Below are 115,343 nucleotides of genomic sequence, written 5' to 3' on the forward strand. Positions count from 1 at the left end.
TGATCATTGCTAAATCTTGTGCAATTGCTGCCTGCGAAAAGTTTGATACACGACCAGATATAAGCGGACGACGACTGTGATAATTCACATGGTATAATGCAATCTCAGTATCATTAAACTCAGGTAAAAATATACCTAAACGTAAACCGTATTGGCCACCATCTTCAGGCTCATTTTTACCATTATCCCCTTTGCCTTTAAGCGCAACCTTAGTTGGATAAGCAAGATACATCTGGGCTAATAAAGCACTCCCTTCAGCACTTGAAGGATCAATACCTTGAGCAGCGGCTGCTAATGCAAAATCGGATGTTAGGTTATTCAAACTATCAGTTAAAAAAGCAACATCAATATCAGGATTAGACGTAAAGCCTAATTGAACATTCTGCTGATAACCATTTTCTGCTGCAAAGTCATTAGTAGAAAAGTATGTACCTGCTGCTGGTAAACGCGTTTCCTGCCATTGGTATTGGTAGAAACCTTCAAGCGTAATGTTCTCAGTAATACCAAGCGATGCCCAAAGCATACCTATTGGTATAAATGCTTCTTTTAATTCAGCGCCAGGAGCTTTTAACCTATCTATATCAACTGGGTTTACGTTAATACCATGAGATATAAGCGTACTTTCACCCCAGTTAACTACTTGCTGACCTAAACGGACAGACAAAGGGTTATTACCATCATTTAAATCAAAATCGGCCCATACAAACGCATCTAATAAACGTATGTCGGCACAGCTTTGTGCTTTAGTATCTTTATCATCACATGGATCAACACCTTGCCCTGATGTAGGATTTGAATAAGCGTGGTAGCCATCCATTAAAGCAAAGTCGTAAAAATACATGAAGCGAGTGAACAAACCGTAGTTATCTTTATTTATTGAAAGGTCGTGTGTTCCCTTCAATAGTTTTGAGAATGAGTCACCACTATCAAAATTTAAATTACCAGCATCACCGTTATTTGAATAAGACCCAGGTTGAGCCCATACATCTTGAGATGAATAGATAGTGTTACTTAGCGCAGGATTGTATCCTGTCCAATCAAATGCTGGATTATTACTTTTACCAATTAGGTTAAAGTCTCTATCCTCTACGCGAACACTTTGCCCATATGAAAAAGTTGAATCGAAGGTAATATCAAAACCTCCAGCTTCAAATGTTACAGCTTGAGTACTTGCTGCAGATAAACCTAAACTAGCGGCTGCTAAACCTATAGCGATTCTATTTTTAACAAAAAGCGATCTTCTTATCATTTTGGTTCCCCCCTGTCGCGGGTCATTTTGTGTGATCAAGTTATTGTTTTTAGTGTAATCATAACGATAGAAGCGAATCAGTGAAATTACAAATACTCGCTCAAATCAGTCATATACTTTTTATTCTGGTTAACGCTTACGTATTGGTAAGACGTCGTACCAGATAATTTATACACGTTATTTAACAATAGGACAAATTGAAATTAACAAAAATACAATATTTTTATGGTTTTATAACATAAAAACAGGGAGCTAAGCCACTTGTTCAATACGAATGAATTTATTTTCGGGGGTTAATAACATTCTAAAACGCCCTCTTATACCTAGGCTGGTAATAAAAGGTCTTAAATGATTAGCAGAAAAACGTACTGTTTTCCCGCCATCTTCTACAACTTGTAATGAGCTAAAACGGCCATGGTAGTAATCCATGCACTCGTTATAGCTCAATCTTAGGCTAAAATAATACTCAATCATTTATGCGAGCGCTTTTTCAACCTTTTCATACAAGTCAGCACTTAGGCCATCGAGGTTGGCTAAACGCTGTAATTGCAATTTCATTGCGTGTGAACGTACATCATCGTAACGCTTCCACGACATAAATGGTGTAAGCATACGAGACGCATTTTGTGGATTAATTGCATTAAGTTTTATTAATAAATCACCTAATAACGCATAGCCTTGAGCATCTGATCGATGAAATTGCGCTGTATTAAAGTGGCTAAAACTTCCTACAAGTGCACGTACACGGTTAGGATTTGAAAAGTCAAAACACGGGTGTTCATAAAGTGCTTTAATATTTTCTATCGCATTACTGCCTGATTGCATAGCTTGCAGTGCAAACCACTTATCCATGACTAAAACATCATGACGCCACTGACTATCAAAATGACTCAAAAGCGCTTGTCGAACAGGGTGTGAAGCTTTTACCACTGCGCTTAGGGCGCCAAGTACATTAGTCATATTAGTCGAACTTGCAGCCTCCTTAATAAAGGTTACAGCCTCAGGTTTTTGTGTTCTAGCAAGGTAGTGCAAGCATATTTGTTTTAAAGCACGATTCGCAACGGAGGTTGCACTTACACTGCCATCATCTTCAAGAGATTCGTAACAACTAAGTAATTCATCAGCAAGTTCATCAGCAATTTGTTGCTCAAACTTTTCTGTTATTTCGATAATCTCATCAACAGGTATTACATCAAATTCAGCAGCTAACGTGTCAAAACTTGGCAATTTAAACAGCTCTGCAATTAAAGCTAAATCGCCCTCTTTGGTGTTTATAAGCACACGTAGCGCATTTATAATTTCGCTACTTAATACGCGATTCGTTGCATCGGTGATTTGAGATTTAATCGCCTTAATGAATAGCTGCTGTTGTGCATCCCAACGTGAAAAATCACTGCGCGCAAAACGCATAATATGCAATAGTTCTGGCTCTGTTGTTTGCTGATTTAAAATACAAGGAGCAGAAAAGTCTTCGAGTAAAACCGCAACAGGCTTTTCTAAAATATTGTCAAAGCTAAATGTTTGGGTCGTATTTGTTACATCAAGTACATGATCTAGCTTTTTACCTTTATATTGCAGAGCAATACTCTGCCCATTGGCATCAAGTAGTTCAATAGCAAAAGGTATATGAAGCGGTTTATTCTCTGGCTGATTAGCCGGCGCTGTTTGCTCGATTGTCAAAGTGTATGTATTTGAGCTGCTATCAAATTTTTGAATTGCATTTAAACGCGGTGTACCTGATTGGCTGTACCATTGTTTAAATTGCTCTAAATTAACGCCTGATGCATCGCTCATCGCACTAACAAAGTCATCACATGTAACTGCTTGCCCATCGTGGCGCTCAAAGTAAAGTGTCATACCTTTTTGGAAGTTCGTTTCACCTAGCAATGTGTGCATCATACGGATAACTTCAGCACCTTTATCGTATACAGTAACTGTATAAAAGTTATTCATTTCAATAACTTTCTCTGGGCGAATTGGATGAGCCATAGGGCCTGCATCTTCACTAAACTGATGCGTACGCATTACTTTAACCGCATCAATTCGGTTAAGTGCACGAGAACCTAAATCACTGCTAAATTCTTGATCCCTAAAAACCGTTAAACCTTCTTTTAACGATAACTGAAACCAATCTCTACAAGTAACTCGGTTACCAGTCCAGTTATGAAAATACTCATGCCCTACAATAGATTCAATCGTATGGTAGTCTTTATCTGTGGCTGTTTCTTGATTAGCTAATACGCATTTACTATTGAAAACGTTCAGCCCTTTATTTTCCATCGCGCCCATGTTGAAAAAATCGACGGCTACAATCATATAAATATCAAGGTCATACTCTAAATTAAAGCGCTCTTCATCCCACTGCATTGCTTTTTTAAGTGAAGCAATAGCATGGGGTGTTTTAGATAAATTACCTTTATCAACAAACAATGCTAACTCTACATCTCTGCCGCTTTTAGTTGTGTACGTGTCTTTTAAAACATCAAAATCGCCCGCTACAAGTGCAAATAAATAGCTCGGCTTTTTAAATGGGTCTTGCCATTTCACAAAATGACGACCATCTTGTGTTTCACCACTGTCTACTTGATTACCATTAGAAAGAAGTTGCAGATATCTTTTATCGGCAATGATAGTTACATCAAACGTGGCAAGTACATCAGGGCGATCCATGTAATAGGTGATTTTTCTAAAACCCTGCGCTTCACACTGTGTACAATACGCACCGCCAGATAAATACAAACCCTCTAGAGAAGTATTTGTCTCAGGTGATATCTCGGTCACAATACTTAATTGGCAACTATCCGGTAAATTATTAATTATTAGCTGCTCACCAATAATTTCATAATCAGTTATATCGACCGTATCAATGGATAAAGACAGTAAGCGTAAATCAATACCATCAAGTACTAAAGGTGCTTTTCTATCACCAACCCGCGTTAGTGTTAGCAAAGAGCTTACTTTGGTTGATAATGGCTGTAAGTCAAAGGTTAGCTCTGTGTGGTCAATTAAAAAATCAGGAGCTTTATAGTCTTTAAGATATTGTGCTTGAGGTTTACTTGATTCAGTCATAGATACTCCAAAACAGCTCCTTTTAAGTTAAAAGGAGCTGTTTAAAATTAGGCGGATTGTTTTGGCTTAATACGTAAAATTTTAATGCCTAAGTAGGCATAAACAACCGCTAAAACAGGGTTAATTAAGTTAAAGAAAGCGTAAAGTGCATAATCAAAAGGGTTTATTAGTAAAACGCTTTGCATATATGCGCCACACGTGTTCCATGGAATTAGTGGGCTGGTAATTGTACCGCCATCTTCCAATGTACGAGATAAGTTAACAGGCTTCAAACCACGTTTTTCATATTCATCTTTAAACATACGACCAGGTACTACAATTGCAATATATTGATCGGCCGCTATCACGTTAGTACCAATACACGTTGCTATAGTTGCCGCAATTAACGATCCCGTACTTTTAGCTATTTTAAGTATGCTTTTAACAAAAATATCCAAAAGGCCTGTTTTTTCCATAATTGCACCAAACATCAGTGCAGTCATAATAAGCCATGTGGTTGTAAGCATTCCGGACATACCGCCACCACTAAGTAGAGAGTCCATTTTATCATCGCCTGTACTTATGCTAAAACCATCAAAAAACGTCGTCCAAACAAGCTTAAAGTAGCCAACTAGCTGTCCTTGAGAAACATCAATTTGGCTAGCAATTAAATCAGATTGAAACAACATCGCCCAAACAGCGCCTACAACAGCACCGATAGAGATAGCAGGAAAGGCCGGCATTTTTTTAATCGCTAAAACTAAAAGTACAATTAGCGGGATTAGCATTTCAAAACCAATATTAAAGTTTTGCTGTAAAATAGCCGTTATTTCATCAATACGCCCCGCTTCGCTTGAAGCAGTTGCGTTAAAGCCCATGAATATAAATATAATCAGTGCAATTACAAAACTAGGTACTGTCGTCCACAGCATATGTTGAATATGCTCAAACAAATCTGCGCCTACAACTGCTGGCGCTAAATTTGTTGTTTCAGACAGCGGACTTAGCTTATCACCAAAGTACGCGCCAGATATAACAGCGCCTGCTGTTACTGTTTGCTCAAGTCCAAGACCCGTTGCAACACCTAATAAAGCAACACCTATTGTAGCGGCAGTAGTCCAAGAGCTACCAATGCTCATAGCTACAATGCCACAAATTAAACAACTCGCTGCGTAAAACCAACTTGGGTTTATAACTTGCAAGCCATAATAAATTAAAGTTGGTACCGTTCCAGAAAGTAGCCAAGTGCCAATTAACGCACCTACCATAAGTAAAATTAGGATAGCTCCAAGCGAAAGCGTTATACCTTCAATCATGGCTTGTTCTAACTTTTTCCATGTATAACCGTTTTTAAGCCCAATTAAAGCCGCTGCAAAAGTAGCAAATAAAAGCGCAATTTGGTTGGGCCCTGATGAAGAGTTATCACCAAATAAGTAAACTGCAGCACCTAGTAAACAAATTAATACAGAGATAGGAATTAACGCATCAAAAAACGAGGCGGGCTTGATTGGTTTGTCATCCAATAGCTTCAAAGTAGAGACTCCTAGACACACTTACTGTGTGTTTAATTATTATTTTTAGCACGTTAAGCGCATTAACTGAGCGTCATTAATCTAGCTCAAATTTATGTAATCAAAGATTATAACAATTTAGTAAATTTTAGGTAGTAAAAAAGGCGCTAAAGCGCCTTTTTTATAGAGGTAAAACCAGTTGTTACTTCTTAGCTATACGACCATAATTAATATAGTCTTGAGTAATTAATGCAGCTTCTTCTAAAAATGGGTCAAGCTCTTCAATTACTTCTGGTAAATCGTCTAAGTTTTCTACCGGGTCTTTACCTAAACGCTTAAGACGTTCGTTAGTACGTACAAGTGCACGTGCTTCACCTTCATCTTTTTCTTTAATACGCGTAGCTTCAACTAAAGAGATAGTTTTACGGTCTTTCTCTTCGTTGTATAAGGTAATGTCATTAAATACATAACCAAATTCTGGTTCTGATTTAATTCGTACTTCGTGTTGCTTCTCAAGGTAGGTAATAATAGGTGTTAAATTACCTAACTTTTTGTATTTCGCTTTAACAATGCTATCCCAAGGAAGTGCATTATCTTGCTTACTTTCGCCCCACTCTGCAGGATCGATTGCTGATGGAAACGAAATATCAGGGATCACACCTTTATGCTGTGTACTCCCCCCGTTAATGCGATAAAACTTAGCAATAGTATACTGTACACTACCTAGCGCATTATCGTATAGGTCATAAGCGCGGCCTAAGCCTTTGTGCTGCTGTACAGTACCTTTACCAAATGTTTGCTCGCCAATAATAACCGCACGACCGTAATCTTGCATTGCTGCTGCAAATATTTCAGAAGCAGAGGCACTGTAGCGGTCAACTAAAACAGTTAAAGGGCCATCGTAATAAGTTATACCATCGCGATCTTTTTGCTCTTCTATACGGTTATTTAAGGTATGAATTTGAACAACTGGACCTTGGTCAAAAAACAAACCTGACAATTGAGTCGCTTCATATAAAGAACCACCACCATTTTGGCGTAGGTCGATAATAATGCCATCAACTTTTTCTTCTTTAAGCTTAGCCAGTTCAACTTTTACATCTTTAGAAAGATTATTGTAAAAGCCAGGAATTTCAATCACTCCAACTTTACTTGTTAAGTCAGAGTATTTGGCTTCAAATACTTCTGATTTAGCCGCTCTATCTTCAAGTCGAATTTTATCACGAGTGATTTCAACAACTTTAGGTGCACCGTGAGCGTCAACACCTTTTAAGTACTGTAGACGTACTTTAGTCCCTTTAGGGCCTTTAATTAAATCAACTACGTCATCTAAACGCCAGCCAATTACATCTACAAATTCTTCGCCATCTTGGGCAACGCCGATAATGCGATCATCAGCTTTAATTTGATCTGTTTTATCTGCAGGGCCTCCTGGCACTAAGCTGCGAATAACAGTGTAGTCTTCATCAGGGCTTAGCACGGCACCAATGCCTTCAAGCTCTAAGTCCATATCCATTTTGAATTGCTCTGCACGACGTGGCGATAAGTAAGACGTATGCGCCTCAATACTGCGTGCTAGCGAATTCATAACAATTTGAAAAGCATCTTCTGAATTAGATTGTACTAAACGTTTTTCTGCATTTTTATAACGTTTGGTCAGAACTTCTTTAATGCCTTCCCAATCTTTACCCGTCATTTTTAAACGCAGTGCATCGTACTTTACACGCTCACGCCAAATTTCATCAAGCTCAGCTTGTGACACAGGCCATGCTGAATCTTCACGGTCATAAAAGTATTCATCTTCTTTATCAAACGTCATTTCTTTTTCAAGTAAAGTAAGTGAATACTCGTAACGTTCAAAACGGCGTTTAAGACTTAAGTTAAAAATATCAAACGTAAATTCTAATTTACCGGTAGTAATCGCGTTGTCAAAGTCATCACGATATTGCTCAAAAGAGGCAATATCGCTGGCTAAGAAAACGCTTTTATTAAAATCAAGGGATTCGATATAACGATCGTACACTTTACTAGAAAGCTCATCGTTAAATCGAACCGGTGTATAGTGTGAACGAGCAAATAAGCTAGCCACTCGCTTGCTAGCAGTACCATGTTGACTCTCTTGCTTAAGCTGGGGTAAATCGTCAATTGTAACGGCTTCAACAGCAGCAAATAATGAACCTGAAAACAGGGCAGCAACTAACGGAATGAGCGTAAACTTTTTACTCATACACAACTCCTTAATTTATTTACAACTTAAACAATATATAAGCTGTCAGCTTTGGTTTTAACTTGCATGCCTGTAACTAATTCAACATGAACATCATCTTTGTTCACTTCAGTGATTACTGCGTTTACAAGTGCTTGGCCAAGTTTAACCTTAACCTTATTATTAACCTTGACCTCAGTTGCTGGTAAAGGTTCAATTTTTCCTGAACGTTTAGCCGGCGCTGCTTTAGCAGGTTTGTTAGCTGCAGGTGCGTTTTTATCGCCTGCTTTACTAGCATGAGCTGGTTTTTTCTTGAAAGATTTAGAATCAGAATCTTGGCGTGGACGCTGTTGTTTTTTGCGTTTTGCCATTTTAGCACGGCTTTCTTCCAATGCTTTTTGTGCATGGTCGATATGCTCTTGCTCAACTTTTTCACCTTGATTACCATCAAGGTCAATACGAAACTCTGACTTAGTCACAGCTTCTAAATAACGCCAATTAGACGTGTATTTTCTAAGCGCTTGACGAACTTGAGTCTTACTTACTTTTTCAGACCCTTCAATACGCTCAGCAATATCTTTAAAAATACCTACTTTAAGCGGCTTGATGCCATCTTTTTGTTTAAAACATTGTGGGAATTCTTGATATAAAAATTCCAACACTTCATTAATATCTTTTAGCTTGTTTGTGGTTTCCATTTTAGAACCTATTTTTCACATCTTTTCATCAAGGGACGAATCGACGTAGTGTGTTACCCAGTCGACCAACTCTTCGAAATCGGCTTCTATTACAGCCATATCACCCCGAAGGTGTTCCCAAATACCATTAATTGTTTCATCAATAAATTCACATTCTGAATCATCTGGAAGACGATCCCATGCAATATGAATTAAATCATTGAGCGTTTCCGCTACATGCTCTTCTTCGCCTTCCCAATCGCCAACATCTTGCACAGCAAATAGGTAGTCTTGAACATTTAGCAAATCTTTCATTACAGGCTCGCCTCTAAGCATTTCACTAATGCTTCAAGGCCAACTTTATCATCAGCATCAAATCGGCCAATACTTGGACTATCAATGTCTAGTACTGCGAATACTTTACCATGTTTCATGATAGGTACAACTACTTCAGAATTAGACGCTGCATCGCAGGCTATATGCCCGTCAAAAGCGTGAACATCTTCAATTAATTGTGTTTCTGCGGTTGCCGCAGCTGTTCCACATACCCCTTTCCCAACGGGAATACGGATGCATGCGGGGTTACCTTGAAACGGGCCAAGTACTAATTCAGTAGGAGAATCCATAAAGTAAAAGCCCGCCCAATTTACATCTTCTAAAGAGGTAAATAACAGCGCGCTTATGTTTGCCAAATTGGCAATTACATTAGATTCACCAGCTATCAGCGATTCAGTTTGCTTAACTAATGACTGGTAAAAATCGTGCTTTTGCATACCAAACTACTTCTTATTAAACATACAGTAGCTAAAGGTACTCTTTGTCGTGAAAAATTGGAACCTTTTGGAGGTAAAAAAAAGGAAATTGCACCGTTTATCAGCGTGCTTGGTTAATAATGCTGCGATTATTTTTTTACCGATTTACGAAGACCAAATAAAAACAGTCCAGCTGCAAATGCTGACATAACACTATTAATCAAAAATATCTCACCAGTTGATGCACTTAATAAGTAACTGAATATAGCGCCACCTAACAAACCAAGGGTTAATACACCTGAATAATTAACTTTAGAATACTTAAACATAAGTAAATATCCTGGCACGACAAAAGCCGCCATTGTTAAACCTACAATATGCGCATTTGAGATAGCAGTCATCAAAAGTTGAAAAAATACGGATAGGAAATCACCCTGTAGCGTTAGTGCGTAATACAATCCTAACAAGCTGCCAATAATTACCGGGGACAATAATGAAAGCGCGACGCTTTTTGCGAGTTGATGTTTCATCTAATAATCCTTAATACAGAGTATAAATTTTAATGTATTAAGCATGCACCAAGATCTAAAGCTTAGAAATAGAGACTATGGTCGTAATTTATGATGATAAATCGCGCTATTTCTACCCGTAGTTATTTATTTTACAGGCACAAAAAAGCCCACTAAATTAGCGGGCTATTTTGTTATATGGTGGAGAGATAGGGATTTGAACCCTAGATGGGCTATAAACCCATGCCGGTTTTCAAGACCGGTGCATTCGACCACTCTGCCATCTCTCCGATACTGCTAAGTTAAAAGTAAGAGTGTACTAATAACTATTTAAATGAATGATAATTTAATTACCACACACTTATTAAATAAGTGGTGGAGAGATAGGGATTTGAACCCTAGATGGGCTATAAACCCATGCCGGTTTTCAAGACCGGTGCATTCGACCACTCTGCCATCTCTCCGCACGGCCTGCATAATAGGGAAACCCATCCCTTTTGTGAAGCTTTTTTTTAAATTAATTGTTTAAGTGCTTAAAAAACAATTAATTTGTTTAAAGTTAGAACAAAGTGTTTTTAATTTAGCCGTCAATACTCTTTTATTTAAATATTTAACTCTATTGATCTACAAAGGTTTGCCCAAACATATAAGAGTTGGTAATCTAATTTTAGTTAAATTATCGAAACACACACGTTTCACTTAAAGGAGCTCTACAATGGCGTTTAATCAATCGTACAATACCGCGAAACCGGTAATGTCTACCATTGAAACAAACAAGGTACTTAAAAACACCTACTTTTTACTAGCTATGACACTTGCATTTAGTGCAGTTACAGCCGGTATTTCAATGGCACTACAATTACCTTACTTTATGGGAATTGTGTTTACACTTGTTTCGTTCGGTTTATTATTTGTTGTAAATAAAAAAGCAGATACAGCATCTGGTGTATTTTGGGTGTTTGCTTTCACAGGCTTAATGGGGGCAGGCTTAGGTCCATTGCTCAACCATTATGCTGCAATGCCTAATGGTCCAATGCTTATTATGCAGGCGTTGGGTTCTACGGCGCTTATCTTTTTTGGTTTATCTGCTTATGCACTAAACACTAAAAAAGACTTCTCATTCATGGGTGGCTTTTTAACGGTTGGCTTAATCGTTGTGATTGTAGCTAGCATTGTTAATATTTTTGTTGGCAGTTCACTTATGTTTATGGTGCTTAATGCTGCAGTTGTATTGATCATGTCTGGTTTAATTTTATTTGATACTAGTCGAATCATTAACGGCGGCGAAACTAACTACATTCGCGCAACAGTATCTTTATACCTAAGCGTATATAACTTATTTACGTCTTTACTTGCTCTACTTGGCGCAAGTGATGACTAATTAAATAGTTCTGTTAAAATAGCCCCTTAATTGGGGCTTTTTTATTGGAATTGTTTTGTCACGTTTTGTTCTTTCATTACATACACCACCATCCGATCACGATACAACGCAACGCATTGTTAAGTTTGCGAATGCATGTTTAGCTCAAGGGCACACCATTGATGCTATTTTTTTATACCAGCAAGGTATTTATCATGCATCTACCCACTTTGATTTATCCTCAGACGAACTTCAAATACCAGCACTTTGGCAGCAACTCGCCGATCAAAAACTAAATTTAATGCTGTGTGTTACCGCCGCTGAAAAACGCGGGTTAGATATTAAAAACACAGGTGTATTTGCAGTCGCAGGGTTAGCTGAATTTGCAATGCTTGCAAGCGACGCTGATAAATGGGTGCAATTTAAATGATCAACGTATTAGTAATGAGTCAGTGCAGCCCATTTGACGATTTAAATATTCGTGATGCACTTGATATGACATTGATATTTGCGGCCGTTGACCAAAATGTGAGTTGGTTGTTTAGCGGCCCCGCCGTTTTGGCTTTAAAAAAGCATCAACAACCAAACGATATTGGCTTAAAAGATTTTTTTAAAAACATTAAAACACTCGAAATCTATGATGTTGAAAACATCTACGTGTGTGAAAAGTCATTGCTTGATTATGGTTTAAATAAACATGATTTACTCATAGAGGCAAAAGCACTCAACTTTAGCCAACAACAAACATTAATTAAAGCGCAGCAACATGTGGTGAATTTATGAGTACATTACATATTTTTTCTAAGCCGCTTAACTATTATTCGGCAAATCAGCTAGAAAACTTAATTTTATCAGACGATAACGTGCTACTTGTTGGTGATGCCTGCTTTGCAAAAAAACAATTTAGGCAATTTGCAGATACACTATTAATACTTGAACAAGACGCGCAAGTACGTGCAATAAAATTAACAGATAACGATAAAGCCATTAGCTATGAAGACTTTGTAGCACTCACTTTATCAACTAATCAATCAATTACGTGGTAACTCATGCTTGAATTTAACAACCAACAGATTGAAACCGACAAACAAGGTTACTTGCTTGACCATACTTTGTGGTCAAAGGAGCTTGCACCTGTAATTGCTATCCAAGAAAACATTACCCTTAGTGTTCAACACTGGGAAGTCATTAACTTTGTTCGTGATTTTTATATTGAATATAACACCAGTCCAGCAATTCGGATGCTTGTAAAAGCAATGGCTAAAGCGCTCGGTGAAGACAAAGGTAATAGCCTTTATTTATATAAATTATTTCCTAAAGGCCCAGCCAAGCAAGCAACAAAAATTGCCGGATTACCAAAACCAGCTAGGTGCATATAATGAGATCTAAACCAGGCAATAATCAAGTAACTGAATCCAAGCCAAAAAGAAGTACAGGGCGTACTTATTCACGCAGTGCACTTAACAAAACGCCTTCAGGTAAAAGAGAGATAAAGCCACAAATAGCGTCTAAAGACAGAAAAATTGTGTTATTCAATAAACCATTTGATGTGCTATGCCAATTTACAGATGACGCAGACAGAAAAACGCTTGCTGAGTTTATCCCTATTAAAGAAGTTTACGCAGCGGGTAGATTAGATAGAGACAGTGAAGGTTTATTGCTTTTAACAAACTGTGGAAAATTGCAAAACACATTAACTGCACCTGATAAAAAAACGAATAAAACATACTGGGCACAAGTTGAAGGTGAACCAACGAGTGAATCAATTAATGATTTATGTAATGGCGTAGAACTTAAAGACGGACTTACACTCCCCGCTAACGTTAAAATAATTGATGAACCTACAATTTGGACTCGTAATCCCCCTGTACGCGAGCGAAAAGCAATCCCTACCACTTGGCTAAGTATTACAATTAATGAAGGTAAAAACAGACAAGTCCGTCGCATGACCGCGCATATTGGCCACCCTACACTTCGTCTTATTCGCTACAGTATCGGAAACTATACGTTGGATGATATTAATTGTGGTGAATACAAAGTAATTAAAGGTGCATTTGATGCATAAACCGCATGTAACCGTTGCGGCAATAGTAAAAAAGCAAAATGAGTTTTTACTTGTCAAAGAGCGCGATAAATTTACACAGCAGGTTTGTTACAATCAACCTGCTGGTCATTTAGAACAAAACGAAACTCTTGCACAAGCCGCAAGCAGAGAGCTACTTGAAGAAACAGGCTTAGCGCTTGAGCCAGTCGGCTTTTTAGGTGTGTATAATTTGCATGCCGAAAATGGAGTGCACTATTTGCGATTCTGCTTCTTATTTGAAGCGCCTGATAATATAAACGCGCCAACGCCAATAGATACCGACATTATCAGCGCTAACTGGTACACATTAGAGCAAATAAAATCACTCTCCCTTAGAAGCCCTTTAGTATTGAAGTGTATTAACGACAGCCTGAATCGACCAGTATTGAGCCTAGAAACTATTTACAATTAGCTATATTGGGGAGTAGAGTAAATAAGATAATTAACTCTATTTTATTTACTCTGAGCTTAGCGCTATACAATTACGCCCTTGTTTTTTAGCATAGTATAGGGCGTTATCAGCGGCTTTAACAAAGCTAATCTCGTCACTATTTGTATAGTCACTAATGGTATTAATACCCATACTTATAGATAAAAATCCGGTAAAGCTATCCTGGTGCGCAATAGCTAAGTTTTCTACAGCTTTTTGTATTTGCTCAGCTATAAACAACGCCCCTTGCCTATCGGTTTGAGGTAATAAAACAACAAATTCCTCCCCCCCATAGCGAGCCACAAAATCTTCTGGGCGACTAACCGTTGAAGCAATTGTTTGAGCAACATCATATAAACACGTATCGCCAGCCACATGCCCATACCGGTCATTAAATTGTTTAAAATGATCAATATCGATGATAATCATCGACAGCATGCCTTCGCATTCTTTTGCTCGTTCATACTCATGCGTTAGTTTTTCATCAAACCGGCGCCTATTTGCAATTTTGGTTAATGCATCCAAAAAGGCCATATCTCTAAGTATATCCTCCGCTTCTAAACGTTCTGTTGCATCATTAAAAACAGCCAAAAACTCTTCACCTATATCAATCCCTGATATCTCCATCATCACTTGTGTTCCATCACGACAAGACACTCGATAATTATTTGCGGGTATATCGTTATTATTATTTAGTGCCTTTTCAAGTGAGTCTTGCCACAGCTCTTTTGCAAGTGCTCTGTATTGTGGATCTGGATACGCTTTCTCCCACCACGATTTAAGATTAGGTACATCCTCTACCGTATAACCAAAAACATCTACAAAGCGTTGATTAACTTTCAAAATATCACCCGTTTTGGTACACACATTACATACCGGCATTGGCAAAACGGTAAATAACCTAGCGTAGTGACTTATCTCATGTTTGCGCATAGGGTTGAGCGTACTTTGAGGTAAGTAACTCATTGGCATATCACTTTTTTCTATACTAAGCTTTACGTCCATTTCTAAAGCAAAATACCATTCAAGCCACCAGTGCTCTACATGCTCAAGCACCTTTAGCTCAATGTTATTTTTAGCGGTTGAGCCCTTAATTAAACTAAATAACTCATGTACATGGTTTGGTTCTTGGAAAATGTGAGGGTTTTTGAGTTTTATTAACTCATAAAAAAGGTGATAGGCTGACTTTTTAAACTCTGTCGTTTTACTGGAGAGTAATTCACTATCCACAAAATCAGATTCGTTTGTATAGTGTTCAACTAAAGAGTTTATCTTGTTAATTTGATAGGCGTAATTCATATATTCATTCCATTGACTATATATTAAGCGATTTTAAGTGGTTTACATTCATATACTCACCACTATTTTTATTTTGTTAAGTGTATATTTACTCTAGTAGTTTTAAAAGAAAATACTATTAATAAAACTTAATAACTACATGAATTATTCTATAGTCTTAATTTATTAGTAAAGATCACTTTAATATTACTAAAGTTACAGCCTAATAACGCGCTTAAGTCTAGTTTGCTATTTGTTATATAAATAAAATACTGACTAATTCCCCTCTTTGCGTCCTTAGTCTCTTTAAGCACAAACAAAATACATGCTATAATCGCGGCCTTTCCAAGTTAACAGCAATCTGTATAAGCGAAATTATTCATGAGCGAAAATAGTCACATTAAAGTCATTGTTGGCATGTCCGGCGGTGTTGATTCTTCTGTATCTGCATATTTATTACAACAACAGGGCTACCAAGTAGAAGGCCTGTTTATGAAGAACTGGGAAGAAGACGACAATGATGAATACTGTGCTGCCGCTGATGATTTAAAAGATGCGCAAGCAGTGTGCGACAAATTAGGCATTGAGCTTCACACAGTTAACTTTGCAGCAGAATATTGGGACAATGTATTTGAGTACTTTTTAGCAGAGTACAAAGCAGGTCGTACACCTAACCCAGATATAATGTGTAACAAAGAAATTAAATTTAAAGCCTTTTTAGAATTTGCTGCGCAAGCACTCGGTGCTGACTTTATTGCAACGGGACACTATGTTCGCCGTGAGCTTCGCGATGACAAATACGTAATGTGTCGCGGACTTGATAACAATAAAGATCAAAGCTATTTCTTATATACTCTAAGCCATGAACATATTGGCCAAACGTTATTCCCTGTAGGCGATATCGAAAAACCAGAAGTACGCCGCATAGCAGAAGAACAAGACCTAATCACTCACGATAAAAAAGACAGCACAGGTATCTGCTTTATTGGTGAGCGTAAATTTAAAGACTTTTTACAAAAGTTCTTACCAGCACAACCTGGCGTTATCGAAGACACAGACGGTAACAACGTAGGCGAGCACGAAGGCTTAATGTACCACACACTTGGACAACGCAAAGGCTTGTTAATTGGTGGTATGAAGGAAGGTTCTGGTGAGCCTTGGTACGTAGTAGATAAAGACCTTGAGCGAAATGTACTTATTGTGGGGCAAGGTAAAGATCACCCTCGCCTATACAGCAACGGTCTTAACGCAAACCAACTTCACTGGGTAGACCGTATTGGCCCTAAAGGCACCACTCGCTGCACAGTAAAAACGCGTTACCGCCAAGAAGACTTAAGCTGCACCCTACTTGTAGGTGAAGACGGCATGGCCCGCGTATTGTTCGACGAGCCACAAAAAGCAGTTACACCTGGTCAATCTGCCGTATTTTACGCAGAAGATGTGTGTTTAGGTGGTGGTATTATTGACTCGGTGATTAAGTAATGAATGAACACCAAGTCATGGCGCTTGCCGCCATGTGCCAGGCTGCTAAACAAGTTCAAAAAATTGCCCAGTACGGCAACAATAACGAACATGATTTAGAAATCTTACTTTCAAGCATTATTCAAACATCTCCGGCATCGCCAGAAGATGTTTACCAAGGTACTGACAACTTACGTGATGGCTATAAAACATTAATGGCGCAGCTTACTGCTGGCGCTCAAAAAGATGTTGAAATAGTAAAATACGTAGGTGGTTTAATGCAGCTTGAGCGAGCACTCAGTGCTAACGAAAAAAGCTTAAACGAATTAGGTAAACGCATTGATGATATCCATCGTCGTTTAGACCACTTTGCTATTACCGATGAGAGTGTTGTTGCCGGTTTAGCAGATATTTACTCGTCGGTGCTGAGCCCCCTTGGGCACCGAATACAGGTTTATGGTAAACCCGAGTTATTAAAACAGCAGCTCACTCAAAATAAAATCCGTGCATTATTATTAGCCGGCATTAGAAGTGCAGTATTATGGCGACAAATGGGCGGTAAACGCCGTCACTTTTTCTTTGCAAAAAGAAAAATACTCGCCATTGCTAAAACAAAAATTTAACTATCGTTCAAACTAAAATTTAGGAGTTATTATGGAGCTTTCAGCGTTAACGGCTATCTCTCCAGTGGATGGTCGCTACGGCAGCAAAACCACTGAACTACGCAGTATTTTCAGCGAATTTGGCTTAATCAAATACCGCGTAATTGTTGAAGTGCGTTGGTTGCAAGCGTTAGCTGCAGCAAGCGATATTAAAGAAGTACCTGCATTTAGCGAACAGGCTAATGCACTTCTAAACGCCATTGTAGATAACTTCAGTGAAGCTGATGCACAGCGCGTTAAAGATATAGAACGCACTACAAATCACGATGTTAAAGCTGTTGAATACCTACTAAAAGAAAAAGTAGCCGATAACAGTGAGCTCCATGCAATAAACGAATTTATTCACTTTGCTTGTACTTCAGAAGATATTAATAATCTATCTCATGGTTTGATGCTAAGCGAAGCACGTAAAAATGTTTTACTTCCTTATTGCGACGAACTTTTAAGTGCAATTAAAGCTAAAGCAATTGAATACAAAACAATCCCAATGATGACTCGTACGCACGGACAACCTGCTACACCATCAACTATGGGTAAAGAGTTTGCTAACGTATACATGCGTTTAAAGCGTCAACGTGACCAAATTGCACAAGTAGAAATGCTAGGTAAAGTTAATGGTGCTGTTGGTAACTACAACGCTCACCTTAGCGCATACCCAGATTACGACTGGCACACACATGCAGATAAATTTGTATCAAGTTTAGGTTTAACACTAAACCCATTTACTACACAAATTGAACCGCATGACTATATTGCAGAGTTATTTGACGCAATTGCACGTTTCAACACTATATTATTAGATTTTGACCGTGACATGTGGGGTTACATTGCCCTTAATCACTTTAAGCAAAAAACAATTGCTGGCGAAATTGGCTCATCAACAATGCCACATAAAGTTAACCCAATTGATTTTGAAAACTCAGAAGGTAACTTAGGCTTAGCAAATGCTATTTTCTCTCATCTTGCACAAAAATTACCAGTTTCTCGCTGGCAGCGTGATCTTACTGATTCAACGGTATTACGTAACCTAGGTGTTGGTATGGGTTATGCAATTATTGCATACCAATCAACACTTAAAGGTGTAAGCAAGCTAGAAGTAAACGAGCAACGTTTAGCTGACGAGCTTGATCAAAACTGGGAATTGCTAGCTGAGCCGATTCAAACGGTTATGCGTAAGTATGGCATTGAAAAGCCATACGAAAAACTTAAAGATTTAACACGCGGTAAACGCGTAAATCAAGAAATTATGGCTGACTTCATCGATGGTTTAGACCTTCCAGAGCACGCTAAAGTAGAAATGAAAAAATTAACGCCTGCCAACTACATTGGCCGCGCTGTTGAGTTTATTGATGATTTAGTTTAAAAACTAAATTGCTCTTTTAAAAAGCGAAAGGATCATCCTTTCGCTTTTTTTGTTTTAACCTCATTGCACTAACTAGTAGGCATAATGTATGTACCAATTAAAAATAAATAATTTGTCTGAGCAAGAGTTTTTAAGCCATTTTTGGCAAAAAAAGCCGCTTTTAATCAAACAAGGTTTTGCTGATTTTCAAGACCCGCTTGATGCTAATGAACTTGCCGGCCTAGCAATGGAAGAAAGCATAGAGTCGCGTATTATCACCAATCATAAAAATGATTGGCAAACACACCAAGGTCCATTTGAAGACTTTGAGCAGTTAACTGACGATCACTCTACTTTACTCGTGCAAGCAGTTGATCACTGGCATAGCGATGCTGCACAACTGCTAGAACCTTTTAGGTTTATTCCCAACTGGCGCATAGATGATTTAATGATCAGCTATTCAACGCCTAATGGTGGTGTGGGTCCACATTTAGACCAATACGACGTATTTATTATTCAAGGTGAAGGCAAACGTCATTGGCGTGTAGGCTTACCCGATCCAGCACTTAAGCAGTTTGCTCAAAACAAAAAGCTACTTCAAGTTGAAGCATTTGAAGCCGTAATAGATTGCATTTTAGAACCTGGCGATATTTTGTATATTCCACCAGGGTGCCCTCACGAAGGTTACGCTGTAGAAAACGCACTAAATTATTCAGTTGGTTTTAGAGCCCCAAATCAACAAGATTTATTGTCGAGCTTTGCCGATCATATTATTGATACTGAAAGCGGACAAAAACGTTATACCGATCACAACATCACACTAAGAAAATCAAAAGGTGAACTTACAAACCTTGAAGTTGATAAAGTTAAAACACTGATGGCGGCACTTTTAGAAAATGACGATTTATTTAAACAATGGTTAGGCTCAACGCTTAGTCAGCCCAAACATGAAATGGATTTAGCACCAGTAGAGCCTCCATTTACATCAGAGCAAATAAGCGATGATTTAAGTGATGAAGAAACTGTGTTTGAGCGTTTAGGTGGTACGCGTGCTATTTACCAGCAGCTCGATACCGAAGTGCTATTAAGTGTTAACGGTGAAAATCACGCTATGCCATTAACTGACTTAGCGGCGGTAAAACTACTTACCGATAATACTGAGTTTGAAAGTTCAGCATTAAACTTAACAAACCCAAGTTTAGTATTTACTCAAACCTTTACTACACTTGTTAATGAGGGGATCTGGTTTAATATAGACCAAGAATAATAATACCAATTTTATTAGTAATGATGAGCATTTTGCGGCGTAAAATATTATGTATACAGGTTAGTTAAAAATTTTAATTTTACCTGATATTGGCTTAAATAATTTTGCTGCGATTGCTTACTCATTTTAATTTGGTATCAATAGGAGTTTGCAATGGGCTATCTGGTTGATAAAGTTGAATGGGATATAAAAAAAGATATGTTACAAAAAATTCGAGAGCGAGTTTTTGTTTACGAGTTACATATCCCCAAGCACATAGAATTCGATAGCCTAGATAAAATTGCATTACATGTACTTGTCACAGACGATGCAAACTGCCCTATTGCAACAGGTAGATTATGTACAGATGGCTTAATCGGCAGAATAGCTGTATTACCCGAGCATCGTAACCGCAAGGTATATAAATCACTTCTCAATTTTATTGTTGAATTAGCGTCAAACCAAGGTATAGAGGAAGTAAGCATTAATTGTATTTTAAATGAGGTAGAGCGTTTTAAGCGAAATGGCTTTATTCAACAAGGAAATGTTTTTATGGAAGCGGGAATACCTAGGCAACGCATGCAATGCCCTGTTTCAGCGTTTAAAACAACCCCCTTCACACTTGTTCATTAGATAAAGAAAAGGGCAATAAATAAACTACCGCCCTCCACATTATTATTTTAAACTAAACTTAAGTTACCTAAACTACTTTGGTTCATTAGCCCACAGTGGTTCATTATCATACATTTCGTATAAGCCATGTGCTCTATTTATAAGTAAGTTAGCAAAATCTACCTGAGTTTTATCACGCGCGCCTGTACTCATAATTTGATCCGCTTTTAATTGCCACTGCAATGAAAAATAACGCATTGCATCGCGAGCATCTGTAGCTGCACTTACCTCAGCATGATCTGTAGGTAATCGTCCTGTAACTACCCAATATGTTTTACCGTTCTGGGCTTTAAATTTCCACATTGCACAAAGTGGTGCTAAAAATCGGCTGTCTTTATCAACTACTGATTTCGGCATAATGCCTTTTTCGGCTAAATGCTTTTGCGCTGCTTGAAAACATTCCCGTTGCCACTGCATTCTTTGCTCATCAGTTATAACTTGCTCTTTTGCTGTTAACGGCTTTTTTTCTTGTTGTTCCATTTTTAATAACCTTTTACTTCTTTTTTTTACACTCTAAGGGCTTAGTAAATAAGGTGCAAGCATAAAACTCCCATTTGCACCTTAAAGCTCTCTGTTTGCTGTGTTTTTAGGCAAACTATTATTTTATATTGTGATCAAACGAACCTACATCACCCGGAAAAACTACTGGTGACTCAACACCGTCTTTACTAACAGAAGCTACACCAAAGTAATAATTATCAATTACCACATTTTCAAGCGTATATTTTGAAACATTACCCACGTATTTACTAAACTGCCATTGGGGCTCGCTCGTATAACGCCAATAAATTTTATAGCCAGCAATGTTCTCGTCATCATTTTTCGCCCATGAAAAAGAAGTGTTAGCAGTAACAGCGCCCGTTATTTTAACTTCTTTTGGCGGCGCGGGTGCCCACGCCATAGACGCCATAGTTACTGCATTAAGTGAGGTTAGCTTAGCCGTATAGTCAAAATCAACACCTTCAATGGTATCACCATACTCAACACCATCTTCAGTGCGTAAATCTTGATGCTGACGATCGTAGTGCTCATTAGTTTCCATAATACGCACTGCAGCAAAACCTGCGTCATTAAATGGACGATGATGCCCACCACGGCCAAATCTATCTAATCGATATACAAGCATTGTATCTAAATTAGGAATGTATCTGTCAGCAATAGTGTCTATGTAGCGAGCTAAATTACGACTCGCAGAATCAACTTCACCACCTGTAAAGCGACGAGTATTAGCTTGCTTTTTAGTTTCAACAACACGGGTACCTTCTGAAAATATGCGTGCAGTCGTGTTATCAGTTACGCCATTAATACCGGTAATATTGCCAATCATATCGTTGTTTAAAACGCCATGAACTTGCCAGTCATGCTTTTGTGCATAAGCCGTTAATATTTTACCGCCAAACAAACCTTGCTCTTCGCCAGAAAGCGCCGCGTAAACTACTGAACCGTTAAATTTGTATTTACTTAAAACACGAGCAGCTTCTATTACACCAGCTACACCTGATGCATTATCATTTGCGCCAGGAGAGTCGCTAGTAAAATCCATAACATCACTTACACGTGAATCTATGTCACCCGACATCATCACCATTCGATTAGGCTCGCTTGATCCGCGTTGAATAGCCACTATGTTAACCACTTCAACAGGATTAGGAATACGTTTTTCGCCCGATATAGTGTCCTTTACTTCAATAATTTCCAGGCAACCACCACACTGTGCCGATATTTTTTCAAATTCTTTTTTTATCCAGCGCCTAGCCGCACCAATACCTCGAGTATCCGATTTAGTATCTGAAAGCGTATGACGAGTACCAAAATCCACCAGCGTTTGAATATCACTACCAATACGGGTAGCCGACACTTCACTTGCTATGTCATGTAACTTTTGTTGGTCGGTATATTGTAATTGTGTTTCACCATGTGCTGATAATGCAAGTGTGCAGGCACCTGCAATTGCAGTAAATTTAAGTAACGTTGTTGTGATTTTCAAAGGTGTTTTAAGCATCTATTAGCTCCTAATTATTATAGTGTAACCATTACCTAAGTAAGATTTTATGGCAATACATTTGAGGTAGATGCAGAAAGGAGCACGCTAAAGCGCATTTACAAGAGGTTACTAGGATAGTAAAAAGCCCACTACCTTGAATGGGTACTGGCCAAAATTTATTATGCATATTTTTAATAAGTGGTTTTAATATCAAATTCTTTTAAAAAGGCCTCATGTCCCCCTAAGCTTGCTAGCACACCAGCAGAAAACATAAATATTAATACAAATGCTAAACAGATCAAAAACTCCGAACTATTTTCAGGATTAATATAGTAGTTAAGTAAAAAACCACTCAAGACACCTATAAAAGCAATTTTGCTAAATAAAAAATAACTTGGGATCTCAAATGCCCAAACAGAGGTGTTGTTTACAAACTGCCTATATCCATACGTCATAAAAGCCAACAGACCAATAATACCAATTGCAAAAGTAGTCACTGTGGTCAGTGCGCTCATGTTTTTATAAATAAGCACATACCCTAATCGTAAAGAATAGATAAATACTGCAAACCATGCCAAAACAGCAGGCCCTAAAATTAATCCCATTTTCAATCCTTGAATAACGTCTAACTAATTAATTGCTAATACAATATTATATTTAGAGGTTAAATTACAAACCTTGTTACACAATAATCTATTATAAAGTGTGTTTTTCATGGCACACTATCATTGTGTTTATATAAATAGTTTAAGTTATGCGCCAGCTAAAAGAAGATACAGTTAAAAGTAACCTTATTGAATCGCAGCAAAGTGCATACGGTCCCGTATGTGTGTACCAAAATAAAGAATATCGTTGGCTAACCCTTGCACAAAAGGCCAATGATGACATAACTATTCAAGGTGTTATGAACCTAACACACCCTGAGCAAGTAATCGTACCTGTAAACCAGTGCATGCTGCTGTTTTTACTTAAACCGGTAGATACACTAAACATATTAAATCTAGGTTTAGGCACTGCAGGGTTTGAGCGAATTATGTATCACTTGCAAAGTAGTACGCCTTACATAAAGACTATAAATACATTTAAGACGGTAGAAATAAACCCAAGCATTGCTTTAATTGCTGCTCAGCACTTTAAGTTACCAATTAAGCACAGCAGCTATTTACAATGCGCCGAGCAATATATTTCGCAATGCTCTGATCACTTTAACGTGATCACTATCGATATTTTTAGTGGTGAATATCATCAGCCTTTTTTAACCAGCGATAGCTTTTGGCAAAACATAAACCGCTGTAGTGAGCCAAGTACTCAAGTAATCATTAATTTAAACCCGCAAACTGGCAAAGAGTTGCAAATGCTTTTAGTGCTTTTAAGGCAACATTTTAAGTGCTTAGCGATAATAGAGTTTAACGAATACAAAAATATAGTAATCATACTAAGCCAGCAAACATTAATGCACATAAACGTTGATGAAATACAAAACTCACCTGTGTTTATAAATTTTGCGCCAAACCTTTATAAAAGTATTAACAGTATTTACCACATTGAATAAAATGCGTTACCGCCCAGGTTCATGTTTTTCATAGCACGGTAAGCTTGTTTCTAGCTGCTCCCAGTTAGCTTTAGACGTAACAAAATTATGCGATAATACCTGCTCAGTAATATCGCTATCGAGTATTCCTAAACGAATTCGTATTCTGCTTTTGTCATCATTGTTGCTACTGTAAACCGGCGAGCCACAACCTTTACAAAAGTAACGAGTGCGCCCTGGTTTAAAACTAAATTCACTAAGTAGTGCTTGCCCTTTGATTATTGTAAAGTCATCTATATTTACAAAGCCATTGGTTGCAAATGCAGTCCCGCTGTTTTTTCTGCACAGTGAACAATGACAATGGATTATGCTGGTTATACAACCCGACACTTCAACACTTACCTCACCGCACAAACACGAACCCGTATACATATAACATCCTAACTATTAAATTATTTTAAACTCAGCTGAAATTTGCTGAGTTGATTTAATGGATAAGTTTACTGGTTAATTTTTTGAATGGAATAATAATTTTTATATCTTCGCAGTTCCCACGCCATTACGTATTGCTTTAATGATTGACATAAAAACATTAAATTGGTTACATAACTCTCAATAAAAACTATAGCCAAAATTTAAATTGGTTAACCAAATATCAATAATATTACGAGAGCCAATTATGTCTTCCAAACACATTTTAATTCTATGTTTGTTTAGCACGCTATCAGCATGTTCAACCATTCAAAAAAGTACATCGAGCGATTGGCTGCTTATTGATAATTTTGAAAACTCTCTTAGCGACTGGCAGAGTGTCGATACGCAAAATGAAACTAAACCACAGGTTAAAAACCCACAAATAACGGTTATACAACCAGAACAAGCACCTACATCTACATCTACATCTACATCTACATCTACATCTACATCTACATCTACAAATCATTATTTACTAAAAAAGCCTGCACGCGATGGCATTGTTGGCAATCGCAAAGCGCTTTCTTATACAAAGCTTCCACAAGCGGTTGAAGTCGGACAAACCTACACATTTTATATACGTATAAACGTGGCTGCTTTTCCTAATAACCATGCTTTTGGGTTAAGCAACCTCACGCCAGAGCTAATTAATAAACATGCGTACGATGCGTTTGAGCCTACGCTTCGCGTAACCGATAAAACAGAATCAAACGGACTTGTAAACGATGGCGCATTAATGGTTAAAACCGGCAATGGGTATAGCAACATTCAAAACTACACAACCAAACAATCGGCCAAGCCACTGCTAACAAATACATGGTACGACGTGTGGTACGTTGTTAATAACGCAGCAGCCTCAAAGCAAGGTCAGCAATACGATGTTTACGTAAAAGGCGGTGAATTTAAGGAGCAAACACTGGTGTATAAAAATGCACAATTTAGAATGAAGCGCGAACAACCTCTTATATACTTTTTAGCAAATTGTAATACAGGCCCGATTAAAAAGCCTTACGGAAATGGTGGCCTCAGATATGACGATTTATACATGAGCAAAGGCACAAACCTAAATAACCCAATGCTATAAAAGTAAGTAAAGTGCTTTTTTGATGCTCTTTTTGACTTAGGTTTATATAAATAATGCTCTAGTATATTCACAATTAATACCTTACAAACCTGCATTTAAAAACACTTAAATGGTATGATACGCATCATTATTTGCCATTTAAGTTTTTAAAATGTATCGATTATTTGAAAAAATGACAAAAGCATTTCCTGAGGACCAACCCACTCAGCCGCCTTCTACTTTATTTGCTTTTTGCCGTCACTACACCAAAGGAATGGAGCTCTCGCTGCTGCTAATGTCAATCAGCGCCGCCATGCTCGCTATTTTAGAGGTTTCTTTATTTAGCTACATGGGCCAACTTGTGGATTGGTTAACCGCCTACACACCCGAAACCTTGTTTGTAGAGCAAAAGTCAGAACTTATCAAAATGGCTGTTATGCTATTAGTTGTGCTGCCCGTTGTTGTATTTTTTCATTCTGCTATTTTGCACCAAGCATTACTGGGCAATTATCCCATGTCGATTCGCTGGTTAGCGCATCGTTATTTACTGCGTCAAAGTGTTAGCTTTTATCAAAATGAATTTGCAGGAAGAATAGCCACTAAAGTATTACAAACCTCTTTAGCTGTTCGCGAAACCGTTACAAAGCTACTCGATGTATTAATGTACATAGTGGTTTACTTTGGCTCTATGGTGTTTTTAGTGGCCGAAGCTGATTGGCGGTTAATGATTCCGCTACTGGTTTGGTTAGTTTTATACATTTTCGTGCAGCTTTACTTTGTACCGCGTCTTAAAAAAATTGCCAGCTCACAAGCAGATGCTCGCTCAGAAATGACCGGTCGAATTGTTGATAGCTACACAAATATTTCTACTATTAAGCTGTTTTCGTATACCCAACGTGAAGAACAATACGCAAAACAAAGCATGGATGTTTTTTTGCAGCCGGTGTACAAACAAATGCGCTTGGTCACCAGCTTAAACTTTGTTATTCAAAGCTTAAATTACCTATTGGTATTTTCGGTGGCTGCGGTCTCGCTTTACCTATGGTCACTTAGCGCAATTAGCGCAGGTGCTATTGCAGTGGCTGTTAGTTTAGCACTTAGGTTAAACGGTATGGCGCAGTGGATCATGTGGGAAATAAGCAGCTTATTCGAAAACATTGGCACCGTAGCCGATGGTATGAAAACACTTTCTAACCCTATTGAAGTTGCCGATAAACCAAATGCCGATACACTTAACGTAAGCCAAGGTGCCATTGAGTTTAACAACGTACACTTTAACTACGGAAAAGCTGCAAACGAGACTAATCGCAGCCCAGTAATGAATGGTTTAAACTTAAATATTAAACCTGGCGAAAAAATAGGTTTAGTCGGTCGCTCTGGTGCAGGTAAGTCAACACTTGTTAACTTACTACTGCGTTTTTACGATACCGACTCTGGCACAATAAAAATTGATGGTCAAAACATCACAGATGTAAGCCAAGAAAGCCTACGCCGTTATATAGCGATGGTTACGCAAGATACGTCCCTGCTACATCGCTCAGTAAAAGACAACATTTTGTACGGTCGCCCTGATGCAACGCAGGCTGAGATGATAACCGCTACTAAACAAGCTAAAGCACTTGAGTTTATAAATGACTTAGTAGATAGCAAAGGTAACAAAGGCTTTGACGCACAAGTAGGCGAGCGCGGCGTTACTCTTTCGGGCGGACAGCGTCAGCGTATTGCTATTGCACGTGTGCTACTTAAAAATGCACCCATACTTATACTCGACGAAGCCACCAGCGCACTCGACTCAGAAGTAGAGGCAGCAATTCAGGCAAGCCTTGATGATTTAATGACAGGCAAAACAGTCATCGCGATAGCGCATAGGCTCTCAACCATTGCACAAATGGATAGATTAATTGTACTTGATGATGGCGGCGTAGTTGAGCAAGGCACTCATGAAGAACTAATCGCTAAAGGTGGAATTTACGCAGCTCTATGGACACATCAAACAGGTGGGTTTATAGGCGTCGATTAGCCATTAATATTGCCTTACTGTAGACGTGATTTATATTCTGCTGCTACCTAAACAAAAAAGCGAAGATGCCTTAAAGGCTCTTCGCTTTTTTGTTTAAAGTTATAAATAGAGTTTATAACTTTTTTAATAAATTAAGAGATTAGTCTTAACCCTATCATTATCAGCATAACCACATTAGCAAGCACCCCTATTAAAAAGAAGTAACTACGTGGGCTTGGGTTTTTCTCTGTTGCGATAGCATAGTACAGCACCATATGGATTAAGCGCGCAATTAAGTACACCCAAACACACATTGCAAAAATAGGGCTCTGTAAATTAATTACAAACGCAAATAAAACAGTACCTATAAATAACGCGCTGTTTTCAAGCGTATTATGAAACGTACGATGCGCTCTAAATATAAAACTGTCGTGCGATAAATCATCGCTAATTTTACCTGGTACAGCATTAGGCTCTTTAGCTTTGCTAAACGTAGCGACCGCCCACTGTACAAGCAACATAATTAAATAGAGGTAAAATGCCAAATAGGCCGAAAGTGCAACTTCTGTCATTATTAAGTTCCCTGTTTTGTTTTTTAACTTAGTTAGGGGAGCAATTTCAAAGCCAAAGTTAATACCTTGATATTTGAAGGATTAATTTTTTTCAGCCCAATCACATATGTAAGTAACTCACAGCGTTGTATAAAATTTACTTGTTATGATTTTAAAAACCACATCAAAACTGAGCTATATACAGTTGGGTTTACTCCGATCTAAAAAGCTTAAATTCTTCAAACGAAGCATCCCACAATACAACTTGGTTACGACCCAAAGACTTAGCTTCATAAAGAGCTAAATCGGCCTGTTCAATTAACTCAGAAGGAGTTCTGGCTTTAAATTTGATTGAAGTAACCCCAAAACTACACGTAACAGGAATCTCATCAAAGATTGCTTTTTCTACTTTAATTCGAATTGCCTCAGCAATCCGAATTGCTTGCTCTTGAGTTGTATTGGGTAAAATAATACAAAACTCTTCGCCACCAAAACGAGCAACACGATCACTTTTACGTATATTGGCTTGTAACAGCTCAGCCACGCCACAAAGTACAGTGTCGCCAATGCTATGCCCATAAGTATCATTAACACTTTTAAAATGATCGATATCGACCATTAAAATACAATATTCTTCAATCTGAGGTAAATTCAAAAAGTCACGATTCATAACCTCAAATAAAATGCGGCGGTTATAACAATTGGTCAAAGGATCTCTTGCAGCCAAATAGTCCAACTCTTCATTACGTTTTTTAGAAGCAATAAAACTTCTATAAACTAGTAAAACAATAGCTAAACAAGCAGCTAATAAAAATGCGAGCGCAATACTCGCGTATTTGTTTTTTGCAAGCTCTAGCTCTGATATAACCCTAGCTTGGTCAGATATTTCAATTTCATTGTTTTTCTTTTCAAGCTCAAGTTGATGGAGTTTTTCTTTTTCTCTCAAGGTCTCCAGCTCTGTTTCCATCTTGTGAGAATGCAAATGTGCTTTTTCAAGAGCAAGCTTATTTTCGTCTCTTTCGTTTTGAAGAATTTCGGTCAGGGCTATTTCTTCTTCCGCGTAACGAAGTGACTCGTCTATGCGCCCACGCAGCTTTTCGGCTATTCGAATTTCACGATAAGCGTATAGCATATGTAACTTATCATCTAACTGCGTTGATAAAGCGAGTGATCTTTTAAGTAAGATAATCGCCTCATTTGTATCAATTCCAATTAAAATCGCGGCTAACGCTGTTAGCGACTTTATTTCATAAAGTTTATTACCCGTTACTCTCGCTACCGATAATGACTCTTTATAATACTCAATAGCCTTATTTTTATCCCCATGAGCGCGATAAATATTAGCAATAATCCGCGACGTTATGGAAATGTAAGACTTAAGGTTTTCAGCTTTATAAGTTACGTAAGCTTTTTGTGCAAATTTCATCGCCGAATCTAAGTCGCCAGATTCATAGTTAATAACAGCCATCTCTCTCAAAGCCGTTGCCAGCGTTTTTTCCTCAACCATACCTTCTGGTAAATCAATGGTTATTTGATAAAAAAGCTCGGCCTGATCAAATTGCTTTAATCGCGTATATAGCAGTCCCATTTGGTTCGATGTTTTAGCAATCCCAAGCACGTTATTTACTTTTTTATAATATAAATATGCCTTATTTACATGCTCGAGTGATTTTTCGTAAAGGTTAATATGACGATAAATAATACCCGCACCTAATAATGCTTTAGCCAAGCCAACAGGATCGTCAATTTTTTTATGTATTTCTAATGCGCGAGTGGAGTAATCAAGGGCTAAAACTAAATTATCTAAATAACGCTGCGCTTCTGCTAGTGTATTTAATGTGCGCGCCATCAACTTTAAATCACCTAAATTGGTGTATATCCCTAAAGCTTTGGTATAAAAATAAGCCGTTTGCTCTCTATTTTTAAGCCGTTTATACGACTGAGCTAATTTTTTATATGTTTCACCTAACTTTTTTTGTACAGATTCATCCTCATCAACGAGATACTTTAAAGCAGATGAGTATTGTGCGTTTGCATCAATATATTTTTTTTGGTCATAAAACGAATCCCCTTTAGTAAGAAGTACTTGCGCTATAAAAAACTCATCGCCATATACAAGTGTTGTAGGTAACAAAGTTTCAATGCTTGAAGCAAGCTCGTCATATCGTTTTTCATCTAATAATATTTTTATATAATTAATAGAGGCTTTTATTTGGTTATTAGCATCATTTAACTTGCTGTAATAAACAGAGGATTGTGAATAGTGATGAAGCGATTCATTAATATTATTATTTTTTTTATTCGCTTTACCTAACAAGTTATGCAACTTTGCACTGAGTAATGTGTCATCGGCACTCTGCGCTTGTGACAACAATTCCTTACTAAGTTCGATACTTGTTATGACGTCAGTATCCATAAGTAATTCGGCTCTTTTTAGTAGCCCTTCGCTGGATTCGTTGATCAAACTGTATGAGGTGGTTTCTTGCGCGTAAGCGCTGCTTAAGCTAATAAACAAAGCACAAAGCAAAGCTTTTACTAAAAATTTAGAATTATAAATTCGATTTACGAATAAACAGTGTACTTGCGAAATTAAGTCCATCTTTCGCGTGTGATACGAGTGAGTGTAAAATTCCATATTTACCATTTTAGTGATTTGTTATTAATTTAATGCAAAAATTCTGGCGATAAAATATACACATAAAGACTGCAGGTCAAGTTTCGCTGCAATATGGATAATTGCTAATTTATGATTTTAGCATAATTATGCATATCGCAACTTAATTCTTTTTTTAGCTTAATCGTGCGCTGTAAGTTATTAGATGAGAAAACCTAGCTTCTCAGTTTAAGGGTAACCAATACAACACCGTGGTCGGTAGTTAAATCATCACGTTCGTACTCAGGGTTTATTAAGTGCCTATCGTAAGTGTTATAATTACTGACTTCAAAAAAGCTGTCATCGTAACTAGCGTCAAACTCACACGACAATAAAATGTAATCAAGCACAGAGCTGCTTGCGCCGTAGTAATGTGTTGGCGCCCTTAACAGTGCTGGCTTTGTTATGTTTATATTTTTTACTTGGCTTTTATCCGCTGAATCAGCAATCTCGCTGTTACTACTATCACAATCGCTTTGTACATCGTTTGTTATTGCTTCATCGCTAGAAACCTCAACAATACTTAGCTGCGACTTAACAAACAGATCCCATGAATCATTTAAACAATATTTAGCGAGGTAGGTTTTAGCGTCAAACGCAGGAGCAAAGCGTAATGTATTTGTGAGTAAATGGCTTAATACGCCATCCGCAAGTTCATTATTAAAGTCCCCCATTAATAGCATGGGTTGCTGCGTAGCTTCACGGCGAGTAATCATTTGTATCATTAGTAATGTGGCTTCACTGCCACGCTGAATAGTTGAGCCCCACCCGCCCGCTACATTCGCTTTTAAAATCTTAATTATGTTTTGCTCAGGTGCAAGCTCTTTATTGTGTTCATCAACTTCAATCATTGAGCGCTTAGATTTAAAATGCACCACATAACAATCAGTATTGCCTATGTGCGGTAAAGTAACGGTCGCTCTTAATACCTTACGACTAAAAGTAAACTCACTATTAAGGCCAAGCGTACTTGCAAGCTCACTATCGTGTTCAACCGCTGTTACTTCAACTATGGGATATTTAGAGGCAATCGCTACGACGGGGCGTCTATAAATAAAATCATCAATTACCTCTGGCGTATCAACTACTGCAAAGTAGTTATAGCCTTGATCAGCAACTAGCTCTTTTAACGAATCAATACTAAACACTTCCTGAAAACCAATTACATCAGGCGCATGCTGCGTTAAGTAATCAGTAATCCAACGCTGCTTTTTAGCCCACTGCTGCGCGGTATAAATTTTCTCAAACTCATAGTATGCATTGGGTGGCTCAAGGTAATTAAACAGGTTAAATGTGGCTATTTTTAGTTCAGTATTAGTAATAACAGATTCTTTACTGTTTAAATCAGTATCTAACTGTTTAATATATTGATTGCTGATGGGTATCGCCTAAGTAAAATTGAAAGTCTAGCTTGCTTATAAACTATCATTTTATTACATGTTTACGTAATAAATCAGCCAGCTTAATTATAATTTTATACACTTTTTTATTCTATACCAATCCGCAATAATACTTAATCATTTTGCGGGGCTAAACGTGTCGCTACCTGTGTTAAAAAATTCTCATTTACGACTGCATGGATGCAGAAGGTAGAGCAATGCAGGAGCAATTGCCGAGAACAACTAAATAGCGATTTTTTTGCCTAGCTATCAACACGTTTTTCCATCCTCAAAATAGATCACTTAATTAAGCGAATTGGTATTAGTCTTTATTATATCCCTCAATAAATAGCATTAACGTGCTTAACCAGATAAAATTCGCGGCAATTAAATATGAGCGAAGTGAAGTTGTCATGAGTAGAAAGATTGAACTATTAGCCCCAGGCGGTGATGTAAACGCGGTAAAAGCCGCCATTGTAGCCGGTGCTAATGCGGTTTATTGTGGGTTAGATACCTTTAATGCACGTAACCGAGCGTCTAATCTTTCGTTTGATGAGCTTAACGGCGCACTTCGCTTAGCCCACGAATACGGCTGTGAGATTTTTTTAACGCTTAACGTGGTAATATTAGAGCACGAAATGGGTGCGCTATTTAAGCTGTTAAATCAGCTAGTAAATACAACTCTTGATGGCATAATTGTGCAAGATTTAGGGTTGTTCAACATTGTTAAAAAACACTTTCCTACTTTGCATATTCACGCATCAACGCAGTTAACTACGCATAACGAATCGCAAGTTGAGTTTTTAGCGCGCATTGGCGCTACGCGTGTAAATTTATCGCGCGAGCTTAACTTAACTGAAATTAAAATATTGACCGACGTAGCGCACAAATGCGACGTACTAACCGAAGTGTTTGTACATGGCGCATTATGTATTGCGTTTTCAGGGCAATGTTATTCAAGCTCAGTAAGTGTAGGTAACTCGGGTAATCGTGGTCGCTGCTCGCAAGCATGTCGTGATGAATATGAGCCAACGGCAATGGGTAACAAACACCCATTAAACTTAAAAGATAACTCAGCTTATTTTGACCTACCAGAGCTGGTAGCCGCAGGCGTTGATTCGTTAAAAGTAGAAGGCCGAATTAAAGGCGCTAACTACGTACATACGGTTATTGACAGCTGGCGCAAACAAATAGATACCTTTGTACAAACCGGTAACTTAATTGAAGACGACTCAAGCTTATATAAAGTGTTTAACCGTAACTTTACTAATAAGTTTTTAACCGGTGACATGACCAAAAACATGTTTACCGACAATCCGCGAGACCATAGCTTTGATCACGCTAACGAAAAAAACAACGCGATTTCGGTAGTGCAAATTTACGATGCGCAACAAGAGCTTTCTACCCAAAAAAGTGAAATTGATTCGTTAGTTAAAAAGAAAATTGAGTTTTTAGATATTTCAAAGCGCGAGCTTTCATTAGAATTTACAGGGCAATTAAATCAGCCATTCACTGTAAACATAATTATTGAAGATAAAAACGATATTACGCTTTCAAATAAAAACGCAAAAGAGCCTCTACGCTTTGAAGTTCAATCGCAAATGCCTATGCAAATAGCCGACAAATCAGTTGTTGATATTGCTGCCATTGATAAGCGCTTTAAAACGTTTAGTAATGCCAATTTTGAAATTAAAAATATGGATTACACAAACCTCGGCGACAACTTAAGCATTCCGTTTAAAGAGCTAGCGCGTATTAAAAAGCAAGTCGCTTTTTTATTAAACGAAGGGAAAGACGTTATAGCGCCAGTTGAATTACCTAAACTAGTGAATCACGAAAAAGCCGAAAATATAATTACACTTTCTATTTTAATATCGGACATAAAAGACGCTCACTTATGTAATTTAACAGCTGGTGACGTTTACTTTAAATTACCTGAGAGCTTTAGAACCGATAACGATAAATACATAAATGTATTTTTAGAACACCCGCAGTTAATTCCGTGGTTTCCAGCTGTACTAATTGGTAAAGATTTTGAAGAAGCTGTACGTTTACTCGAGGTTGTAAAACCTAAACTTATTATTAGTAATAACACAGGCGTAGCATACAAAGCAGTGCAAATGGGTATTGACTGGATTGCAGGCCCGTTATTAAACACCACAAACTCTTATGCATTATTAACGCTACAAGAGGATTTAAATGCTAAAGGCGCGTTTATTTCAAACGAGATTAACAAACAGCAAATGCGCAGTATTAAACGCCCTAACAACTTTAAAATGATGTACAGCATTTATCATCCAATACTAATGATGACCAGCCGTCAGTGTTTTTTCCAGCAAACCGTAGGCTGTAAAAAACCACGTATTGACGCAAGCTGTATGCTGAGCTGTAAAAAAGAAACAACCGTTACCAATGTTAAAGGCATTAGCTTTGCCATTGATAAACAAAAAGGCGGTTACCCGAGCATTTATAACCATGAGCAATTTTTAAATATGGATATTGTGACCGATTATGCCGACAAGTTTGACGAGTTTATGATTGATTTAACCGACATTGGCTCAGGCGATAAAGAAAAGCTAGATAAAGCCGTGTTACTTGCCCATTTTCAAGATTTAATTAGTGGGCAAACACACGCGGCCGATCAGTTAAATCACATGGTAAAAGTAAAAACACGTCAGCAATATGTTGAAGGCTTAAATAGCTAAGGTAAGTAAACATGACATTGCCATTATTATATTCATTACAACACTGCCCATACGCAATGCGTGCACGAATGGGTATTTTAATGGCAGAGCAACACGTGCTCCTACGCGCTATAAAAACTAAAAACAAACCACCGCATCTTTTGAAAATATCACCAAAAGGCACGGTGCCTGTTTTATTACTGCCGGATAATCAAGTAATAGATGAAAGCCTAGACATTATGCTCTGGGCATTAGAGCAAAATGACCCGCATAATTTACTGCATACTCAAAACCCATTAGCACTTGAGCGCATGCTTGAATTAATTAAGTTAAACGACACACAATTTAAACCAGTGCTCGAAAAGTACAAATTTTACGCTCGCACAAAAGACATGGCACAAATTTATTACCAAAAAGCCTGCGAAGAGTTTATTAAGCAATTTGAAGCAAAACTAACCACGCATAAATACTTAATGGGCAATGAAAAAAGCCTAGCCGATTATGCCCTGCTACCATTTATTAGACAGTTTGCCCGTGTAGATAAACACTGGTACTTGCAAAGTGAATACACGCATGTGCGCGCATGGTTAAACGAATTTTTACACGCCCCCATGTTTACCAAAGTTATGACCAAATTTGATTTGTATATGGACTGTGGCGAAGAGTTTTTATACGGCGTTAAAAAGCCTTAACTTAGCCTTTGTTTTATAAGAAATTACATTGTCATAGCCAACTACAAAGCTAAGTATTGAATTATTCTCATCATCGGATTTAAGCCCTATATTTACGTTATACTGCCCTCCCCATTATTAACAAACGCTATGCATTATGAACTACTCAAACTTTGGTACTAAATTTACACAACCCAACGGCATTACTCAATTAATGGAAGACTTAGGTGGTGCTAAAAACAGCAACAATCCTAATATTGTTATGCTGGGTGGCGGTAATCCCGCACTAGTACCACAAGTAAATGAGGTTTTTTTAAGTGAATTACAAAAACTCGTTGCCAGTAACAAGGTATCGCAGGTATTTGGCCTTTACGACGGCCCAACCGGTAACGACGAGTTTAGAGCGGCATTAGCAGGCCAGCTAAGTAAAGAGTATGCATGGGATATTAGCGCCGATAACATAGCACTTGGTAATGGCAGCCAAGCTAACTTTTTTGTGCTGTTTAATATGTTGGCAGGCGAAATGCCGGATGGCAGCCATAAAAAGATTTTATTCCCCCTTGCGCCAGAGTACATAGGTTATGCCGATCAAGGTTTATCGGCTGATATGTTTGTTGCCATAAAGCCTGATATCGAAATTTTAAATACAGGTAGTGCATCAAAACAGTTTAAATACGTCATTGATTTTAAAGCAGTTGAAAAAGTACTAGCAAATGACAGCAGCATAAGCGCACTGTGCGTATCACGCCCTACCAATCCAACGGGTAATGTAATTACTGACGATGAAGTAAAACACCTTGATTTACTTGCTAAGCAATATGGCATTCCACTCATTATTGATAACGCGTACGGCGACCCGTTCCCAGGTTGTATTTACACTGACGCAAACCTAACGTGGAACTCAAATATTATATTATGTATGTCGCTTTCAAAACTGGGCCTACCGGGTTTACGAAGCGGTATTGTGGTTGCCAATAATGAGATTATTAAAGCAATTGGCCGCGTAAATGGCAGCATGGTTTTATCGCCAAACAGTATTGGCCCAAGCTTAGTGACACGCTTAATTAACGACAACGAACTACTCCCACTGTGCCGTAATGTTGTCCTGCCTTTTTATCGTAATAAGGCACACATAGCGATTGACTTGTTTGATGAAGTATTTGCCGAGCTGCCTGTTTATTTGCACAAAGTTGAAGGTGCATTTTTTATGTGGCTGTGGTTTAAAGACGCAAAAATGACAAGCGAGGTGTTATATCAAAAGCTTAAAGAGCAAGACGTGTATGTGATCCCTGGTCACAACTTTTTTATCGGCATTGACGACAGCTGGGCACACAAACACGAGTGTATTCGTATTAACTATGCTACCGATGCAAGTACACTAAAAAAAGGCTTAGAAGCAATCAAAGCACTAATAAAGTAAATGCATTGATATTGTTATTAATAGCAATATCGGCATTCGTCATTTAACTTGCGTCGCTTATACATTCTCTTGTAATTTACTGCATAAAATATTGTGCTTTTTTATGCGGTAAACATTAACTAAATTTTGAGACTTCGCGTGTAACCTCTACTCGCACCACTTATTCGTTTAAAATTTATGCAAACGCATTGTATCCCCTTTAAATTTATATATAAATTGGTATCCTACGCGACCTTTTTTAGCATATGCTGGTAAAAAAGAACCAGCCAAGAGGCGACATCGCTGCAGGGCACTTAATCTAAGTGGCAGCAATAACACAACAGGCATCGCGTATAAATATCAGTTTTAAACGTTAGATGTAACTTTAAATAGCAACATGCAATAGCACTATTAAGGTCAATTATGCGATTAGGACCAGGACTACTCGTCACCGCTGCCTTCATTGGACCAGGGACCATTACTACCGCCAGCGTGGCAGGTGCAAACTTTGGTTTTGCACTTATATGGACGTTACTGTTTTCAGTAATTGCCACTATATTATTACAATCCATGGCGGCGCGCCTTGGCGTTACTACCGGGCAAGATTTAGCACAAGCTCTTAGAGCTAATATTCAAACGCCTTTATTTAAATCCTTGGCGATATTTTTAGTTATTAGCGCCATTGGCGTAGGCAGTGCAGCTTATGAAGCGGGTAACTTAAGTGGCGCTAGCATGGGGTTAATTGAAATATTCCCTCAAATTAACTCCCAACTATGGACACCACTTATTGCTTTTTTAAGTGCTGCTTTACTGTATAGCGGCAAACATAAAGTGGTTGAAAACGCGCTAATTTTACTCGTTATTTTAATGAGTTTAGTGTTTATCTCAACACTTGTAATGGCTGCCCCTTCGCTCGCTGATGTATTTGCTGGTTTTATCCCTAGTATGCCTGAAGGTTCTATTACAACTATATTGGCATTAGTCGGTACGACCATTGTGCCGTACAACTTATTTTTACACTCCGGCGTGCTCGCTGCCAGACACGACAGTAGCAGCGATATGCAAAAAATGATTAAAGAAACAAATGTTGATACAGGCCTATCAATCACCTTAGGCGGTGTCATCACGTTAGCTATTTTATCTACTGCTTCAGTTGCATTTTATGGTACGGATGCGGGGCAAATTAGTGCGGCTAACATGGCCGTGCAACTAGAGCCATTACTTGGCGATGCCGCTCATTACTTTTTTGCTATTGGCTTGTTTGCAGCAGGTTTAACAAGCGCGATTACAGCGCCACTTGCCGGTGCTTACGCCGTATGTGGCATGTTAGGTTGGTCAAACGATATGGGTAACTTACGCTTTAAAGGCGTTGCTATTATTATTTTATTGTTTGGTGCTGCGGTGGCCTCATTAGGTTTAGACCCAGTAGCGGTGATTATATTCGCACAAGCGGCTAACGGGTTATTACTCCCTATTGTTAGCACCTACCTTGTATGGCTGGTTAATCAAAAAGGGGTTATGGGAAACTACACTAACTCTTTGGTTTTAAACCTAGTCACCCTACCCGTTTTAATCCTAATTTTTGGGCTAAGTAGCTACAAACTAATTAGTTTAATTTTTTAATTAAACTCTAAAAACCATATTTAAAGGCCGCTGTTTACAATAAACAGCGGCCTTTATTTGTTAATCATCAAATAACGTATCAACCGTACTTATATTCACACATCAACACGCTTTTTGGGTTTTAGCTGCCTTAAATAATTGCGAAAACGCAAAACCACCTACCGCGCCTGCGAGCAATTGAGCATAAAAACCCCAGCCCCTTGCGCCCGCTATAATATGAATATTCATAATTGATTCAATGGCAATTAACACAATAGAAAATGCCACAATGCCAGCAATAACAAATAGCTGAGTACTGTATTTTTGAACCTTTTTATTAAGCTTTGTTGTAGTAAAAAAAGCGATGGCAAGTGCCACAGCAATAATAGCCCCGTAGGTAGGTAATAGGCCTAGCCAATCATCAAGCGTTAAACTAGCCCGATCACTAAAGCCCACCACTACACCTACATTAACTAATTCATTGACAACGTATTGGCTATGAAACAAGCTAGCAAGTGTGAATGTAAGTAACCAAGAAACTAAAAATGAAGGCAATATACGTGTTAAAAACGACATGGTTATCTCAACTTAAAATAAAGCTTTTCTCTTATACTAGTTATGCTAGCAAAGGCTTGCTCCGTAAACAATGTATCTCTTTTTTTACTTTGCTTTCGCTTTTTTCGTTTTCTGTTAATGCACAAGCCGCATTACCAAAGGAGCAATACAGTACACAAACACTGGCTACGCAATTACAGTCTCCGTGGAGCATGATTGAACTACCAAACGGCACATGGTTAATTACAGAGCGTGATGGTCACGTAGTTATAGTTAAAAACAATGCGCAATCAAGAGTAAAATTAAACCTAACAGGTTTATACGTTGCAGGCCAAGGTGGTTTACTCGACATTGTATTATCACCAGATTATAACGACTCCAAAGAAGTTATTTTTACTTATGCCCAAGGTGATGCAAGCGCAAACAGGCTTGTTGTTGCCAAAGCCACGTTTAATGGCAATAGCTTTTCAAAGCCTGACGTTATTTATAAAGTAGCAACTGATAAAAATACACCACAACATTACGCTGGTCGCACCCTCGTATTACCCGATAGCACATTATTAATTTCAACGGGTGATGGCTTTGACTTTAGAGAGCAAGCACAGGTTATAACAAGCCAACTTGGTAAAATATTACGTATAAACCTAGATGGCACCACCCCAACAGACAACCCATTTATTAATCACGAAAACCAAAATGCACATGCTGTTTACTCACTTGGTCACCGTAACCCTCAAGGCTTAGTTTATGATTACGATACGCAGCAAATTGTTAGCAACGAACACGGCCCTGCAGGCGGTGACGAGCTAAACTACTTAACCGCTGGCACTAATTACGGATGGCCGGTAATCACCTACGGTAAAGATTACTCGCAAGCGCGTATTTCACCATTTACCGAATATAAAGGCATGCAAAAACCAAGTGTTAATTGGACGCCATCAATAGCGCCATCAGGCATGGCGTATTACGGCTCTAAACATGCAGCTTTTCCTTCATTACAACAACATGTACTAATCACAACACTCGTCGATAAAAAGCTCTACAGCGTTAATCTTGCCAGTGGTGAATTTACACAGTCTCACGTGTTTCCAGAGGCCGCAGGCAGGTTAAGAGATGTGTTTATAACTGATAAAGGTAACGTCGCGGTATTAACAGACGGTAAAGAGGCAAAGCTAATGTTGATGACAGCAAACTAATTCATAAAGGGGATAAAAGCCGCTGCGCTTTTAAAGTAAGTAGCGGCGTTAAATAAGCCACTTTGGTTAATTAAGTAATTTTATCAGTAAGATCAGGGGTTAACCCCTTTAGTTTTAAGATTAAGGTGAGCGTCTTTATTATGTTATTAATAACGTTCTTGTCTCCAATTCCCTTTGCATATACTTACTGTGCTTGTTATTTACCCGATTCTAATTGCTGTCTCAATAATTCAATAAGTTGAGTGTTAAGCCCGGTAATTTCTGCTTCTAGTAACCTCACTTTAGCCTGCGACTCTTCATCATCTTTACTGCGTAATAATGCAGTTTCCTGTAATAGTTTTTCTATCTTTTCTTGTATTTCAGCAATCTGTTCATCAATAGGATCTTCTTCTGATTGTGATGCCTGACTTGCATCTTCATTGCCTGATAATTTACGTAACGCTTCACGATTTTGATCTTCCAGACTTTTTTCTTTTCCTTCTTCAGATATATCCACTTGGTCACTTTGAACCGCTGCTTTGTGCATAGTAGCTTTTTCGGTTACTTCATCAGCTACCACCTTTAAAGTTTGTTTTTGCGGGTAAGTTTCTAAAGGTTTAGAGGTTATGTGAACTGACATTTTATCCATTTTAATATTCCTTGTTCCGTCAATTATTGGCGAGAAGTAGTTTACTATAAATATAATGCTTTACTAAAAGCCAAGTGTAATAGCCCTTGTTTGATTCTTCATTAGATTACACTTTACTCACAAACTTGCCCATTGTTGTTTTAAACCAACAAAGTGAACAATACCAAAAAATAAACAAATAATAGAACTCCAAACCCAAAACTCAGGCGAACGCCCCATAGGGTTATTTATTAAAAAAAATCCAGTAACACCTCGGGCTAAATAAATAAAAGTTATTAATACAAGAGCTAGGCGGATGAATGGAAGTTTAAAAATAACACCTGCGGCTGAAAATGCATACAATGACCAAGTTGATAGAATCAGAACAATTACACTAGTAATAAGAGTTGGTTGAATACTTCCTTGCTCAGAAAGTAATGCCATTTGCTCTCCTGCACCGAAGAACCGATACCAAGAACCTCCAAAATAGATACAACCTAAATGCAAAGTTGCTACAACAGCACTTAATGTACCTGCAATTATTAGAAAAACATTCATAGAGCGATAAAACCCCCGTGAGACATAACGAGCCTATAAATTAGCTGGTTTATTTATCTTGATAAACAAACCATAGCCGGGTTTTTATCTGGGTACAATCGATTGTTGAATGTTTACGCGTGATATCAAAGTCCGCATTGGTGAATTTATGCAGTCTCACGTATTCCCTGAGGCCGCAATGCGATTAAGAGATGTGTTTGTTACAACTGAGGAAGATGCAAAGCTTATGTTGGTGATACCGAATTAATTTGCATGAAATAACCAATAATAAAACCTAAAGGCAAAAAGAAAGACCTTACCTCTACTCTTACTACATTAGCTTCTATTTCCAAGACGGCTTAACCCGCAAGCTAAATTAATCTATAAATTTAATTTTAGACCTCTATAGCTTTTAGCTTTTTTCATCATACTTAAAGTAAGAATTAAACGTATTTACATTTTTAGAACAGCTTTAGGGTAGTAAAACTTGTTCAAATAACAACTCATCTGACCACTTTTAAAGCAAACAAACCAAATATTTAAATATTATATTGATTTACACTTAGGTGATTGTAAAATATCGTCTTTCTTAAGTTACCCACTTAAGAACAAGATAAATTTAAAAGGAAAATTTAGTGAAAAATAAGATAATATTAGCTTTTAGTTTTTTAGTTTTAGCTGGCTGTGCTTCCACTACCCCTACAAGAACAACAGAACAAGCCTACATGGTAATAGATGTTAAAGGCGATGCTACTATCAGAGATAATTTGTTAGATACTATTGTTGAAACTGCTCAAAGTAGTATGAGTAGTCTTTCAGTCAACCGAGGAATCCCACCTTCATCACTGCCAGAAACGGCTTCAAGATTTGAGCTAGTCAGCCCATTTGAAAATACACAATTAGGTGGGCTAGTAAGTGGATTCTCTGCTTTATCACAAGCCTCTGGCGGGGCAACTATGAAAATCCCACAGTGTAAAGACCCTCTACTTACAATGAAGTCAGATAAATCTGCAAGTGGTTGGAGTGAAAGAACGACATTTTTCATATGTGTTGTACAATATCAAAAAGGGTTTCAAGTTGATGTATACACGACCTTTGAACAACAAACTGGTGGCATATCTGTTAATGCACTTAGCCAAAGTTTAGTTCGCTCTATTGCAGGAGATACGAGTCAGAATATCCCTACTACGATGGTTAAAATAAAAGATTCATTAGCTAGCTTAAACGCAGAAGTAAAAGTTATTGATAGTTATATACCAAGTAAGTGGAAGGGTCTCTTCGCGGATGATACTAAGACACTCTCAGAGTAATAAATAAGTAAGTAATATTTATTATTAGTAAAATCGGGGCTTTTGTTGAGCCCCAATTTTAACTTAAAGCTTCACCTCACCCTCGACACGGAGACTTAAAGTGACATTAAAGACATTAAATTAGACAGCCACTCCAATTGTAAACTAATCTAGCGACCTAGATTCTAATTGGAAGTGCACCACCTAATTCATTGCCGCATTGCGCCTCAATTACTTTACCTGCCATATCAATTGCGACTCTGCGATTAAACATTGCGGAAGGTTGTCCATTTTTAAACACTACAAAGCGCACTTTAAATACCCAATAACTAGTATCTAACCCATCAGCGGCAACTGTAGCTAAATCAAAACTCGTAGGGTGAGCTTCTTGAGTTGGTTTAAGATTAACCTTTATCCAATCATTGAAAATAGACTGAACATTTATAAATGAAATTGGTAGCTCAGACGTACCGTCCCAATTTATCGTTGGTGCAGAATCAAATGAGAATTCACAATGTTTGCCGTTTTCGGGCCAAGATTCAAATGTATAAGTGGCTGCACAAACGATATTTGCAGCCATAATCATTGCACCCAACATAAAAAATTTCACAAAATTTCCTGTGGCTTATAACGCTTAATATAACTGGAAAATACGAGCGCTTTACAGCGAGTAGTTTCCCAGTTGATGTTTTTGTTATACGCACATATTACGCTAATGTTTGGGAACATAGGTTTTACCCCACTTATTAGCCGCTGCCAGAGCAAAACCAAAATAGACAATACTGAAAACACCATTTAAAAATTCAAAATTTACTTCGTTGTTTACAGATTCAAAAGCGGCACTAAAAAGAGATATGAAAAATCCAAGTACAGCACTAAACCAAATGAATTTAATTATCACACCATAAACTTTCTCACTCAAAATCCCACTGTGTTCCTGAAAGCTCAGGAAAAAACTGGTTATTTTATGACAAATATAAACCATCAATAACGTTAGCGGCGGTACTAAAATAGCTTCTACAACTTCATGAAATATTAGGCCAATTAACATAGCTAACGAACACCACACTAAAGGAATTTTAAAACCCAATATCTCAGTGTAATTTAAGTATTTTGGTTTAACAGCTTCGTTATTCAACTACATGTCCTTTGTGCGTATAACGAGCCTGTAGATTAACTCGTTTTTAAATTTGTTTTTATTGATAAACAAACCATAGCTGAGTTCCTATTTTGGTTCAATTGATTACTGTATTTTTACGCAGAATATTGAAGTGTTTGATATTGTTTTAATTGACGTTTTGGAAGGGATTACGGGTGTTTGGATGGATTCAAGGTTAAAAAGCAACCAACCAAGAATAGTTGGATACGTTCCTAAAAATAGTAATTCTACAGCCTCAACGCCACCTTAAGCGGCAAAAAATTGTTGGTTAAAATGTGAAGAGAAGCGGAACCTAACCAACTGTTTTTGTTCCGTTTGAAGTGTTTTTTAACTGGCTTACACATTTATTAATCTCATTACCAACCTGCACTATTTTAGGTCTTATGTCTTTTACAATGTGATTAGTGATATCAGTATTCCATTTTTGAGAATATGCATCCCCTTTACGCGTAAATCTAGTAATTACTAGATAATCATCGATATCAGCAGTATGCTTAACTTGAATTAATTGCCGGTGCTTACTTTCATTTGTATATGCAGCAATATATTTAAAACCTTCGCTTTCTATTAATTTATTTATCATTTTTGCCAACTCCGGAAAGTCACCACTTTTAGATAACTTTTCAGAGATAGTATAAAGGTAGTGATTTTTCTTATCGCCTATTAGAATTAAATTAATTAAATGAGCAAGCATTTCACAACAACAGTGTAAGCTTTGAATTATAAAATCTAAATTAATAAGACCTCTAAATCTAGCATGTGATATTTCAATATTTACATTTTCTTCCGCAACGCCGAGTACTTGATCAATTAGAACATATTCATCTAGATCCATGCTTTCGATAACACTTCTAACACTAGAATTAACTTGAGTAACTGCTATATCAATTAATTTCAGTCTTTCTGGAATTGCAAAAATGCATTGCTCAATATTAACCAGCTTTTCATCACAAGAAATTTTCGATTTACATAAACTCAATAACTCTTTATTTGACCATGATGCCATGAACACTCCTAGCTAGTTAACGCCCTAATAATGAGCAAAAAATAGTTGGCTAAAATGTTGAGGAACGAAAACAGCCAACTGTTTTTTGTCCTTACTTATTAGCTTGTTAAGTTGCATTTACACACCGTAAGCTAACATAGTAGCCATTACAAGAGGCATTAAAAGTAAAACAACAAATATTACAACCTCGAGCCACTCTTTAGCCAAAGTTATAAAATACCAAAACGGATTTAGTGAGGTACTTGAGTCGAGCTTTCCGAAGTATTGTAGAAAGCCAGCGATAAAGAATGTCTCTGCACCCAATATTGCAGTGCACATAGCTACAAAAGATAGATATGGATTTTGGCGACTCATATTGCTAAATATAAAGAAGAGAACGATAAATAAAACAGTTGAGATAATAAATGATTTTTTCAGGTGAGCATATTTCACTGCGACCTTATTAAATCCTTTTGGGGAAAATATCACCCGAACTCCTTTTGCAATTTAACGCCCTGTTAACAGGCAAAATATTGTTGGCTAAAATTGTTGAGGTACGAAACACAGCCAACTGTATTTTGTCCTTGTTTAACAGCTTGTTAGTTGCCGATTACGCCTACAACTTTGCTACGCCTTTCAATAAGAATTACGTCACGCCAAATATTATTCATTTGACCAAGATTTTCACGAATACCAAGTTGACGAAAACCATTATTTTTGTGGAGTTTTAGGCTCCCTTTATTTTCAGGGAAAATAGCAGCTTGTAACATCCAAATATTATTACTTTCAGACTCTAAAATTAGACTTGAGAGTAATTCTTGACCTACACCCTTACCTTGAGCACTAGCTGCAACATATACACTGACTTCTGCGACTCCGGAATATACTTCTCTGTTTGATATTGGCGAAAGTGCAGCCCAACCAATGATATTGTCATTTTCGACGGCGACAAGGCGGGAATGGCTATGCATTGAAGTATTCCACTCAACCCAACTTTTCGCTGTTAATTGAAACGTAGCATTCCCTGTATCGATACCTTGCTGGTATATGGTTTGCACGAAAGGATAATCAGCTTGCTCAAATGTACGGATTAACACGAAATTCTCCTAGGCAACTAACAACTTTGTATCCAACATTTGTAGCTTTATAAACCGACAAATGTCCAAATATTACAAAGATTCTAATTTAACCAGCTAATAGAGACTTGTAAACAACTAGTTAGCCGATATTTAAGTTTCCTTGATGTAGAAATCCCCCAAAATGGTAGAGATCAGTAATATCGGAAAAAAAGTAATGAGCTATAAAAATAGGTGTAAGCGATATTATTAATAAGATAACTTAAATTTGTCTCTAAGCTTTTGCCTTTAACCTAAAACAAAAAAGCCGCTGTTCATTACAAACAGCGGCTTTCGTCTTAAGATTTACAGGCTTAAAGCTTGCTTAACTTAAACTTGATTTTTATTGTTTACCAATCACTTCAAGTCCACCCATGTATGGGCGTAATACTTCAGGTACTACTACAGTACCATCGGCTTGTTGGTAGTTTTCTAGTATGGCTACTAGTGTACGGCCAACGGCTAAGCCTGAACCATTTAGTGTATGTAGTAACTCTGGCTTTTTAACACCTTCACGGCGAAAACGTGCTTGCATTCTACGCGCCTGAAAGTCAGCCATGTTTGAACATGATGAAATTTCGCGGTATGTATCCTGCGCAGGTAACCATACTTCTAAATCGTAAGTTTTAGCTGAGCCAAAACCCATGTCGCCCATACATAAAATTACTTTTCGGTATGGTAGGTCAAGTGCTTGTAGTATTTGCTCTGCGTGCCCTGTTAACTCTTCAAGCGTTGCCATTGAGTCTTCTGGTTTTACAAGTTGTACTAGTTCAACTTTATCAAACTGGTGCTGACGAATTAGGCCACGTGTATCGCGACCATAGCTGCCTGCTTCACTTCTAAAACACGGAGTGTGGGCAACTAAACGAATTGGTAAATCGCTTTCGTCGTAAATTTCGTCACGGGCGCTGTTTGTAAGCGGTACTTCAGCTGTAGGAATTAAGCTAAAGCCGGCTTGTTGTTCGCCATCGTCGTTCACAAGGCCTAATGTGTGGAATAAATCGCCCGCAAATTTAGGTAATTGGCTTGTGCCATAAAGGCTTGCGCTATTAACTAAGTACGGTACATACATTTCTGTATAGCCGTTTTTGTCTGCGTGCGTATCTAGCATAAATTGCGTTAAAGCACGGTGCATACGCGCTACTTGACCGCGCATTACTGTAAAGCGTGCGCCACTAATTTTAACGCCCATTTCAAAATCTAAGCCATTTAAGTCTTGGCCTACATCAACGTGATCTTTAACTTCAAAATCAAACTTTTTAGGTGTGCCCCACGTTAAAATTTCAACGTTGTCGTCTTCGTCTTTACCGGCAGGTACTGACTCGTCTGGCAAGTTTGGAATTGCTAAAGCAATGTCGTTAATTGCGGCTAATACTTCATCTTGCTCAGTTTTAGCGGCGTCTAGCTCACTGCCTAAGTTAGCTACTGCATCAAGTAGTGGCTGTGCGTCTTCGCCTTTTGCTTTGGCTTGACCAATTGCTTTTGCGCTTGCATTACGTTGACTTTGAAGTTCTTGCGTTTTTACTTGTAATGTTTTGCGTTTTTCTTCAAGTGCCGTTACCGTCGCTACATCGAGTTCGTAACCGCGAGCCGCTAAACGTGCTGCAGTTTGTTCGATGTCTTGACGTAAAAATTTAGAATCTAACATGTTAGTTTTTTAACCTTTTTGCATTACTAGCTGAAGGCCCAGCCAAGCCATAAAAATACACACCATCACGTTTAAGATGATATTGAGGGCCATTTTAATAAAGTGACCTTGTTGTAATAACAACAACGAGTCCATTGAGAATGTTGAAAAGGTGGTTAATGCACCTAAAAAGCCAATACCGATAAGGGTTTTGGCGGGGCTTGCGGTGATAATTTCTTTATCTATCAAACCGTACAAAATGCCCATTAACAATGAACCCAGAATATTAACCGTCAACGTGCCAAAAGGGAATCCCCTACCGAGGAGTTTTAGCATGCTTTCGCTAATAAAAAACCGTAAACACGCACCTGAGGCTCCGCCAAGGGCGATCATCATATAAAGTTTAATCATTTTCGTACCGTTTAAGTGGGCTTTGCGCATCGCGCTCTTTTAGGTAATCGAGTTTTTGTTTAATTTTTTGCTCAAGGCCGCGTTCGCTCGGTAAGTAATATTCTTTGCCGTCCATTTCTGGCGGTAAATATTTTTCACCTGCGGCAAATGCGCCTTCTTCGTTATGCGCATATCGGTACTCAGCGCCGTAGCCTAAGTCTTTCATTAAGTTGGTTGGCGCATTACGCAGGTGCTCTGGCACGGGGTAACTTGGCTCGTTTTGAGCATCTGCTTTGGCTTGATTAAACGCCATATACACCGCATTACTTTTAGGTGCGCTGGCTAAGTACAATGTAGCTTGTGCAATTGCACGTTCGCCCTCGCTTGGGCCTACTCGCTGAAATATATCCCATGCGTTTAAGGCCACTTCCATCGCACGCGGATCGGCGTTACCAATATCTTCTGTTGCAATGGCAAGTAAACGCCTTGCTACATACAAGGGGTCGCCACCACCAGCTAAAATTCGGCAATACCAATACAGCGCACCGTCAGGGGAGCTACCTCGTACTGATTTGTGAAAGGCTGATATTAAATCATAAAACTCATCGCCGCCTTTATCGTATTTGGCCAAATGAGTTGGTAATACTTGGCTAAGTACGTGCTCGTCTACGTTGTATTGCCCGTTTTGCTCGATTGTTAAATCAACCGCTTGCTCAAGTAAATTAAGTACTTTACGCGCATCGCCGCCACTTGCTTGGCATAGTGCCTTTTTAGCATTCTCGGCAATAGTGATGTGTTTTTGGCTTAATTGTTCGTCTTGTTTAAGTGCGCGCTCTATAACGCTGTATAAGTCGGTGTCGGCAAGCGATTTCAAAACATACACGCGTGCTCGCGACAATATAGCGTTGTTAAGGGCAAATGATGGGTTTTCGGTGGTTGCACCTACAAATATAAAGGTGCCGTCTTCTATGTGCGGTAAAAACGCATCTTGCTGAGATTTATTAAAGCGGTGCACCTCGTCAACAAACATAAGGGTGCGTTGGCCACGGCTTTCTAGGTTGTCCCGCGCTTGCGTTACGCTGTCGCGTATATCTTTTACGCCTGCGGTTACCGCCGACATTTGAATTAGTGAGGCATCAGCGTGGTTGGCAATTATTTGCGCAAGTGTTGTTTTACCTACACCCGGCGGGCCCCACAAAATTAAACTATGGCAGCGCCCCGCTACAATGGCTTGATGCAGTGGTTTGTCAGCACTTAATAAGTGCTGCTGACCAATGTATTCATCAAGCGTTGTAGGGCGCATACGCGCGGCAAGTGGCCGTACATCGGGCCCAAAGTTAAAACCTAAATTACTCACCGTTACTCTGATCGTCTATTTCAACACCTTCAGGAGGCGTAAATTCAAAAGTGCTTTTATCAAGCTGCGTATTAACTTGTGCATTGTTAAACGTAAATGACGATAGCTGCCCTGAGTTGTCGGTAACGACTAGTTTAGCAAGGCCTTGCTCGTTACCTGCAAACGCTATATCAAGTTGTTCTACTTGGCTTTCTACGCCTTTATTTGGCGTTACGCTAAAACCTGTATTTGTTGCAAGTACGCTGTATTTTTCCCACTGTGCTGGGTCTTTTGATGTAAGTAGCACAAATGGTGTTGAATCGATTAGGCTGCTGGTTTTCATAATCGTTACTTGCTCAGCAAAGCTGTCGAAGTAATAGGTTTTATCGCCGTTTGATACAAATAACGTATCGTCTGGATTAGTTTGCTGCCAGCGAATCATCATAGGCTGTTGAAGCGCTATTGTGCCCTCGCCTTGCATAACTGCTTGGCCTTCTTTGTCTGTTACTTGTTGTGCAAACTGCGCTTTAAAGCTTTTTAAAGTGGCAAGTCTGTCTTGTAATGCTTGGCTGTCGTCAGCAAAGCTTGGTGCGGCAAGTACGCTGCCTAACACTAATAATAAGGCGTTAACTTTTTTCATGAATTTGCTCCATTAGGTACTAATACATCGCGAGCACCGTTATGACCTGGTGAACTCACGATACCCGATGTTTCCATTTGCTCTACTAAACGTGCTGCGCGGTTATAGCCAACACGTAATTTACGTTGCACTGACGATACCGATACTTTGCCAGTTTCTATTACAAACGATACAGCTTCGTCGTATAACGGATCGTTTTCTTCGTCTGCATTTTCGCTTGCTTCGCCTGGCAATAAAATATCTTCGCTGGCATCGCCATTTAATATTTCATCAATATAATTTGGCTTAGCACGTGCTTTCCAATCGTTTACTACAGCGTGTACTTCATGGTCGTCTACAAACGCACCGTGTACACGCTCTGGTACACTAGTACCTGGCGGTAAATAAAGCATGTCGCCCATACCCAGTAGATTTTCAGCGCCTTGTTGGTCAAGTATTGTGCGCGAATCTATTTTGCTTGATACCTGAAACGCCATACGCGTTGGTATATTTGCTTTAATTAAACCTGTAATTACATCAACCGATGGGCGCTGCGTAGCAAGCACTAAGTGAATACCTGCCGCACGTGCTTTTTGGGCAATACGTGCAATTAGCTCTTCTACTTTTTTACCTACAATCATCATCATGTCGGCAAATTCGTCTATTACTACAACAATGCTTGGTAATTTGCCTAGCTCGTCTGGGCCTTCTTTCATGCCATCGGTGTCTTTGAATAATGGGTCTAGAATCGGGTAACCCGCTTCATTGGCATCAAGCACTTTTTGGTTGTAACCTTTTAAGTTACGCACACCCAAAGCTGACATTAATTTATAACGACGTTCCATTTCGCCTACACACCAACGCAGTGCGTTGGCAGCTTCTTTCATGTCAGTCACTACTTCACACAGTAAATGCGGAATGCCTTCGTATACTGAAAGCTCAAGCATTTTGGGGTCAATCATGATCATACGTACATCATCAGGACCCGATTTGTACAGCAAGCTTACTATCATGACATTAACGCCCACTGATTTACCTGAACCGGTTGTACCGGCCACCAATAAGTGTGGCATTTTACCTAAATCAGCACATACCGGCTGACCAGCAATATCTTTACCTAGCACCATGGTAAGCGGGGATGGATTTTGCTCAAATTTAGGCGCGTTTATTACTTCTGACAAACGTACTATTTCGCGGTGTTTATTAGGAAGCTCAATACCTACGTACGTTTTACCTGGTATAACTTCTACAACACGCACACTAATTGCCGAAAGCGAGCGGGCTAAATCTTTTGCTAAACCTGTAATTTTAGATACTTTTATACCTGGTGCTAAATCGAGTTCAAAACGCGTAACAACAGGGCCAGGGTACACTGCTACAACCGTTGCCTGAACGTTAAAGTCGAGTAGTTTTGTCTCTACTAAGCGCGATACTGTATCGAGCTCTTCTTGCGAAATTGGGTTTTTAGCTTTGTCTGGTCTGTCGAGTAAATCAAGCGACGGTAACGGCCCCGGAGGTGGCTCTTGTGTTAATAATTGCTCAAATTTTTCTTTAGCCGTTGGCGGCGGTTGATATGCTGGTTTTGGCTTAGGCATTGGTCTAGCTGGCGATACAACCGTAGTCACTGGTTTTTCAGGCTCTATTACGGGGCTTTGGTCCAGCGCATTTAATGCAGCTTCTGTATCCATTGGCTCGTCGTCTATGGCGCTAAAGCCAATTTCTTGATCGAGTATGTCGTCAAGTTCATCAAACGGCATAAAGTCGTCACTAATTTGTGGCTCGCTAAATGGTGTTTGTGGTTTATTAATTGCTTTTTGTTTATCTGCTTTTTTAGATGATGTAGGCAGCTCTATTTGCTCTTTTATATCGTCTTCAAAATGGGCATCTTCTTCATCGTGATTATTTACTTTGCCCGCAGCATGCTCTCGGTGCATCCAGCCTTTTGCGTACGATACAATAAAGCGGTAAAACCTAACCATTAAATCGCCAAGGTAATCTACAAAGTCAACCCACGATACACCCGTTAATAAGGTAAGCCCTGCAAAAAAGAAACACAGCAATAATATAGACGTGCCGGTAAAGTTGAATGCAGGCATCATGGCTGATGCAATAACATCGCCCACTACCCCACCAGATGAAAAATTATAAATATCGTCAAAATTGATACTACTAATAGCGGTAGCTGAGGTGATAAATAAAGCAAAACCAATAACACGTAGCGCTAAGGTAGTGTAATCAAGCTGTAAAATTCGGTGAGGTTGTTTAAATAACAAATAGCCAAATAGCTGAATGGCCGCAGGCACTAAGTAAGCCAACCAACCAAAGGTGAGTAATAAAATGTCGGCTACCCATGCACCGGCAGCTCCTGTAATGTTGCTTACTTCGCTAAAACTAGTTTGCGACCATGCAGCATCTGCTGGATCAAAGCTGATCAAGGCACATAAAATAAATATTGCCGTAAAGGTGCTGATAATCAGCCCTGTTTCTAATAGTCTTTGCACACCGTTTAGGCGCATAGTTCCCTATTCCTCTTTATTATTCTATTTTTATTCACACTTACTTAGCAGTGAAATACCTTAGCAGGAAATGCAATTTGTTGCACTTTATCTTAACCTTGATGGCCTGATTATGAACAAGTTTTTATAATTTGAGCTTATATAAGCAAATGGCACAAGCTAATATAAATAACCTTAAGTAATATAGGGCCGAATAATTACGCCTTCTTCACCTTTTACTTCTTCCATTACTACATAAGTTCGGCTTTCACTAACATTAGGCAATTTTAATAATATGTCGCCTAATACGCCACGGTATTCTGACATATCATTTACGCGCGTTTTAAGTAAAAAATCAAAATTACCCGATACCAAATGACATTCTATAATTTCTTCATGCTTTTTAACGGCCGCACTAAACTCATCAAATACGTCAGGAGAGGTTTTAGTAATTGTTACTTCTACATACACCGATAAACCTTGCCCAAGCTTAGCTGGATCGACCACTGCTTTATAGCCAAGTATGTAACCTTCTCGTTCTAGCTTTTTCACTCGCTCCAGACAGGGCGTGGCGCTTAGACCAACTCGTCTGGCCAGTTCAACATTTGACAAGCGTCCATCGTGTTGTAATTCCATTAAAATTTTACGGTCAATTCTATCTAACAATTGATGCATAGTACCAACTAGTTTTTTATACTGTTTATTTTTATTATATAGATGATAACACTAGATTTGACTTTAAAAAAGGTGAGACACACGGGCTTATGATGAATATAATAGTGGAAAATGTTAATCCGTTCTTAATAAGGCAAATGATATGATTATTGGTGTTCCTAAAGAAATTAAAAACCATGAATACCGTGTAGGTATGGTTCCTGCAAGTGTTCGTGAATTAGTAAACCACGGTCACCAAGTGATTGTAGAAACTGATGCAGGCATGGGTATTGGTTTTACTAACGAAGATTACACGCTAGCGGGTGCTGAAATTTTAGCAACTGCTGCTGACGTTTTCGCTAAAGCAGACATGATTGTAAAAGTAAAAGAGCCACAAGCTGTTGAGCGTGCAATGCTACGTGAAGACCAAATTCTTTTCACTTACTTACACCTTGCACCTGATCTTCCACAAACTGAAGACCTTGTAAAAAGTAAAGCTATTTGTATTGCATACGAAACTGTAACTGACTCTCGCGGTGGTTTACCGCTTCTAGCTCCTATGAGCGAAGTTGCTGGTCGTATGTCTATTCAAGCTGGTGCACAAGCGCTTGAAAAATCTAACCACGGTCGTGGCATGCTACTAGGTGGCGTACCAGGCGTTGAAGCTGCTAAAGTTGTTGTTATTGGCGGCGGCATGGTTGGTCGTAGCGCAGCTCAAATGGCTGTTGGCCTTGGTGCTGAAGTTGTAGTGCTTGATCGTAACATCGACGTATTACGTGCACTAGATGCGCAATTTGGTAATAAAGTAAAAGCTATTTACTCAACTGCTGATGCACTAGAAAAACACGTACTAGAAGCTGACTTAGTAATTGGTGGCGTACTAATCCCAGGTGCAGCTGCACCTAAATTAGTAACTGCTGCGCACATTAAAGCAATGAAACCTGGTTCTGCAATTGTTGACGTTGCAATCGACCAAGGTGGCTGTATTGCTACTTCTAAAGCAACGACGCATGCTGATCCTACTTTCATCGTTGATGAAGTTGTTCACTACTGTGTTGCTAACATGCCAGGTGCTGTTCCACGTACATCTACGTTTGCACTTAACAATGCAACATTGCCTTTCATCATTAACCTTGCAAACAAAGGTTATAAAAAGGCATTACTAGATGACGCTCACTTCTTAAAAGGCTTAAATGTAATTAAAGGCCAAGTAACTTACAAAGAAGTAGCTGAAGCGTTCAACATGGAATATGTTGACCCACGCACAGCGGTAGAAAACGCATAATTTAGCGTTTTGTAGTTAGGTTATTATTTAGTAATGTAGCGACCTAACTACAACCCATAAAAAAGCAGCTAATTAGCTGCTTTTTTTGTATTTAAATTTCAGATTTATATAAACTGGTTTAAATAAAATGGTTTAGATAAAACGCTTAATTATAAAATCTACTTTTACGCGCTTAGCTTGGCCAAGTAGTTTTTTAACTGGCTGCGGGTAATCATCCATCGTTTCTAAATCATCTGGGCCTGTTAAACGTCGGCAGTGTTGTAAAATTTCCTGCTTTTCGTTATCAATAGCATCCATAATTGTTTGCTCTGGATCTTCTATTAAAATACCGTTTTCGATATCAAGACCCCATGCACGCGGATTTAAGTTATGCCCGCTCAGTAAATGCTTTGTTCTATCTGAACATATACCTTTTAAATGAAACGAATTACTTCCATCTTTCCACAGATACACATTTAAATTACCGTTATCGATATGGCGCTTTTGCGTTTTTACAAACTTATGCAAAATAGTTTCGTACAAATAAGGTAATGCCCCTATTTTACTAAACGGCTCGCTTGGCGGTAAATAAAAGTCATTTGCTGTTTTATCCCCTACTACAATAGTCACTTGCTTACCTTGCTTTAATAATCGGCGCAGTGATCGCATAAGCGGTGCCGGAAAATTAAAGTATGGCGTATACAACACAAGCTCTTGTTCTGTGGTATCAAATAACGCTTTTATTAGTCTGTTCAGTTCGTTGTTACGACGCCCGAGCCCTAAAAACAAGCGAATACCTAATGCTTTGGTATTTAGCTGCTCTGCTGCGTTATAACTTGCGACTTTTAAATCACGCATTAATTGCTTTTGATCAAGCTTAAAGTCGTGCAAACGCTTAAGCGGTCGAGTGTCTATGCGCGGTACAGCATCTGAACTAAGCAGCTTAGTCTCAATAAAATCTACCACCGAGTCACACAGCTCGCTCTGCGTTATTAAAAAATAACGATCGAGTCTGTAGCGTTCGCTGTATTGCAAGTACACGTTATTTAAGCTTGCGCCGCTGTAAAGTAAGGTGTCGTCAATTACAAAACCTTTTAAATGCAATACGCCAAATAATTCTTTAGCTTTTACAGGTACGCCATAAACTTGTACGTTCGATTTAAACTTTTCTAAATCGTCACAGTATAAACTTGCGTTGCCGTCTGACTTATCAGCGCCAATTAATCCACGTTGCGCACGATGGAAATCCACCAGCACTTTTACTTCAAGTGCGGGGTTTGCCAATGACACACGATGCAGCGCTTCTAAAATTTCGCGGCCTGCTTCGTCATCTTGTAAATACAACGCCGTAATATAAATTCGTTTTTTTGCGTTAGCTATCAAACGTAGCAATTGCGTTCGGTAATCTTGCGCATTGGTTAAGACGTTAACGTCTTTTGAAGTCAACCCGAATGCGGGTTTTTCCTGCCAAAATAACATAGTTGCCTATTTGCTTAGGTCACATAATCTATCAGTGACAAATAAAATTAGGTAAAACATAACAAAAAAAATCAAAGGGGTCATGAATTAACGCTGTTTTATTGCCTGTTAGTCTATTTATTGAGCTACTTTGGCATATTAGCTGTAAAAGCATAGAGCTCTAGTACACAATACTGCACAGCTTTTCGATTTGAGAAAAAAAATAATCGCGGATTTTGTTTACATCTGCCTTGTTTTTCTTAGAATCAAGCGCATTAATGAGCATATTGAACACAGTATTAAACGTTTAGGAAAAATAATGACTGAAGCAAAACATTGTAAGCTACTAATTTTAGGCTCTGGCCCAGCTGGTTATACTGCCGCAGTATATGCAGCACGTGCAAATTTAAACCCTGTTTTAATTACAGGCATTCAACAAGGTGGCCAATTAACAACCACCACTGAAGTTGAAAACTGGCCTGGTGATGCACACGGTTTAACAGGTCCTGCGTTAATGGATCGTATGAAAGAGCACGCTGAGCGCTTTGAAACTGAAATCATATTCGATCACATCAATAAAGTAGATGTATCTAAGCGCCCTTTCACACTAACTGGTGACCAAGGTACTTACACATGTGATGCGTTAATTATTGCAACAGGTGCTTCTGCTAAATACTTAGGCCTAGAGTCTGAAACTAATTTCCAAGGCCGTGGTGTTTCGGCGTGTGCTACCTGTGACGGCTTTTTCTATAAAGGTCAAAAAGTAGCGGTTGTTGGTGGTGGTAATACAGCGGTTGAAGAAGCGCTTTACTTATCTAACATTGCTGACGAAGTACATGTTATTCATCGTCGTGACAGTTTCCGCAGTGAAAAGATACTTGCTGACCGCCTTGCTGAAAAAGCAGCAAACGGTAACGTTGTAATGCATTACAACCGCACGCTTGACGAAGTATTAGGCGATCAAATGGGCGTAACCGGTGTGCGCATTAAAGATGCACACTCTGGTGCAACTGAAGAACTTGATTTAGCCGGTGTATTTATTGCTATCGGTCACAAGCCAAATACAGATATGTTTGTTGGTCAACTAGAAATGAAAGATGGCTACTTAGTTGTAGAGTCTGGTCTTCACGGTAACGCGACTCAAACAAGCGTAGAAGGCGTTTTTGCTGCAGGTGATGTGTCAGACCACATTTACCGTCAAGCAATCACATCTGCGGGTACAGGCTGTATGGCTGCCCTTGATGCAGAGCGTTTCTTAGATAATTTATAAGCAATTAAATAAATTATTATAGGGCTGATTATTCAGCCCTTTTTTTATGTCTAAAATATAGTTACACTTTTACGATCAATTATAAAATAAGTACTGTATGAGAAATCAGCTATACCAATTAAGTGAAACCGATATAGCATTCCCCAATCCGGAATACGCATTAGAATCCCCTGATGGCTTACTGGCAATTGGCGGAGATTTGAGTTTACCTCGCCTAAGTAATGCCTACAAAAGCGGAATATTCCCTTGGTTTAGCGAAGATGAGCCTATTATGTGGTGGTCGCCTAGCGAGCGAGGCATTTTTGAGCTTAATGATTTTCATATAAGTAAGAGCCTGCGTAAGCATTTAAAAAAGCATCCTGTAAGAGTAACCATTAATAATGCCTTCGAAGAGGTGATAGAAGCCTGTCGCGATCAACGCCTTGATACCGATGGCACCTGGATCACCTCTGACATGCTCGACGCTTACGTTAATGCACACAATGCCGGCATTGCACATAGTTTAGAGGTATGGAGTAACGGGGAGCTTGCAGGTGGCTTATACGGCATTATGCAAAACGGTGTTTTTTGTGGTGAGTCAATGTTTCATCATCAAACCAATTGCTCCAAGCTTGCTATGTGGGCACTGGTAAATTGGCTTAAACGCCATAATGCGCATTTTATTGATTGCCAGTTAGAAAACCCTTATTTAATGACTCTGGGTGCACAAGTAATCCCCCGCTCCACATTTTTGACTAAACTAAAAGCTGCACATAACTATACTGTTAACCCTATTATGTGGGAGCCACAAGAACTTGACGCAATCTATGAATGAACAACTTCCTGCACGTGTTGGTTTAACCCAAGAGTTTGACTGTAGCTATTTACCCAACAGACAAGAACAACTTTTAGTTATTCTTGATCCCAGTTGCTACAGCACCGACAAATTTGAGTCTTTATTAGGTTTAGGATTTCGTCGCAGTGGTAATCAAATATACCGTCCGCACTGTCCAATATGCAGCGCATGCAGTTCTGTACGTGTATTAGCACAAGACTTTATGCCCTCAAAATCGCAAAAACGTAAACTAAACAAAGCAAAAACACAGTTTGAGGTAAAATATTCAACGCAAGAGCGACCTGAGTACTATCCGCTTTATAGCAAGTACATAACGATGCGTCATCAGGATGGAAGTATGTATCCTCCTGAAAAAGAACAGTTTCAAAGTTTTTTACTTTGCAGTTGGCTTAAGATCACATTTATTGAACTGTGGCACCAAGATACTTTAGTCGCAGTTGCTGTAACCGATTGTATGAATAGCGCTATTTCTGCAATTTATACCTTTTTTGACCCCGACTTTGAACACTATAGTTTAGGCTCTGTGATGATATTAGAGCAGCTAAAGTTTGCTAAAGAACAAAATAAACAATACGTGTACTTGGGCTATCAAATTGATGAATGCGACAAAATGAAGTACAAAACTCAGTTTTTACCTGCTCAAAAACAGCTCAATGATGAGTGGGTGGCTATTTAATTTGCAAATATAGCCCCTGCGCCTTTACTTATTGGAGTATTTTGGGCAAAATCTGCAGCGTTTAACTATTAAAGAGGTGTTACGCTAAACATGGCGAAAGAAGACGTAATCGAAATGCAAGGGACTGTCCTTGATACTTTACCAAATACAATGTTCCGAGTTGAGCTAGAAAATGGTCACGTAGTTGTGGCTCATATTTCAGGCAAAATGCGCAAAAACTATATCCGTATTTTAACCGGCGATAAAGTAACGGTAGAAATGACTCCTTACGATTTATCAAAGGGTCGTATCGTATTCCGTGCTCGCTAAGTAAGTGCGTAAACGAGATTTAGTTTTTGGCTAGTATTTAACTAGCTTTAAGCGTTTATTAAATGTAATTGATAGACATTGACTAGCAATTACATTTAATAAACAAAAAGCCCAGTTTTTACTGGGTTTTTTGTTGCCTATAAAAAGGGCAAAAAAAATGGCCCGCTATTATGTAGCGGGCCATTTTATTTAACTAAATTATTTAATTAACGTTTAAGCTGGTGTTAAATTACTCTCGTAATCAAAGCGAATCTTCTTATCTTTAACCGATACTTTAACCGTACCGCCATCAACAAGTTCACCAAATAATATTTCGTTAGCTAATTGCTTTTTAAGCTCTTCTTGAATAACACGCGCCATTGGACGTGCACCCATCGCTTTATCGTAGCCTTTATCTGCTAACCACTCACGTGCTTTGGACGTAAGCTCAAGGTTAACCGATTTTTTATCAAGCTGCGCTTGCAGTTCCACAATAAATTTATCAACCACCAGTAAAATAACTTCACGTTCAAGGTGATTAAACCAAATGATGTTATCTAAACGGTTTCTAAATTCAGGCGAGAATACTTTATTAATTTCGCCCATTGCATCATGTGTATGGTCTTGCTCTGTAAAACCAATCGACTTACGTGTAGTTTCTTGTACACCCGCATTGGTAGTCATTACAACCACTACATTTCTAAAATCAGCTTTACGACCATTGTTATCGGTTAACGTACCGTGATCCATAACCTGTAGCAAAATGTTGTAAATGTCAGGATGCGCTTTCTCAATCTCATCTAAAAGTACAACCGCATGTGGGTTTTTAATAACGGCTTCTGTTAATAAACCGCCTTGCTCAAAACCAACATACCCTGGTGGTGCACCAATTAGTCGGCTTATTGCATGGCGCTCTACATACTCCGACATATCAAAACGAATAAACTCAACACCCATGCATTTAGCCAGTTGCTTAGTTACTTCTGTTTTACCCACACCGGTAGGCCCTGCAAACAAGAACGAACCTACAGGTTTTTCTTCGCTCGATAAACCAGAGCGAGATAAACGAATCGCTGATGTAAGCGCGTCAATAGACTGATCTTGCCCAAACACGAGCATTTTAAGGTTACGGTCTAGGTTTTTAAGCGTTTCTTTATCTGTTGACGAGACGCTTTGCGCAGGAATACGTGCCATTTTAGATATAATTAGTTCTATATCTGCCACACCAATGGTTTTTTTACGTTTAGAGCTAGGTTGCAGGCGCTGACTTGCACCGGCTTCATCAATTACATCTATTGCTTTATCTGGCAAGTGACGCTCATTAATGTATTTAGCACTGAGTTCTGCAGCTGCTTTTAATGCTTTTTGAGTGTAACGAATACCATGGTGCTCTTCGTAACGCTCTTTTAAGCCGTTTAATATTTTAGTGGTATCGGCAACACTTGGCTCAAGTACATCAATTTTTTGAAAGCGACGAACTAATGCACGGTCTTTCTCAAAAATATTTTTATACTCATTGTAAGTTGTTGAACCCATACAACGTAGCTTACCACTTGAAAGGAGTGGTTTAAGCAAGTTTGATGCGTCCATAACACCACCAGACGCCGCGCCGGCACCGATTATGGTATGTATCTCATCAATAAATAAAATAGAGCCTGGCTCAGCTTGCAGCTCTTTAAGTAAGCTTTTAAAGCGCTTTTCAAAGTCGCCACGATATTTAGTACCCGCAAGCAATGCACCCATATCTAGCGAGTACACAACAGCGTCTGCAATTACTTCTGGTACTTGCTTATTAACAATACGATACGCTAAGCCTTCAGCAATTGCTGTTTTACCAACGCCCGCTTCACCAACAAGTAATGGGTTATTCTTTTTACGACGACACAATACTTGTACCGTGCGCTCTACTTCGCTGTCGCGCCCGATCAGTGGGTCAATGTTACCTTCGCTTGCTTGAACGTTTAAGTTAGTTGTAAAGCTGTCTAGCTTGCTTGCTTCTTCATTTTGAACTTCTTGCACTTCATCATGAATATCGTCGCTGTCGTTGCCTAAATCATCATCTGCTTTAGAAATTCCATGCGAAATAAAGTTAACGATATCTAAACGCGATACATCATGCTTTTTTAGTAAATATACAGCTTGGCTTTCTTGCTCAGAAAAAATAGCAACTAGCACATTAACGCCAGTAACTTCATTTTTACCTGACGATTGCACATGAAATACAGCGCGTTGTAATACACGTTGAAAGCCAAGTGTTGGCTGAGTTTCACGTTCTTCTTCTAAATCTGGAATGACGGGTGTTGTTTCGTCAATAAATTCTAATAATTCGGTTTTTAAACCAGAAATATTAACACCACACGCGTTTAGGGCTTCTCCTGCAGAAGGATTATCTAAAAGCGCAAGTAAAAGGTGCTCTACGGTCATAAACTCATGACGGCGAGTGCGCGCTTCACGAAACGCGGCATTTAATGTGAGTTCTAAGTCTTTGTTTAGCATTGGCAACCCCTTACTGAGATAATAATTTATACCACAACAATCGGATGTTTGATCACCCTAATTGGTATTTATACCAATTGTATTAAATTGGTATTATTCCTGCTCACAACTACAAAGCAGTGGATGCTCGTTATCACGCGCGTAGCGGTTAACTTGTTCAGCTTTGGTGTGGGCTACATCGGCGCTGTAAACACCGCATATACCCTTACCTTTTTCATGAACCTGAAGCATCACGTCGGTTGCTCTATCGCTATCCATATTAAAAAACGTCGTTAAAACTTCTATTACAAAGTCCATCGGCGTGTAGTCGTCGTTATTTAAAACAACTTTATATTTTCGCGGCGGCTGTAGCTTTTGCTTTTCACTGTCGCGAACTGTGTCGATAACACCTGAATCTTTCATACCACTCATAATTAAATATAGTCTTGTCTTTGTAACTCAAGCAAACTTGAATAAAAAATAAATAAAATGTTAAAAAAATAACTCAAAACACTTGACTGGTTGGCTAAATAAACTACAGTCAAACGTAGATTGATTAAACCTTAGTCAGTCTAGCAAATAATACAATTTAGAATAACTAAATTAGTCAACTTATTGAAGGATGTAGAAGTATGGCTTGCGGTAAAGTTAAATGGTTCAACAACGCTAAAGGTTTTGGTTTCATCGTGGAAGACGGCTGCGAGAATGATATTTTCGCTCATTACTCAACAATTGTAATGGACGGTTATAAAACGCTTAAAGCTGGTCAAGATGTAACATTCGAATTAGAACAAGGACCTAAAGGTCTACACGCTAAAAATATTGCCCCAGATGGTGACATTATTGAGTGACTATTGTTTTGTTCGACTAAAGCGAGTGACCTTTTAAGATCCTCGCTTAATTCCTTAAGCACACTAACTTATCTCTTCTTCTCTATTTATTGCCTCTTTTCATCCAAATTCAACCCTTTTCCTTGAATTTATTTTATATACCCCAATGTTCTAAGAGTTGATTGTTTAACTGCTTATTGGGCATGCTCAAACTCTAGCCCTTTTTATTTAAGCTTGTTACACTCTTGGTGCTAAAAATTGCGTATTAACGCAGCAACTAATCCAACTTGTCGCCTCTTTTATATGTACTAGGCTAAAGGCTGATTTATTTTTGTTAATTTTTTAGCTATAAATACAATTCCAGTTCGTCAGGTGTGACTATTCTGCTTTTATAAAAGAGCAACGCTGAGTACCAACACCTAACAAACTATTCATTACGAGCGTATGTATTCATTAACTTGTTTAATAATATGTACTCACTCATTAGTAATGATTTTCTTTGCATTGTTGAATAAGACCTTATCGGTCTACTATCTAGGAATGATGATGACATCAAAAATTATCTATACAAAAACGGACGAAGCTCCGGCACTAGCAACTTACTCGTTGCTACCGATCATCCAAGCATATACAAATGCGGCCGGTGTTGAAGTTGAAACTCGCGATATCTCATTAGCAGGTCGTGTAATTGCTAGCTTCCCTGATTATTTAACACAAGAACAACGCATTGGTGATGCACTTGCTGAACTTGGCGAGCTTGCTAAAACACCAGAAGCAAACATCATCAAATTACCAAACATCAGTGCATCTGTACCACAGCTTCGCGCTGTAATTAAAGAGCTTCAAGCAAAAGGTTACGCTCTTCCAGAGTACCCTGTTGAACCTAAAAATGATGAAGAAAAAGCAATTCAAGCTGCTTACGACAAAATCAAAGGCAGTGCAGTAAACCCTGTACTACGTGAAGGTAACTCAGATCGTCGCGCACCAGGTTCTGTAAAAGAATATGCACGTAACAACCCACATTCAATGGGTGCATGGAGCAAAGATTCAGAGTCTTATGTTGCAAGCATGAGCGAAGGCGATTTTTTCGGTTCAGAACAGTCAGTAACTGTTGATACGGCCACTGATGTACGTATTGAACATGTTGCAACTAACGGCGACGTTTCTGTACTTAAACAAAGCACGCCTCTTTTAGCTGGCGAAGTTATTGATGCATCAAGCATCAGCGCTTCTAAGCTTCAAGCTTTCTTAGCTGCTGAAATTGACGCTGCTAAAGAAAAAGGTGTTTTATTCTCGCTTCACATGAAAGCGACAATGATGAAAGTATCTGATCCAATTATCTTTGGTCACGCTGTAAAAGTATTCTACAAAGATGTATTTGCTAAACACGGTGAGCTTTTTGAAGAGCTAGGTGTTGATGTAAATAATGGTTTAGGCGATGTATATTCTAAAATTCAAACATTAGATGATGCTAAGCGCGAAGAAATTGAAGCAGACATTCAAGCTGTTTACGCTAACCGCCCTGCTATTGCTATGGTTGACTCTGATAAAGGTATTACAAACCTACACGTACCAAGTGACGTGATTATCGATGCGTCTATGCCTGCTGCAATCCGTTCAAGCGGTCAAATGTGGAATAACGATGGTAAATTACAAGACACAAGCTTTGTAATTCCAGATCGTTGTTACTCAGGTATTTACCAAGCAACTATTGATTTTTGTAAAGTAAATGGCGCGTTTGATCCAACAACTATGGGTAGCGTTCCAAACGTTGGCCTTATGGCTCAAAAAGCTGAAGAATACGGTTCACACGATAAAACGTTTGAAGCTAAAGCAGATGGTTCTATCCGTGTTGTTGATGCAAATGGCAATACATTACTTGAGCACAGTGTTGAGCAAGGCGATATTTGGCGCATGTGTCAGGTTAAAGACGCACCAATCCAAGATTGGGTTAAGCTTGCAGTAAATCGTGCACGCGCAACAGGCGTTCCTGCTATTTTCTGGTTAGATGAAAATCGTTCGCACGATGCTGAGCTAATCAAAAAAGTAAACAAATACCTACCAGATCACGATACAGCTGGCCTAGATATTCAAATTTTAGCACCGCTTGAAGCAACATTGTTCTCATTAGCGCGTATTAAAGAAGGTAAAGATACTATTTCTGTAACAGGTAACGTATTACGTGATTACCTTACAGATTTATTCCCAATTTTAGAGCTAGGTACGAGTGCTAAAATGCTTTCAATTGTTCCTCTTATGAACGGTGGCGGCTTATTTGAAACTGGCGCGGGTGGTTCTGCACCTAAGCATGTTCAACAATTCGAAAAAGAAAACCACTTACGTTGGGATTCTTTAGGTGAATTTTTAGCACTTGCTGCATCACTTGAGCACCTTAGCGTAACTACGGGTAACAACAAAGCACAAGTACTGGCTGATACTCTAGATAAAGCGACAGGCACTTTCTTAGCAGAAAACAAGTCTCCTTCACGTAAAGTAAAAGAAATTGATAACCGTGGTTCTCATTTCTTCCTATCTTTATTCTGGGCACAAGAACTTGCTAAGCAAAATGATGACAGTGAACTTAAAGCACAGTTTACTCAAATTGCTAGCGACCTTGAGTCTAATAAAGAGCAAATCGTAAGTGAACTTAACGATGCGCAAGGTCCTGCAGTTGATTTAGGCGGTTACTTCCAGCCTAACGATGATGCAGCCTTTAAAGCGATGCGTCCAAGCACTACATTTAACGATATTCTTGCTAAGTTAGTATAAATATTGGTTTAAATTTAAAAGCCGCTTACTTGTAAAAGTAAGCGGCTTTTTTGTAACCATAAAAAAAGGCTGCAGTTGCAGCCTTTTCTTTTACCTAAATAAAGATAGTAGGCAATACTATTTTGTATAGGCGCGTGGCATTTTTGAATCAGTTGTATAACGGTCACGCAGTTTATCTTGGCGAGATTGTGTAGATACCTCAACGCCATTTATAAACATTTTGCTCACGTGGCTGCTTAGTTCAAACGGGTCATTACTCCACATTACTACATCAGCGGCTTTACCTACTTCAAGACTACCGGCATTGATACCAAATACATCTGCAACGTTTGATGTAACCGCTTTTAACGCACCTTCTTGGCTCATACCATACGATACAGCATTACCAGCATCAAAACGCAGCTGATAAATATTGTGGCTTGCATCGCCACCTACCGTTAATAATACTTTAACCCCTGCTTTTTCAAGCACACCTGCATTATCTAAACTCGCATGAAGCGAATCAAAACTTGCTGGTAAGCTATCCATTGCACTAACGATCACTGGGATATTTGCTTTAGCAACTCGCTCTTTTACTACAACAGCGTCTTGTGCGCCATTAAGTACCAAGTTAATACCAAATTGCTCTTTTACTTTAATAAGCTCAATAATATCTGCCGCACGAGATACGCCAACCACTAATGGCATTTCGCCACTGAGTACTTTTGCCATTACTTTATCTTCAGTACTTGGCTTGTCGTCATCTTTTTTAGCTTTTTTACCGGCTTTAGTTTTGTGCTCATCAAGTTTATTAATAAGTGTTTGCAAAGTAAAAGCACGAGAACCTTTACTACGCTCACCTAAGTAAACAATTAAAGCTGCTTGTTTTTGCATGTCGCTATCAAAACTACCACTTAAATCAACAACACTCGCTAGGCCCGAAAAGATGCTATCACCACCATGAGGGGTAATTACATCGCGTGTTACACCGCCTTTACGAGCATAAGGAACTAAGCTTGAATGTGCGTTGTAAGCAAGGCTTACGTCAAAATCAATACCTGCTTTTTCTTCGCCTGCATCGCGAGAGCCTGCAACTGCACTTACTTCAACTAAACCAAGTTGATTAATACTTGCAATAAAGCCTGGGGTTACAATTTGGCCCTTTGCATCAATAATTTCATCTACTTTAATTTCAGTTGGGTTAATCGCTGTAATTTTGCCATCTGTCATTACAATGCTTGCCGCTTCTAATACACCTTGATCAGAAGACGTATGCAATGTTGCATTAATAATTGCTAGCGATTGTGCGCTTACAGCACCAGATGCTAATAATCCTGCAGCAACCAGAGAAAGCGAAAACGAACGTGATAAATTTTTCATTCTGGGTGCTCCTTATTGTTGACCTAACATAAAATCACTTGTTGCTTGATATGCGCTGTCGTTTCTATCGTAAACTTTTGCACCATCAACAAACACTTGTTCAGCTTTAGCATAAACACTAAATGGGCTTTGATTCCAAATAACCACATCGCCCTGCTTACCCGCTTCTAGTGAACCTGTTTTGTCATCAATACCTAACGATTTAGCAGCGTTAGCTGTGATCCATTTAATAGCGTGTTGCTCAGAAATATCAAAACCGTTTTCGTTAGCACGGTACATAACCTTGCCAGCTTCTTGGTTTAAGCGCTGAATAGTAGTATCTGAATCTGAGTGAACAACCGCACACGAGTTTTTAACCGCATCAACAATAGCTACGTTTTCTTGAACCATGTCGTAGGCTTCCATTTTAAAACCCCACCAGTCTGGCCAAAGTGCAGCACACGAACCATTTTGGGCTAGTAGGTCAGCAATTTTATATGCTTCTACACCGTGATGGAATGTGCCCGCGTCGTAATTAAATTCTTTTGACAGGTCAATCATCATTGCCATTTCTTCAGCTTTATAACAATGATTATGGATACGCACTTCGCCCTCAAGCACACCGCGAAGTGTATCGTGTTTAATGTCACGTACTGGTGCTTCTGGGTTTAAACCGGCTTCATAATCTGCATCGTATTTATCCCACGCGCGTTTGTATTCAGCGGCTTCAGCCCACGCCATACGGTAACCAGCCATATTACCCATACGGGTTGAAGGCAATACCCCTTGACGACCATAAACACGTTTAGGGTTTTCACCACACGCCATTTTTAAACCGTATGGCGCATCAGGAAACTTCATACCTTGCATAGTATGTGCAGGGACGTTTTTAAGCGTAACGCCGCGTCCACCAAATAAATTAGCTGATCCTGGTAAAATTTGCAGAGAAGTAATGCCGCCTTCACGTGCACGATTAAAGCCTGGATCTTGTGGCCAAACAGAATGCTCAACCCACACTTCTGCAGTGTTAGGGCTTGTCATTTCGTTACCATCTTGATGCGACTCAACCGATGGGCTTGGGTAAGCGCCTAAATGTGAATGTACATCGATAATACCTGGTGTTACCCATTTGCCTTGTGCATCAATTGTAAGATCAGCAGTCGCAGTTAAGTCTTTACCGACTTGTTGTACTTTGCCGCCAACAAGTAATACATCAGCATCATCTAAACGCTCACCAGTACCTGTAAGTACTGTTGCATTTGTAATAAGTGTGCTTGATGTAGAAACGGGCTGATAAGTACTTGGATAAGGATTTTTGTTGATTGTTATTTTATCGTCTTGCGGGCCATTTTCTTGGCAACCGACAAGTGCGGCAGCTAAGCCAACCGCTAATAAAGAAGGTGCAAATTTTTGCATGTTGTTTGGATCTCCTGTTTTTTTGCTACTTTAGCGAAAGCTAAGGAATAAAGCCAAAAAAACAGGTGAAAACGCAGTTAATTAAGATGAATTTCTGTAATTATTTCTTTATATAATTGTTATACAACTTTTCAAGCGCACCTTCGGTTGTAAGCGATGGATCTTTGCTAATAAAGTGCTTAACCGTACGCGTTACAAAATCAGAGTTTTGCTTATGTAGCTTAGAAAAATCTTTAATAAGTGTATTACCGTCTTTGGCTGCAGTTACTTTGTCATGTCGGTGGCGATACTGGCTCAATGCTTTATTAAAATCACCTTGGTAGTCTTCAACCAAAATTTTATAAAAGTCACTTTTTTGTACGTTTAAATCGTTAATGCAATAATTTAGCGCCTCTTTAAAGTCGGTAAATATCATGCCCTCTACATCAAACTCTTTCGTTTTTTCACGCACCGCGACTTTGGCATCTTCTGTGGCATAGCTAAAACCCGTAAACGCTAAACGCTCAGCGGCTTCTTTTCCTAATTTCATACCCGCTGCAATACTATGCGCAAACTCGTCGCTCATGTCGCCAAGTTCGTTTTCTTCCCACATGTTATAAACACGCAGTGGTTTTGCATATTTGGTGGCGAGCTTTTTTTTCATTTTAGTAAAGCGCTCATCAATCGTCATCAGCCTTTCGTTATGTAAAAGTGCATGGCACTCATAACACGCCGCAATAGATATAAAGTCAGCCTCTTCACCTAAATCAACAATGCTTTGTAGCATATGCAGCGGCGGACAATGGTCGCGCTCTGTCGCTTCACAGCCACAATAAAAACACTGGTTAAAATGCTGCTGATCGCAAGCGTATGCTTGCTGATAATAACTGGCTAACGTTTTGCTCACCGTTGCTCCTAAAAAACACGACTAAATTATGGGGGCGATAATAACAGCCTGAAAAAATATGTCAGCCGCAAAAAAGCATTTAATTTAATTATTTTACAGATATCACTTAACACAAAACAGCGCTTAAATAAGCGCTGCAATTAAACCAAACAAACCACCAAACACACCGCCCCACACTACAAGCCAGCCTAAGTGCTCGCGGATCATGGTTTGAATAATCTCTTTAACCATTTTAGGGGTAAGCTCATCTAGGCGCTCATCTACTAATTTAAGTACCGTTTTATGTAAACTCTCAGCACTATTACCTTGTGAAAGTGTTTGGGTTACTAATGCTTTAAAGTCGTCAGTTTGAGAGATTTCACCAAGCGACAATTGCATTTTTTCAATAAACTTTTCACGCATTGGCTCTATTGCCGCTGTGCCGCCAAACATACCTAACATGCTACCAAACTGAGATTCTTCAATAACGACAAGTAAATTGTCGAATGCAGGGTTTAAATCAACATTACTAATTATTGGCTCAAAATCGATATTAGGCTGCGCTTTATTGAGTAAATTATTAATTTTTTGCTCTGAAAAAAACTCCGTTAATATTAGGTTTCGTATAGCGACTTTAAAGCTTTCAAACTTAAGCGCTATAACGCCTGAGCCATATAAAAACGGGACTTTTTCGAATAACATATGAATAGCTAATAAATTAGTTACCGCGCCAGAAAGTGCAAATAAACCAACAGATAACACAATTGCTTGGTTAAACATAAAACCAACAACAACACATAAACCCGCTAGCAAATTGGTTATTAAACTTTTGTTCATTTTTACTCCATTACAGTCGTTGTAATTATTTATTTAAACCTAGCCGCCAATTTTACAACGATTAGATTGTTAAATTAATCTCTTTTTGCCATAGTTTAAGTATCTGTTTAAAAGGTGAACAATTATTATGTGGAAAACAGTAAATGAGCACATCAGCCAAGCTATTAATTTTGACTTTAAACACACCTATAAACGCCAATTACAAAGTACAAATACCGACAAACTATTTCATATTACCAATGGTACGCATAACTTCTTCGTTAAAATAGCATTAAAAAGCGAACTCGAGCGTTTAGAAAGTGAATTTATTGGCTTAAAGCTTTTGGCGCAAAATAGTAATTTTAAAGTCCCTGAATGTATTACAACCGGTGCAAATATAGAGTTTTCATTTATTGTTTTACAGTGGCTTATTTTAGATAAACAACCCCACAACACGTGGGCAACTATGGGAAGCAGCCTCGCTAAAATGCATCAAAAACACGACCAAGCCATGTTTGGCTTTGATGTAGACAATTACATAGCCACTACCATACAACCCAACCGATGGCACAAAAAATGGGATGTATTTTACGCCGAAGAACGTATAGGGTGGCAATTACAGCTACTCGCTGAAAAAGGCATTAACTTTATTGAACCCGAGCGCTTAATTAATACCGTTAAAGAACAGCTGCACAGTCATCAAGTTGAGCCTTCATTACTACATGGCGATTTTTGGCGTGGAAATATGGGCTTTTTAAAAGCAGAGCCTACGGTATTTAACCCAGCTTGTTATTATGGTGATCGGGAAGTCGATATTGCAATGAGCGAACTATTTGCGCCACTGCCAAAAGACTTTTATAGCGCCTATAACCAGCACTACCCGCTTTCTCAAAATTACGAAAAACGTAAGTTAATATACCAGCTATACCCTATTTTAAATCACGCTAACATCTTTGCCGGTCACTATCTTACTGAAGCTAAACAACATATAGAAAAGCTGGTGTTTGAAGGTATAAAATAAGTGTCATAAGCTGCATTTCAGCACTATATTTAATGAGTAAGTAGGTGTTCATCTGTAAGCGATTAAGTTGAATCTAACTTAATTATTTATAACTGGAGTGATTATGAAAGATTTTTTATCACAACGAATAACGTGCCCACACTGCGGACACCATATTCATTTAGACCTAGACGCTAGCAGTGGCGATCAAGACTATATAGAAGATTGCACTGCCTGCTGTAACCCAATTCATTTAAATATGCATATTGACCATGCTAACAATAAATTAGAGCTACACGTAGACAGTGATGACGAACAAATATTTTAACTTAAGCCTGATGGCGTAAGTAGTTTTCTACCGTATTTACAATAGTGTAAGTTTGCTGATCAACTTCAATATTAAACTTGTCACCCACTTGCGCTGCACCAATGTTTGTAATGGCGAGCGTTTCCGGAATTAGGTGTAACCAAAAACCTTGTTCATCAACTTCGCCCACGGTTAAGCTTGCGCCATTTATCGCAACAAACCCTTTATACAACACATACTTTTGCCATTCTTTTGGCAGGCTTAACTGAATTTTACAGTTATTCTCAAGCTTCACTATTTGAGAAATTTGTGACGTACAATGAATATGCCCAGACACTATATGCCCACCTAGCTCAGTACCAAACGTAACAGAGCGTTCGTAATTAACTAAACTACCTAGCTCAAGCAGCCCTAAATTAGTTAGCTTTAGAGTTTCGTCAATCACATCAAAATGAACTTGCGCCACCACATCGTGATTACTTAGCTCAACTTGCACAACTGTTAAACAACAGCCATTAATAGCAATGCTTGCGCCTAAATCTAAATGCTTAACGTACTCATCGCTTACCGATACAACTAAGCGTAAAACACCGTCTGTTTGAGTTTTTGAGACCACGGTAGCTTGCGTTTGCACTATTCCTGTAAACATAAAATCACTTTAAATTATTACAAAGTGCTAGTTTAACGTATCAACTCATAAAATCATTCACTACTGTGATTTTTATTTAAACCCCAATAGATTACAATTACGCCCTATTTTATCAACTAGCTGTTTTTATGACCTTTTGCAATTGGGAAGCCAAGCGTTTACTTTCCCTCGCTTTACCTGTTTTTTTAGCGCAAGTTACACTTATTTTAATGTCGGTCGTCGACACAATTATGGCAGGCCAAGTTAGCCCTACTGACTTAGCTGCACTTTCTATTGCAACAGGAATATGGAACCCATTATTACTTGGCCTTCAAGGTATTTTATTAGCGCTTACTGGTATTATTGCGCAGTTTTCGGGCAGTGATGACCGCAAAGGCATTAGCCACTATTTTCAACAGGCGCTTTATTTGACCGCTATTTTGAGCTTTACAGGCTTTGGAATTGCCCATTTAGCAGATGCTATTATTTTTAAGCTCGATACAACGCCTGCTATTGCAAGCCTTGCTATTGACTACATCCACTTTGTGAAATGGGGTGTATTTGGATTTTTAATTTTTACGGTATACAGAAACGTTACCGAAGGCATGGGAATGACCAAGCCCGCGTTTTACATAAGCCTATTAGGTTTAGCTGTTAATATTCCGGTAAATTATATTTTCATAAATGGCTTATTTGGTTTTCCTGCTTATGGCGGCGCGGGCTGTGGTATTGCAACAGCCATTGTTTTAACTGTTATGGCAATAGCACAAGTCACTTACTGCCAAATAAGTAAAAAAGTAGATGCTAAAGGCCTGCTTTCATCATTCGAAAAACCTAATTTCACTACCATTGGTATTATTACTAAGTTAGGTATACCAATTTCACTAGCCACCTTTTTTGAAGTCACTTTATTTGCGTGTATACCGCTATTTATAGCGCATTTAGGTGCAGTAGCTATATCTGGACATCAAATAGCAGCCAGTGTAACTACATTGCTGTTTATGATGCCGCTGAGCCTATCAATCGCTATCAGCATTCGTATAGGTAACTTATACGGCCAAAAGAACATGACTCAATTAAAAGTTGCGGTTTCTACCAGCTATATTTTAGCCATTGCTGTGGCGTTATTTTTAGCGCTTATTACGTTCACCGGTCGTGATTTAATTAGCCAACTGTATACCGACAGCCCCGCTGTTATGGCATTGGCTTCATCAATTATGATTTTAGCGTGTATTTACCAATTACCTGATGCATTGCAAGTTGCAGCAAATGGCATACTTCGTGGGTTAAAATACACCACGCCTATATCGTATATAACGTTTATATCGTATTGGTTAATCGGCTTTTGTTTAGGTTACGTATTAGCAAGAACAGATATAATAGTGCCAGCTATGGGGCCACACGGTTTCTGGGCTGGGATAATAGTGGGACTTAGTGTCGCTGCTATTTTATTAATGCTAACGGTAAAAAAACGTTTAAAATATGAATTTTTTAAAATTGATGCACTCAATCAAAACTAATAAACTCAGCCTTAAAACATTACCAGCTGCAATGTTGGTAATGTGTTTTTTAACGCTTACTGGCTGCAGCAAACCACAAAGTAGTATAAACGCTACTTATATTGAACGCTTAAGTAGCACAGTTGATACAAGCACCACAGAGCCTGCGCCACTCAAGCAACTCCCCTTACTGCAGCCTCCCCCAATAGCACAAAGCGACCTAACACTGAGTATTGTTGAGCTTGCAGGCATTAGCCAATGTAAGCTAAACGTGCTTATAAGTGAGCACAATAACCAATTAGGAAAAACCGCCAGCGCTGCTGGGCAATTAAAATATCAAATAAACTTTATTAAAAGTGCGCAGGTTTGCTTGAACAGCCTTGATAAAAATAGTCCTAGTTACACAAAAATACTCGCAGCCAAAAACTACAAACAAATACACCTAATGCACTCTTTTAACGCCATGTTATTTAAAGAGCCAGAGCTTAATAAAACATGGCTGTTAACATCAAACGAGCTAAGTAACGAACCCGCTGGCTTCAGTGATACCTTGCAGGCGCTCAAACAACTTGTACTTATTAAGCAGCAAATTAACGCTAAAGAATTTAATAAAATTAATAGCGATTCTATTTTTAGTGCACTCGAGCAGCTTAATAAATTTCAATTTAACCAAGCACTCATTCAATCAGTCCGCAAGCAGGTAGTGTTAAATAACAACGCCACACAGCTTGTAAAAACACTAAACTTTAATACGTTGTGTCCTCAAGGTAAAAATAATAAAAATGCAAAAATCATAAGCAACGTATTCCAAAAGTTTTACCTAAAACAAATTCAGCCCTATCAAGCGCAATTAACTGGTTATCTAGAGGCACTACAACCGCTTTATAATGAGCTTTGGTTTAACGAAAGTATCTCAAGTCCTCAAATTAATAACTTAGTCAAAACGGGCTCGACAAGTAACTTACTGAACTTACTAAAAAGCTCAGCTAAAAAACATGTGGTTTGGTGGCAAGGTTTTTATAAAACGTGCGAAATAAGCCCAATATGAATAAAAAAACGGCAAATAAACTCAAAAACAACAAACTTGCTTGATTCACTAACCGCCACGCTATATATTAGCCGCCGTTGTTAAGCAATTAACACCTACTTAAATAAAGTAATACGACTGTAGCTCAGTTGGTTAGAGCACTACCTTGACATGGTAGGGGTCGGTGGTTCGAATCCACTCAGTCGTACCAACATTTAAGTAAAATAAATAAAAGTACATCTGAAGGAAAAAGCACTACCTACTCTTGATCACCCGGTCCAAGGGTCAGTGGTTCGAATCCACTCAGTCGTACCAACATTTAAGAAAAAAGTATCACTGAAGGAAAAAGCACTACCTACTCTTGATCACCCGGTCCAAAGGTCAGTAGTTCGAATCCACTCAGTCGTACCAACATTTAAGAATCCTAAAAAAATTGTACGACCGTAGCTCAGCTGGTTAGAGCGCTACCTTGACATGGTAGAGGTCGGTGGTTCGAATCCACTCGGTCGTACCAATTAAACTCGATATTTCAAACAGTTAAATTACCTATTCAATTTACTCGTTTAATTTTTTGTTGAAATTTAAATTCTTGGTTTTTTTATTATTCTGTATTCAAAATTTAAAAATAACGAGAGCCAAGCCTCAAATGATCATCCTAAAAACTCCAGTTTTTATCGATTTGTGCCCAAGCGCCCAAACCACTTTTTTAGCTCTTTAATCTTCCTCAAAATTAGACCCCTACCCTTACTAATTCACAAACATCAAATCACAAATTCCAAACCAAAAATTTCAAATCAGGTGACCACTAACCTAATATTTTCAGTGTCATTTCATGAAATATTCTATGACCTCTATTCCATAAACTGCTTTTGTGACTTGTTTAGACATCTGTGCCCACACAAGGCACAAATTCACTAATTAGTTGTACGCGGCGATATAACTTCAATAATATGAGCATTATAATAAGTATAATTGCCTTGATTAGGTGCAATTAGCCTAATTCACCTTAATCTGCATTTAGTTTATATTTAATCAACTCAACAGCATCACTAAGCAAGCTAAACCGAGACAAACAATCACTCTAAAGCTTTACCAAGAGCATGGTATGGGAGCGCTGTTTTTATAAAGGTATGTTTCATTTGTGCGCCGGTTTAAAGCGCTTAAGATTGCAAACCCACGACTAAATAAAAAGTTTATTGAAGAACATTTTTAAACTAATTTTATAAGGTAGCTATGTAAAGCCGAGTAGCAGAAAATTAGCTGCTTAGCAGCCAAAGGTTAGCTATAAAGGCCAGCATTCGAATAACTTGATGATGATGCTAATACTGAACGGTATAATAACACTGCTCTATACAGACCTGTAAGTAACATCATTTTGATAATACCGATGATTAGTAAAACCAAACAACCAAGTTATTATGGTTGTATTATGATTAAAAGTCTCACAGCAAAAATAAATGCAGATGTTAGCCTAACCTCTACTTTTTGTGTAATTAAAATTGGGAAGATGATTTTCAATTATATTTTGGTACTTGGAATTAATAAAACAAACGCCAAAACTATCGCTATAGTTTTGGCGCTTATTAAAGGGGTAATATTTACCCTTTCATTTGTTCAAGCTCTTTGCCTTTGGTTTCGTGAAAAAACTTAAATACAAATATAACTGAAACAAACGCGCAAAATGCGTAAAAACCATAAGCTCCAGCTAAACCAATACCGGTGAGCATTACAGGGAATGACCAGGTAATTAAAAAGTTAGCTATCCACTGGGCAAAGCCGGTAATTGCAAGGCCTGAACCGCGAATTTGGTTAGGGAACATTTCGCCTAACATAACCCACATTACAGGGCCCCACGATAGGTTAAAAAAGAACACATACGCATTAGCGGCTATTAAAGCAACCATGCCCTGTTCTCCTAATTCTAAGTTACCTGTTGAGCCAATATCTGCGTTTAAAAAGGCATAAACAATAACCGAAAGCGTCACTGTCATACCAATTGAACCGGTTAACAAAAAAGGTTTTCTGCCAATTTTGTCTATAAAATACATGGTAATAAACACCGCTAAAATACTTACAAAACCGCTTATTATATTAATGAGTAACGCATCAGACTCAGTAAAACCAGCTGCTTGCCAAAGTACCGCGCCGTAGTAAAAAACAACGTTAATACCGACTAATTGCTGAAATGTAGCTAAGCCAATTCCTATCCAAACAATGGGGCGTAAACGTTTTTTAGGTTTATCAATAAGATCAGATAATTTAGGTTGGTGTTTATCGCCAGCAAGCGACTCTGCTATTTCATTTAATTTAAGAGCGGCAGTTTCATCGCCATATAATGACGATAAAACACGTGCAGCAGCGCCTTTTTTACCAGCCATAATTAAGTATCGAGGGCTTTCGGGGATAAAAAATAAAGCACTTAAAAACAAGCATGCAGGTAATAATTCAACCTAAAACATCCAACGCCATGTTTCAAAGTCGAGCCAAAATAACGCCGTAGAACCGCCAGCCGTATTTGCTAAAAAGTAGTTACTTACAAATGCGCTAAACAAACCAAAAATTATAGCCACTTGTTGCAGTGTAGAGAGCGTTCCTCTGTATCGTGCGGGGGCAATTTCGCTAATATAAGCTGGGGTCATAACCGATGCAGCCCCTACCGCTAAGCCGCCTAAAATTCGATAAATCACAAATTCAAACGATGTGACTGACAGACCCGAACCCCAAGCACTTATAATAAATAAGGCTGCAGCAAAAAGTAAAATTGGACGACGTCCAAATTTATCAGCCAATCGACCTGCGCAAAACGCACCAATTGCACAACCAATTAGCATGCTCGATACGTTAAATCCCGTACCCGCACTACTGGAGCCAAACGCTGTTTGGAGTCCATCAACCGTGCCGTTAATTACACCGCTGTCAAAACCAAATAAAAAACCGCCAATGGTCGCAACAAAGCAAACCAATACTATTAAAAGTACATTTTCTTTCTCGTTCATAAGTATCCATATTGTGTGTTGTTGTTATTTTATATAGATTTTGAAGCTCAAAAGGGTGTGCTTATTTAGTTGTTTTTATTGGTTGAGCTTGATTCTCTTTCTATTAATTCAAAATCTAAAATATGTCTTAAGTCTAAACTTTTTACATTGCTCAAATCGTTATACTGTCCCGATGCAAGTAAAGTAATAGCAAGCTCAGCCATTTCATTAATGGGCTGTTTTACCGTAGAAATATTTGGCCACACTATGGTTGCAAGTTGCGTGTCATCAAAGCCGACAACCGACAGTTCGCTTGGAATATTAATACCTTGTTTTTGAGCTATTGAGATTACAGCGGCTGCCATATCATCGTTAGCTGCAAAAATAGCCGTTGGTTTATCATCAAGCGAAAGTAATTTTATTGCCGCTTCCATGCCCGATTGATAAGTAAAACTGCCCTGCTCTATATACTCAGGTGGTGTTATTATTTTATTAGAGCGCAGCGCATCTAAATAACCTTGGTAACGCAAACGGCTTACACCTTGTTTGGTGTCGCCAATAATATGTGCAATTTTGCTATGCCCTTGATTTATTAAATGCTCTGTAACATCAAACGCTGCTTGGTAATCGTCCATGCATATATAAGGGGATCGATTTAATTTTGTATCTGGCGTTATTCTTACAAATGGTACTTGTGCTTTAGTAAGCACATCTAAAACCTGTTCGTTGTCGCACATAGGAGGCAGTAAAATCATGCCATCAACCTGTGTAACATCAATAAGTTGCTTTACCGATTCAATTGTTTTGTCAATATCGCTATGCGCTTCGTCAACAACAAGGTGGTAGCCCAATGCGCGGCATTTTTTAAGCGCAGCCAATAAAAACTGGCTTATGTAAGAGTCACTTGGGTTATCGTACAAAAGTCCTAAAAAGAATGACTTAGTGCTAGCAAGGCGCCTAGCCGACACATTTGGTCTGTAATTTAACTGCTCAACAACCGCCATTACTTTTTCGCGGGTTTTGTCGCTTACTTTTTTGTCTTGGTTGAGCACGCGCGAAACTGTCATCATTGATACACCAGCCTGCTCGGCTACATCTTGTATTCTTGCTCTTTTAGGATCGGCCATTACTGTTATTACCTACTCACAATCAGTGGATTGTTATAATTAACTTTCTTAATTTTCATTATACATAATTGTAAAGCTTGATATTGTTTACAGCGCGTTTTAAATGATTACTTATTGACAAAGTCTTATACTACACCGAAAATGTTAGCGCTAACAACAAATTTATAGTATTCACACCCAATAATATAAAAAACTTAAAAAGGCCTATATTATGAGCATGCTGCAAAACCCAATTCTAAGAGGCTTTAACCCAGACCCAAACATTGTCAGAGTTAATAACGACTACTACATAGCCACCTCAACTTTTGAATGGTTTGGCGGTGTACAAATTCACCACTCTACCGATTTAGTTAATTGGCGAGTTATAGGTCAAGCGCTTAATACCGTAGAGCAACTTGATATGCGAGGAGTACCCGACTCTTGCGGTGTATGGGCACCGCAACTTAGCTACAACAATGGGCGTTTTCATTTGGTGTATACCAATGTAAAAAGCTTTGATGGCCCATGGAAAGACACGCCAAATTATTTTGTATCAACCACTGATATTACCGGCAACTGGTCACAAGCGACTTACTTAAATTCTAGCGGTTTTGATCCGTCTATTTTTCACGATGATGACGGTAAAAGTTATTTGCTAAACATGCTGGTTGATCACCGCGACAACACACTCTTTGGTGGCATAGTAATGCAAGAGCTTTGCCTAAAAACCAATAAGTTAATAGGCGATGTTAAACCTATATTTGCAGGCACAGAGCTTGGTTGCACTGAAGGCCCGCATATTTTAAAACGCGGCGATTACTACTATTTAATTACCGCTGAAGGTGGCACTGGGTATGAACACTGCATTAGTATTGCGCGCTCTAAAAACGTATTTGGCCCTTACCAAGTACACCCATACAACCCGGTTATTACAGCAGCCCACGAGCCGAGTAATGCGCTACAAAAATGTGGCCATGGAGATTTCTTTCAAACACAAACCGGTGATTGGTACACGGTATTTTTAACATCAAGACCACTGTCTGAGCGTGGCCGCTGCATTACAGGGCGTGAAACAGGGATTGAGCAAATAACCTGGAAAGACGATGGCTGGCCTTATGCAAAACACACAAATAAAGCCCCGAGAATACACGTACCCGTTGAGGGCTTAACGCCAAATCCACAGCCTCAACCCTCAACACATATTGATTTTAGTAACGATGGGCTTACTGTTGATTTTCAGTCATTGCGCATACCTATGTGCAAAAATTGGGTGTATAAGAACACCCAAAAATCATCGCTCACCCTAGTGGGAAAAGAGTCTTTAAACTCATTGCATCAGCAAAGTTTTATTGCCAGGCGTGTACAAGCTCATCATACTGTTAGCAGCACATGCGTTGATTTTGTGCCGAGCAGTTTTCAGCAAATGGCGGGGCTTGTATGTTATTACAACACCGCTCATTACTACTATTTACATATAAGCGGCGGCGCTGTAGGCGATGAAACCACACCACGTTATTTAAATGTAATAAGCTGCGATAAATACCAAACAAGCACGCCTGTTGCACCGCTTTTGCTTAAAACAAACAAGCCTGTTTACTTAAAAGCTGATTTTAATGGCGCTCAGCTGCAGTTTTACTACGCCACCGAAAAAAACCGCTGGATAGAGTTTGGCCCAGTGCTCGATGGCAGCATTTTATCTGATGATTACGTGCAGCAATCACCGCAAGGGTATCGACCGTGTTTTACCGGTGCTTTTATTGGTATGGCGTGCCAAGACTTATCGGGACAAAATAAAGAAGCTCATTTTTCATTTTTTAATTATGACGAACCTAGCGGCGAATAAATCGCCGCTAGTTAAGTTTATTAGTTGATTTAAAGCTGATATAAAACCATTCCAAAGCTTTTTAAAACTCACTTAAGACTCATTTAAAGCTCTTTTAAAATTCTCTTAAAACCATTTTAAAACAGGGCTTTAATACGCTCCATTTGCGATTGTAAAAGTAAACTTTGAGAGTGGCTCATAATGTCACTCTCTCGTTTGTTTTCGCTCAGTAAGCGCCCTACTTCTTGCGCTTCAAAACTGTAACCTTGTGACTGCCTGCCATCTTCAAAACGCTCAATTAAATCATCAAGCTCATACAAAGAGCACTCGTAAGCCCTAAATGCATCGGGTATTTTTATATAGCCTTTGTCACCAATAATATACGCACCATTCCCTAACCGGCATTGAAATGACGTTGCTAAGCTCACCATTACATCGCCACAATTAGCAGTAATAAGTACATCGTCTTCCACGCCCTTGTAGCGAATATTTGCTCTTACGTGTAAGTTTTCAAGGTCGTTATTTAAAAAGTAATTGGCAATGGCAAGCGGATAAATTCCCATATCAAGTAAACAACCGCCCGCTAAATCTGGGTTGTATTCGCGCCCGTCGGGGTTAAAAGGCACAGGATAGCCAAAGTCAGCTTTAACATGTTTAATATTACCAATTCGCCCTTGCTCTACCCATTTTTTTGCTTTTTGTATTGCAGGTAAAAAGTACGTCCACATGGCTTCCATTAAAAATACGTCATGCTGTTTAGCCAGTAAAGACAACTGCTTACACTCTTCAGCCGAGACCGTAATAGGCTTTTCGCACAATACATGTTTGCCTGCTTTAATAGCATCACTGGCATTTTTAAAGTGAAAGTTATGCGGGGTCGCAATGTAAACTACATCAACGTTTTTATCGTCAAATAATGCTTGATACCCTTCGTAGGCATTTGCCGCGCCATACTTGCTCGCAAAAGCGCTTGCATCTTCCCCACTTCTTGCTGCAACCGCGTACGCAACACCATTATTGGTATGTGCTAAGTCTTCACAAAATTGTGCAGCAATTCGGCCACAACCAACAATACCCCAGTTTATTTTTTTCATAGTGTTTCCTTATGATCTTAAAAAGAAATTTAAGTGAACTCCAACAACCAAGCAATAAACTTGCAAATTAATTGTTAAACATAGTTTAAAACTAGCTTGACTTAACAATATCAAATCATTAATGTTAGCGCTAACACTAAAACAACATTAAGTATCACATTTATGTTCCTTGGTATCGATTTAGGCACTTCAGGTGTAAAAGTAATTATTTTAGACGAGCAAGACCAATTGCTTGCTCAAGCAAGTGGATCTTTAAGCGTTTCACGCCCAGCACCACTTTTTTCTGAGCAAAACCCTACAGACTGGTGGCTTGCTACATGTAGTGCAATCGAGGATCTTAAAAATACTCACCCTGCATTACTAAAATCGGTAAAGGCTGTGGGCCTTTCTGGGCAAATGCATGGCGCTACGCTGCTTGATAAAAACAATAATATTATTCGCCCAGCCATTTTATGGAACGACGGGCGTAGTGCTGCACAATGTGTAGAGCTTGAAAAACGCGAACCAAATTCTCGTAATATTACCGGCAACATAGCAATGCCTGGTTTTACTGCACCTAAATTGGTGTGGTTAAAAGAGTTTGAGCCAGAAAATTTTGCAAAAGTAGCCAAAGTATTATTACCAAAAGACTACCTACGCTTTTTAATGACCGGCGATTTTGCATCAGATATGTCTGACTCTGCAGGCACATTATGGCTAGACGTAGAAAAAAGAGCATGGTCGCAAAAAATGCTTAGTGCTTGCGACTTAACAGAGCAACACATGCCTACTCTTTTTGAAGGCACACAAATTACAGGCAAATTAACAGCCCAAGTTGCTGCTAAATGGGGAATGGAGCAAGTACCTGTTGTTGCAGGCGGTGGCGATAATGCCGCAGGCGCTGCCGGTGTTGGCGTAGTAAAGCCAAAACAAGCGTTTTTATCATTAGGTACTTCGGGCGTTTACTTTGTTGCCAACGAAAAATACCTGCCTAACCCAGAAGGAGCTGTACATACTTTTTGTCATTGCATTGAAAACACCTGGCACCAAATGTCAGTGGTGTTAAGCGCAGCAAGCTGTTTAACCTGGGTCACTAAATTAACTGGTTTTGAAAACGAAAGTGCATTGCTTGAACAAGTAAGTAAATGCGACTTTAGCAAACCAAGCTCAGTGATATTTTTGCCTTATTTAACTGGCGAACGTACGCCGCATAATAACCCCGATGCCAAAGGCGTGTTTTTTGGTTTAGACAGTGATACCGATGCAGCAGCCCTTGGCCGCGCAGTACTCGAGGGCGTTGCTTTTGCCTTTGCCGATGGCCAACAAGTACTGCTTGATGCCGGCGCACAAATTGACGATGTAACCGTTATTGGTGGTGGCGCTAAAAGCCCACTGTGGGGAAAAATCATCGCAAGCGTACTTAACCGCCCCCTAATTTACCGAGAAGGCTCAGAAGTTGGTCCCGCATTTGGCGCTGCAAGACTTGCCCGAATAGCAGTAACACAACTCTCTGCACAACAAGTGTGTGTTAACGGCAAAATTACGCAAACCATTGAGCCAGACCCAATCATGCAAGACTTTTACGCACAGCAATACACAACATACAAAGCACTTTATCAAAGTGTAAAAACATACTTTTAATACACTATTATAAAATTAATGGAGCACATTATGAGCGAGCAATTTTTTACAAACGTTGAAAAAATTAAATTTGAGGGTGAAAACTCTAAAAACCCATTTGCATTTCGTTACTACGACGAAAACCAAGTAGTGCTTGGCAAAACAATGAAAGAGCACCTTCGTTTTGCAGCTTGTTACTGGCATAACTTTTGTTCTACAGGGTTTGATATTTTTGGTGAAGGTACGTTTGACCGTCCTTGGATCCAACCTGTGGGCAACCAATTAGAACTTGCTGAACAAAAAGTAAAAGTAGCCTTTGAATTTTATGAAAAATTAGGCGTTCCTTACTTTTGTTTTCATGATGTTGATATTGCACCTGAAGGCAAAACACTACAAGAAAGCCACGATAACGTAACGCACATAGCAAACATTTTCGAAAAAGAAATGCAGCGTACAGGTGTAAAACTACTGTGGGGTACTGCTAACTTATTCTCGAATCAACGTTTTTGTGCCGGTGGTGCAACAAACCCTAATCCTAATACGTATGCATATGCAGCAGCACAAGTTAAACATGCAATGGAAATTACGCATCGTTTAGGCGGCGAAAACTACGTACTGTGGGGTGGTCGTGAAGGTTACGACACACTACTAAATACAGACCTTGCGCAAGAAAGCGAACAGTACGCACGCTTTTTGAAAATGGTTGTAGAGCACAAGAAAAAAATTGGTTTTAAAGGCACATTATTAATTGAGCCAAAACCACAAGAGCCAACTAAGCACCAGTACGATTACGATACAGCAACGGTTGCAGGCTTTTTATACAAGCACGGCTTACAAGACGAAATTAAAGTAAACATTGAAGCAAACCACGCAACACTTGCGGGTCATAGTTTCCATCACGAAATTGCAGTTGCTTGCGCAGAAGGCATTATGGGTAGTATTGACGCTAACCGTGGCGACATGCAAAACGGTTGGGATACAGACCAATTTCCTAACGACGTAGCTGAGTGCACACTTGTTGTTTACGAAATTTTAAAAATGGGTGGCTTTACAACGGGCGGCTTTAACTTTGACACTAAACTTCGTCGTCAATCGTGTGAACGCGATGACTTATTCATTGGTCACATTGGCGGTATGGATACGATGGCTAAAGCATTACTCAATGCAGCAGCAATGATTGAAGGTGGCGAGCTGTCTGACTTTGTTGAAAAACGTTACGCAGGCTGGAAAGAAGACCTAGGTCAAAGCATTCTAAATGGTGAGCAATCACTTGAAAGCCTTTCAGCCTTAGTACACGAGAACAACATCGATCCTAAGCAAGTTTCTGGTCGCCAAGAACTGCTTGAGAATATTGTTAACCGCTACGTATAAGGACATCGCCTCGGTTATAAAGCCGAGGCGTACATCATTATGAACTTGTTAGAACAACTCAAAAAAGTAACCACTGTCGTTGCCGACAGTGGCGATGTAGAGTCAATCAAAGCTCTACAACCGGTTGATGCAACAACCAACCCTTCGTTAATTTTACAAGCTGCAAAATTACCTCAGTATAAACATTTAATTAGTGATGCTATAAGCAAAGCTGGCAACAACGTTGACGCTATTTGCGACCAACTTATTGTTAACTTTGGCTGTGAAATACTAAAGGTAATACCTGGGCGTATATCAAGCGAAGTAGATGCGCGTTTATCGTTTGACACCAAAGCAAGTATTGCCAAAGGGCGTAAGCTTATTTCGCTTTACGAGCAAGCGGGTATTTCAAAAGACCGCGTACTTATTAAACTTGCTTCAACATGGGAAGGCATTAAAGCCGCCGAACAGTTAGAAAAAGAAGGTATTAAGTGTAACTTAACACTACTTTTTTCGATGGCTCAAGCCATTGCATGCGCACAAGCTAATGTAACGCTTATATCTCCGTTTGTTGGGCGTATTCTTGATTGGTACAAAGCCCGCGATAATAAAGAATACACTCCAAGCGAAGATCCTGGTGTGCAGTCGGTTACAGGTATTTATCAGTACTACAAAAAGTACGATTATAAAACCGTGGTAATGGGCGCAAGCTTTAGAAACACTGAAGAAATAATCGAACTTGCTGGCTGCGATTTACTGACTATCTCGCCATCATTACTCAATGATTTACAAAGCCAAGAAGGTACTCTGGTTACTAAGCTTGACGCTGCAAATATTGCCAAAGCACCGCAAAGTGACATAACCCCACTCACCCACGAGCAATTTTTATGGCAGCACAACGAAGATCCAATGGCCAGCGAAAAGCTCGGTGAAGGTATTCGTAACTTTGCCAAAGATCAGCGTATTTTGGCTAAATTGGTTGAAGACTTACTAAACTAATTTCCCTCAAGCCTGCTACATAACGTGCGGGCTTTTTTAATTTTATTTGAGGTAATACATGACTCAACTTTCTTCTTCTCGTGCGCCTTTTGCTAATGCCATTCGTGCACTCAGTATGGATGCGGTACAGCAAGCAAACTCAGGGCATCCGGGCGCACCTATGGGTATGGCCGATATAGCCGAAGTACTGTGGAACGATTTTTTAAACCACAATCCAACCGATCCAAATTGGCCAAACCGAGACCGCTTTGTACTTAGTAACGGTCACGGATCTATGCTTATTTATTCTTTATTGCATTTAAGCGGGTACGAACTACCACTAAGCGAGCTTAAACAATTTAGACAAATGCATTCAAAAACCCCAGGACACCCTGAATACGGTTATACCCCAGGTGTTGAAACAACAACAGGCCCGCTTGGCGCAGGTTTATCAAATGCCGTAGGTATGGCCATTGCCGAAAAAGCCCTAGCAGCACAATTTAACAAAGAGAGTTTTGATATTGTTGATCATTACACTTACTGTTTTATGGGTGATGGCTGTTTAATGGAAGGCATATCGCACGAAGCATGTTCGCTTGCAGGCACATTAGGCCTGGGTAAACTTATTGCTTTTTGGGACGATAACGGCATATCTATCGACGGACACGTTGAGGGCTGGTTTACCGACGACACCGCTAAACGCTTTGACGCTTACGGCTGGCATGTAATAAAAGATATAGACGGCCACGACCCAGAACAAATTGCCAGCGCCATTGCACAAGCAAAACAAGTGAGCGATAAACCTACTCTACTTTGTTGTAAAACCGTGATTGGTTTTGGCTCGCCAAATAAATCAGGCTCGCACGATTGCCACGGTTCGCCATTAGGTGATGACGAAATAACTGCGGCGCGCAAATTTTTAAACCTACCAAATGAAGCATTTAGTATCAGTGATAATATTTACGCCCATTGGGACGCTAAACAAAGCGGTGACAAAAAACAAAAACAATGGCAACAACTGTTTAGTGACTACACCAAAAGCCACCCTGGGCTTGCCAAAGAATTTGAACGTCGCGTAATTAAACGCACCCTTCCTGAAAGTTTTGAAGCTATTGCAAACGACTACATTGCACAGTGCAACAAAGACGCCGCTAACATTGCCAGCCGAAAAGCCTCGCAAAATACCATTGAAGCCTTTGCCCCGCATTTACCAGAGTTACTGGGTGGCTCTGCCGATTTAGCCGGTTCTAACTTAACGCTGTGGTCTGGCTCTAAAGGCATAAGCGCAGATGACGCCAGCGGTAATTACCTGTTTTATGGCGTGCGCGAGTTTGGTATGAGCGGCATTATGAATGGTATATCACTGCACAGTGGCTTTATTAATTACGGCGCTACATTTTTAATGTTTATGGAATATGCCCGTAACGCAGTAAGAATGTCGGCACTTATGGGTATTCAAAATATATTTGTGTATACCCACGACTCTATAGGCCAAGGTGAAGACGGTCCAACTCACCAACCTATTGAGCAACTAGCCAACCTACGTATGACCCCAAACTTAGTCACATGGCGCCCGTGTGACGCAGTAGAAACTGCAGTATCGTGGAAAAACGCGATACAAAATCAGCAGCAACCTACCGCGCTTATTTTTAGTCGCCAAGGGCTCAACCACCAGCCACGCACCGCTCAGCAAATTAGCGACATAGAAAAAGGCGGCTATATTCTTAGCGAAAGCAATAAAGCGCCTGAGCTTATTTTAATTGCAACGGGTTCTGAAGTTGATTTAGCAATGCAAGCCGCAAAAGAGCTGACAGCACAAGGTGTTGCAGTGCGTGTGGTATCAATGCCAAGCACCACATTGTTTGATCTACAATCAGACGATTACAAGCAAAGTGTATTGCCAAACTCGGTAGCAAACCGTATTGCAATTGAAACATCACACCAAGATTACTGGCTAAAATATGTAGGCTTACAAGGCAAAGTAATTGGTATGAGCACTTTTGGTGAATCGGCGCCAGGTAACGTGTTATTAGAGCATTTTGGCTTTACCACCAAAAATGTAGTGAGCACCGCGCAGGCGTTAATTAAAGCCAACGCTTAATATATTTAGTACGCGTAATGCGCTAAATAATCCAAACTTTATCCAATTAATGCGCTAAGCCTCCCAAAGCTCGGCGCATTTTTACAATTAACCAACAAAGGTGAACTATGAAATACTTACTATTAATTATGCTTTTTAGTGCGAGTACTAGTTTTAACGCATGGGCAAATGACGAGCAAAATGATGAACTAATGCTAACGATTTTTTTAAAACACGACCAATCAAAAAACCTCTCTGAAATAAAAGAAATACTCAATAACGCTAACTTTTACAAACATTTTCCGCCAGAGGGCGCAACGGTAGAATCTTGGAAAGTAATGATGGGCATAGGGCAAGTAGTCACTTTGCGCTTTCCGGCAGCGCTGTTACCAAAAGTAAACTTATCGATTGAACGTTATGGTTGGAAAGCTTACAGCACTGAGTTTTACCCAACTTACGATCTGTACCCAATCGTAAAAGAAGAAATTAAAAAAGCTAGAACGAACAATTAAAAGAGTAACCACAATGACAACTTCACTTATTCAATACACACTAAGTAATGAGGTAAACGACACTATTTCTATTATTAACTACGGTGCCCGGCTTACCAGCTGGGTTACCCATATTGATAATAAAAAACGAAATATTATACTTGGTTATTCTAATATTAATGATTATTTAAACGACACGTTTTACTTAGGCGCTATAGCCGGCCCTTATGCAAACAGGCTAAGTAACGCCCAAATAAACATTGATGATAAAGCCTATGCACTCAATAAAAACGAAGGAGTAAACCAACTTCACGGCGGCCAAAAAGCATTAAGCGACTTGTTTTGGCAGCTCGATTATCATCACAAAAATGCATTAAGTTTAAGTATTACCCTACCCGATGGATACAACGGCTACCCAGGTAAAACTACATTTAACGTGCTGTATACCTTTACCACTAACAGTAAAAGCCACAGTAATCTTGATATTAAATTTACAATTACCAGTAATAAAAAAACCATTGCAGGGCCAACAGCACACCCGTACTTTAATTTAAATGGCATTAATAACAGCGCACAAGGGCATGCATTAAAACTGGCCGGCGCGTATTATACCCCCGTAGATACAAACGCCATTCCCACAGGTTTAATAACGCCTGTAGCAAATACCACTTTTGACTACACAAATGCGCGGGTGCTTAATAAAGCCGATAAACTCGATCATAACTTTGTAACCGAGCAAGTACTTAACCTGCAAACCAATAAGCAACACGCTGAGCTTACAAGCGCCGATACAAAACTAGTGCTGAGTGTATTCTCTAACTACCCTGCCATTCAGGTTTATACAGGGCAGCATTTAAAAACTCCGTTTAATGCATACGACGGTATATGCCTAGAACCCCAATTTTTCCCCGACAGCCCTAATAACCCACACTTCCCATTTAGCTATTTAACACCACAAGTGCCTTTGCAAACGCATATTAGTTACTGCTTAACTAACTTGAAATCTTAATAATAAACCTATCAAAAATAGCTATTTTAAGCGCTTAAAACCAAAAAAGGATCGCTATTAGGCGATCCTTTACGGGAGGTTAAATGTTTTTTACTATTATAAATCGCTTACAAAGCTTTTAAGTTTTAGCTCACGGTCAATTAATAATGGGTAATCGGTGCGCCCTTGCATTGGCCAATCGTTTCGCCAAGTGCGTGCATCGCTTATTCCCCAAAATGTAACGCGGCTTACTTTATCGTCATGCTTTTTAAGTATGTTAAACACGGCTTTATAGCGCTCACCTAACTGGGTGTTTACTTCACTAGGTAAACCATCTGGGTATGGATTAAAGCGCTCTTGTAGCGCAATATCTAACGAAATATCAGCCCCTTGTTCTTCACCTTCAGGGAACGGTAATACCGAAATATCAAGCTCGGTTATCATCACATCAATGCCAGTGGCTGCGTATGCCACAATAGAGTCTTCCATTAACGAAAGCTCTGGGTTATCAAGCGAGTAATGCGCTTGCATACCAATACCATCAATTTGAATACCTTTGCTTTGCAAATTTTTAATAAGCGCAATTGCACCGGCTCTTTTTTCTGGCTTATACAAGTTGTAATCGTTGTAATATAACTTGGCATTAGGTGCTGCCTGTTTAGCGTATTTAAACGCGTATTCTATAAAGTCGTCACCAATAATGGTGCTCCATTTAGATTCACGCAGTGTGCCGTCTTCGTTAAGTGCTTCGTTTACCACGTCCCATGCAAAAATGCGGTTTTTATAGCGCCCTGCAACAGCATTAATATGGTTTTGCATACGCTTAAGTAATGCGTCACGAGTAAGTGGTTCGCCTTGGTCGTCTTCAAAAACCCAGTCAGGAGTTTGCGAATGCCAAACTAATGTATGCCCAACTAACTCTTGGTTGTTCTCTTGTGCGTACTCAACTAACGCATCAGCAGCTTCAAAATCATAGGTTTCAAGCTCTGGGTGTATACGCTCCCACTTCATTGAGTTTTCTGGGGTAAAGGTATTAAATTGCGCTTTAGCTACGTTTAAATCTTCAGGCAAAGCCCCTAACACTTGGTCGCGGCTAATCGCTGTACCTATTTTAAAGTGGTCTTTAAATTGCGCTTTAAGCGTTAATTGCTCCGGCGCTTTTTGCGATTTTAATGTCGGTTTACTTTGCTCTGCTGAGTCATTACAGCCAAGTGCAAGGCTCGACATTCCTAATAAAATAGCAATCGTAAGTTTATTTTTATGCATGATGTACCTGTTGTGTGTTTTTTAGTGTGCAACGTAAACTTAACACCATATAGTCCTTTTGACAACAACGTTTTATTAAAATAGACTGAACAAAAATAACACAGCATACATTCCTTAATCACACACTTTACTAGCAACAAAATTAGCAAGGATACACATGAAAAAAATAACAATAAAACGGCTTCTGTTAATTAGCGTATTTTTCGCCTCATTTATATTCAGCGCCCTAATTCGCGCGGAGCAAACCTGCACTCACGTGCCCATTTGGCATAAATTAAGCTTAACCCTTGAAGGCCCGCACACCAGCGAGCTTGCCACGCCAAACCCCTTTACCGACTACCGCTTAGACGCCACATTTACCAGCCCCACTAACAGGCAATATACAGTACCTGGATATTATGCAGCCGATGCAAACACAGCTCAAACACATGCAACAGCAGGCAACAAATGGCAGGTTTTGTTTTCGCCCAACGAACTTGGCAAATGGCGCTATACACTCTCATTTGTTAAAGGCAGTAATATCGCAAGCATGCCATTAAATACTGTTACAAACGAGCAATCAGCCGGATTTTTTGATAAACAAACAGGCGAGTTTAATGTTACCGCCGCCACTAAGTCATCCAGCAGTAAAGACTTTAAAAGCAAAGGTAAGCTTGAATACGTTAATAAACCTTATTTGCAGTTTAATGGCTCAAAAGAGTACTTTTTAAAAGCAGGTGCTAACAGTCCAGAAGTGCTGCTTGGCTTTTCAGGGTTTGATGCCACTCCCACAAAGCGTAACTACCAAGCGCACATAAAGCATTGGCAAAATAGCGACCCTACATGGCAAACAATCAATACAGAGACTGATAACAGTATTCATCAATCTTCTAAAGGCATTATTGGGCTAATTAATTATTTAGCGTCGCTTAACATTAACGCGTATTACTTTTTAACCATGAACGCCTACGGCGATGGCGACCAAGTTTGGCCATGGCTTAGCAAAACCCAAACCACACGCTACGATGTATCTAAATTAGCTCAGTGGGATATTGTATTTAGCCACATGCAGCAAAAAGGCATAATGACTCACTTTGTAATGAGCGAAACCGAAAACGAATCACTGTTTGAATGGAACGAAAGCCAGCTTAAAAACGACTTTGCTGTTAGTCGCAAAATTTACTATCGCGAGTTATTTGCCCGCTTTGGCTATCATTTAGCAACCACGTGGAATATAGGCGAAGAAAACGGCTGGCAAGATCCAAGCGGCGACGATAAACAACAAAAAGCTAATACCACAAAACAAAGAAAGCAATTTGCCGATTACTTTCAATCACTCACCTACTACCCTGAGCATATTATGATACATAACGGCCCGTCGCTCGACTACCACATTTACGATAAACCAAACGACAACATTTTGGGCTACCCCGCCTACACAGGGGCAAGCTTACAAGGTGAACTTAAAACTAACACCACTTACGGCGATGTTGTAAAGTACCGCCAGCTTACTCAAAACAATCCTCACCCGTGGGTGATCACCATGGACGAAGCCTATATTTATGAGTATGCAAACAATGTAGATACGTGGCGTAAAAGCAATGTGTGGGCCACATTTATGGCAGGTGGCGCAGGTATTGAGTTTTATTTAGGCGGTGGCGGCGACTTAACAGAGCAAGATTTAACGCCATACAAAGATTACTATTTAGTGATGACCAACGCTGTTGCGTTTTTTCAAAAATACGTGCCTTTTACAAAGCTTACACCCACCCCAGAGCTTACCAAAACAGGCTGGGCGTTAAGTGATAACTCAACGTTTTACTTATTTTATTTTAGTAACGCAAGCCAAGCTCAGGTCACATTACCAAAAGCGTGTTACACCCTCGACTGGTTTAACCCACGAACTAACAACTATATAAACGGCAAGCGCTTTTGTGTAAATACCGCAACGAGTACACAACTGGCAACACCACCCAACACACCAAACAACGACTGGGTTTATTTAATTAACCTAAGCGCTAAATAATAAGGATAACAAACATGAATCAATTAACAGTTAAACATTGTGTAACCGGCGTATTACTTACAGCCGCAGCCACCATAGCATTGCCTGTAAACGCAGCAGATAAACCCAAGCAACTTACCTCATCTATAGTGAGTCAAAAAGACGCGCACATTACTCACTACGAAGGCGGTGATTTTCATACTTATTTTTATGGCGATACACCACTTACTAAAGGTGCTATTACGGGCGTTGCGGTTATTAAACCTAATAACGAAATACATCCTGCCCACCAGCATCCCGATGAAGAATACCTAATGATTCTCGAGGGCTCTGGCACGTGGACGCTTAATGGCAAAAGCCAGCCAGCGCATACTGGAGATATTTTATTTGCAGCCCCTAACGACGTACACGGCATTTATAACAACGGCGATGTGCCACTTAAGTTTGTGGTAGTGAGGTATCAAGCTAAGTAGTTTTGAATGGCTTTTTGAGTTTTTTAGTTTTTTAGTGAAATAGACTAAGTGAATTATGCACAAAGAGGTTAAGAGGCGCTTCGCTTTTAGAGGAAAAAAAACAGCCTGATATTAGATCAGGCTGTTTTGTGCTTATTACTATATATTATTTAGTTATGATGAAGTCAAAAGATCTTTGGTGAATATAATTTTAAACTCCTGTCTGTATATAAATTCTAAAACTAACTAAACGTTGAACAAAGTGAGAAATTTCAACTATATCTTCTTATGCTAAATTTTAGTGTTGTTATTTGCTTAATGTATATTCAACTTTACCAGAACTAAAATCCTCTAAAACAGCATGTACGAAATCTTTAGCATCAACAGAAACAAATAAATCCTGTTTTGTTAACTCCCATAAAACTTTCACATTACGAAGTTTTAATTTTTCTCCAGATGGAAAAATAACTCGAGCTTCTGTAGGTTCAATTACATCTTCTTTCTTAACATTACACTCAATTAAATTATCAATAATATTTTTATCAAGCCAGTCACTAATAAATAATACCTCACCACCATCTTCAATAGTTGAATCATATACATTGAAAGATACTTCCATTTCATTAGCTTCAAAAAATTTCTTTGTTTCAGGATCTCGTGCATCAAAAGCAACAGCTAAATGTAAGTATTGTTTTTGATAAATCTCACCGCTTATATCCACAATCTGAATGCATCCATCCCAATCTGAGCCTTCCGGGGGTCTGATTCTTTTTAGACTTATCTCATAGTGATTACAGAAATCAACTACTCCAGATTGAAATCCCTGTGTGGTAACAATTAATCCCTGACTATTTGCGATATCATTAAGTAGCCCTAACATGTTTCGAGCATGGATTAGTGATATTGGTTTAGAATAATATTTACACTCTATAAGTACTTTATGACTAACGCCTGCATATTTATATTCCCAAAAAACATCTATTTGATGTTCTACCCCTGACTTACCTTTAATTTTCTGATCATGCTTAACTTCAAGGTTCTCAACACCTTCTGACTCCAATATAGATTTATATATCTTTTGGGTAAGTAGTTCATAATCTTTTGATGTTTCACAAAGTTCCAAAAGCAATCTCCTTGAACATAACAATATTAGTAAAGGACAATTTCATAACTAATTGATAGCAACTTATCCTAGTCTATTTCCTATATTAGTACTAAACACTATAACGTATTGCTAGTTATTAACTTTAAACTCCGCGTTCTTTTTCTGATGCAATAAACTCATGAGGAACTTCTCTTTTTTCTTTTTGTGATAGTTCTAATAAAGCCGAGGATTTAAATCGCAATCCCATCGTATTGGACACTTTGTTTGGTATTAGGTAATCGTTTATCAAGGCATGCTATTAAGCCACCTCAAAAGGTAATGCTGATTACCCTGCTGCATCATGTATAAACAATTAGAACACACGCAAAAAATAGTCTGTATAAAAATACAGACTATTTAATCCGGGGTTAATTACTTTTAGTTAGGTTTATTATTCAACCAAGGTTACCGATACATCATCCACATAAAAGTCAGCGGTGAGTTCACTTGACTCAACATAAAGTAAAGCGGCGCTTTCCTGCGTTGTAATTGAATGTGTGTAAGTGCCCGAAAGCTGTACCCAGTCACCCGCGTTAACGGTAGTAACGGGTGTAAGCTCAAGGTACTCGGTGCTAGTGTGCTCTATTTGTAGTGTGAGTTTTATTCCTGGCGACACAGTAGTGCTGTCGTCAGATAACTTAACCCACGCAGATACGTTATAGGTTTTATCTGCTGTAAATAAGCCTTTTACATCTTTTTGTAACCCATTCCACGTTTCAGTTCGCCCTTGTACTAAAGCGCTATTATTACCGCTATGAGCTTGGGTTGTTTCAAGAGTTATGCTTGCACTACCACGAGCTTGCCATGAATCAAGTCCGGCTTCAAAGTCGCCATTAGTTAGCAGCTCTGATGAAGGTGCTGGTTCAGCTACTTCAATTAGCTCTTTTAATGCATTAGCAAATCCTTGCAAGGCAGGCTTTGCAGTAAAGTCATTAAAAAATAACAGTGGCCATTCTGTTGTTGGCTCTGGCCAGTTTTGTAACCAACTATCCTCGTCAATTACGCCCCAAATAGTAATGCCACCGCGTTGATCTTCAGGTACCGTTTCTAGGTATGTTTTAACAATATCGTAGTAGTACTGCTTTTGTTCATCTGCTCTTTCACTGGTTAAGTAAGTTAGAGGAATGCCGCCTTCGTTGTTCATACGAACATCTAGCTCGGTAATTTTTACTTTGATTTTAGGGCGAATATCGACCACTTTTTGGAGATGTGCCTGAATGGTTGAAATATCAGGGCTGTTAAGTGAAATATGAGATTGAAACCCTATACCATCAATAGGCACGCCATTGGTTTGAAAGTCGTTAACCATATTGATAACAGCATCTAATTTATCTGCATTCCAAATCAGGTTGTAATCGTTATAGTATAAGTCGGCATCAGGATCGGCCGCTCTTGCTGCTTTATAGGATAACGACAAAAATTCAGCACCTATATTTTCAAACCACACAGATTCGTCAGCGCTGTCGTTTGTGGTTTTTTCACCACGGTATTTACCATTTTCCATAAACGCTTCGTTAACTACATCCCAGCTAACTACCGTATCGTTATCACCTTCTTCTTCAAAATGAGTGGCAACTTGAGTGATATGATTTTCCATCATGGTTATCCAAGCGCTTTTATCACCTTGAAAACTTTGCATCCAAGGTGCAATTTGCGAGTGCCAAACAAAAACATGGCCATGTACCGTGAGTGAGTTGTCTTTGGCGTAGTTAACTAGCTCATCAGAATCATCGTAAAAAAATTCACCTTGGGTTGGTTGTAAATAGGTAGGCTTCATAATGTTTTCAGCAGAGAGCTGATTAAAGTGCTGTTCAATAATCGTTTTAATCTCTGGTCTGTCTATTATGCTGTTACCAAATCCACCCGCAGGAACAGCTACACCAATATTAAAATTAGGTGCTAATGCTTTTAAACTTTGTGCTGTCACTTCGCTGTATTGAACATCGGGTATTTCTTCTGCTGGTACATCGTCTAAAATAAAGCCTGAAAATTCGTCTAGGTAAATAGACTTGTTAATGTTCTCTTCTTTTGAAAAGTGAATTGCCAGCCTAACTAAAGAGTCAGCTTCGGCTGTTGCGGCTGTTAATGTTATTTTTTGCCACTCGCCTGTGAGTGTTTCTTTTACTAGGCTAAGTTGACCATAATCTGGCGCAGGTGTTTGAATCCAAAAATCGGCACTGGTTCCCTCTTCACCTTTGGCCCAAACACTAAACTCGTAATTTTTACCTCCGGTGATAGGAAGGTCTTCATAAGCTATTTCAATTCCCCAAGGGTTGTCACCTAATGTATTAACAATAACCTCAGCTGCTTTGGTGCCTTTGTAAGTACTAACGCCTTCTTGCGATTCAATTATCTCTATAGTAGAGGTAGCGCTTGATTCTTGATCTGGTCTAAATACCCAATTTCCGACGGGCGTTGTTTGCCCTGTAGTGTCTTCTTCAAACCCACCATTTGCTATTTTAGCTGCTATTGGCGCTTCAGGCGCTGGAGTATCAGGGGCTACTACTTCCTGTATGGGTTCAGGCACCGGTGTATCTTTATTATCCCCCCCGCACGCCATTAATAGTGATACTAAGGTCACTAATCCGGTGTTACGAAAAATCGATTTATTCATTTTTTATTCCTTAGACTAAAGCAATAAATGAGTCGTTTATAAACTAGGTGCAGTAAAGCCATTTGAGTGAATAAAATATGATAAGAGTATTTCTACTGCATCATCAAAAGCTATTATTCAATATGACTACAACTAATTAGAAAAACAAACAGTCATTTATATTTATTATTTTAATATCTCTTCAAACGTTAATATTCACCTTGTACAAGGGTACAAATATAAACTTAAAATCATTGAGTTATAGTTAAGGTTTAAATTAAAATTTATTGTTTTATATCGTGTGTGTGAATATGCAATCATAAAATTAACCTAAAACCAACACTGTTATAGTCTAATTAACAATAAGGATCAAGGCTAAAATTTGACCCGTTTCATATTGAGTATGCTTTGAGTTTGATTTGAGTCTGATAAAAATAATTAAATAGAAGGTGTAAGTGATACTTGTGCTTGTATTACTTAGATAAGATCAAGGTTTACCAGCTCATCGCTTAGTAAAATGACTTTTATTTGCCTCCATATAAAAATTTGCAAACAAAAAAGCCGAGTATTTAAAAATACTCGGCTTTGACTACACAATGCGATTTACTTAACTACATCAGCAATTGTTTTAATAACTGGCTTAGGGTTTAAATTACGATCCCATAGTAATGGGTAGTTTGTTCTGTTTGGGATTGGGTAGTCGTTTTTCCACGACATACCATCGTGTAATCCCCAAAAGGTTACGCGGTCTATCTTGTCGCGCTTTGCATAAAACAATTCAAACAAGGCTTTATAACGGGCGTTTAGTTGCGCCTCTACGTCGCTTGGCAAGCCATTTTTGTAAGGGTCGAGGTAGGTTTCAAACTCTTCTAGCTGAAACTGTGGTTTCATCATATCGGTGCCGGTAATTTGCCCTTCTTTTGTTAAAGGCAGCACGTCTATATCAAGCTCGGTGATCATCACTTTTATACCCAGTGCGGCGTATGCGTCAATGGCTTGTTCAATGTATTGCATTTTAGGAAAGTTAAGCCCCCAATGCGCCTGTATGCCAATGCCATCGATTCGAATACCTTCTTTTTGCAGCATTTTGATCATGCGTATAATGCCGTCTCTTTTTTCTGGTCGCCATGCATTAAAGTCGTTGTAGTAAAGCTCTGTATTAGGTGAATACTGCTGGGCGTATTTAAACGCGGCTTTTACCATAGTATCGCCATCGCCTACGCGGTTAACCCACACAGTTGGGCGATAAGAGCCATCATCAGCAATCACTTCGTTAACTACATCCCATGCATCTACTTTGTTTTTATAGCGCCCTGCTACAAGCTCTATGTGTTTACGCATTTGCTCTAATTGCTCTGCTGGGGTATTTGGCTCATTTTTGCTATTTGTAAAAAACCAATCAGGCGTTTGGTTATGCCACACTAAGGTGTGGGCTACGGTAAACATGTTATTTTGCTTAGCAAAATCTATAAACGCATCTGCACCACTAAAATCGATCTTACCTTGCTGCGGGTAAATTACTTCTGCTTTCATGGCGTTTTCTAGGGTGACTGTATTAAATTGCTTAGCAATAATTGACTGCGCGGCTGCGTTTTTGCCTGTCACTATATCTTGGTTTACAGCAACCCCCATTTTAAATGAGTCTGCAAATGTGTTTTTAAGCGCTGGGTCTTGGCTTTGTGCAGCGCTTACGCTTAATGACCCTGCAAGTAAAAGCAGGCTGAGTGTGTGTGTTTTATGCATGTGTGTGCTCCGTTGAATCGTTATTATTTTCGATAAATATCATACAACGAAAAAAATAAATGATATAGTCAAAATGACCATTAATTATAAATTAAACAAACCTGAGTAAACGTCCATGCTAAAAACACACAAAAAAATACTAAGCTTAGTTGTATTAATGCTCTGTTTTAATAAAGCAGCGCTGGCACAACAACCTCAAAACCCGCCTTTGTTAAACGCTGTAAACAACCCAAGCAATGAGCAGTCGCCATTAATAAAGGGCGTAAAACCCACACTTGTTAGTGACAATTTATTATTTTTAGAAGGCCCAACGTGGTCAAGCCAAGACAATGCGTTTTATTTTTCAGAAATGAACTTTGCTAGCTCGCAAGCACTTGGCCCTGATTCGACCATTTATAAATTAGTGCTGCCCAATACCCTCACCACTTATTTAAAACACAGTGGTACAAATGGCCTGTATGCAAAAAGCGGCAACCTTTATAACCTTAACCATAGTACGCAGTCGCTTTCTAAAATTAATATAAAAAGCAAGACCAATACCGTAATAGTTAATAAGTTTGATGGGCTAAGCTTTAGCTCGCCAAACGATATGACTATGCACAGAAATGGCGATATTTACTTTACAGATCCTAACTGGCAAATAGGCGAACGCACTCAACAAATGCCTTATACCGGTGTGTATAAGTTAAGTGATACAGGCGTACTTAGTTTAATTGATGCCACTCTTGAAAAGCCCAACGGTGTTGCACTATCCCCAGATCAGCATACCCTTTATATTGGCGACTTTAGCAACCGCGTAAGCAAATACACTATTGATGAAAACGGTGATATTTCACCACGCGAAGACTTTATTAAAGTAACCTCGCCCGATGGCATAAAAGTAGACTCCGCTGGCAATATTTACGTTAGCAGCCACAAAAAAGGCGTTATTAATATTTATACGCCAGAAGGTGCATTTATCGATAAAATTGAACTGGGCCCTAATGTAACCAACCTTGCCTTTGGTGGTAAAAACCGAAAAACGTTATTAATAACTACCGCTAAGGGGTTATTTACACTTGATGTAAAAATAGCTGGTTTGGCTAATTAATTAAATTAGTTAAGCAACGTATTAAAGAGAAAGTTAAGCATAAAAACCGGTGTAACTTGGTTACACCGGTTTTTATTATCTAGGTTTAGCTGCCTAAGCTTTTACTACTTAGGTTTTTGCTACTTAAGCACCGTTATTTTAATTAAACGTGTTGTTATAAAACTTAAAATTGCCCGATACATGCAGCATAGCTAACATATACAGCGAACCATTGTAGTAACGGTAGTTACCTGTTGGTTGCGATAAAGACCAAAACTCGTTAAAAAATTCATTTGCTTGCCCAGCATTTGTTGAAGCAAGTAACGCTACTGCATTCGCGGCTTTTTGACCTTCGCCTGCACAGCCTTTGTTTTGCGCACCACCGTACGAATACACTTGCTCGTAACAGTTTTTACTGTTGTTTGTTTTTGCATAACTTAAAAAGCCAAGTGCTTTATTAACTGCATTTTTATGCCACGCTTGAGCACCCATTAAATGCGCGTCTAAACCCACATTCATAATTACGCGCCATGCATCAAATTCATACCATTGACCTGGGTTTGCTTGGCCGTTAAAAATGTAGCCAATAACAGGGCTGCCATCTAAGCGCGATAAAAATGTAGGTAAGTTCCAATGCGGATTATCACTTACTTTTGTAAAATGGTTTTTGAGTAAGGTTCTACTTTTTGTGGCTACTTGTCGCCAGTAAGTTTTGTCTGCTTGGTTAGTTACGTTATTAGCAAAGTAGTCGTAAAACGCAGGTATATGGTAAGAAGGGTCTGTTAAGTTATCTAAATAAGGCGAAAAGCGGATTATTTGGTTTTCCATCAGCTTATTTTTAATTGTGTTTAACATGGTAATTGCATCGTTGTAGTAGTTAAACTCCCCCGAATTACCCCAACGAGCGGAGGCATTAAGTAGTGCAAAAGCAAAGTACTCTTCGCCATCCGGAGCGGGGCCTTCATCTACTTTATAAACAAAGCCGTTTTGATTAAGCTTTAGTTTCCACGCGTAAACGCCTTGTTTTTTAGCATCAGGGTGGTTGTCTGGATTTTTTTGATACGCTTTTGCAAAGCGCCATAGGTTATCAAATTCTTCTTGTTTATTAAGCATGACAGCAGCGGTCATTCCCCACGATTGCCCTTCTGTTCTTATATCATCACCCTCGTCAGGGTTAATTGCTTTTATGTAGTGTGCTTTATAAACACCGTTTTCGGTGTACGGGTAGTAAAGTTGTTGTGTATTGTTATAGCCAAACATATTGTCAAAAGTACTATTCACCTTTTGTTGTATGTTTGTTTTACCCATTTCTTGTGCGAGGTTACGGTATGCCCCTGAACTATCAGCGCCTACACTCGATGGGTTATTATTAAATGCAGCAAGTGATTGATAGCTTATTAGTGTTAACAATAAAGTTGTTATTTTAAAAAATACTTTCATGTATATCCTCTTTATTTGAATTATATTAGCGTGCAAATTTAATATAGTCCTTTTGACCATTTGATCAAGAAGTTCTCAAAACTATTTATCTGTTTTATAAACTAAGAGAAATGTGTGAGGTGCTTAAGAAATGCTTAAATATAAAAGGCCGCTTAAAAAAGTAGCCTGAATCGACATGAATTGTGCTAAAAAGCGTATTTATTAGTTATTTATTAATTGCTACTTTTTTAACCCTTTACCCGTTGCAGCCCAATAAATTCCGCCATAAATATGCTCGGTTAAAAACTCACTTTTATACACCGCATTAGTATGTCCAAGGGCTGTATAAAACGAGCGTCCGCCATCGTAATTGTGATACCACGAAATAGGATGAAACGCCCCCATACCCGAGCCTGTTTTGTTATTACCCCAATCAGCAGTTGGGTTGTAACTTTGCTCATCAACGGTGAGTAAGTAGTTTAACTTAGTGAGCTCTGGCCCAAACTCGTACCACTCGTCTGTCCAAAGCATCTCCGGCGGCATATGGTTTAAGCCAATAAAGCGAGTATTAGGCACTTTACTTAATACACCAGTTTGAATAACAGGATGAATATTAAAGGTGCGCCCCACCAGCTTTTGGTACCAAGGCCAATCGTATTCGGTATCTGATGCGCTATGAATGCCAACAAAGCCTTTGCCTGCTTTTACAAATCGCTCAAGCGCGGCTTGCTCTTTTGGGTTTAAAATATCGCCCGTGGTTGATAAAAATACCACTACATCAACATTTTTTAAGTAATCGTCGTTAAAATAATGGCTTTCTTCGTGCCAAATTAAGTTAAAAAAGTGCTTATCGGCTAAGCCTTCTAGCGCTTTAACGCCTTCGGTTTGCGACTTATGGTGCCACCCTGCGGTTTTTGTAAATAGCAGAACATTAAATTGCTTTTTAGGGAGGGTATCAAACCCTGTAGCATGACTTTTTTGCACTGTTGCCATACTCAGCGCCAATACAACAAAGCTTAATAGCCAACCTTTATATGCGAATCTAGGTAAAGAAAAAGACATAGTAATCCTATTTAAAATGAACAAACATATTAGCCGTTAGCCGCCCTGTTTGTGGACATGACGAAATATCAGTAGAGGTGTTAAGTAAACTGGTGTGCAGCAAATACCCAGGAAACACAATAAGTCTATTTGGCTTATATTCTATGTGCTTGTAGCACTCAAATTCACTGTGCTGTGTGGTGCAATAACTAGGCTTTGCATTATCTAATTCAAGGTACTTCTGAGCATATGTTAAATACGTGTTTTTGCGCTTTGAGCTTATTGTTTCAAACCCTGTTTTTTTATGTCTAAAAAATCCAGTGCCGCCGTGCGCTCCCTCTCCAAGGTAATGAATAATGGCAATTAGGTTAGGATCGTTGGTATCAAAGTGTGGCAAGGTTTGTATTGGTGATAGCTGCTGCTCCGTTTTAGTAATTAACGATAAGGTATTATCTTTTGGGCATGGGGTGAGTGTTTGCCCAATATTAAATACGTTATAAAACCCCTGTATAAGCGGCTTTAAGTAATCAACCACACATTGCTTTGGCAGCGGCATGCGTAAACCTGGGTATTGAGTGAGTTCGTCAGGTTTAAACTCCCCATTACTTTGAGCAGCATTTTGCGCTAGGTTTATAAGTTTTTGCGGCTCGCTCAGGTAGTTGTCAATTATAATAATTGGCGTTTGCTCTTGCCCTATAAACTCATATTGCGGCTGTAAGTTATTGCCAAGTGTTAGCATAATACTTACTTAGCCTTGCAATAATAATTAATAAAATCAATGTGGCTCGGTAAGCTATCTGCTTTTTTAGCCACATGATTTTTTATTGACTCTAAAAAGCGTTTTAACTCATCATCGCTCATGCTATCTACAATGGGGTGATAATTTTGTGGCATTAGCCCTTGCCCTAACATAACTTGTAACCACGATGCTTCGCCAAATAACTCTTGCTCTACTTTATATACATGCCCACTTTGCTTAAATAGCTCAATGCGTTTGGCAAGTGACTCTGGAATTGGCATGTTTTTACAGTAACGCCAAAAGTCGCTGTCGGTGCGCTGCGTTACGTAGTAATGAAGCACAATAAAGTCGCGAATGTTTTCGGCTTCAAAGCGCATTTTGTTATTAAAGTCATCTTGATAGCACGACTCGATTGCTTTAGTTGGCATGTTTTGCATTAATCTAATAATGCTTTGCTGAATTAAATGAATACTGGTTGATTCAAGCGGCTCAATAAAACCGCTTGCTAAGCCAATAGCCACACAGTTTTTGTTCCAATGTTTACGCCGTGTACCGGTGCGGTATTTAATAACGCGCGGCTCATTAATAGGTTTGCCTTCTACGTTATTGAGGAGCGCTGTTTTGGCCTCATCATCGCTCATGTATTTACTACAAAACACTAAGCCATTACCACGACGGCTTTGCAGCGGTATTTGCCACTGCCAACCACATTTATGTGCCATTGCACGCGTATATGGCACTATTGGGCTTACTAATTCGGTTTGTATTGCCACTGCGCTGTCGCACGGGAGCCAATGGCTCCAATCTTCGTATCCGGTGTGTAGCGCTTGCTCTATTAATAAACCTTTAAAGCCGGTGCAATCTATAAATAAATCACCCTCAATAATTTGCCCGTCACCTAAAGTAAGCGATTTTATAAAGCCATTAGTGGGCTCTAAATTAACTTTACTTATCATGCCTTCTATACGTTTAGCGCCGTTTTGCTCTGCAAAATTTCGTAAAAACTTAGCGTACAAACCGGCATCTAACTGATAAGCATGGTTACGGTCTTGATTCGGTACTACGGCAAATTTACCCAAGCGACTTGCTACGTGCTCTGTGCAATAGTCGCCAATATCGGCTGCAACACCTTGTTGCATACCTTTTAGCCAAAAGTGCTGAAAACCTGCAGCCCAACAGCCTTGCCCAACATAACCAAATGAGTGAAAGTAGCTTTGTTGGTTTTGTTTCCAACCCTCAAACGATATGCCTAATTTGAACGTGGCGTTAGTGGCTGCCATAAATTCTGATTCGCTGATTTTTAGTAAATCATGAAATATATGCAGCGTAGGAATAGTTGACTCCCCGACCCCTACGGTAGGAATTAAATCGGATTCAACTAAGCACACTTCAATATTTTTACCTAGTAGCTTTGCCATTGCAGCGCTACACATCCAACCGGCGGTTCCGCCACCTGCTATTACGATTTTTTTAATTGCATTTTGATTCATATTTCAAACCTTACAAGTACGCTTAGCGTCTTAATTTATTTTGTAATTCGGCTCTTAATTTACGCGCTGCAAGCTCATCCATTGGCTTTGCTAAAATAGCCTGTGCAGGCTCTGGGATGTGAGTAAATTCGTTATCGGAAAATACGTAGTAATTAAACAAACGTTGCCATGCTGCGCGCTCATGCTTTGGTAAATTACGTATGTTTAAAATAGCAAGGTGCAACGCATTAGTAGGCTGACCATAAACCGCAGGCGTATTTTTAAACCAATAATTAAACAGTATATTTAAGCTACCAAGCCCCTCTACTTGGTGCCACCACATGCTGGGCAATATAAGGGCATCGCCGGCTTCAAGATCAACGGTAATTGCCGCTTTTATTGCCTGCTCAAACTTAGGAAACTGCTCAAAGTTAGGTGCAGTTGTAGTGGTTAAGCTTATTGGCTGACCACCGGGTGCTTTATCAAGCGGACCTATATATAGATTGTCTATTTGATCGGGGGCAAATAAAGTAAAACGCCTTTTACCTGCAACGCAACATGCTAAATTTTGCGCTACGTCGTAATGTGCTGGTACGGTAACTTTTCCGCCTGCCCATACATTAAATAAACAGCCTTCGTTTAATGCGTTAACGTGGCAGTGATTAACCAAACCAGGTAAGCACTGTGCAATGCTAGTAGAGCCAATGTATAAAGTGTCGGCTTGTGGGTTATTTCCACTTTGCATTATTTGCTCAAGCGCACTAATAAATGCCGCTTGTTGATTAGTAAAGTTAAAACTGCTCATATCAGGGTTATACCCTACAACCCCGCTTTGACTGGCGGGTATTGTGCAAGTGTTAACTAAAAAACCTTCGTAAAACGGTGTTAAATAATCAATTGCAGCTGCATCAGATTTTTTAGCGGCAATAACGAGGGGCCAATCGCTTACAAACCCTTTTAGTACAATAGGCACAGGCGAGTTTAAAAACTCTTTGGGCAACGTGCTGGGAGTTAAGCCATTAAGCGTTTGAATTTTATTTTCTAAATTTTCCATAGTTAAGCACTTACACAGCGTGCTTTTGTAGCATAAGTTGCTCGTTTTTAAGCGCGACTAAATCACGTACATGTACTTGCGAGGCAATGACCATGTATATACACGCTAAATACCCTTGCGAGTGCAGCTGCGCAATTGCATCGCTACTTAGTTGGTTAAGCGTGTCTTCGTTTATGGTGTAAAAGCCGAGTAAGTTATGTTTAAGCCCGTTTACTAAATCAAGCTCTAGGGATACCGACTCAAGTAAACCATGTTTAATTAAGGTTTTAATAAAGGGCTGGTTTTGTTGTAAACCATGATGCAGGTTGTCGAGCACATTTATTACGTTTTCGAGGTAATCGCTATTCCCGCCGTGTTCTAAAAATAAGTTAATACCCTGCTTTGTTGATACTTTTGGCGAGTCTAAATCAATGCTAAGCATGCGCTCTTGCGTTGCTACACCGTTTTGCATTGTATTTTGAGTAGCAATAGCAAAAGGCAGTCGCTGCATACTTAACGGAATGTAGTGTGCTTGCCATTGCTGGTTTACTAAAAATAAATTTTCGTCTTTATTTATGCCGTACAAACACACCGACGAAAATGTATTTGTTGTATCGTCTTTGGTAAAAAATATTGGGTAATGTGCTTGAGCGACTCTAAATTCGCTCACAAATGTTTCGCTATACCAAACCCCGTCACCTAAGTGTGTGCTGCGTGCAGGGTTTATTTTTAAATGCTGATGTTCAACATTATTTAATAATGCATGATTGGCCATGGATTGTGTGCTCCAATTGTTGTTGTGTGCCTTTACTTACTGTTACGAGTTAAATGTAACAAATAAGTTAAATTCATATTGACTATAACAGCTGGGTATTATTATTACTAGGTTAATTTAGGCAAATAAAAAGCCGCAAAATGCGGCTTTTATAAGGTTGCTACAAGGGTGATTTATTAAAAATTATAACGAACACCTAAACCGTAACGAGAGCCAGTTTGAGTGATGTTATAAATCAGCTCTTGCTTGCGCCCGTACGATGTTACGTACTCATCAGTAATGTTTATACCTTCAATAAATACGGTAAGTCCCTCTACTGCCGGTACTTCGTAACTTACGTTAAAGTCTATTTGGTAATACTCATCGGTGTAAATTGGTGCGGTTAAATCGCCATTTACACGACGCTCATTTAAAAACGAGTCGCGCCAGTTATACGCAATACGCGCTTGTAAGCCTTCTTTATCGTAAAAGAACACCACGTTTGCCGTGTCACTTAACCCTACTAGTGCTTCTGTATCCTCTAGTGAGTCGTTGTCGTATTCAAGGCCTGAGTCAACCATAGTGTAGTTAAAAATACCACCAAAGCCTGACTCACCAAATAAGTGCTGAATATTAAATTCAAAGCCATCAATAGTGTATTCTTGGTCGCCATTTACAGGCACGTTTATTCTAAAATTAATTGGATCATCTGAGTTTGGGTCACCAACAATTGTGCCACCGTCTAACTCACCATCTTCATCAAAATTAGGCTGCACATTTGGATCATCAGCAAAGTTTTCAAAAATGTAATTTCTGATGTCTTCGTTAGATGCATTACCACCTAGTGCACTTGATGCAGCTCTAAATTTTTCACCATTTAATGGGTCATATAAGTTAAATATATTTGAGTCGATAGTGCCTGTAGTAATCCAATTTGTTACGTCTTTTTTAAAGTAACCAAACGAAATATAACTTCCTTCGTCGTAATACCATTCACTTGATAAATCGTAGTTAATTGATTCAAGCGGTTTAAGACCTGGATTACCAGAGCCACCCGAATAACCACTTAAACTACCACCGGTATTAATAGTTGTACCGCCTTGCAGCTGACCGTAGCCCGCTCTTGAAATAGTTTTACTCGCTGCTGCACGTATCATTACATCTTCAACAACTTCAATATTAAAGTTAATATTAGGTAGGAATTGACTGTAATCTGCCGATTGGCTTAGCGTTTCAATACCAGTAACACCGGTTACTGATGTGGCTGTATCTTCGTTCCACTCTACGCGGCTGTAACCGGGTGCGGTTGCTTTAGAAAATACGTCTGTTTTTTCGTAGCGTAAGCCAATTTGCAGGTCGAAGAACATGCCGCTCAATTCACCTTTGTAGTTTACTTGTGCAAAAGCAGACTGCGTTTTTTCTTCAGTAAAGCGGTTTGTTGCTGCATCCCAATCGGTTGAAGCACAAAATTGTCCTTCGCCGTTTGGTCCTGCCGCTGCGCCGTCGGCTGCTTTACAATCACCATAAAGGTTATCTACGTTGGCAATAGGATCTGCGTACTCTGCTGCATTTACAATCGCATCAAAGTCGGCAAAAAAGATTGTATTAAATAAATCGTATTCGCCTTGTGTTGCAGTGCCTTCAAAGTTACCCGCTTTAGCTTGAAACTTATCTAAAATAGTATCTTGGCGCCAATCGATATCAGCAAAGTCGCCCTCAACACCAACCCCACCCCAATCTGGGCGCTGCACTTGTGTATGACGATAATGGTTGTTTACTTTATTAACTGCAACACCAAAATCAATACTTAAACTGTCGTCTAAGAAGTACTTACCTGAGATTTGTGTTTGATCGATTTCTGAATCGTATTTGTCGTTTGCAAACCAGCTACCCGATAAACGCATGGTTTCTGGGGTAAAATTTTCAATGTTACCAATAGCAATACCGGGTAAGTCGCCGGTTAAATCAAGCCCGGTACGTGAACGTGTGTACGATGGTAACTGAATATTGTTACGTGTACCGTGGCGTGGATCAGTTGCTTTCATTGAGGCTTTTGAACTGTGGTGATCAAACTCTAGGTTAAGCTGATCAGACACTGTCCACTCTAAATTAAAGCCTAATGAATCTGTTTTTTCTTCGCGACCCCAAGAACCTACCGTAAGCGACGTATCGCGGAAATCGGCATCACTTTGAATGTCATAAATTTCTGAGTAAATAAGTGGATACGCGTTAGGCTCGCCCGCCCAAACAGATTCACTTCTGTCGCCAGCGTAGTTAAACCATACTGAGGCATCCGTATGCTGCTCTTCAATAGTTGTTTTAAAGCCGGTGTAATCAAGGGTTGCTGTAATGTTTTCAACAGGCTGATATTGAAATACTAACTGCCCATTTACACGTTCACGTTGGCGCTCTTCAAACACATAACGTGGTTGTTGCGGGTTTGAGTAAATACCTGATGTAGGCCTGTTTGCTCCGCCCTCTGCGCCTGCAGGTACACCGCCCCACCCTGTATTTGTGTAATCAGATGCTCTGTAACCTTGATCTTGAATAAACTGTTGCATACCGCTTTCACGGTCTTGGTAGCTACCTGAAATCGAGATACCAAACTTGTCATCTCCAAATGTTTGCGAATATAAACCGCTTACCTCTGGTGTAATGCTACCCTCGTCGGTTGATTGATCGTCTACAGCTTTTACGCCAAATGATGCTTTTATACCTGGACTATTTAAAGGTCTATTTGTTGTTAAGTTTATAGTTGCGCCAATACCACCTGAGGTAACACTTGCGTCTGATGTTTTATAAACTTGTACGCCCGATACGCTTTCAGATGCGACATTTGCAAAATCAAATGTGCGGTCACCTGTTGTATTAGGAAGTTGACGGCCATTAATAGTAATTAAGTTATTAGCAGGTCCAAATCCACGGACTGTTACGCGGCTACCTTCACCGCCCGCTCTATCAATTGATACACCGGTAATACGTTGTAACGATTCAGCAAGATTGGTATCAGGAAATTTCCCCATATCCTCAGCCGAAATTGCATCGACAATACCAGAAGAATCGCGTTTAACATCCATAGAGCGTTGCAATGAACCTCTAATGCCGGTTACTTGTATTATTTCTACATCTTCATCGGCAACAGTTTCGGCAGCGTAGCTTTGGTGAGGAAGCGTAACGGTACCCATTGCAGCGAGTATGGCTGTTGAAATTATCTTTTTCTTAAACATCATGATGCCTTTTTCTTATTTAATTATTATTGACGTACTGCAAGACTTTAAGAATTACTCGAAACATAATTGTAAACTATTTGTTTCATTTTACGGTCAATAAATAATTATTGTGTGTGTATGTTTTAAACGTTTTACAAAGACCACAACCAGTTTTAAACATGTGCTACTTAACTAAAAACCGTTAAATAACAGCACGTTTATGCTAATTCTTTGTGCTAATTTTTTGCTTTAAAATATTTTCATTTTGTCATATGTCCTCAGCTTCCTCTTATTTTGACCATTAACAATAAAAATTAATGGTCATATTGACTATATCTTTTTTATGCAAATAAAAGCCGTAGCGGTGCTTACGAAGATAATTTGCATTGTTTGTAACTATTTTTACTAAGCGTGTTCATATGGGCTTATTGTCTGAATTTTTCCGTTTGAGTCGTGTTCGAGCTTAGCCATTTTCATACTGCGTAAATGGGTTTGCCCGCCCGACAACGTGCTGTCGTGATAAAATAAAAACCAATCACCATTGTGTTTAACAATTGAGTGATGCGTGGTCCAACCTAGTACTGGGTTTAAAATAACGCCCTGATAGGTAAATGGTCCGTATGGGTTATCGCCTGTTGCGTATACAATTTTGTGCGTATCGCCCGTTGAGTACGAAAAGTAATAAACACCGTTGTGTTTGTGTACCCAAGGGCCTTCAAAAAAGCGGCGGTTATTATCGCACACTGTAATTGGCGAGCCGCTTTCATCGAGTACAACAACTTCTTTTACGTCTTCGCTTAGGCTGATCATATCTTCAGATAATCTTGCTACACGCGCAGGGATTGCAGGTTCACCATTTTTGGGATAGGTGTCTTCATTGTTAAATTCGCTCGTTTGCCAATTTTGTAATTGCCCGCCCCACAAGCCACCAAAATACAAATAATGGCTTGAGTCGTCATCTTCAAATACAGCTGGGTCGATACTAAACGTCCCTTGAATGTAATCATCTTCTGCTTTGAATGGACCTGTTGGGCTGTCACTTTTTGCAACGCCAATTCTGAAAATACCTTGCTGATCGCGCGCCGGAAAATAAAGGTAATACTGACCAAGTTTATGCGCTGCATCGGGTGCCCACATTTGCTTGCTTGCCCATTTTACGTCATCTACACAAAGTGCTACGCCATGGTCAATGGCTTTGCCTGAGCTTTCGTCAAGGGAAAACACATGGTAGTCGCGCATTGCAAAGTGGTCGCCGTTATCATTAATTTCATTTTTTGATTCAATGTCGTGCGATGGATAAATATACACTTTGCCGTTAAACACATGCGCAGACGGATCGGCGGTATACATGTGATCAACTAACACATTATGATTTTGTATTAACGAGTTGGCTCGTTGTAGGTCTTTTAACTGTTTAAGTTCAGCGTCACTTAATCCATTAGATGGGGGTGCTGCTTGTGCTGTATTTTGCATTTTTACTCCTAGTATTGCCTGCCCACTTTGTACTTTTAAAAGGTGCAAAGTGGGCTGCTAAATTAGTTTATGGTTTTGTTATCAGCCAGCTGCGTTTGAATGCGCTTTACTTCAGGCTCGGTAAGTTTGTAACGTGTTATAAAAATTAAACATGCCACGGTACAAATTACTGGAATGCCAGCAAAGGCGAGTAAAATGCCTGATAACGTGTGTTCTGATTGTTCTTGATTAGGCACGTATGCGTACCCTGATAATATCCAGCCAGCAATCGCACCGCCGATTGCAAAGCCTAATTTTATTGCTAATAAATGCCCCGAAAACGTAACTGCAGTTAATCTACGGCCAATTTTTAATGCGCCGTAATCAACCGTATCTGCCACCATTGAGAACATGATTGGGGTAATTATCATGTGAGCAAAGTTAGCAATAAAGTAGACAATAAAAATGGTGACTATGGCGTCGCTCTCAAGTACGTAAAACATGCTGTGAGAAATAATTACGACAACTAAAGCGACTATAAATAGCGTTTTCTTTTCAATAAATTTGGTTAAAAAGTTGGTAGACACAGCGCCGAGTACTGAGCCAATTGCTGAGAGTGTTAAAAAGTTAGAAGTAAGTGAGGCTTCTCCTACGTAGTACTTAATATAGTGCGGTGCTACTGAGGCTCTAACGCCAATTAATATTAATGTTGCTAGGCTTATAACGGCTATAACAACCCATTGATCGTTTTTAAATAAGCTTAAAAATTCAAGGAAAGCATTCTTTTTACTTTGCGCGGGTTTAACTTGTTTGGTTTCTTTGGTCATTTTAAAACACAGTAAAAAACAAGTCGCAGCAAGTCCGCCTAAAAACACCATTGCTAGCGGGTAACCTACTACATCGTCACCGTCGCCAAAAAAAGCAACCAGCTTAGGCAGCGCCCATACAATTACAAGCAGCGCTGCCATTGCCATTGCAAATCGGTATGACTGAAGCGATGCACGCTCTTTAGGGTCGTTTGTCATTACTGCGCCAAGTGCGCCGTACGGTATATTAATGGCGGTATAACACGTCATTAAAAGCCCGTAAGTAAAGTAAGCATATATAAGCTTGCCCGTAGAATCAAAATCTGGAGTTATGAATGCTAAACAAGCAAACACACCGTAAGGCACGGCTAAAAATAATATATATGGTCGGTAAGAGCCCCAACGGCTGCGCGTTCTATCGGCAATACTGCCCATTATTGGATCGGTAATTCCATCAAATAAACGAACCGCTAATAATAAGGTACCCGCAGCGGCTGCAGATAAACCGTAAACATCGGTATAAAATATCAACATAAAGTTAGCGACCATTTGAAATACAATATTACTGGCTGTATCACCAAGGCCGTACCCTATTTTTTCTTTAATTGTGAGTGTGTGTTTTGTGTTGTTCATGTGTGCTCAATTTTCAATGCAAATCGATATAGTCAAAAATACTATATGCATTTTTAGCGCATGTAAACATTTATGTTACATTTTTAATTTGCTAGTAATGTATTTAATACACGACGCTAATTAGCCGTTAAATTTACTAACATACAAAGGTATTATCCGTTCAATAAAAAACCAATACCAAACCAAAGTCGAATATCGGCGTGAACGCGTAAAAACAGGTACAGTTTATGAAGTGAGTAATTAAATAGATGTGATTGTTTTAAATAGGAATTATAAAAGTTTTTTATTTGCGCTTTACCCACCTTTTATATACCCTTAATAGTCTTTATAACAATATCTACGTATAGCTTTGGCTGAGTAATTTATGCACTATAAAACATCAAGCATTTCTAACAACATCGACGAAGAATCGATTCCTGATGACTGTATTAGTAATCTAACCGTAGATAATATTGTATTTGCTATTCATGAAGGTAAATTAAAGGTGTTGCTGGTTAAATATAACCGCGGCCTTGCAACAAGCCAGTGGGGTTTAATTGGTCATTGGGTTCGAAAGAATGAAAACCTAGATTCAGCCGCACTTCGTGTCGTTAAAAGTACAACCGGTGTTGAAAACCTGTATTTAGATCAGTTAGGTGCATTTGGTAACGTAGACCGCTACCCTGCTAGACGTATTATTACTATTGTTTATTATTCGCTCGTTCGCTTTGAAGAAACCAACCTTGTGAGTGGCGACAATGCTTTAGAGTGTGAATGGTTTGATGTAAATAATGTGCCAGCTTTAATGTTTGACCACGCCGATATTTTAAAAAGCGGCTTAGATTATTTACGCTATAAAGTAAGACACGAGCCTATTGGTTTTAGCCTACTCCCAGAAAAATTTACCCTGCTTGAGCTACAAGGAATTTACGAGTCGATTTTAAATAAATCACTCGATAAGCCTAACTTTAGACGTAAGTTTCAAAAAATGAACTTATTGATAAACTGCAAAGAAAAACAAACAAATGTAGCTCACAGAGCCGCAACGCTTTATCGTTTTGACATAAACGTGTACGAAAAATTAAGAGAGTTTGGTTTTACGTTTGAGTTTTAATTGCTTAAAAACCTTATTGTTTTGAGGTTTACTCTTTATGAACTAACTGCATATTGCTAAAGTGTATGCGTTACTTACAATTTATTCCCATTATCAATGCACACTAATCAAAAAGGAGCTTTTTACTTGAAACTTACGCCGCCCTAGGTAACCACTCCCCTTTTTCATCAGCACGTTACGTGCAACCTTAATCGCCATCTGCGCGAGAATCACTATTATTTAAATAAAATATTCCCCTATACTTTGGGAAACTAACTAATTAGGTTATTTACATGTTTGATCACGTAAAAAGAGATTGGCTCTCTAATGTTCGTGGCGATGTGCTTGCTGGTATTGTTGTGGCGCTTGCCCTAATACCTGAGGCTATTGCCTTTTCTATTATTGCCGGTGTTGATCCAAAAGTGGGTTTGTACGCCTCATTTTGTATCGCCGTTATTATTGCCTTTGTAGGCGGACGCCCAGGAATGATATCGGCGGCTACCGGTGCAATGGCACTATTAATGGTAACGCTAGTTAAAGATCATGGTCTGGAATACTTACTGGTTGCAACCTTGCTTACCGGCGTAATACAAATATTTGCAGGCTTTTTAAAGCTCGGTGAGTTAATGCGATTTGTATCGCGATCTGTTGTTACTGGGTTTGTAAACGCACTGGCTATTTTAATATTTATGGCGCAGTTACCTGAGCTTACCAATGTTACTTGGCATGTTTATGCGATGACCGCAGCGGGCTTAGGTATTATTTACTTATTCCCGTACATTCCAACTATTGGCAAAATTATCCCTTCCCCACTTGTGTGTATTGTTGTAATAACGCTTTTGTGTATTTATTTAGGGCTTGATATAAGAACCGTTGGCGACATGGGCGAACTGCCAGACACCCTGCCTATATTTTTATGGCCCGATGTACCGCTAACACTCGAAACGCTGCAAATTGTTTTACCGTATTCGATTGGTCTTGCGGTTGTGGGCTTACTTGAATCAATGATGACTGCCACTATTGTTGATGACTTAACCGATACCACAAGCGATCGTAATAAAGAGTGTAAAGGTCAAGGTATTGCCAATATTGGCGCAGGTTTATTTGGTGGTATGGCAGGTTGCGCCATGATTGGACAATCAATTATTAACGTTAAATCGGGTGGTCGCGGCAGGCTTTCTACCTTTATTGCAGGTTCATTTTTAATCATCATGGTGGTGTTTTTAGATGAATGGCTACGGTTAATTCCTATGGCTGCATTAGTTGCAGTAATGATTATGGTGTCGATAGGTACATTCTCTTGGACATCAGTTAAAGATTTAAAGAAGAATCCGCTTTCATCAAACGTAGTGATGATTTCCACCGTTATTGTGGTAGTTGCCACGCATAATCTAGCCATTGGCGTTTTAGTTGGCGTATTGCTAGCTACGTTGTTTTTTGCGAACAAAATTGGTCGCTTTATGGTGGTTAAAGCTAACCATGATGAAAGCAACGATAAAATAACTTACGAAGTAGTTGGCCAAGTATTTTTTGCCTCAGCGGAGCAATTTATAGCGTCGTTCGATTTTAAAAATGCGGTTTCTAACGTGGTAATTGATTTAACCCATGCTCATTTTTGGGATATCACCGGTGTATCGTCACTCGATAAGGTGGTTATTAAGTCTAGGCGTGAAGGCGCAACAGTTAATATTATTGGTATGAATAGCGCAACCGAAACCGTAATTGATAAATTTGGTGTGCATAACAACCCTGAAGAAGTCGATAAACTACTTGGCGGACATTAAGGAGAATGTAATGACTAAAATAATTACTTATGTAGATGGCTCAGCCATTACTAAAAATGTAACCGATGCTGCTATTTGGGCTTCAAAAAAGCTCAATAAACCAATTTGTTTTGTGCATACAATTGAAAAAACGCAACAAACTAATATCGGCGACTACTCGGGGAATATTGGGCTTGGCGCGCAATCAACATTGCTTGATGAGATGGTTAAACTTGACGAGCATCGCGGTAAAGTAAATTTAAAAATGGCTGACGAATTATTACGTTCTGTAAGTGAGCATGCTAAATCGGCAGGTATTACTAATTTTGAATTAATAAAACGTCACGGTAACTTACTCAACACCGTTATAGACTTTAAAGACGATACACGCCTTATTGTTATTGGGCAAAATGGTGCGGGACATAGTAATAGTTTTGCAGTGCTGGGCTCACATATAGAAACCTTAGTACGTAATGCTACTCAGCCTATATTACTTATTCCTGAAACATTTAAACAACCTGAATCATTCATGATTGCGTACGATGGTCGAGAAACAGCCGACAAAGCACTGCAACAAGTGATTGATGGCGGATTGCTACATGGCTTACATTGTCATTTAGTGAGTATCAAAAATAACGAAAAAGACCTCGAAGAAAAGTTTATTAACGCGCAGCATAAACTTCTCAGTATGGGGTTTGAAGTGTCAGCAAGCTTTTTAGAAGGCAATATTTTTGACTCGCTAATGCAATACAAAGAGCAAAATAATGTAGAGTTAATTGTAATGGGTGCGTTTGGGCACTCTAAACTAAGGCAGTTTTTTGTAGGTAGTAACACCATTAAAATGCTCGAAAACAGCGATGGGCCAGTGGTTATTTTAAAGTAAGGACCATTTTTAAATAAGGATTGGTTTTAAATAAGTTTTAGAATCCCATACAAAAAGCCTAAAATCACTTAACTGATTTTAGGCTTTTTGTTTTTGGCTTAGTTTTAGTTTTAAATTTAAAGTAAGGTTTAGAGTGGCTTTACTTTTTAGCTTCAAACTTTTCAAATAAAAATTGAATAAACGACGTAACCTTTTGAGCAACAAACTTCCTATGCGGATAAATAGCAAATAAACCAAACTCAAAGGTTTTATAGTCCCGCATAACCTGCACAAGCTTACCCGATGCAATATCGTCTCTCACCACTATTTCAGGAATTAAACCAATACCACCACCCGCTACAACCACCTCTTTTACAGCTTGTGGATTATTAACTGATACTCGCGAGTTTACATTTGCCGTTAATGCCTCGCCACTAGGTGAAACTAGAGGCCAATGGCGACCTATTTTAAAATTGCTATCAATCACCGTGGCGTGTTGTTCAAGCTCGTTAACACTCGCTGGTGCACCAAAACGCTGAATATAATCGGCTGATGC

Annotated in this window: 101 protein-coding genes, 4 tRNA genes and 1 pseudogene (2 of these 106 running past the window's edge); 48 read left to right on the plus strand and 58 right to left on the minus strand. The window is 39.1% G+C overall.

Annotated features, from left to right (window positions below; translation table 11 throughout):
- The 11 genes from I6E80_RS13645 to I6E80_RS13695 all read right to left on the minus strand — a co-directional run.
- Positions 1 to 1,249, minus strand: partial view of a DUF1302 domain-containing protein gene (locus tag I6E80_RS13645; protein ID WP_076924576.1) — the 5' portion only. The gene continues 851 nt to the left of window position 1, outside the view; the window shows 1,249 of its 2,100 coding nt (coding positions 1-1,249); it begins with the start codon at positions 1,247 to 1,249; its stop codon lies off the left edge, out of view.
- Positions 1,250 to 1,501: 252 nt separating this feature from the next.
- Positions 1,502 to 1,723 (minus strand): DUF2835 domain-containing protein, encoded by a 222-nt coding sequence (locus tag I6E80_RS13650; RefSeq protein WP_033036512.1) that lies wholly within the window; start codon positions 1,721 to 1,723, stop codon positions 1,502 to 1,504.
- On the minus strand, positions 1,724 to 4,318 hold the full coding sequence (pepN, locus tag I6E80_RS13655; protein WP_197185760.1) for an aminopeptidase N: 2,595 nt from the start codon (positions 4,316 to 4,318) through the stop codon (positions 1,724 to 1,726).
- 47 nt (positions 4,319 to 4,365) lie between these two features.
- Entirely contained in the window at positions 4,366 to 5,829 is a 1,464-nt protein-coding gene (gene nhaC, locus I6E80_RS13660) for a Na+/H+ antiporter NhaC (RefSeq protein WP_007586912.1), read from the minus strand.
- A 181-nt stretch (positions 5,830 to 6,010) separates the two neighbouring features.
- A complete protein-coding gene (gene prc, locus I6E80_RS13665) occupies positions 6,011 to 8,035 on the minus strand; it encodes a carboxy terminal-processing peptidase (protein ID WP_076924574.1) in 2,025 nt (674 codons plus the stop codon).
- 26 nt (positions 8,036 to 8,061) lie between these two features.
- Positions 8,062 to 8,712, minus strand: a complete 651-nt coding sequence (gene proQ, locus I6E80_RS13670) for an RNA chaperone ProQ (protein WP_024600504.1) — start codon at positions 8,710 to 8,712, stop codon at positions 8,062 to 8,064.
- A 15-nt stretch (positions 8,713 to 8,727) separates the two neighbouring features.
- Complete coding sequence (locus I6E80_RS13675; RefSeq protein WP_002961910.1) at positions 8,728 to 9,006, minus strand: hypothetical protein; 279 nt, start codon at positions 9,004 to 9,006, stop codon at positions 8,728 to 8,730.
- Positions 9,006 to 9,464, minus strand: coding sequence for a GAF domain-containing protein (locus tag I6E80_RS13680; protein ID WP_076924573.1), 459 nt, complete (start codon positions 9,462 to 9,464; stop codon positions 9,006 to 9,008). Before I6E80_RS13680 ends, I6E80_RS13675 begins: the two co-directional genes overlap by 1 nt.
- 128 nt (positions 9,465 to 9,592) lie before the next feature.
- A complete protein-coding gene (locus I6E80_RS13685; RefSeq protein WP_007586920.1) occupies positions 9,593 to 9,973 on the minus strand; it encodes a hypothetical protein in 381 nt (126 codons plus the stop codon).
- Positions 9,974 to 10,151: 178 nt separating this feature from the next.
- Positions 10,152 to 10,242, minus strand: a tRNA-Ser gene (locus I6E80_RS13690).
- 83 nt (positions 10,243 to 10,325) lie between these two features.
- Positions 10,326 to 10,416 (minus strand) — tRNA-Ser (locus I6E80_RS13695).
- A 251-nt stretch (positions 10,417 to 10,667) separates the two neighbouring features.
- Between I6E80_RS13695 and I6E80_RS13700 the strand changes: the two genes are divergently transcribed.
- The 7 genes from I6E80_RS13700 to I6E80_RS13730 are packed head-to-tail and all read left to right on the plus strand — an operon-like array spanning position 10,668 to position 13,807.
- On the plus strand, positions 10,668 to 11,333 hold the full coding sequence (locus tag I6E80_RS13700) for a Bax inhibitor-1/YccA family protein (RefSeq protein ID WP_007580214.1): 666 nt from the start codon (positions 10,668 to 10,670) through the stop codon (positions 11,331 to 11,333).
- 55 nt (positions 11,334 to 11,388) lie between these two features.
- Positions 11,389 to 11,742 carry a sulfurtransferase complex subunit TusD gene (gene tusD, locus I6E80_RS13705; RefSeq protein WP_197185761.1) on the plus strand — a complete coding sequence of 118 codons (354 nt, stop codon included), beginning with the start codon at positions 11,389 to 11,391 and terminating at the stop codon, positions 11,740 to 11,742.
- A complete protein-coding gene (gene tusC, locus I6E80_RS13710; protein ID WP_024600506.1) occupies positions 11,739 to 12,095 on the plus strand; it encodes a sulfurtransferase complex subunit TusC in 357 nt (118 codons plus the stop codon). Before tusD ends, tusC begins: the two co-directional genes overlap by 4 nt.
- Positions 12,092 to 12,358 carry a DsrH/TusB family sulfur metabolism protein gene (locus I6E80_RS13715; protein ID WP_007580209.1) on the plus strand — a complete coding sequence of 89 codons (267 nt, stop codon included), beginning with the start codon at positions 12,092 to 12,094 and terminating at the stop codon, positions 12,356 to 12,358. The genes tusC and I6E80_RS13715 overlap by 4 nt, the downstream gene beginning before the upstream one ends.
- Positions 12,359 to 12,361: 3 nt before the next feature.
- Positions 12,362 to 12,691: a TusE/DsrC/DsvC family sulfur relay protein gene (locus tag I6E80_RS13720; protein ID WP_007580207.1), complete on the plus strand. Its 330-nt coding sequence runs from the start codon at positions 12,362 to 12,364 to the stop codon at positions 12,689 to 12,691.
- Entirely contained in the window at positions 12,691 to 13,377 is a 687-nt protein-coding gene (locus tag I6E80_RS13725; protein ID WP_197185762.1) for a pseudouridine synthase, read from the plus strand. Before I6E80_RS13720 ends, I6E80_RS13725 begins: the two co-directional genes overlap by 1 nt.
- Positions 13,370 to 13,807: an NUDIX hydrolase gene (locus tag I6E80_RS13730; protein WP_197185763.1), complete on the plus strand. Its 438-nt coding sequence runs from the start codon at positions 13,370 to 13,372 to the stop codon at positions 13,805 to 13,807. Before I6E80_RS13725 ends, I6E80_RS13730 begins: the two co-directional genes overlap by 8 nt.
- 45 nt (positions 13,808 to 13,852) lie before the next feature.
- Here I6E80_RS13730 and I6E80_RS13735 read toward each other — a convergent pair whose 3' ends face one another.
- Positions 13,853 to 15,124 carry a sensor domain-containing diguanylate cyclase gene (locus tag I6E80_RS13735; RefSeq protein ID WP_197185764.1) on the minus strand — a complete coding sequence of 424 codons (1,272 nt, stop codon included), beginning with the start codon at positions 15,122 to 15,124 and terminating at the stop codon, positions 13,853 to 13,855.
- A 360-nt stretch (positions 15,125 to 15,484) separates the two neighbouring features.
- Here I6E80_RS13735 and mnmA point away from each other — a divergent pair, with 360 nt between their 5' ends.
- From mnmA to I6E80_RS13760, 5 genes are all read left to right on the plus strand, one after another.
- Positions 15,485 to 16,585, plus strand: coding sequence for a tRNA 2-thiouridine(34) synthase MnmA (mnmA, locus tag I6E80_RS13740; RefSeq protein ID WP_007375708.1), 1,101 nt, complete (start codon positions 15,485 to 15,487; stop codon positions 16,583 to 16,585).
- Positions 16,585 to 17,187 carry a high frequency lysogenization protein HflD gene (gene hflD, locus I6E80_RS13745; RefSeq protein ID WP_024597927.1) on the plus strand — a complete coding sequence of 201 codons (603 nt, stop codon included), beginning with the start codon at positions 16,585 to 16,587 and terminating at the stop codon, positions 17,185 to 17,187. Before mnmA ends, hflD begins: the two co-directional genes overlap by 1 nt.
- Before the next feature lie 31 nt (positions 17,188 to 17,218).
- A complete protein-coding gene (purB, locus tag I6E80_RS13750; protein WP_024597928.1) occupies positions 17,219 to 18,589 on the plus strand; it encodes an adenylosuccinate lyase in 1,371 nt (456 codons plus the stop codon).
- Positions 18,590 to 18,677: 88 nt separating this feature from the next.
- A complete protein-coding gene (locus I6E80_RS13755) occupies positions 18,678 to 19,835 on the plus strand; it encodes a cupin domain-containing protein (RefSeq protein ID WP_170070816.1) in 1,158 nt (385 codons plus the stop codon).
- A 153-nt stretch (positions 19,836 to 19,988) separates the two neighbouring features.
- Complete coding sequence (locus I6E80_RS13760; RefSeq protein ID WP_024597930.1) at positions 19,989 to 20,447, plus strand: GNAT family N-acetyltransferase; 459 nt, start codon at positions 19,989 to 19,991, stop codon at positions 20,445 to 20,447.
- 72 nt (positions 20,448 to 20,519) lie between these two features.
- Here I6E80_RS13760 and I6E80_RS13765 read toward each other — a convergent pair whose 3' ends face one another.
- The 3 genes from I6E80_RS13765 to I6E80_RS13775 form a co-directional block, all read right to left on the minus strand.
- Positions 20,520 to 20,966, minus strand: coding sequence for a DUF4826 family protein (locus I6E80_RS13765; RefSeq protein WP_024597931.1), 447 nt, complete (start codon positions 20,964 to 20,966; stop codon positions 20,520 to 20,522).
- A 118-nt stretch (positions 20,967 to 21,084) separates the two neighbouring features.
- Complete coding sequence (locus I6E80_RS13770; RefSeq protein ID WP_197185765.1) at positions 21,085 to 22,488, minus strand: M28 family peptidase; 1,404 nt, start codon at positions 22,486 to 22,488, stop codon at positions 21,085 to 21,087.
- A 173-nt stretch (positions 22,489 to 22,661) separates the two neighbouring features.
- Positions 22,662 to 23,075 carry a hypothetical protein gene (locus I6E80_RS13775; RefSeq protein WP_024600444.1) on the minus strand — a complete coding sequence of 138 codons (414 nt, stop codon included), beginning with the start codon at positions 23,073 to 23,075 and terminating at the stop codon, positions 22,662 to 22,664.
- Between the two features lie 149 nt (positions 23,076 to 23,224).
- On the opposite strand from I6E80_RS13775, the gene I6E80_RS13780 reads away from it, so the two are divergent.
- Entirely contained in the window at positions 23,225 to 24,022 is a 798-nt protein-coding gene (locus I6E80_RS13780) for a hypothetical protein (protein WP_197120923.1), read from the plus strand.
- 6 nt (positions 24,023 to 24,028) lie between these two features.
- Here I6E80_RS13780 and I6E80_RS13785 read toward each other — a convergent pair whose 3' ends face one another.
- Positions 24,029 to 24,433, minus strand: coding sequence for a GFA family protein (locus tag I6E80_RS13785; RefSeq protein WP_197185766.1), 405 nt, complete (start codon positions 24,431 to 24,433; stop codon positions 24,029 to 24,031).
- A gap of 247 nt (positions 24,434 to 24,680) precedes the next feature.
- Here I6E80_RS13785 and I6E80_RS13790 point away from each other — a divergent pair, with 247 nt between their 5' ends.
- Together I6E80_RS13790 and I6E80_RS13795 are read left to right on the plus strand one after the other, a co-directional pair.
- Positions 24,681 to 25,559 carry a hypothetical protein gene (locus tag I6E80_RS13790; RefSeq protein ID WP_197185767.1) on the plus strand — a complete coding sequence of 293 codons (879 nt, stop codon included), beginning with the start codon at positions 24,681 to 24,683 and terminating at the stop codon, positions 25,557 to 25,559.
- A 151-nt stretch (positions 25,560 to 25,710) separates the two neighbouring features.
- A complete protein-coding gene (locus tag I6E80_RS13795) occupies positions 25,711 to 27,558 on the plus strand; it encodes an ABC transporter ATP-binding protein (protein ID WP_197185768.1) in 1,848 nt (615 codons plus the stop codon).
- Between the two features lie 131 nt (positions 27,559 to 27,689).
- Here the strand turns inward: I6E80_RS13795 and I6E80_RS13800 are convergent, their stop codons facing one another.
- From I6E80_RS13800 to I6E80_RS13810, 3 genes are all read right to left on the minus strand, one after another.
- Positions 27,690 to 28,109, minus strand: a complete 420-nt coding sequence (locus I6E80_RS13800; RefSeq protein ID WP_024600439.1) for an MAPEG family protein — start codon at positions 28,107 to 28,109, stop codon at positions 27,690 to 27,692.
- A 190-nt stretch (positions 28,110 to 28,299) separates the two neighbouring features.
- Complete coding sequence (locus I6E80_RS13805) at positions 28,300 to 30,504, minus strand: tetratricopeptide repeat-containing diguanylate cyclase (protein WP_231616793.1); 2,205 nt, start codon at positions 30,502 to 30,504, stop codon at positions 28,300 to 28,302.
- Positions 30,505 to 30,917: 413 nt separating this feature from the next.
- Positions 30,918 to 32,027 (minus strand): endonuclease/exonuclease/phosphatase family protein, encoded by a 1,110-nt coding sequence (locus I6E80_RS13810; RefSeq protein ID WP_197185849.1) that lies wholly within the window; start codon positions 32,025 to 32,027, stop codon positions 30,918 to 30,920.
- A 506-nt stretch (positions 32,028 to 32,533) separates the two neighbouring features.
- Between I6E80_RS13810 and I6E80_RS13815 the strand changes: the two genes are divergently transcribed.
- The 4 genes from I6E80_RS13815 (at position 32,534) to I6E80_RS13830 (ending at position 38,497) form a co-directional block, all read left to right on the plus strand.
- Positions 32,534 to 34,825 (plus strand): peptidase U32 family protein, encoded by a 2,292-nt coding sequence (locus tag I6E80_RS13815; protein WP_197185770.1) that lies wholly within the window; start codon positions 32,534 to 32,536, stop codon positions 34,823 to 34,825.
- 11 nt (positions 34,826 to 34,836) lie between these two features.
- The gene (locus I6E80_RS13820; protein ID WP_197185771.1) at positions 34,837 to 35,496 is read left to right on the plus strand and encodes a glutathione S-transferase; all 660 of its coding nucleotides are present in this window, start codon (positions 34,837 to 34,839) and stop codon (positions 35,494 to 35,496) included.
- 136 nt (positions 35,497 to 35,632) lie between these two features.
- On the plus strand, positions 35,633 to 36,895 hold the full coding sequence (locus I6E80_RS13825) for a valine--pyruvate transaminase (protein ID WP_197185772.1): 1,263 nt from the start codon (positions 35,633 to 35,635) through the stop codon (positions 36,893 to 36,895).
- Between the two features lie 402 nt (positions 36,896 to 37,297).
- A complete protein-coding gene (locus I6E80_RS13830) occupies positions 37,298 to 38,497 on the plus strand; it encodes an Nramp family divalent metal transporter (RefSeq protein ID WP_197185773.1) in 1,200 nt (399 codons plus the stop codon).
- Positions 38,498 to 38,599: 102 nt separating this feature from the next.
- Here the strand turns inward: I6E80_RS13830 and I6E80_RS13835 are convergent, their stop codons facing one another.
- Positions 38,600 to 39,052 carry a hypothetical protein gene (locus I6E80_RS13835; protein WP_170070805.1) on the minus strand — a complete coding sequence of 151 codons (453 nt, stop codon included), beginning with the start codon at positions 39,050 to 39,052 and terminating at the stop codon, positions 38,600 to 38,602.
- On the opposite strand from I6E80_RS13835, the gene I6E80_RS13840 reads away from it, so the two are divergent.
- On the plus strand, positions 39,037 to 40,227 hold the full coding sequence (locus tag I6E80_RS13840; protein ID WP_197185774.1) for a PQQ-dependent sugar dehydrogenase: 1,191 nt from the start codon (positions 39,037 to 39,039) through the stop codon (positions 40,225 to 40,227). The two genes, I6E80_RS13835 and I6E80_RS13840, sit on opposite strands and share 16 nt — an antisense overlap.
- 196 nt (positions 40,228 to 40,423) lie before the next feature.
- On the opposite strand, the gene I6E80_RS13845 is transcribed toward I6E80_RS13840, so the two are convergent.
- Entirely contained in the window at positions 40,424 to 40,855 is a 432-nt protein-coding gene (locus I6E80_RS13845) for a hypothetical protein (RefSeq protein ID WP_197185775.1), read from the minus strand.
- A 117-nt stretch (positions 40,856 to 40,972) separates the two neighbouring features.
- On the minus strand, positions 40,973 to 41,392 hold the full coding sequence (locus tag I6E80_RS13850; RefSeq protein WP_170070802.1) for a hypothetical protein: 420 nt from the start codon (positions 41,390 to 41,392) through the stop codon (positions 40,973 to 40,975).
- 109 nt (positions 41,393 to 41,501) lie between these two features.
- On the opposite strand from I6E80_RS13850, the gene I6E80_RS13855 reads away from it, so the two are divergent.
- Together I6E80_RS13855 and I6E80_RS13860 are read left to right on the plus strand one after the other, a co-directional pair.
- Positions 41,502 to 41,639: a hypothetical protein gene (locus I6E80_RS13855; RefSeq protein ID WP_197185776.1), complete on the plus strand. Its 138-nt coding sequence runs from the start codon at positions 41,502 to 41,504 to the stop codon at positions 41,637 to 41,639.
- Between the two features lie 457 nt (positions 41,640 to 42,096).
- Positions 42,097 to 42,681, plus strand: coding sequence for a hypothetical protein (locus I6E80_RS13860; RefSeq protein ID WP_197185777.1), 585 nt, complete (start codon positions 42,097 to 42,099; stop codon positions 42,679 to 42,681).
- Between the two features lie 157 nt (positions 42,682 to 42,838).
- Here the strand turns inward: I6E80_RS13860 and I6E80_RS13865 are convergent, their stop codons facing one another.
- From I6E80_RS13865 to lrp, 11 genes are all read right to left on the minus strand, one after another.
- Positions 42,839 to 43,270 (minus strand): hypothetical protein, encoded by a 432-nt coding sequence (locus I6E80_RS13865; protein WP_197185778.1) that lies wholly within the window; start codon positions 43,268 to 43,270, stop codon positions 42,839 to 42,841.
- A 102-nt stretch (positions 43,271 to 43,372) separates the two neighbouring features.
- A complete protein-coding gene (locus tag I6E80_RS13870; protein ID WP_197185779.1) occupies positions 43,373 to 43,798 on the minus strand; it encodes a hypothetical protein in 426 nt (141 codons plus the stop codon).
- Positions 43,799 to 44,111: 313 nt separating this feature from the next.
- Positions 44,112 to 44,825 carry a hypothetical protein gene (locus I6E80_RS13875; protein ID WP_197185780.1) on the minus strand — a complete coding sequence of 238 codons (714 nt, stop codon included), beginning with the start codon at positions 44,823 to 44,825 and terminating at the stop codon, positions 44,112 to 44,114.
- Positions 44,826 to 44,942: 117 nt separating this feature from the next.
- Positions 44,943 to 45,293 (minus strand): hypothetical protein, encoded by a 351-nt coding sequence (locus I6E80_RS13880; RefSeq protein ID WP_165726919.1) that lies wholly within the window; start codon positions 45,291 to 45,293, stop codon positions 44,943 to 44,945.
- A gap of 110 nt (positions 45,294 to 45,403) precedes the next feature.
- Entirely contained in the window at positions 45,404 to 45,901 is a 498-nt protein-coding gene (locus I6E80_RS13885; protein ID WP_104644269.1) for a GNAT family N-acetyltransferase, read from the minus strand.
- A gap of 361 nt (positions 45,902 to 46,262) precedes the next feature.
- Positions 46,263 to 47,567 (minus strand): serine--tRNA ligase, encoded by a 1,305-nt coding sequence (gene serS, locus I6E80_RS13890; protein ID WP_096793228.1) that lies wholly within the window; start codon positions 47,565 to 47,567, stop codon positions 46,263 to 46,265.
- A 9-nt stretch (positions 47,568 to 47,576) separates the two neighbouring features.
- The gene (gene crcB / locus I6E80_RS13895; protein ID WP_021032117.1) at positions 47,577 to 47,957 is read right to left on the minus strand and encodes a fluoride efflux transporter CrcB; all 381 of its coding nucleotides are present in this window, start codon (positions 47,955 to 47,957) and stop codon (positions 47,577 to 47,579) included.
- Positions 47,950 to 49,293, minus strand: coding sequence for a replication-associated recombination protein A (locus I6E80_RS13900; RefSeq protein ID WP_197185781.1), 1,344 nt, complete (start codon positions 49,291 to 49,293; stop codon positions 47,950 to 47,952). The genes crcB and I6E80_RS13900 overlap by 8 nt, the downstream gene beginning before the upstream one ends.
- Positions 49,286 to 49,912 (minus strand): outer membrane lipoprotein chaperone LolA, encoded by a 627-nt coding sequence (lolA, locus tag I6E80_RS13905; protein ID WP_197185782.1) that lies wholly within the window; start codon positions 49,910 to 49,912, stop codon positions 49,286 to 49,288. The genes I6E80_RS13900 and lolA overlap by 8 nt, the downstream gene beginning before the upstream one ends.
- Positions 49,909 to 52,407: a DNA translocase FtsK gene (locus I6E80_RS13910; protein ID WP_197185783.1), complete on the minus strand. Its 2,499-nt coding sequence runs from the start codon at positions 52,405 to 52,407 to the stop codon at positions 49,909 to 49,911. The genes lolA and I6E80_RS13910 overlap by 4 nt, the downstream gene beginning before the upstream one ends.
- A gap of 174 nt (positions 52,408 to 52,581) precedes the next feature.
- Complete coding sequence (gene lrp / locus I6E80_RS13915; protein ID WP_007582985.1) at positions 52,582 to 53,061, minus strand: leucine-responsive transcriptional regulator Lrp; 480 nt, start codon at positions 53,059 to 53,061, stop codon at positions 52,582 to 52,584.
- 142 nt (positions 53,062 to 53,203) lie between these two features.
- Here lrp and ald point away from each other — a divergent pair, with 142 nt between their 5' ends.
- Positions 53,204 to 54,325, plus strand: a complete 1,122-nt coding sequence (gene ald, locus I6E80_RS13920) for an alanine dehydrogenase (RefSeq protein WP_024599039.1) — start codon at positions 53,204 to 53,206, stop codon at positions 54,323 to 54,325.
- Between the two features lie 132 nt (positions 54,326 to 54,457).
- On the opposite strand, the gene pssA is transcribed toward ald, so the two are convergent.
- The gene (pssA, locus tag I6E80_RS13925; protein ID WP_024599038.1) at positions 54,458 to 55,783 is read right to left on the minus strand and encodes a CDP-diacylglycerol--serine O-phosphatidyltransferase; all 1,326 of its coding nucleotides are present in this window, start codon (positions 55,781 to 55,783) and stop codon (positions 54,458 to 54,460) included.
- Positions 55,784 to 56,081: 298 nt separating this feature from the next.
- Between pssA and trxB the strand changes: the two genes are divergently transcribed.
- The 4 genes from trxB (at position 56,082) to infA (ending at position 58,852) form a co-directional block, all read left to right on the plus strand.
- A complete protein-coding gene (gene trxB / locus I6E80_RS13930) occupies positions 56,082 to 57,032 on the plus strand; it encodes a thioredoxin-disulfide reductase (RefSeq protein ID WP_024599037.1) in 951 nt (316 codons plus the stop codon).
- 97 nt (positions 57,033 to 57,129) lie between these two features.
- Positions 57,130 to 57,846, plus strand: a complete 717-nt coding sequence (gene aat, locus I6E80_RS13935; protein ID WP_170070795.1) for a leucyl/phenylalanyl-tRNA--protein transferase — start codon at positions 57,130 to 57,132, stop codon at positions 57,844 to 57,846.
- Positions 57,839 to 58,543, plus strand: a complete 705-nt coding sequence (locus tag I6E80_RS13940; RefSeq protein ID WP_010552618.1) for an arginyltransferase — start codon at positions 57,839 to 57,841, stop codon at positions 58,541 to 58,543. The genes aat and I6E80_RS13940 overlap by 8 nt, the downstream gene beginning before the upstream one ends.
- Before the next feature lie 90 nt (positions 58,544 to 58,633).
- Entirely contained in the window at positions 58,634 to 58,852 is a 219-nt protein-coding gene (gene infA / locus I6E80_RS13945; protein ID WP_002962494.1) for a translation initiation factor IF-1, read from the plus strand.
- A 213-nt stretch (positions 58,853 to 59,065) separates the two neighbouring features.
- Here the strand turns inward: infA and clpA are convergent, their stop codons facing one another.
- Positions 59,066 to 61,327: an ATP-dependent Clp protease ATP-binding subunit ClpA gene (gene clpA / locus I6E80_RS13950; RefSeq protein ID WP_170070794.1), complete on the minus strand. Its 2,262-nt coding sequence runs from the start codon at positions 61,325 to 61,327 to the stop codon at positions 59,066 to 59,068.
- 93 nt (positions 61,328 to 61,420) lie between these two features.
- On the minus strand, positions 61,421 to 61,729 hold the full coding sequence (clpS, locus tag I6E80_RS13955) for an ATP-dependent Clp protease adapter ClpS (protein ID WP_007585109.1): 309 nt from the start codon (positions 61,727 to 61,729) through the stop codon (positions 61,421 to 61,423).
- 209 nt (positions 61,730 to 61,938) lie between these two features.
- Here clpS and cspD point away from each other — a divergent pair, with 209 nt between their 5' ends.
- Entirely contained in the window at positions 61,939 to 62,157 is a 219-nt protein-coding gene (gene cspD, locus I6E80_RS13960) for a cold shock domain-containing protein CspD (protein ID WP_002962500.1), read from the plus strand.
- Positions 62,158 to 62,682: 525 nt separating this feature from the next.
- Positions 62,683 to 64,905, plus strand: a complete 2,223-nt coding sequence (locus I6E80_RS13965) for an NADP-dependent isocitrate dehydrogenase (protein ID WP_197185784.1) — start codon at positions 62,683 to 62,685, stop codon at positions 64,903 to 64,905.
- 117 nt (positions 64,906 to 65,022) lie between these two features.
- Here the strand turns inward: I6E80_RS13965 and I6E80_RS13970 are convergent, their stop codons facing one another.
- The 4 genes from I6E80_RS13970 to I6E80_RS13985 form a co-directional block, all read right to left on the minus strand.
- Entirely contained in the window at positions 65,023 to 66,264 is a 1,242-nt protein-coding gene (locus tag I6E80_RS13970; RefSeq protein WP_076924541.1) for an amidohydrolase family protein, read from the minus strand.
- 12 nt (positions 66,265 to 66,276) lie between these two features.
- On the minus strand, positions 66,277 to 67,659 hold the full coding sequence (locus tag I6E80_RS13975; protein WP_197185785.1) for an amidohydrolase: 1,383 nt from the start codon (positions 67,657 to 67,659) through the stop codon (positions 66,277 to 66,279).
- A gap of 100 nt (positions 67,660 to 67,759) precedes the next feature.
- Complete coding sequence (locus tag I6E80_RS13980; RefSeq protein ID WP_197173556.1) at positions 67,760 to 68,545, minus strand: hypothetical protein; 786 nt, start codon at positions 68,543 to 68,545, stop codon at positions 67,760 to 67,762.
- Between the two features lie 123 nt (positions 68,546 to 68,668).
- A complete protein-coding gene (locus I6E80_RS13985; RefSeq protein WP_197185786.1) occupies positions 68,669 to 69,361 on the minus strand; it encodes a DUF445 domain-containing protein in 693 nt (230 codons plus the stop codon).
- Between the two features lie 127 nt (positions 69,362 to 69,488).
- On the opposite strand from I6E80_RS13985, the gene I6E80_RS13990 reads away from it, so the two are divergent.
- Both I6E80_RS13990 and I6E80_RS13995 read left to right on the plus strand, forming a co-directional pair.
- On the plus strand, positions 69,489 to 70,361 hold the full coding sequence (locus I6E80_RS13990) for a fructosamine kinase family protein (RefSeq protein WP_197185787.1): 873 nt from the start codon (positions 69,489 to 69,491) through the stop codon (positions 70,359 to 70,361).
- A gap of 103 nt (positions 70,362 to 70,464) precedes the next feature.
- A complete protein-coding gene (locus I6E80_RS13995) occupies positions 70,465 to 70,668 on the plus strand; it encodes a CPXCG motif-containing cysteine-rich protein (protein WP_002962509.1) in 204 nt (67 codons plus the stop codon).
- Between the two features lies 1 nt (position 70,669).
- On the opposite strand, the gene I6E80_RS14000 is transcribed toward I6E80_RS13995, so the two are convergent.
- The gene (locus I6E80_RS14000; RefSeq protein ID WP_007585130.1) at positions 70,670 to 71,296 is read right to left on the minus strand and encodes a riboflavin synthase; all 627 of its coding nucleotides are present in this window, start codon (positions 71,294 to 71,296) and stop codon (positions 70,670 to 70,672) included.
- Positions 71,297 to 71,424: 128 nt separating this feature from the next.
- On the opposite strand from I6E80_RS14000, the gene I6E80_RS14005 reads away from it, so the two are divergent.
- From I6E80_RS14005 to I6E80_RS14020, 4 genes are all read left to right on the plus strand, one after another.
- Positions 71,425 to 72,795 (plus strand): MATE family efflux transporter, encoded by a 1,371-nt coding sequence (locus I6E80_RS14005; RefSeq protein WP_197185788.1) that lies wholly within the window; start codon positions 71,425 to 71,427, stop codon positions 72,793 to 72,795.
- Complete coding sequence (locus tag I6E80_RS14010; RefSeq protein ID WP_231616795.1) at positions 72,758 to 73,822, plus strand: DUF3080 family protein; 1,065 nt, start codon at positions 72,758 to 72,760, stop codon at positions 73,820 to 73,822. Before I6E80_RS14005 ends, I6E80_RS14010 begins: the two co-directional genes overlap by 38 nt.
- Before the next feature lie 113 nt (positions 73,823 to 73,935).
- Positions 73,936 to 74,012: transfer RNA gene (locus I6E80_RS14015), tRNA-Val, on the plus strand.
- Positions 74,013 to 74,238: 226 nt separating this feature from the next.
- Positions 74,239 to 74,315: transfer RNA gene (locus I6E80_RS14020), tRNA-Val, on the plus strand.
- A gap of 1,084 nt (positions 74,316 to 75,399) precedes the next feature.
- Here the strand turns inward: I6E80_RS14020 and I6E80_RS14025 are convergent.
- Both I6E80_RS14025 and I6E80_RS14030 read right to left on the minus strand, forming a co-directional pair.
- Positions 75,400 to 76,797 (minus strand): annotated as a pseudogene (locus tag I6E80_RS14025) (sugar porter family MFS transporter).
- Between the two features lie 65 nt (positions 76,798 to 76,862).
- On the minus strand, positions 76,863 to 77,903 hold the full coding sequence (locus I6E80_RS14030; protein ID WP_101163905.1) for a LacI family DNA-binding transcriptional regulator: 1,041 nt from the start codon (positions 77,901 to 77,903) through the stop codon (positions 76,863 to 76,865).
- Between the two features lie 211 nt (positions 77,904 to 78,114).
- Here I6E80_RS14030 and I6E80_RS14035 point away from each other — a divergent pair, with 211 nt between their 5' ends.
- A complete protein-coding gene (locus I6E80_RS14035; RefSeq protein ID WP_197185789.1) occupies positions 78,115 to 79,725 on the plus strand; it encodes a glycoside hydrolase family 43 protein in 1,611 nt (536 codons plus the stop codon).
- Positions 79,726 to 79,841: 116 nt separating this feature from the next.
- Here I6E80_RS14035 and I6E80_RS14040 read toward each other — a convergent pair whose 3' ends face one another.
- On the minus strand, positions 79,842 to 80,798 hold the full coding sequence (locus tag I6E80_RS14040) for a Gfo/Idh/MocA family protein (RefSeq protein ID WP_197185790.1): 957 nt from the start codon (positions 80,796 to 80,798) through the stop codon (positions 79,842 to 79,844).
- 162 nt (positions 80,799 to 80,960) lie between these two features.
- Between I6E80_RS14040 and xylB the strand changes: the two genes are divergently transcribed.
- The 6 genes from xylB (at position 80,961) to I6E80_RS14070 (ending at position 88,305) form a co-directional block, all read left to right on the plus strand.
- The gene (xylB, locus tag I6E80_RS14045) at positions 80,961 to 82,418 is read left to right on the plus strand and encodes a xylulokinase (protein ID WP_197185791.1); all 1,458 of its coding nucleotides are present in this window, start codon (positions 80,961 to 80,963) and stop codon (positions 82,416 to 82,418) included.
- A gap of 30 nt (positions 82,419 to 82,448) precedes the next feature.
- Complete coding sequence (xylA, locus tag I6E80_RS14050; RefSeq protein ID WP_197185792.1) at positions 82,449 to 83,768, plus strand: xylose isomerase; 1,320 nt, start codon at positions 82,449 to 82,451, stop codon at positions 83,766 to 83,768.
- Positions 83,769 to 83,807: 39 nt separating this feature from the next.
- Positions 83,808 to 84,746 carry a transaldolase gene (gene tal, locus I6E80_RS14055; RefSeq protein ID WP_197185793.1) on the plus strand — a complete coding sequence of 313 codons (939 nt, stop codon included), beginning with the start codon at positions 83,808 to 83,810 and terminating at the stop codon, positions 84,744 to 84,746.
- Between the two features lie 58 nt (positions 84,747 to 84,804).
- Positions 84,805 to 86,826: a transketolase gene (tkt, locus tag I6E80_RS14060; protein WP_197185794.1), complete on the plus strand. Its 2,022-nt coding sequence runs from the start codon at positions 84,805 to 84,807 to the stop codon at positions 86,824 to 86,826.
- A 107-nt stretch (positions 86,827 to 86,933) separates the two neighbouring features.
- Positions 86,934 to 87,317, plus strand: coding sequence for a hypothetical protein (locus I6E80_RS14065; RefSeq protein WP_024593043.1), 384 nt, complete (start codon positions 86,934 to 86,936; stop codon positions 87,315 to 87,317).
- Positions 87,318 to 87,330: 13 nt separating this feature from the next.
- Positions 87,331 to 88,305, plus strand: a complete 975-nt coding sequence (locus tag I6E80_RS14070; protein ID WP_197185795.1) for an aldose epimerase family protein — start codon at positions 87,331 to 87,333, stop codon at positions 88,303 to 88,305.
- Positions 88,306 to 88,401: 96 nt separating this feature from the next.
- Here I6E80_RS14070 and I6E80_RS14075 read toward each other — a convergent pair whose 3' ends face one another.
- Positions 88,402 to 89,550: an endo-1,4-beta-xylanase gene (locus tag I6E80_RS14075; RefSeq protein ID WP_197185796.1), complete on the minus strand. Its 1,149-nt coding sequence runs from the start codon at positions 89,548 to 89,550 to the stop codon at positions 88,402 to 88,404.
- Positions 89,551 to 89,707: 157 nt separating this feature from the next.
- On the opposite strand from I6E80_RS14075, the gene I6E80_RS14080 reads away from it, so the two are divergent.
- Complete coding sequence (locus I6E80_RS14080) at positions 89,708 to 91,555, plus strand: DUF5060 domain-containing protein (RefSeq protein WP_197185797.1); 1,848 nt, start codon at positions 89,708 to 89,710, stop codon at positions 91,553 to 91,555.
- Between the two features lie 14 nt (positions 91,556 to 91,569).
- Positions 91,570 to 92,007 (plus strand): cupin domain-containing protein, encoded by a 438-nt coding sequence (locus I6E80_RS14085; RefSeq protein WP_197185798.1) that lies wholly within the window; start codon positions 91,570 to 91,572, stop codon positions 92,005 to 92,007.
- Between the two features lie 286 nt (positions 92,008 to 92,293).
- On the opposite strand, the gene I6E80_RS14090 is transcribed toward I6E80_RS14085, so the two are convergent.
- From I6E80_RS14090 to I6E80_RS14100, 3 genes are all read right to left on the minus strand, one after another.
- Positions 92,294 to 93,109 (minus strand): restriction endonuclease, encoded by an 816-nt coding sequence (locus tag I6E80_RS14090; protein ID WP_197185799.1) that lies wholly within the window; start codon positions 93,107 to 93,109, stop codon positions 92,294 to 92,296.
- A gap of 412 nt (positions 93,110 to 93,521) precedes the next feature.
- On the minus strand, positions 93,522 to 95,744 hold the full coding sequence (locus I6E80_RS14095; RefSeq protein ID WP_197185800.1) for an endo-1,4-beta-xylanase: 2,223 nt from the start codon (positions 95,742 to 95,744) through the stop codon (positions 93,522 to 93,524).
- Positions 95,745 to 96,326: 582 nt separating this feature from the next.
- On the minus strand, positions 96,327 to 97,466 hold the full coding sequence (locus I6E80_RS14100; RefSeq protein ID WP_197185801.1) for an endo-1,4-beta-xylanase: 1,140 nt from the start codon (positions 97,464 to 97,466) through the stop codon (positions 96,327 to 96,329).
- Between the two features lie 115 nt (positions 97,467 to 97,581).
- Between I6E80_RS14100 and I6E80_RS14105 the strand changes: the two genes are divergently transcribed.
- The gene (locus I6E80_RS14105) at positions 97,582 to 98,556 is read left to right on the plus strand and encodes an SMP-30/gluconolactonase/LRE family protein (RefSeq protein ID WP_197185802.1); all 975 of its coding nucleotides are present in this window, start codon (positions 97,582 to 97,584) and stop codon (positions 98,554 to 98,556) included.
- A gap of 138 nt (positions 98,557 to 98,694) precedes the next feature.
- Here the strand turns inward: I6E80_RS14105 and I6E80_RS14110 are convergent, their stop codons facing one another.
- The 9 genes from I6E80_RS14110 to I6E80_RS14150 all read right to left on the minus strand — a co-directional run bounded on the left by I6E80_RS14110 (position 98,695) and on the right by I6E80_RS14150 (position 111,090).
- Positions 98,695 to 99,975, minus strand: a complete 1,281-nt coding sequence (locus I6E80_RS14110) for a glycosyl hydrolase family 8 (protein WP_197185803.1) — start codon at positions 99,973 to 99,975, stop codon at positions 98,695 to 98,697.
- A 219-nt stretch (positions 99,976 to 100,194) separates the two neighbouring features.
- Positions 100,195 to 101,016 (minus strand): ThuA domain-containing protein, encoded by an 822-nt coding sequence (locus tag I6E80_RS14115; RefSeq protein ID WP_197185804.1) that lies wholly within the window; start codon positions 101,014 to 101,016, stop codon positions 100,195 to 100,197.
- A gap of 7 nt (positions 101,017 to 101,023) precedes the next feature.
- Positions 101,024 to 101,734 carry a DUF6445 family protein gene (locus I6E80_RS14120; RefSeq protein ID WP_197185805.1) on the minus strand — a complete coding sequence of 237 codons (711 nt, stop codon included), beginning with the start codon at positions 101,732 to 101,734 and terminating at the stop codon, positions 101,024 to 101,026.
- Between the two features lie 5 nt (positions 101,735 to 101,739).
- Positions 101,740 to 103,224, minus strand: coding sequence for a tryptophan halogenase family protein (locus I6E80_RS14125; RefSeq protein WP_197185806.1), 1,485 nt, complete (start codon positions 103,222 to 103,224; stop codon positions 101,740 to 101,742).
- Between the two features lie 22 nt (positions 103,225 to 103,246).
- On the minus strand, positions 103,247 to 104,257 hold the full coding sequence (locus I6E80_RS14130; protein WP_197185807.1) for a cupin-like domain-containing protein: 1,011 nt from the start codon (positions 104,255 to 104,257) through the stop codon (positions 103,247 to 103,249).
- Between the two features lie 10 nt (positions 104,258 to 104,267).
- Complete coding sequence (locus tag I6E80_RS14135; RefSeq protein ID WP_024599009.1) at positions 104,268 to 105,011, minus strand: SapC family protein; 744 nt, start codon at positions 105,009 to 105,011, stop codon at positions 104,268 to 104,270.
- Positions 105,012 to 105,187: 176 nt separating this feature from the next.
- On the minus strand, positions 105,188 to 108,217 hold the full coding sequence (locus I6E80_RS14140; protein WP_197185808.1) for a TonB-dependent receptor: 3,030 nt from the start codon (positions 108,215 to 108,217) through the stop codon (positions 105,188 to 105,190).
- A gap of 387 nt (positions 108,218 to 108,604) precedes the next feature.
- Positions 108,605 to 109,672 (minus strand): glycoside hydrolase family 43 protein, encoded by a 1,068-nt coding sequence (locus I6E80_RS14145; RefSeq protein WP_197173590.1) that lies wholly within the window; start codon positions 109,670 to 109,672, stop codon positions 108,605 to 108,607.
- A gap of 62 nt (positions 109,673 to 109,734) precedes the next feature.
- Entirely contained in the window at positions 109,735 to 111,090 is a 1,356-nt protein-coding gene (locus I6E80_RS14150) for an MFS transporter (protein WP_197117547.1), read from the minus strand.
- A 364-nt stretch (positions 111,091 to 111,454) separates the two neighbouring features.
- Here I6E80_RS14150 and I6E80_RS14155 point away from each other — a divergent pair, with 364 nt between their 5' ends.
- The 3 genes from I6E80_RS14155 (at position 111,455) to I6E80_RS14165 (ending at position 114,808) form a co-directional block, all read left to right on the plus strand.
- Complete coding sequence (locus I6E80_RS14155) at positions 111,455 to 112,183, plus strand: NUDIX domain-containing protein (RefSeq protein WP_197185809.1); 729 nt, start codon at positions 111,455 to 111,457, stop codon at positions 112,181 to 112,183.
- Between the two features lie 272 nt (positions 112,184 to 112,455).
- Positions 112,456 to 113,946 carry a SulP family inorganic anion transporter gene (locus tag I6E80_RS14160; RefSeq protein WP_197185810.1) on the plus strand — a complete coding sequence of 497 codons (1,491 nt, stop codon included), beginning with the start codon at positions 112,456 to 112,458 and terminating at the stop codon, positions 113,944 to 113,946.
- A 10-nt stretch (positions 113,947 to 113,956) separates the two neighbouring features.
- Positions 113,957 to 114,808 carry a universal stress protein gene (locus I6E80_RS14165; RefSeq protein WP_197185811.1) on the plus strand — a complete coding sequence of 284 codons (852 nt, stop codon included), beginning with the start codon at positions 113,957 to 113,959 and terminating at the stop codon, positions 114,806 to 114,808.
- Between the two features lie 139 nt (positions 114,809 to 114,947).
- On the opposite strand, the gene I6E80_RS14170 is transcribed toward I6E80_RS14165, so the two are convergent.
- Positions 114,948 to 115,343: the end of a LysR family transcriptional regulator gene (locus tag I6E80_RS14170; protein ID WP_197185812.1), read on the minus strand. It continues 498 nt past the right edge of the window; the window shows 396 of its 894 coding nt (coding positions 499-894); the start codon falls outside the window, past its right edge — the gene reads right to left on this strand; it ends in the stop codon at positions 114,948 to 114,950.

Origin of the sequence: Pseudoalteromonas sp. NSLLW218 (assembly GCF_015864775.1) — a bacterium.
Lineage (GTDB): Bacteria > Pseudomonadota > Gammaproteobacteria > Enterobacterales > Alteromonadaceae > Pseudoalteromonas.

Coding starts and splice junctions, on each gene's coding strand:
- I6E80_RS13650 (WP_033036512.1), bottom strand. CDS start 1,723: ATGATTGAGTATTATTTTAGCCTAAGATTGAGCTATAACGAGTGCATG.
- pepN (WP_197185760.1), bottom strand. CDS start 4,318: ATGACTGAATCAAGTAAACCTCAAGCACAATATCTTAAAGACTATAAA.
- prc (WP_076924574.1), bottom strand. CDS start 8,035: ATGAGTAAAAAGTTTACGCTCATTCCGTTAGTTGCTGCCCTGTTTTCA.
- proQ (WP_024600504.1), bottom strand. CDS start 8,712: ATGGAAACCACAAACAAGCTAAAAGATATTAATGAAGTGTTGGAATTT.
- I6E80_RS13675 (WP_002961910.1), bottom strand. CDS start 9,006: ATGAAAGATTTGCTAAATGTTCAAGACTACCTATTTGCTGTGCAAGAT.
- I6E80_RS13680 (WP_076924573.1), bottom strand. CDS start 9,464: ATGCAAAAGCACGATTTTTACCAGTCATTAGTTAAGCAAACTGAATCG.
- I6E80_RS13685 (WP_007586920.1), bottom strand. CDS start 9,973: ATGAAACATCAACTCGCAAAAAGCGTCGCGCTTTCATTATTGTCCCCG.
- I6E80_RS13700 (WP_007580214.1), top strand. CDS start 10,668: ATGGCGTTTAATCAATCGTACAATACCGCGAAACCGGTAATGTCTACC.
- tusC (WP_024600506.1), top strand. CDS start 11,739: ATGATCAACGTATTAGTAATGAGTCAGTGCAGCCCATTTGACGATTTA.
- I6E80_RS13715 (WP_007580209.1), top strand. CDS start 12,092: ATGAGTACATTACATATTTTTTCTAAGCCGCTTAACTATTATTCGGCA.
- I6E80_RS13720 (WP_007580207.1), top strand. CDS start 12,362: ATGCTTGAATTTAACAACCAACAGATTGAAACCGACAAACAAGGTTAC.
- I6E80_RS13725 (WP_197185762.1), top strand. CDS start 12,691: ATGAGATCTAAACCAGGCAATAATCAAGTAACTGAATCCAAGCCAAAA.
- I6E80_RS13730 (WP_197185763.1), top strand. CDS start 13,370: ATGCATAAACCGCATGTAACCGTTGCGGCAATAGTAAAAAAGCAAAAT.
- I6E80_RS13735 (WP_197185764.1), bottom strand. CDS start 15,124: ATGAATTACGCCTATCAAATTAACAAGATAAACTCTTTAGTTGAACAC.
- mnmA (WP_007375708.1), top strand. CDS start 15,485: ATGAGCGAAAATAGTCACATTAAAGTCATTGTTGGCATGTCCGGCGGT.
- hflD (WP_024597927.1), top strand. CDS start 16,585: ATGAATGAACACCAAGTCATGGCGCTTGCCGCCATGTGCCAGGCTGCT.
- purB (WP_024597928.1), top strand. CDS start 17,219: ATGGAGCTTTCAGCGTTAACGGCTATCTCTCCAGTGGATGGTCGCTAC.
- I6E80_RS13755 (WP_170070816.1), top strand. CDS start 18,678: ATGTACCAATTAAAAATAAATAATTTGTCTGAGCAAGAGTTTTTAAGC.
- I6E80_RS13760 (WP_024597930.1), top strand. CDS start 19,989: ATGGGCTATCTGGTTGATAAAGTTGAATGGGATATAAAAAAAGATATG.
- I6E80_RS13765 (WP_024597931.1), bottom strand. CDS start 20,966: ATGGAACAACAAGAAAAAAAGCCGTTAACAGCAAAAGAGCAAGTTATA.
- I6E80_RS13770 (WP_197185765.1), bottom strand. CDS start 22,488: ATGCTTAAAACACCTTTGAAAATCACAACAACGTTACTTAAATTTACT.
- I6E80_RS13775 (WP_024600444.1), bottom strand. CDS start 23,075: ATGGGATTAATTTTAGGGCCTGCTGTTTTGGCATGGTTTGCAGTATTT.
- I6E80_RS13780 (WP_197120923.1), top strand. CDS start 23,225: ATGCGCCAGCTAAAAGAAGATACAGTTAAAAGTAACCTTATTGAATCG.
- I6E80_RS13785 (WP_197185766.1), bottom strand. CDS start 24,433: ATGTATACGGGTTCGTGTTTGTGCGGTGAGGTAAGTGTTGAAGTGTCG.
- I6E80_RS13790 (WP_197185767.1), top strand. CDS start 24,681: ATGTCTTCCAAACACATTTTAATTCTATGTTTGTTTAGCACGCTATCA.
- I6E80_RS13795 (WP_197185768.1), top strand. CDS start 25,711: ATGTATCGATTATTTGAAAAAATGACAAAAGCATTTCCTGAGGACCAA.
- I6E80_RS13800 (WP_024600439.1), bottom strand. CDS start 28,109: ATGACAGAAGTTGCACTTTCGGCCTATTTGGCATTTTACCTCTATTTA.
- I6E80_RS13805 (WP_231616793.1), bottom strand. CDS start 30,504: ATGGATACTGACGTCATAACAAGTATCGAACTTAGTAAGGAATTGTTG.
- I6E80_RS13815 (WP_197185770.1), top strand. CDS start 32,534: ATGAGTAGAAAGATTGAACTATTAGCCCCAGGCGGTGATGTAAACGCG.
- I6E80_RS13820 (WP_197185771.1), top strand. CDS start 34,837: ATGACATTGCCATTATTATATTCATTACAACACTGCCCATACGCAATG.
- I6E80_RS13825 (WP_197185772.1), top strand. CDS start 35,633: ATGAACTACTCAAACTTTGGTACTAAATTTACACAACCCAACGGCATT.
- I6E80_RS13830 (WP_197185773.1), top strand. CDS start 37,298: ATGCGATTAGGACCAGGACTACTCGTCACCGCTGCCTTCATTGGACCA.
- I6E80_RS13835 (WP_170070805.1), bottom strand. CDS start 39,052: ATGTCGTTTTTAACACGTATATTGCCTTCATTTTTAGTTTCTTGGTTA.
- I6E80_RS13845 (WP_197185775.1), bottom strand. CDS start 40,855: ATGGATAAAATGTCAGTTCACATAACCTCTAAACCTTTAGAAACTTAC.
- I6E80_RS13850 (WP_170070802.1), bottom strand. CDS start 41,392: ATGAATGTTTTTCTAATAATTGCAGGTACATTAAGTGCTGTTGTAGCA.
- I6E80_RS13855 (WP_197185776.1), top strand. CDS start 41,502: ATGTTTACGCGTGATATCAAAGTCCGCATTGGTGAATTTATGCAGTCT.
- I6E80_RS13860 (WP_197185777.1), top strand. CDS start 42,097: ATGGTAATAGATGTTAAAGGCGATGCTACTATCAGAGATAATTTGTTA.
- I6E80_RS13875 (WP_197185780.1), bottom strand. CDS start 44,825: ATGGCATCATGGTCAAATAAAGAGTTATTGAGTTTATGTAAATCGAAA.
- serS (WP_096793228.1), bottom strand. CDS start 47,567: ATGTTAGATTCTAAATTTTTACGTCAAGACATCGAACAAACTGCAGCA.
- crcB (WP_021032117.1), bottom strand. CDS start 47,957: ATGATTAAACTTTATATGATGATCGCCCTTGGCGGAGCCTCAGGTGCG.
- lolA (WP_197185782.1), bottom strand. CDS start 49,912: ATGAAAAAAGTTAACGCCTTATTATTAGTGTTAGGCAGCGTACTTGCC.
- I6E80_RS13910 (WP_197185783.1), bottom strand. CDS start 52,407: ATGCGCCTAAACGGTGTGCAAAGACTATTAGAAACAGGGCTGATTATC.
- lrp (WP_007582985.1), bottom strand. CDS start 53,061: ATGCATCAATTGTTAGATAGAATTGACCGTAAAATTTTAATGGAATTA.
- ald (WP_024599039.1), top strand. CDS start 53,204: ATGATTATTGGTGTTCCTAAAGAAATTAAAAACCATGAATACCGTGTA.
- pssA (WP_024599038.1), bottom strand. CDS start 55,783: ATGTTATTTTGGCAGGAAAAACCCGCATTCGGGTTGACTTCAAAAGAC.
- trxB (WP_024599037.1), top strand. CDS start 56,082: ATGACTGAAGCAAAACATTGTAAGCTACTAATTTTAGGCTCTGGCCCA.
- aat (WP_170070795.1), top strand. CDS start 57,130: ATGAGAAATCAGCTATACCAATTAAGTGAAACCGATATAGCATTCCCC.
- I6E80_RS13940 (WP_010552618.1), top strand. CDS start 57,839: ATGAATGAACAACTTCCTGCACGTGTTGGTTTAACCCAAGAGTTTGAC.
- infA (WP_002962494.1), top strand. CDS start 58,634: ATGGCGAAAGAAGACGTAATCGAAATGCAAGGGACTGTCCTTGATACT.
- clpA (WP_170070794.1), bottom strand. CDS start 61,327: ATGCTAAACAAAGACTTAGAACTCACATTAAATGCCGCGTTTCGTGAA.
- clpS (WP_007585109.1), bottom strand. CDS start 61,729: ATGAAAGATTCAGGTGTTATCGACACAGTTCGCGACAGTGAAAAGCAA.
- cspD (WP_002962500.1), top strand. CDS start 61,939: ATGGCTTGCGGTAAAGTTAAATGGTTCAACAACGCTAAAGGTTTTGGT.
- I6E80_RS13965 (WP_197185784.1), top strand. CDS start 62,683: ATGACATCAAAAATTATCTATACAAAAACGGACGAAGCTCCGGCACTA.
- I6E80_RS13970 (WP_076924541.1), bottom strand. CDS start 66,264: ATGAAAAATTTATCACGTTCGTTTTCGCTTTCTCTGGTTGCTGCAGGA.
- I6E80_RS13975 (WP_197185785.1), bottom strand. CDS start 67,659: ATGCAAAAATTTGCACCTTCTTTATTAGCGGTTGGCTTAGCTGCCGCA.
- I6E80_RS13985 (WP_197185786.1), bottom strand. CDS start 69,361: ATGAACAAAAGTTTAATAACCAATTTGCTAGCGGGTTTATGTGTTGTT.
- I6E80_RS13990 (WP_197185787.1), top strand. CDS start 69,489: ATGTGGAAAACAGTAAATGAGCACATCAGCCAAGCTATTAATTTTGAC.
- I6E80_RS13995 (WP_002962509.1), top strand. CDS start 70,465: ATGAAAGATTTTTTATCACAACGAATAACGTGCCCACACTGCGGACAC.
- I6E80_RS14000 (WP_007585130.1), bottom strand. CDS start 71,296: ATGTTTACAGGAATAGTGCAAACGCAAGCTACCGTGGTCTCAAAAACT.
- I6E80_RS14005 (WP_197185788.1), top strand. CDS start 71,425: ATGACCTTTTGCAATTGGGAAGCCAAGCGTTTACTTTCCCTCGCTTTA.
- I6E80_RS14010 (WP_231616795.1), top strand. CDS start 72,758: ATGAATTTTTTAAAATTGATGCACTCAATCAAAACTAATAAACTCAGC.
- I6E80_RS14030 (WP_101163905.1), bottom strand. CDS start 77,903: ATGGCCGATCCTAAAAGAGCAAGAATACAAGATGTAGCCGAGCAGGCT.
- I6E80_RS14035 (WP_197185789.1), top strand. CDS start 78,115: ATGAGCATGCTGCAAAACCCAATTCTAAGAGGCTTTAACCCAGACCCA.
- I6E80_RS14040 (WP_197185790.1), bottom strand. CDS start 80,798: ATGAAAAAAATAAACTGGGGTATTGTTGGTTGTGGCCGAATTGCTGCA.
- xylB (WP_197185791.1), top strand. CDS start 80,961: ATGTTCCTTGGTATCGATTTAGGCACTTCAGGTGTAAAAGTAATTATT.
- xylA (WP_197185792.1), top strand. CDS start 82,449: ATGAGCGAGCAATTTTTTACAAACGTTGAAAAAATTAAATTTGAGGGT.
- tal (WP_197185793.1), top strand. CDS start 83,808: ATGAACTTGTTAGAACAACTCAAAAAAGTAACCACTGTCGTTGCCGAC.
- tkt (WP_197185794.1), top strand. CDS start 84,805: ATGACTCAACTTTCTTCTTCTCGTGCGCCTTTTGCTAATGCCATTCGT.
- I6E80_RS14065 (WP_024593043.1), top strand. CDS start 86,934: ATGAAATACTTACTATTAATTATGCTTTTTAGTGCGAGTACTAGTTTT.
- I6E80_RS14070 (WP_197185795.1), top strand. CDS start 87,331: ATGACAACTTCACTTATTCAATACACACTAAGTAATGAGGTAAACGAC.
- I6E80_RS14075 (WP_197185796.1), bottom strand. CDS start 89,550: ATGCATAAAAATAAACTTACGATTGCTATTTTATTAGGAATGTCGAGC.
- I6E80_RS14080 (WP_197185797.1), top strand. CDS start 89,708: ATGAAAAAAATAACAATAAAACGGCTTCTGTTAATTAGCGTATTTTTC.
- I6E80_RS14085 (WP_197185798.1), top strand. CDS start 91,570: ATGAATCAATTAACAGTTAAACATTGTGTAACCGGCGTATTACTTACA.
- I6E80_RS14095 (WP_197185800.1), bottom strand. CDS start 95,744: ATGAATAAATCGATTTTTCGTAACACCGGATTAGTGACCTTAGTATCA.
- I6E80_RS14100 (WP_197185801.1), bottom strand. CDS start 97,466: ATGCATAAAACACACACACTCAGCCTGCTTTTACTTGCAGGGTCATTA.
- I6E80_RS14105 (WP_197185802.1), top strand. CDS start 97,582: ATGCTAAAAACACACAAAAAAATACTAAGCTTAGTTGTATTAATGCTC.
- I6E80_RS14110 (WP_197185803.1), bottom strand. CDS start 99,975: ATGAAAGTATTTTTTAAAATAACAACTTTATTGTTAACACTAATAAGC.
- I6E80_RS14115 (WP_197185804.1), bottom strand. CDS start 101,016: ATGTCTTTTTCTTTACCTAGATTCGCATATAAAGGTTGGCTATTAAGC.
- I6E80_RS14120 (WP_197185805.1), bottom strand. CDS start 101,734: ATGCTAACACTTGGCAATAACTTACAGCCGCAATATGAGTTTATAGGG.
- I6E80_RS14125 (WP_197185806.1), bottom strand. CDS start 103,224: ATGAATCAAAATGCAATTAAAAAAATCGTAATAGCAGGTGGCGGAACC.
- I6E80_RS14130 (WP_197185807.1), bottom strand. CDS start 104,257: ATGGAAAATTTAGAAAATAAAATTCAAACGCTTAATGGCTTAACTCCC.
- I6E80_RS14135 (WP_024599009.1), bottom strand. CDS start 105,011: ATGGCCAATCATGCATTATTAAATAATGTTGAACATCAGCATTTAAAA.
- I6E80_RS14140 (WP_197185808.1), bottom strand. CDS start 108,217: ATGTTTAAGAAAAAGATAATTTCAACAGCCATACTCGCTGCAATGGGT.
- I6E80_RS14145 (WP_197173590.1), bottom strand. CDS start 109,672: ATGCAAAATACAGCACAAGCAGCACCCCCATCTAATGGATTAAGTGAC.
- I6E80_RS14150 (WP_197117547.1), bottom strand. CDS start 111,090: ATGAACAACACAAAACACACACTCACAATTAAAGAAAAAATAGGGTAC.
- I6E80_RS14155 (WP_197185809.1), top strand. CDS start 111,455: ATGCACTATAAAACATCAAGCATTTCTAACAACATCGACGAAGAATCG.
- I6E80_RS14160 (WP_197185810.1), top strand. CDS start 112,456: ATGTTTGATCACGTAAAAAGAGATTGGCTCTCTAATGTTCGTGGCGAT.
- I6E80_RS14165 (WP_197185811.1), top strand. CDS start 113,957: ATGACTAAAATAATTACTTATGTAGATGGCTCAGCCATTACTAAAAAT.